The sequence below is a fragment of the Mesobacillus maritimus genome, assembly GCF_019749255.1.
Lineage (GTDB): Bacteria > Bacillota > Bacilli > Bacillales > Cytobacillaceae > Mesobacillus_B > Mesobacillus_B maritimus_A.
The window spans coordinates 1-88,316 of record NZ_JACWFH010000030.1 but is presented as its reverse complement, the minus strand read 5'-3'; the positions used below and the strand labels follow the sequence as shown (position 1 = coordinate 88,316).

The 88,316-nt window shown below is 39.1% G+C and carries 80 protein-coding genes, 1 pseudogene and 1 riboswitch; of the genes and pseudogenes, 33 read left to right on the top strand and 48 right to left on the bottom strand.

The window, feature by feature from the left end; all coding sequences use genetic code 11:
* Positions 1-76: 76 nt before the first annotated feature.
* The gene (locus tag H0185_RS19490) at positions 77-2,824 is read right to left on the bottom strand and encodes a GTP-binding protein (RefSeq protein WP_221875159.1); all 2,748 of its coding nucleotides are present in this window, start codon (positions 2,822-2,824) and stop codon (positions 77-79) included.
* A 366-nt stretch (positions 2,825-3,190) separates the two neighbouring features.
* Between H0185_RS19490 and H0185_RS19485 the strand changes: the two genes are divergently transcribed.
* On the top strand, positions 3,191-3,700 hold the full coding sequence (locus tag H0185_RS19485) for a hypothetical protein (RefSeq protein WP_221875158.1): 510 nt from the start codon (positions 3,191-3,193) through the stop codon (positions 3,698-3,700).
* Positions 3,701-3,942: 242 nt separating this feature from the next.
* Here H0185_RS19485 and H0185_RS19480 read toward each other — a convergent pair.
* The 8 genes and pseudogenes from H0185_RS19480 to H0185_RS19445 all read right to left on the bottom strand — a co-directional run.
* Positions 3,943-4,053, bottom strand: a pseudogene (locus tag H0185_RS19480) (hypothetical protein); the annotation flags it as partial.
* A 263-nt stretch (positions 4,054-4,316) separates the two neighbouring features.
* Complete coding sequence (locus H0185_RS19475; protein ID WP_221875157.1) at positions 4,317-4,520, bottom strand: hypothetical protein; 204 nt, start codon at positions 4,518-4,520, stop codon at positions 4,317-4,319.
* Between the two features lie 39 nt (positions 4,521-4,559).
* Entirely contained in the window at positions 4,560-4,757 is a 198-nt protein-coding gene (locus H0185_RS19470) for a hypothetical protein (protein ID WP_221875156.1), read from the bottom strand.
* Positions 4,750-5,280, bottom strand: a complete 531-nt coding sequence (locus H0185_RS19465) for a Rieske 2Fe-2S domain-containing protein (protein ID WP_221875155.1) — start codon at positions 5,278-5,280, stop codon at positions 4,750-4,752. Before H0185_RS19465 ends, H0185_RS19470 begins: the two co-directional genes overlap by 8 nt.
* 44 nt (positions 5,281-5,324) lie before the next feature.
* Positions 5,325-6,062 (bottom strand): Mrp/NBP35 family ATP-binding protein, encoded by a 738-nt coding sequence (locus H0185_RS19460; RefSeq protein WP_246629307.1) that lies wholly within the window; start codon positions 6,060-6,062, stop codon positions 5,325-5,327.
* 234 nt (positions 6,063-6,296) lie between these two features.
* Positions 6,297-6,848, bottom strand: coding sequence for a 4Fe-4S dicluster domain-containing protein (locus tag H0185_RS19455; protein ID WP_221875154.1), 552 nt, complete (start codon positions 6,846-6,848; stop codon positions 6,297-6,299).
* Between the two features lie 15 nt (positions 6,849-6,863).
* Entirely contained in the window at positions 6,864-8,993 is a 2,130-nt protein-coding gene (fdhF, locus tag H0185_RS19450; RefSeq protein ID WP_221875153.1) for a formate dehydrogenase subunit alpha, read from the bottom strand.
* A complete protein-coding gene (locus H0185_RS19445) occupies positions 8,974-10,155 on the bottom strand; it encodes an MFS transporter (RefSeq protein WP_221875152.1) in 1,182 nt (393 codons plus the stop codon). The genes fdhF and H0185_RS19445 overlap by 20 nt, the downstream gene beginning before the upstream one ends.
* Positions 10,156-10,543: 388 nt before the next feature.
* Between H0185_RS19445 and H0185_RS19440 the strand changes: the two genes are divergently transcribed.
* Entirely contained in the window at positions 10,544-11,539 is a 996-nt protein-coding gene (locus tag H0185_RS19440; protein ID WP_221875151.1) for an NADPH:quinone oxidoreductase family protein, read from the top strand.
* A 236-nt stretch (positions 11,540-11,775) separates the two neighbouring features.
* Here H0185_RS19440 and H0185_RS19435 read toward each other — a convergent pair whose 3' ends face one another.
* The 3 genes from H0185_RS19435 to H0185_RS19425 form a co-directional block, all read right to left on the bottom strand.
* Positions 11,776-12,222 (bottom strand): threonine/serine exporter family protein, encoded by a 447-nt coding sequence (locus tag H0185_RS19435; RefSeq protein ID WP_221875150.1) that lies wholly within the window; start codon positions 12,220-12,222, stop codon positions 11,776-11,778.
* A 15-nt stretch (positions 12,223-12,237) separates the two neighbouring features.
* Positions 12,238-12,996, bottom strand: coding sequence for a threonine/serine exporter family protein (locus tag H0185_RS19430; RefSeq protein WP_221875149.1), 759 nt, complete (start codon positions 12,994-12,996; stop codon positions 12,238-12,240).
* Between the two features lie 87 nt (positions 12,997-13,083).
* Positions 13,084-14,229, bottom strand: coding sequence for an acyl-CoA dehydrogenase family protein (locus H0185_RS19425; protein WP_343223177.1), 1,146 nt, complete (start codon positions 14,227-14,229; stop codon positions 13,084-13,086).
* Between the two features lie 222 nt (positions 14,230-14,451).
* Here H0185_RS19425 and H0185_RS19420 point away from each other — a divergent pair, with 222 nt between their 5' ends.
* Positions 14,452-16,113: a glutamine--tRNA ligase/YqeY domain fusion protein gene (locus tag H0185_RS19420; RefSeq protein ID WP_221875148.1), complete on the top strand. Its 1,662-nt coding sequence runs from the start codon at positions 14,452-14,454 to the stop codon at positions 16,111-16,113.
* 492 nt (positions 16,114-16,605) lie between these two features.
* On the opposite strand, the gene H0185_RS19415 is transcribed toward H0185_RS19420, so the two are convergent.
* From H0185_RS19415 to H0185_RS19400, 4 genes are all read right to left on the bottom strand, one after another.
* Complete coding sequence (locus H0185_RS19415; RefSeq protein ID WP_221875147.1) at positions 16,606-17,433, bottom strand: basic amino acid ABC transporter substrate-binding protein; 828 nt, start codon at positions 17,431-17,433, stop codon at positions 16,606-16,608.
* A gap of 265 nt (positions 17,434-17,698) precedes the next feature.
* Positions 17,699-18,421, bottom strand: coding sequence for an amino acid ABC transporter ATP-binding protein (locus H0185_RS19410; RefSeq protein ID WP_221875146.1), 723 nt, complete (start codon positions 18,419-18,421; stop codon positions 17,699-17,701).
* The gene (locus H0185_RS19405; protein ID WP_221875145.1) at positions 18,418-19,074 is read right to left on the bottom strand and encodes an amino acid ABC transporter permease; all 657 of its coding nucleotides are present in this window, start codon (positions 19,072-19,074) and stop codon (positions 18,418-18,420) included. Before H0185_RS19405 ends, H0185_RS19410 begins: the two co-directional genes overlap by 4 nt.
* Positions 19,075-19,146: 72 nt before the next feature.
* Entirely contained in the window at positions 19,147-19,971 is an 825-nt protein-coding gene (locus H0185_RS19400) for a basic amino acid ABC transporter substrate-binding protein (RefSeq protein WP_221875144.1), read from the bottom strand.
* Positions 19,972-20,360: 389 nt separating this feature from the next.
* Between H0185_RS19400 and H0185_RS19395 the strand changes: the two genes are divergently transcribed.
* A complete protein-coding gene (locus H0185_RS19395; RefSeq protein ID WP_221875143.1) occupies positions 20,361-22,019 on the top strand; it encodes a PAS domain-containing sensor histidine kinase in 1,659 nt (552 codons plus the stop codon).
* 62 nt (positions 22,020-22,081) lie between these two features.
* Here the strand turns inward: H0185_RS19395 and H0185_RS19390 are convergent, their stop codons facing one another.
* Both H0185_RS19390 and H0185_RS19385 read right to left on the bottom strand, forming a co-directional pair.
* Positions 22,082-22,312, bottom strand: a complete 231-nt coding sequence (locus H0185_RS19390; protein ID WP_221875142.1) for an excisionase family DNA-binding protein — start codon at positions 22,310-22,312, stop codon at positions 22,082-22,084.
* Between the two features lie 44 nt (positions 22,313-22,356).
* A complete protein-coding gene (locus H0185_RS19385) occupies positions 22,357-22,917 on the bottom strand; it encodes a DUF1836 domain-containing protein (RefSeq protein WP_221875141.1) in 561 nt (186 codons plus the stop codon).
* A 141-nt stretch (positions 22,918-23,058) separates the two neighbouring features.
* Between H0185_RS19385 and trhA the strand changes: the two genes are divergently transcribed.
* From trhA to H0185_RS19370, 3 genes are all read left to right on the top strand, one after another.
* Entirely contained in the window at positions 23,059-23,706 is a 648-nt protein-coding gene (trhA, locus tag H0185_RS19380; RefSeq protein ID WP_221875140.1) for a PAQR family membrane homeostasis protein TrhA, read from the top strand.
* A 335-nt stretch (positions 23,707-24,041) separates the two neighbouring features.
* Positions 24,042-24,260: a hypothetical protein gene (locus tag H0185_RS19375; protein ID WP_221875167.1), complete on the top strand. Its 219-nt coding sequence runs from the start codon at positions 24,042-24,044 to the stop codon at positions 24,258-24,260.
* A 45-nt stretch (positions 24,261-24,305) separates the two neighbouring features.
* Positions 24,306-24,461, top strand: a complete 156-nt coding sequence (locus H0185_RS19370; RefSeq protein WP_221875139.1) for a hypothetical protein — start codon at positions 24,306-24,308, stop codon at positions 24,459-24,461.
* 65 nt (positions 24,462-24,526) lie between these two features.
* Here H0185_RS19370 and H0185_RS19365 read toward each other — a convergent pair whose 3' ends face one another.
* Positions 24,527-24,832 (bottom strand): MerR family transcriptional regulator, encoded by a 306-nt coding sequence (locus H0185_RS19365; protein WP_221875138.1) that lies wholly within the window; start codon positions 24,830-24,832, stop codon positions 24,527-24,529.
* A gap of 257 nt (positions 24,833-25,089) precedes the next feature.
* On the opposite strand from H0185_RS19365, the gene H0185_RS19360 reads away from it, so the two are divergent.
* The 4 genes from H0185_RS19360 to H0185_RS19345 all read left to right on the top strand — a co-directional run bounded on the left by H0185_RS19360 (position 25,090) and on the right by H0185_RS19345 (position 28,703).
* Positions 25,090-25,416 (top strand): MerR family transcriptional regulator, encoded by a 327-nt coding sequence (locus H0185_RS19360; RefSeq protein ID WP_221875137.1) that lies wholly within the window; start codon positions 25,090-25,092, stop codon positions 25,414-25,416.
* A 193-nt stretch (positions 25,417-25,609) separates the two neighbouring features.
* Positions 25,610-26,914 (top strand): ammonium transporter, encoded by a 1,305-nt coding sequence (locus H0185_RS19355; protein ID WP_221875136.1) that lies wholly within the window; start codon positions 25,610-25,612, stop codon positions 26,912-26,914.
* A gap of 90 nt (positions 26,915-27,004) precedes the next feature.
* Entirely contained in the window at positions 27,005-27,982 is a 978-nt protein-coding gene (locus H0185_RS19350) for a DUF294 nucleotidyltransferase-like domain-containing protein (protein WP_221875135.1), read from the top strand.
* Positions 27,969-28,703 carry an exonuclease domain-containing protein gene (locus H0185_RS19345; protein ID WP_221875134.1) on the top strand — a complete coding sequence of 245 codons (735 nt, stop codon included), beginning with the start codon at positions 27,969-27,971 and terminating at the stop codon, positions 28,701-28,703. The genes H0185_RS19350 and H0185_RS19345 overlap by 14 nt, the downstream gene beginning before the upstream one ends.
* Before the next feature lie 719 nt (positions 28,704-29,422).
* On the opposite strand, the gene H0185_RS19340 is transcribed toward H0185_RS19345, so the two are convergent.
* A complete protein-coding gene (locus tag H0185_RS19340; protein WP_343223178.1) occupies positions 29,423-29,758 on the bottom strand; it encodes a metal-sensitive transcriptional regulator in 336 nt (111 codons plus the stop codon).
* A 383-nt stretch (positions 29,759-30,141) separates the two neighbouring features.
* Here H0185_RS19340 and H0185_RS19335 point away from each other — a divergent pair, with 383 nt between their 5' ends.
* The 8 genes from H0185_RS19335 (at position 30,142) to H0185_RS19300 (ending at position 38,356) form a co-directional block, all read left to right on the top strand.
* The gene (locus H0185_RS19335; protein WP_221875133.1) at positions 30,142-31,371 is read left to right on the top strand and encodes a DUF438 domain-containing protein; all 1,230 of its coding nucleotides are present in this window, start codon (positions 30,142-30,144) and stop codon (positions 31,369-31,371) included.
* Positions 31,372-31,449: 78 nt separating this feature from the next.
* A complete protein-coding gene (locus tag H0185_RS19330) occupies positions 31,450-31,764 on the top strand; it encodes a metal-sulfur cluster assembly factor (protein WP_221875132.1) in 315 nt (104 codons plus the stop codon).
* A 243-nt stretch (positions 31,765-32,007) separates the two neighbouring features.
* On the top strand, positions 32,008-32,871 hold the full coding sequence (gene liaG, locus H0185_RS19325) for a LiaG family protein (protein ID WP_221875131.1): 864 nt from the start codon (positions 32,008-32,010) through the stop codon (positions 32,869-32,871).
* 141 nt (positions 32,872-33,012) lie between these two features.
* Complete coding sequence (locus tag H0185_RS19320) at positions 33,013-34,752, top strand: sensor histidine kinase (protein ID WP_221875130.1); 1,740 nt, start codon at positions 33,013-33,015, stop codon at positions 34,750-34,752.
* The gene (locus tag H0185_RS19315) at positions 34,753-35,484 is read left to right on the top strand and encodes a LytR/AlgR family response regulator transcription factor (RefSeq protein ID WP_221875129.1); all 732 of its coding nucleotides are present in this window, start codon (positions 34,753-34,755) and stop codon (positions 35,482-35,484) included.
* A 193-nt stretch (positions 35,485-35,677) separates the two neighbouring features.
* Positions 35,678-37,129 carry a carbon starvation CstA family protein gene (locus tag H0185_RS19310; protein ID WP_221875128.1) on the top strand — a complete coding sequence of 484 codons (1,452 nt, stop codon included), beginning with the start codon at positions 35,678-35,680 and terminating at the stop codon, positions 37,127-37,129.
* Entirely contained in the window at positions 37,129-37,275 is a 147-nt protein-coding gene (locus H0185_RS19305) for a hypothetical protein (RefSeq protein ID WP_221875127.1), read from the top strand. The genes H0185_RS19310 and H0185_RS19305 overlap by 1 nt, the downstream gene beginning before the upstream one ends.
* 169 nt (positions 37,276-37,444) lie before the next feature.
* Entirely contained in the window at positions 37,445-38,356 is a 912-nt protein-coding gene (locus tag H0185_RS19300) for a ketopantoate reductase family protein (protein ID WP_221875126.1), read from the top strand.
* Positions 38,357-38,514: 158 nt separating this feature from the next.
* Here H0185_RS19300 and H0185_RS19295 read toward each other — a convergent pair whose 3' ends face one another.
* Together H0185_RS19295 and H0185_RS19290 are read right to left on the bottom strand one after the other, a co-directional pair.
* Entirely contained in the window at positions 38,515-39,537 is a 1,023-nt protein-coding gene (locus H0185_RS19295) for an alpha/beta fold hydrolase (protein ID WP_343223176.1), read from the bottom strand.
* Positions 39,530-40,048 (bottom strand): hypothetical protein, encoded by a 519-nt coding sequence (locus H0185_RS19290; protein WP_221875124.1) that lies wholly within the window; start codon positions 40,046-40,048, stop codon positions 39,530-39,532. The genes H0185_RS19295 and H0185_RS19290 overlap by 8 nt, the downstream gene beginning before the upstream one ends.
* Before the next feature lie 272 nt (positions 40,049-40,320).
* On the opposite strand from H0185_RS19290, the gene H0185_RS19285 reads away from it, so the two are divergent.
* On the top strand, positions 40,321-41,682 hold the full coding sequence (locus H0185_RS19285; protein ID WP_221875123.1) for a cytochrome P450: 1,362 nt from the start codon (positions 40,321-40,323) through the stop codon (positions 41,680-41,682).
* Positions 41,683-41,861: 179 nt separating this feature from the next.
* Here the strand turns inward: H0185_RS19285 and H0185_RS19280 are convergent, their stop codons facing one another.
* A complete protein-coding gene (locus tag H0185_RS19280) occupies positions 41,862-42,200 on the bottom strand; it encodes a YrdB family protein (protein ID WP_246629304.1) in 339 nt (112 codons plus the stop codon).
* 581 nt (positions 42,201-42,781) lie between these two features.
* Here H0185_RS19280 and H0185_RS19275 point away from each other — a divergent pair.
* The gene (locus H0185_RS19275; protein WP_221875122.1) at positions 42,782-44,128 is read left to right on the top strand and encodes a uracil-xanthine permease family protein; all 1,347 of its coding nucleotides are present in this window, start codon (positions 42,782-42,784) and stop codon (positions 44,126-44,128) included.
* Between the two features lie 204 nt (positions 44,129-44,332).
* Here H0185_RS19275 and H0185_RS19270 read toward each other — a convergent pair whose 3' ends face one another.
* The gene (locus H0185_RS19270) at positions 44,333-44,851 is read right to left on the bottom strand and encodes a GNAT family N-acetyltransferase (RefSeq protein ID WP_221875121.1); all 519 of its coding nucleotides are present in this window, start codon (positions 44,849-44,851) and stop codon (positions 44,333-44,335) included.
* A 146-nt stretch (positions 44,852-44,997) separates the two neighbouring features.
* Here H0185_RS19270 and H0185_RS19265 point away from each other — a divergent pair, with 146 nt between their 5' ends.
* On the top strand, positions 44,998-45,120 hold the full coding sequence (locus H0185_RS19265; protein ID WP_221875120.1) for a DUF4023 domain-containing protein: 123 nt from the start codon (positions 44,998-45,000) through the stop codon (positions 45,118-45,120).
* Between the two features lie 68 nt (positions 45,121-45,188).
* Here H0185_RS19265 and H0185_RS19260 read toward each other — a convergent pair whose 3' ends face one another.
* Entirely contained in the window at positions 45,189-46,412 is a 1,224-nt protein-coding gene (locus H0185_RS19260; RefSeq protein ID WP_246629303.1) for a glycoside hydrolase domain-containing protein, read from the bottom strand.
* A 468-nt stretch (positions 46,413-46,880) separates the two neighbouring features.
* Between H0185_RS19260 and H0185_RS19255 the strand changes: the two genes are divergently transcribed.
* Positions 46,881-49,940, top strand: coding sequence for an efflux RND transporter permease subunit (locus H0185_RS19255; RefSeq protein WP_221875118.1), 3,060 nt, complete (start codon positions 46,881-46,883; stop codon positions 49,938-49,940).
* A 53-nt stretch (positions 49,941-49,993) separates the two neighbouring features.
* Here the strand turns inward: H0185_RS19255 and H0185_RS19250 are convergent, their stop codons facing one another.
* On the bottom strand, positions 49,994-50,539 hold the full coding sequence (locus H0185_RS19250) for a GDYXXLXY domain-containing protein (protein ID WP_221875117.1): 546 nt from the start codon (positions 50,537-50,539) through the stop codon (positions 49,994-49,996).
* Positions 50,532-51,596, bottom strand: coding sequence for a DUF2157 domain-containing protein (locus H0185_RS19245; RefSeq protein WP_221875116.1), 1,065 nt, complete (start codon positions 51,594-51,596; stop codon positions 50,532-50,534). The genes H0185_RS19250 and H0185_RS19245 overlap by 8 nt, the downstream gene beginning before the upstream one ends.
* 229 nt (positions 51,597-51,825) lie before the next feature.
* Between H0185_RS19245 and H0185_RS19240 the strand changes: the two genes are divergently transcribed.
* The gene (locus H0185_RS19240) at positions 51,826-52,317 is read left to right on the top strand and encodes a GNAT family N-acetyltransferase (protein ID WP_221875115.1); all 492 of its coding nucleotides are present in this window, start codon (positions 51,826-51,828) and stop codon (positions 52,315-52,317) included.
* Between the two features lie 278 nt (positions 52,318-52,595).
* Here the strand turns inward: H0185_RS19240 and H0185_RS19235 are convergent, their stop codons facing one another.
* The 3 genes from H0185_RS19235 to H0185_RS19225 all read right to left on the bottom strand — a co-directional run bounded on the left by H0185_RS19235 (position 52,596) and on the right by H0185_RS19225 (position 55,164).
* On the bottom strand, positions 52,596-53,921 hold the full coding sequence (locus H0185_RS19235) for a hemolysin family protein (RefSeq protein WP_221875114.1): 1,326 nt from the start codon (positions 53,919-53,921) through the stop codon (positions 52,596-52,598).
* A gap of 169 nt (positions 53,922-54,090) precedes the next feature.
* On the bottom strand, positions 54,091-54,864 hold the full coding sequence (locus tag H0185_RS19230; RefSeq protein ID WP_221875113.1) for a TerC family protein: 774 nt from the start codon (positions 54,862-54,864) through the stop codon (positions 54,091-54,093).
* Positions 54,865-54,882: 18 nt separating this feature from the next.
* Positions 54,883-55,164 (bottom strand): YkvA family protein, encoded by a 282-nt coding sequence (locus H0185_RS19225; protein WP_221875112.1) that lies wholly within the window; start codon positions 55,162-55,164, stop codon positions 54,883-54,885.
* 378 nt (positions 55,165-55,542) lie between these two features.
* Positions 55,543-55,587, top strand: a riboswitch (PreQ1 riboswitch).
* 6 nt (positions 55,588-55,593) lie between these two features.
* On the opposite strand from H0185_RS19225, the gene H0185_RS19220 reads away from it, so the two are divergent.
* The gene (locus H0185_RS19220; RefSeq protein WP_221875111.1) at positions 55,594-56,079 is read left to right on the top strand and encodes a QueT transporter family protein; all 486 of its coding nucleotides are present in this window, start codon (positions 55,594-55,596) and stop codon (positions 56,077-56,079) included.
* 91 nt (positions 56,080-56,170) lie between these two features.
* Here the strand turns inward: H0185_RS19220 and H0185_RS19215 are convergent, their stop codons facing one another.
* On the bottom strand, positions 56,171-56,788 hold the full coding sequence (locus tag H0185_RS19215; RefSeq protein WP_221875110.1) for a hypothetical protein: 618 nt from the start codon (positions 56,786-56,788) through the stop codon (positions 56,171-56,173).
* Positions 56,769-57,206 carry a poly-beta-hydroxybutyrate-responsive repressor gene (gene phaQ, locus H0185_RS19210; protein WP_221875109.1) on the bottom strand — a complete coding sequence of 146 codons (438 nt, stop codon included), beginning with the start codon at positions 57,204-57,206 and terminating at the stop codon, positions 56,769-56,771. Before phaQ ends, H0185_RS19215 begins: the two co-directional genes overlap by 20 nt.
* A gap of 261 nt (positions 57,207-57,467) precedes the next feature.
* Between phaQ and H0185_RS19205 the strand changes: the two genes are divergently transcribed.
* On the top strand, positions 57,468-58,259 hold the full coding sequence (locus tag H0185_RS19205) for an alpha/beta fold hydrolase (RefSeq protein WP_221875108.1): 792 nt from the start codon (positions 57,468-57,470) through the stop codon (positions 58,257-58,259).
* Between the two features lie 56 nt (positions 58,260-58,315).
* Here H0185_RS19205 and H0185_RS19200 read toward each other — a convergent pair whose 3' ends face one another.
* From H0185_RS19200 to H0185_RS19185, 4 genes are read right to left on the bottom strand one after another with little or no spacing between them, the layout of a single operon-like run.
* Entirely contained in the window at positions 58,316-59,374 is a 1,059-nt protein-coding gene (locus tag H0185_RS19200) for an alpha/beta fold hydrolase (RefSeq protein WP_221875107.1), read from the bottom strand.
* A gap of 20 nt (positions 59,375-59,394) precedes the next feature.
* Positions 59,395-60,030 (bottom strand): polyhydroxyalkanoate biosynthesis repressor PhaR, encoded by a 636-nt coding sequence (locus H0185_RS19195; protein ID WP_221875106.1) that lies wholly within the window; start codon positions 60,028-60,030, stop codon positions 59,395-59,397.
* 23 nt (positions 60,031-60,053) lie between these two features.
* Complete coding sequence (locus H0185_RS19190; protein WP_221875105.1) at positions 60,054-60,710, bottom strand: hypothetical protein; 657 nt, start codon at positions 60,708-60,710, stop codon at positions 60,054-60,056.
* A 50-nt stretch (positions 60,711-60,760) separates the two neighbouring features.
* On the bottom strand, positions 60,761-61,129 hold the full coding sequence (locus tag H0185_RS19185; RefSeq protein WP_221875104.1) for a hypothetical protein: 369 nt from the start codon (positions 61,127-61,129) through the stop codon (positions 60,761-60,763).
* Between the two features lie 125 nt (positions 61,130-61,254).
* Between H0185_RS19185 and H0185_RS19180 the strand changes: the two genes are divergently transcribed.
* On the top strand, positions 61,255-62,052 hold the full coding sequence (locus H0185_RS19180) for an alpha/beta fold hydrolase (protein ID WP_221875103.1): 798 nt from the start codon (positions 61,255-61,257) through the stop codon (positions 62,050-62,052).
* A 117-nt stretch (positions 62,053-62,169) separates the two neighbouring features.
* On the opposite strand, the gene H0185_RS19175 is transcribed toward H0185_RS19180, so the two are convergent.
* Both H0185_RS19175 and H0185_RS19170 read right to left on the bottom strand, forming a co-directional pair.
* Positions 62,170-62,949, bottom strand: a complete 780-nt coding sequence (locus tag H0185_RS19175; protein ID WP_221875102.1) for an SDR family oxidoreductase — start codon at positions 62,947-62,949, stop codon at positions 62,170-62,172.
* A gap of 13 nt (positions 62,950-62,962) precedes the next feature.
* Positions 62,963-64,609: a long-chain-fatty-acid--CoA ligase gene (locus tag H0185_RS19170; protein ID WP_221875101.1), complete on the bottom strand. Its 1,647-nt coding sequence runs from the start codon at positions 64,607-64,609 to the stop codon at positions 62,963-62,965.
* A 539-nt stretch (positions 64,610-65,148) separates the two neighbouring features.
* Here H0185_RS19170 and H0185_RS19165 point away from each other — a divergent pair.
* From H0185_RS19165 to adhE (H0185_RS19155), 3 genes are all read left to right on the top strand, one after another.
* Positions 65,149-65,376 carry a hypothetical protein gene (locus tag H0185_RS19165; protein ID WP_221875100.1) on the top strand — a complete coding sequence of 76 codons (228 nt, stop codon included), beginning with the start codon at positions 65,149-65,151 and terminating at the stop codon, positions 65,374-65,376.
* A 55-nt stretch (positions 65,377-65,431) separates the two neighbouring features.
* Complete coding sequence (gene adhE, locus H0185_RS19160; protein ID WP_221875099.1) at positions 65,432-68,035, top strand: bifunctional acetaldehyde-CoA/alcohol dehydrogenase; 2,604 nt, start codon at positions 65,432-65,434, stop codon at positions 68,033-68,035.
* Between the two features lie 234 nt (positions 68,036-68,269).
* Positions 68,270-70,879, top strand: coding sequence for a bifunctional acetaldehyde-CoA/alcohol dehydrogenase (gene adhE, locus H0185_RS19155; protein WP_221875098.1), 2,610 nt, complete (start codon positions 68,270-68,272; stop codon positions 70,877-70,879).
* Between the two features lie 226 nt (positions 70,880-71,105).
* On the opposite strand, the gene H0185_RS19150 is transcribed toward adhE (H0185_RS19155), so the two are convergent.
* A complete protein-coding gene (locus tag H0185_RS19150) occupies positions 71,106-73,706 on the bottom strand; it encodes a calcium-translocating P-type ATPase, PMCA-type (protein ID WP_221875097.1) in 2,601 nt (866 codons plus the stop codon).
* Between the two features lie 155 nt (positions 73,707-73,861).
* Between H0185_RS19150 and H0185_RS19145 the strand changes: the two genes are divergently transcribed.
* The gene (locus H0185_RS19145) at positions 73,862-74,011 is read left to right on the top strand and encodes a hypothetical protein (protein WP_221875096.1); all 150 of its coding nucleotides are present in this window, start codon (positions 73,862-73,864) and stop codon (positions 74,009-74,011) included.
* 55 nt (positions 74,012-74,066) lie between these two features.
* Here the strand turns inward: H0185_RS19145 and sdaAA are convergent, their stop codons facing one another.
* Together sdaAA and sdaAB are read right to left on the bottom strand one after the other, a co-directional pair.
* Complete coding sequence (gene sdaAA / locus H0185_RS19140) at positions 74,067-74,966, bottom strand: L-serine ammonia-lyase, iron-sulfur-dependent, subunit alpha (RefSeq protein WP_221875095.1); 900 nt, start codon at positions 74,964-74,966, stop codon at positions 74,067-74,069.
* Positions 74,967-75,020: 54 nt separating this feature from the next.
* A complete protein-coding gene (gene sdaAB, locus H0185_RS19135) occupies positions 75,021-75,680 on the bottom strand; it encodes an L-serine ammonia-lyase, iron-sulfur-dependent subunit beta (protein ID WP_221875094.1) in 660 nt (219 codons plus the stop codon).
* A gap of 343 nt (positions 75,681-76,023) precedes the next feature.
* Between sdaAB and H0185_RS19130 the strand changes: the two genes are divergently transcribed.
* The gene (locus tag H0185_RS19130; protein WP_246629302.1) at positions 76,024-76,878 is read left to right on the top strand and encodes a C39 family peptidase; all 855 of its coding nucleotides are present in this window, start codon (positions 76,024-76,026) and stop codon (positions 76,876-76,878) included.
* Between the two features lie 507 nt (positions 76,879-77,385).
* On the opposite strand, the gene H0185_RS19125 is transcribed toward H0185_RS19130, so the two are convergent.
* The 7 genes from H0185_RS19125 to H0185_RS19095 all read right to left on the bottom strand — a co-directional run bounded on the left by H0185_RS19125 (position 77,386) and on the right by H0185_RS19095 (position 86,451).
* On the bottom strand, positions 77,386-78,498 hold the full coding sequence (locus H0185_RS19125) for a KamA family radical SAM protein (protein WP_221875093.1): 1,113 nt from the start codon (positions 78,496-78,498) through the stop codon (positions 77,386-77,388).
* 190 nt (positions 78,499-78,688) lie between these two features.
* A complete protein-coding gene (locus H0185_RS19120; RefSeq protein ID WP_246629301.1) occupies positions 78,689-80,281 on the bottom strand; it encodes an aspartate:alanine exchanger family transporter in 1,593 nt (530 codons plus the stop codon).
* 134 nt (positions 80,282-80,415) lie between these two features.
* Positions 80,416-80,754 carry a nitrous oxide-stimulated promoter family protein gene (locus tag H0185_RS19115; protein WP_221875092.1) on the bottom strand — a complete coding sequence of 113 codons (339 nt, stop codon included), beginning with the start codon at positions 80,752-80,754 and terminating at the stop codon, positions 80,416-80,418.
* Between the two features lie 638 nt (positions 80,755-81,392).
* Positions 81,393-83,135, bottom strand: coding sequence for a M56 family metallopeptidase (locus tag H0185_RS19110; protein WP_246629300.1), 1,743 nt, complete (start codon positions 83,133-83,135; stop codon positions 81,393-81,395).
* Positions 83,136-83,172: 37 nt separating this feature from the next.
* Positions 83,173-84,231 (bottom strand): LolA family protein, encoded by a 1,059-nt coding sequence (locus H0185_RS19105; RefSeq protein ID WP_246629299.1) that lies wholly within the window; start codon positions 84,229-84,231, stop codon positions 83,173-83,175.
* Positions 84,232-84,283: 52 nt separating this feature from the next.
* The gene (locus H0185_RS19100; protein ID WP_221875090.1) at positions 84,284-85,753 is read right to left on the bottom strand and encodes a sensor histidine kinase; all 1,470 of its coding nucleotides are present in this window, start codon (positions 85,751-85,753) and stop codon (positions 84,284-84,286) included.
* Entirely contained in the window at positions 85,750-86,451 is a 702-nt protein-coding gene (locus tag H0185_RS19095; protein ID WP_221875089.1) for a response regulator transcription factor, read from the bottom strand. Before H0185_RS19095 ends, H0185_RS19100 begins: the two co-directional genes overlap by 4 nt.
* Before the next feature lie 337 nt (positions 86,452-86,788).
* Here H0185_RS19095 and H0185_RS19090 point away from each other — a divergent pair, with 337 nt between their 5' ends.
* Positions 86,789-87,904, top strand: a complete 1,116-nt coding sequence (locus H0185_RS19090; protein WP_221875088.1) for a cysteine desulfurase family protein — start codon at positions 86,789-86,791, stop codon at positions 87,902-87,904.
* The last annotated feature ends 412 nt before the right edge of the window (positions 87,905-88,316 follow it).

Genomic DNA, 88,316 nt, shown 5'->3' with positions numbered 1-88,316 from the left:
CCCTATAGATTGCACCCATGCCAGGCGCACGATAAAAGGACCAGCTACGTGTTAGCTGGTCCTTTTAATAATAGTCTTACTGTTGTTTCCCTGCTGCAGCCATCCATTCATATTGGCGGAGTTGAACTTCAAACAGATTAAGAGGGTCACGATATACTTCTGGCTTTACCCTCATCTTTTCGAGCTCTGCCTTACTTGTTTCAATATGCTGATGTGATTCATCCACTGCTCCATTTAAGATACGGAGCGGTTCTTTGAAGAAGAGAGTAACATCACGACCAAGTGATTTCTCAAACATCTCAAATTGCTTGAAGAATTTATCAGCGATCGTCTCTGCTGCTTCAGAGTAATTCTCATTTTCTATATAAGATTTGTATTTATTGTACAGCATCGCATTATTTTGCGGCATAACTGCAAATAACTTTCCGGCACTTTTCAGAAAAACCTGCGCTGGTGTATAGCGTAGCAAGAAATTCATTTTTTCTAATTGGATGCCACTGGTCATCCTATCCGCATCCCGTTGCCAATCATCAAGTATTTTAAAGTCACACTGTTGTTTAAGCTTTTCTTCCCCATACATGACATTAAAACCTTCACACATTTCATCAAGAGTATATTGTGCTTGATCAAACTCGGCTTTAGACTGGGCAATCCATTTATTCAATTCTCTGTAGTACTTTTTCAGAACCGTTCCTTCAAGATAATCCTGTATACGACTGTTCATCTCTTCGTTTAATTTTATATGAATCTTACTAAAATCACTGTCTTCTTTAATAATCTCAGAGCTACTACGAAGAATGTTAGGCACACTTTTAAGGATTTCCTTTCTTACCTCATCTTGAATTAGGTTATATTCATCCTTAATTGTCCGCTTCTTTTCATCCTCTAAATCGTGGATTTGATTAATGGCTCCGTTTAGTTTCGTGGACATTTCTTCATTCCAACGTACCGATTCAATCAAATTCGTTTCCATTTCTAACCGCTTATCGAGCAAATAGTGAATGGATTTTCTAACAAAATGTTGGAGCTTAGTCACTCTCTCATCTAATGTAATTCCATTGTTTAGAGTAGGGTGTAGAAACTCTGTGAAATCCCTAATAACCTTATCCTTTCGATTATGGGTGGAATAAATAAATAGCTTGGCTTCCGGACAATAAACCTGTATCCGACTAAGGGTTTTATCAATTACTTTGCTTTCTTCATCATTTGTTAGAGTCTCCAGTTTCATTAACACAAAGTGAATCGGCAAATTAGGCACCTGAATACTCACTTGCTTTAAGACTTCTTTATCGTTGTCTGTTAATCCCTGCTCAGCATTGATGAAAAAGAGCATACTATCCGCAAAGTGAATGTACTGATAAATTGTATGGTTACCAATCTGATGGTGCTGAATCTCTGGTAAATCAATCATTTTAAGTTGATTCAATCGAATAAATTCATTTGGGAACGTAAAATCAATAATGGTATCTTTCTTTACGTTCTGTCGGCGTACGCCAATTGCCTGTTGAAATTGTTCATTGTTTTCTATTTTCGTCATTTCAGTATCGGTAACTTCTTTTATCTCCGTTTCTTCTCCGTGCTTAAAAGCAATAATAGAAGATGTTGGACCTGACAGGATATCATCTCCTAGCAGTACATTAATAAAATCTTCCTTTGAACTATTGGAAATTCCCGCTAACAAAAGGTGATGGAATTTTTGGTGTGCTAGTTCTTCAATATTCCATTTAATAAGATTTCCAGATTCAATGCCGTTTTCCTCTGCCCATTCCAATACGGTCTGAAAGAGTTGTAGACTATCTTCCTTTGCCATTGGGTACTTCTCGGCGTTTAAAATCATTTCTTCTGCATTGCGTACCACTGTAGAAGGCACCGTTGAAGGAAACCTCTCACTCCATGCCATTACTGCCGCAGAGGCAAACAATGCAGTGGAGGAATTGGTGATTTTCAACCAATTACCCAAGTGCTGTGGGATCATGCGCGTAAGCTCTTTAATGAAGTGCGTTCCATTTATTAGCTCAAAGTAAGCTTCTTGATATTGGTTGGATAATAAACGCCAAGAATCCTCGCTGTTAACCTCCATATCAAGGAACAAAGTATTAAAGTTATTAAGCCAATCTAGATACTCTTCTCTACCTTTATACTGATTCCAGATTGCATCAACAAATTGTTCAAATCGAGATAGGTTAATCGAAAATAAAGTGGTAATCGCATGGTTAAAATACATTGGATGCTTCCCAACAGTTTGGCCTGTGGTAATATATCCTTCAAGGATGGCAAACCAATTTAGGGAACCAGTTCGTACTGCTTCATCTAATGCAAGGCTGACTGCGTAATTCCATTCTTTATGTTCCTCATAAAAATTACGCGCGATTTCCGTTATTTCCGGATAGTCTGGGTCGAGGGCAACCGCGGATTGAATAATCTCGATTGCCTTATCCATTCTTCCCTGTTCAATATAAATGGAAAGCAACTGAAGATTTGTCTCCATTTTTAGAGGCGTACTCGCTTCTTCGATTGAAAGGTAAATGCCTTCAGCAGTCTCAGGCATTCCTAACTCAAGATAGGCATCCGCCATATTCTTCTTTGCCCATGGGCCCAGTTCATTGTGAATATTCTCCCATTTAAAGATTGCCGCCTCATAATCCTTATAATGAAAATAAACCTCCCCTTGAGCGAAACGAATATAGCTGAAGTCTGCTACCTCTTTTTTATTTTCCTCTAAATAAAGCTCACTTAGAATTTGGAAAGGGTGATCAGTTGTTGTTGAGTTCTCTATCATTTCCTCAAAGTACGCCTTTTTAATTAACTGTTCTTCTACATTCATTTGGCATCCTCCGGCATCTGAATTTCACTAATTTTTATAATAAGCTCTAAAGCTGTTCCCACTAAATTTCTCGTCAATAGCTTCGTGCATCCATTAACAAGTTTTTACTTTATATTCTATCAAACTTTCTTCTGCAAAAAATGTCAATTAACTTTCTGTTCTGTAACAAATGTCACGAAACTTGTAATAAAGTGAAGAAGCGTGTAGTAGGAGTCCTTTTTGTAGCAACCTCTCTCTATAAATAATACGCTACTTTCTCTGTTTTTATGGGTATATTTAGATAATGTGACGTTTGTCCTTTTTCTACAGCGGTCATATTATATAATAGTAGAAACTAGCCTTTTAAAGGGAAAAAGGAGTTCAGATATGCTTACGTTAATTTTACGAGGATTACGCTTAGATCAGCTTAAATCAGAATACATAAGAGGAACCTCCGTTATTTATCATGAAAAAACATTGGCAACATTTACATCTAACGATGATGAAGTGATTTTTTCAATTCATCCTCAATTAGAAATGCATCAATATGAGGTCCTAAGAAACGTAATTTTAGAAATCATGGCAGGTAACGATGCGGTATTAGATGAAACAGGTTGCCAGTTAGGATACCTTGAAAACGGAGAGGCTGCCTATTTAATAAAAAACTGGGAGCCCTGGAAAGCCTTTTTAACGAAGGCCAAACTTCGTACCCTAGAAGGACAAAATGTCATTCTAAAAAACGAGGGCGGACAAGAGCTTGGCAATGGGTTGCTTGCAGAATATAAATTTGAATCTGAACCTTTTAGAATTACATCTTGCACGATAATTACTATTTTTGGCGAGCGGAAATTTGAGGGAGAGACTCTTACGATTGAGCCTACCAATCAGTTTAGCTAGGTTTCGTAATTAGTTGGCCAAAATTTCACGTCCAAGAGAAAAGAGCTAGTAAAAAGGGATTAAACCGACTTGAACACATTTATCTAAGAAAACCTTACTAAAAGCAAAAAGATCGGGGAGTAGTCCCCGATCTCAGTTTGTAGACAAAAGGGGTTCGGAATGGTCTCATTCCGAACCTCTTCTCGTTTTTTAGTGGATATTATTGAGTTTTTATAATATAACGGACTCTCGTAACCCAATTTCTAGCCCACTACAGGACCTTGCCATGTCCAGGTGGCCATCTTTTTTAGATTCAATGCAGCGAAAGTAAGCATCGCCTGCATCGACAATTTTTTAAGTCCCCTTACGGTTGTCCGCTTGATAAGACGGCTACATTAACTTTAAAAAAACTGTTGATTGGAGTGGAAGGCGCGAAGACTCCTGCGGGATTAGTGGGACAGGTGAGACCCCGCAGGAGCATTTGCGACGAGGAGGCTCACCGCCCCCCCGCGGAAAGCGAAGCGCCTGGAACGGAAATCAACAGTCCCCATTATACAAACAAAATAAAAAACTGTAGGCAAGCTCGAACTTCATCGAGTTTGTCTACAGTCTGAGATTGGGATAAGTCCCCGATTTTTTAACGTTTCTTTAATTCATCAAGCAATTGCTTTGTTCGTTTTGCATTTCCTTCTGCAAAGTTTTGCAGGCGTTCTTTTAATTCGTCATCTTCGTGTACCCTTTCAGCCGTAATTAAATAGGTACGCATTAAATCTTCTTCTATCTCAAGTGAGTTTTTAAGCACTGATTGAAGGTTATCTTTATCATGAGAATGGGAGCTCATTGTTCAAGCCTCCTTTTTCTCTTAAGGTTAGCGTTTGAACTACCTTTTATACTCTTCTTTTCTCCAAAGGAAAAAAGCAATCGTTGCCAAACCGGTTGAAATCAAGGCAACTATCATAAAGATATATACATGACTATATTCTTGGCCATAGTACCCCTCAATTACCTTTGAAAGTGAGATTACGTTTATCGCCAAAAACAAAAATATAGATAAAAATGTAACGCGTTTTTTATCCATGGCGATACTCCCTTCCTACTGCAAATACCTTGCCGTCTTTTACTTCTAAGAGTATTTTGGGTAACTCACGTTGAGGTGGTCCTGCGATTGGGTGACCTGAATTCACATCAAAGTACCCTTTATGACATGGACATAATAAAACATTGTCTTTATGTTCATAAAAAACCGGACATTGAAGATGAGTACATTTGTTGTTGTAAGCCACATATTGATCATCTGGTGTTCTTACCAACACAGCGGGTTCATCTTCTGTTGGATAGTTGAAGTTTTTGGCCTCACCAACAGCTAGTTCATCTGCAGTTGCAATTTCTATTCTTTCGGCATCCTCTTTATCATTGCCGATCGCAGACATGACCCCAAAAGGTGTGGTTGCTAAACCAAGTGCAACTGTGGTTCCAAAGGAAGCTTTTAAAAATGCACGCCTATTCAGATTTACATCTTCTTTGCGATTTAGATTATCAACCAATTTCATCATATCTTGGTCATTGTCTGGATGGTTTTTATTCTTTTTATCCTCACTCATTCCTGAATCCTCCAGTTTTCAATTACTTTATCTTACTACCTCTGTTAGGCAAATTTTGAATCAATCGTCTGAGCAAGCTTTACGTATTCTTCCTGAAGCGGCGATCCTTCAGGTGCAATGGCTGGAGTATCTAAACTCTCATCTGGCTCTTGTATTGGAAGTTGTCCTAAGAGGTCCACACCTAGTTGCGAGGCTAGTACTTCTCCTCCACCTTTTCCGAAGATAAAATACTTCTCTTGGCTTTCAGGCGGGGAAAAATAGGACATGTTTTCAACAACACCAATCACTTCATGATTGCTTTTAATCGCCATTGTCCCTGCACGCTCCGCTACAAATGCAGCAGCTTTATGCGGAGTTGTCACGACAATCTCTTTGCTTTCTGGAATCATTAAGTGCATGTCAAGGGCAACGTCTCCAGTTCCCGGTGGCATATCTAGTATAAAGTAATCCAGTTCTCCCCATAAGACATCCTTTGTGAAATGCTCAATCATTTTTCCAAGCATAGGTCCGCGCCAAACAATTGGGTCATTGCCATTCACTAGAAATCCCATTGACATTACTTTAATTCCGTGGGTTTCAACAGGAATGATTTTTCCATTAAAGGTTTTCGGTTTAAAATCGATATTAAGGATTTTGGGAACACTAAATCCGTATATGTCTAAATCGATGATGGCCACCGATTTCCCTAACTTTTGAAGTGCCAGCGCAAGATTGACTGACAAAGATGATTTTCCGACTCCCCCCTTGCCACTAGTGACAGCGAGGACGTTGCCTTTTAACATGTAAAGCACCTCTTCTTTAATTGGGTTTATCATTCTTTTTACTAAGCACAGTCCATATTCACACTTTACCCGTAGTATGAGCAGTTCCACTTTAACCATTCTTAAAGGCTATGCCTTGGTAATGCCCAGCGTTTTACGAATCGTTTTATCAAATAGGGACTTAATAAAACGGAGCTGTCCTTAAAGAACTAAGCGCTCACCCGGACCAGCTCCTATTTAAACGAGATCGGTTACTTAAGATTGTGAGTCAGTATACACCCCGAAGAACTCTGGTACATAATCCCACTTATTTCCTTCTTGCGGCTTTTTCCCCTCAACAAGGTTCATTTGCGTACGTTTTCTTCTTAACTGTTGCATTTCATCAAAATCAATGAAGCGAATCGCATCACTAGGACATACAGAGGCACACATTGGCGCAATATCATCTCTTGTTCTGTCATAGCACATATCGCATTTGTACATTTTATTCTTTTCAAAATCGAACTTAGGAATTCCAAATGGACAGCCAAATGTACAGTTACGGCAACCGATACATTTTTCTTCCATTGCCGAAAGGACTACACCCTCATCCGTAATTTGGATTGCGTTGGCAGGACAAACTCGAGCACAAGCCGGATCTTTACATTGCATGCAAAGCATTGGGAAAGTCTGACGGGATTCTGTAAAGTCAACATATTCTACATAGTTCCGTTCTTTCGCATCATGGTCACCGCATTCACGGCAAGCTGCCTGACAGGCACGGCATCCTATACAACGTTCAAATTCAAGATACATAATTTTATTCATTTTTTTGCCGCCTCCTTATTTCGTAAGTTTTTCTAGCTTCACAGCACAAACTTTAAATTCAGGCATCCGTGATGTCGGATCTAATGCTGGACTAGTCAATTGATTAACTGCTTGCTGTTTTCCCCAATGGTAAGGAACAAATAATACGTCCTTGCGAATCGCCTTTGTTATCTTAACTGGGACAATCATGTCACCACGAGGAGTAGTCAATTTGACCTTCTCACCATTTTCAACTTGATACTGACTTGCTAATTCTGGGTGCATTTCCACGAACGGCTCTGGACATTGCTCCATTAAGAATCCTACTCGTCTAGTTTGATTTCCTGATAGGTAATGGAATACAACACGACCAGTTGTTAACCATAAAGGATAATCTTTAGACTTCACTTCCGCAGGCCCTTTCCAATCACAGACCGCAAGATTCGCTCTGCCGTCTTCCGTTGCGAACTTTTCTTTAAAAACACTTGGCGAACCTGGATGGTCTTCTGCAGGCGCTGGCCAGAATACACCGTCTTGTTCATCAATTTTTTCATACGTAACACCGAAGTAATCAGCTTTTCCTCCTTTTGAAGCAAGGCGAAGCTCATCAAAGATTTCTCTTGGCTCATTGTATTGGAAGTGTTTTCCCTTCCCCATACGTTCTGCAATCATGCTCATGATTTGCCAATCTGGTTTTGATTCTCCAAGTGGTTCAACCACTTTTCGAATATGAATGACGCGTCCTTCAATATTTGTTGTTGTTCCTTCGTCCTCTGCCCATGTCGTTGCTGGGAGCACCACATCTGCAAGTTCTGCCGTTTCTGAAAGGAAGAAGTCACTTACAACTAGGAAATCCAGTGCTTCCATCGCTTTATATACATGATTAATATTTGGTGAAGAAACAACCGGGTTTGAACAAATCACATGTAAGCCACGGATTGTTTTATTTAACATTAAATCGAACATTTCGTAAGCAGAAACGCCTGGCTTCGGCATGTCTTCAGGGTTAATCCCCCAAACACCGGAAATGTATTCAACAGCCTTAGGATCTGTAAGTTTACGATACCCAGGAAGTAAATCTGACTTCTGGCCATGCTCACGTCCGCCTTGACCATTTCCTTGGCCAGTGAACGTTGCGACACCTGAAGCAAATTTACCGATTTGACCCCTTAATAGTGCCATTGAAGTATATAGACTTACATTGTCTACTCCTGCTGTTTGCTGTTCAGCACCACGTGCAAACATCACAACAGATCTTGGAGATTTCCCAAAGATGTGTGCTGCTTTCACAATTTTTTCTACTGCTATACCCGTGATTTTTGAAGTATACTCAGGAGTAAATTTAGCAGTCATTTCTTTTAACTCTGCAAAATTATTACAACGTTCTTGAACGTATTCATTGTCCACATATTCATGTTTAATTAATAAATGCATAATCCCGTTAGCTAAAGCTGAGTCTGTACCAGGTAACAAGTCTAAGTGAACATCAGCTACACGGGCTGTTGCTGTTTCTCGAGGGTCAGCAACGATGATTTTGGCACCTTTATCCTTTGCTCTCCAGAACCACTGAATGCTTGTTGGGTGACATTCGGCTGTATTTGAACCAGCCATGAAGAAGCAATCAGTATGTTCTAGCTCTGTCCATGGAAGGGTTGAACCACGGTCCATTCCAAGAGTCTTATTGAAACCACCTGCTGCGGAGCTCATGCAGTAACGACCATTATAATCTAGGTATCTTGTTCCAAGCCCTACACGAGCATATTTCCCAACAAGATAGCATTTTTCATTGGTCATGGATACGCCGCCGTAAACAGAAAGCGCATCTTTCCCATAATTAGATTGAAGACCTTTAAATTTACGTTCAATTAAATCAAGCGCTTCTTCCCAAGAAGACTCTACGAATTTACCATTCTTTTTAATAAGTGGACGCTTAATACGGTCTGGATGGTCAACCGTTTGATAGGCAGTAACACCCTTAGGGCACATTTTCCCTCGTGTAAGAACCCAATCGTATCGCGGCTCGACACCGACCACTTTATTTGTCTTTTCGTTTACGCGAATATGCATTCCGCACTGCATACCGCAATAACAACAATGTGTTGTAACTAATTTTTCCCCTTTACGAATCTGGTTTTTAACGCCTTCCTTAACGAGAAACTGGCTCATGTTCCTTTTCCTCCCCCAAGTCTTTCTTTATATCCTGTTCTATTCCATAAAAGTCTTCTGAACGCTTTTTACTAAAACCTGATAAATGAATTCCATTGTTTGTGTTTACTGGTCCATACGGATTCCCCTTTGGAGCTTCCATATTCATTTGTTTCAATGCTCTCATGCGGCGGCGACATGATGGACAATAATCCGAAAGGTATGAACCATCCGCAAGCTGTAAGTCAAAGCTTTGGGCTTTCAAGATTGCTTGGACATCGGCGATTTGATCATCGTTGCTATATGGTTGATGACAACTTTTACAAGACTTTGTATCTACTTTCAATGTTTCTTGATAACTCATTGGTACTGCCGTTGCTAATGGACGAATCGGTACATGGAACAGTTTTCCAAAGGGAAAATACATAAGCATGATTACAACCGTTATTTGATGAACTAGCGAAATATGAGGGTGCATCCAACCATCAAGGAAATCATATGAGACTGTCAGTGCTAAACCCGTTACTGTTACAGCAAGTAAAATATATAAAGGCAATAAGTCAAATTCAAAACGCTGTGTTACTTTAACATCGTAATCTTTAATTCTACGGAACAATGCCATCGAAGCACCAATCAAGACCATGACTGCTCCGATATTAAGCATGTTATAGAAAATTTCAGCGATCCAACCGTGTGCTGCCATCTTAATCAGCGGGATATTGAAGGCAACCATTTGGTAGGTGTCAGGATCAACTAAGTCAAAACGAAACCAACCAAATGTCAAACCAAAAGTGAAAGCAAATGAAATGATGCAACCCCACGAAATCATAATGTGCTGAATTCCACGGTATAGCCCGCGCTTAAATATAAATTTCTGCAATACGATATTATCAATTAGTGTTATAGTAAGTGATTTTGCATTTCGCTTTATGCGCTCTTTTGTAAATAAATTTTTCACACTTCGTGCCGCTACTCGATTGGTTGCTGTTCGATAAATCCAGAAACTCATCCGAATGCAAAGGCCAATTGCAAAGACAGCTGTTCCAATCATATATCCGAGCAAAGCCATATCTATATGAAGGAATTGGGCCGTAGACATCCACATTAAAAAGAACAAAACAACAATTGTAATAAAGGAATACATACTGGTTTTAGAATAAAATGATTTCTCCAGATTTAACATAAACTTTCCTCCCTATGAGTTTTCTGAGTCATTGAAAGTTATCTTAACACTTGAAAAAGAGTTCTTTACGTTTTAATTGTAAACACTTTGTGAATAGTGTTATCCTGGGTACTTTTTGTGAAACTTCTGTGACAACCGATTGGATTTTTTCTACACAAACCCTGCTCTGTTTATCCGTCCACTCACCTTTCGACCTTTTTGCGATGCAAGATAACTAAATACTAATAGATGGGGGAAACTAGCGTATGTGAAGAACGTCACATCTGAATTTTTTTCCTATTTTTCCCCTTCCAAGGCTGCCAAATTTCTGTTTAACAGGAAATTCCCCCCTAGATGCTTAGAGAGAACTGCCATATACTAAAGGTAATAAGGAAAAGGAGGGCTTGAAGTGGAAACACAATTTAATGCATTTATTGTGAATAAAACCGAAGATGATTTTTCAGCTAAACTCCAAAAGGTGACGATGGAGGATCTATCTCCAGGCGAGGTAACGATAAAAGTTTCTTATTCAAGCGTGAATTATAAGGATGGGCTTGCTAGTATTCCAAACGGAAAAATCGTGCGGTCCTACCCTTTCATCCCTGGAATTGACCTTGCTGGCACCGTGGTAAATTCAAAAGATAAGCGTTTTTCTGAGGGTGACAACGTTATTGTTACAAGTTATGAACTTGGAGTCGCTCATACTGGTGGTTATAGTGAATATGCAAGAGTACCAGCAGACTGGATTGTCCCTTTACCCGAGGGTCTGTCATTGGAAGAAGCGATGATTTTAGGAACTGCAGGGTTTACAGCTGCTTTATCCATTCACCGTCTTGAAGAGAATGGTTTACGGCCTGAAACAGGTTCTGTCCTTGTAACAGGTGCTACTGGAGGAGTTGGTAGTATCGCTGTTGCGATGTTGGCTAGCCGAGGATACCATGTCATTGCTAGCACGGGGAAGGAAAGCGAGCATGGGTATTTAAAGCAAATTGGAGCAACTGAGGTTATCTCCCGTGAGGAAGTTACTGGAGATAAGTACCGTCCTCTAGACAAGCAACTTTGGGCTGCTGCAGTGGATCCAGTCGGCGGAAGTACACTAAGTAGTATTATTAGTAAACTTCAATATAATGGATCCGTGGCTGTGAGTGGATTAACTGGGGGTACGGATGTCCCTACTACCGTCTTCCCGTTTATCTTGCGTGGAGTAAATATTTTAGGGATTGATTCTGTTTATTGTCCAATGGAAACAAGGAAGGAATTATGGTCTCGAATAGCAACAGACCTTAAACCATCCGATCAACTACATACCATCAAAAAGGTAGTGTCCTTAGAGAATCTCCCTGAGACTTTATCAAAAATACTTAAGGGTGAAGCTCGAGGGAGAACAATTGTTAAAGTGAATTAAAAATGATAAAGAAGCGCTCTTTTCAGTTAAAAAGAGCGCTTCTTTTACTATATTTTCATTTGTCATTTTCAAAACCATTGTCGCTATTTCCCGAGAAATGATTCTTCTAGTAGTCGGTTTAGCTGATATAAGTCGAAAAAAATCATATTAATAGTGGGAACGGGATATTGCGGGTGGTTATTCGACTTATTCCTCAACGTTTTACTACGTACCGAATGGACCTCTAACAAAGAATACTATTGTTTAGTTGGTTGGCTCCCAGACTTACGTAAAAGATAATTGAGCACTTCAGAGAAGATTAATCCGACTGCAATTGCCCCCGAAATCATCGATGCTTTTACAGCTAAGGCAATTCCAGTATTATAATCATTCTCAACAAAATTGCGCATTGTATCGTAAGCAAGACCACCCGGAACGAGCGGAATGACTCCAGCTACACTGAAAATAATCATAGGCATTTTGTATTGTTTAGCAAAGATTTGACTGATAAATGCAATTAAAAAAGAAGCTGCAAGGGTTCCGAGTACAGGCCCAAATCCATAGTCAGTAAGGGTAAAATAGACCATCCATCCAAACATTCCAGATAAACCACATTTCACGAGCGATTCTTTAGGTGCATTAAATATAACACCAAACGCTGCTGAGGCTATAAAGCTTGTTACCAGTTGTTCTACATAGCTCATTTGATTCCTCCACACTTATAGAAACGACAACACCACTGCAATTCCCGAACCAATTGCAAATGCCGTTAAAAACGCTTCTGCTCCCTTTGATATTCCCGAAACCAAATGACCCGCCATTAAATCTCGGACAGCATTGGTAAGCAATAGTCCAGGCACTAATGGCATGACTGCTCCAATGATAATTTTATCTAGCTCAACCCCAAGGTGGAAGATGATAAAAAGATAGGACACCACCCCGATAATAACGGACCCTAAGAACTCAGCAAAAAATTTAACGGGGATAAGTCGATGAAAAAGAATGACCGAATAATAACCAGCTCCACCAGCTATGAAGGCAGGAAGAAAGTCATACCAGCCTCCTTGAAACATAATAACAAAACAGCCACTCGCTAATGCAGCGGCAAGTACCTGCAGCCAAAATGAAAACATCAATTGTGAAGTTTCAATTTCTCTTAGTTGTCTACGAGCTTCATCTAGGTCAATTATACCGTTGCTAATTCTTCGTGAGACATCATTAACCAGCACTACTTTTTTCAAGTCAGTTGTTCGCTCTGATATTCGCGCCAACCTTGTTGTTTCTGGTTTTCTGTCTTCGGCAGAAAATAAAATTGCAGTCGGAGTCACATAACTATGTGATTGCTCAATACCAAGTGCTGAAGCTATACGTTGCATCGTATCTTCAACCCGGTAGGTTTCTGCGCCACTTCTTAGCATAATCTTCCCTGCTAGAAGACAAACGTCCATGATTTCATAGGTTTCTTCACGATTTTTCATAAGATCCTCACTTAAAAAGCCCCAATTTTAAGACACATAACACATTTTAAAGATAGTCCTGAAAGAATTCAATGCTCGCCTGGGATATTAACGACTGATTGCATTTTTGGCTAGTATTTCAATCGTCATATCGTCCATTGGGGGATTATGGAGACCCGCGCGAACATCACGATAATAGCGTTGTAAAGGATTCTGACGTGATAAGCTTCTAGCACCCACCACTCTCATCGCTAAATCTACTACTTTAATGCTGCCATTGGTAACCGCAAGTTTCACCGCACTTAGCACAGCAGCCATTTGTGTTCTTTCTTCCTCATTCGAAGCATCCCATTGTTTCGCAACAGAATATAGAAAATGACGTGCTTTCATTAATTCAAGCTCCATTTCGCCTATTTTTTGACGAACGGATGGAATTTCACTAATACTGCCTTGAATACTGTTTGGCGAATATTCCTTTGCAAATTGAACAGCATACTTTTGAGCTGCCCCTGCTATTCCTAAATAACAAGCGGGAATATGTAATAACCAACCATTTGCTCCTTTTTTACCGGGGACAATTTTTTCCACGAGGTTTTCCGCTTCTACCCTTACATTTTCAAGAACTAAATCATGACTACCCGTACCACTCATCGCTACACTGTCCCAAGTCTCTTCTATGCTCACACCTTGAGTAGACCTAGGAATAAGAAAGTTTCCTACTTCATCTTGCTCTTCTATCGATGCACTGACTATAAAATAGTCAAGCATTGGCGACAATGTTGTAAAGATTTTACGACCATTTATGATCCAAACATCCCCATCCTTACGAGCAGTCGTTTGTGGTTTTCCGCCTCTTGTTGGACTACCCGTTTGCGCTTCACTCGCCGCACTGTTTATTAGGGCACCTTGACGAACTTGTTCACAAACTTCGTGAAAAATCTCTTCCTTCCAAATTCGTTTTTCACTCAAGTTCTTAATGATGCCCATATGCCATCCAATAGAAAGCGCTGTGGAACCATCACCTTCAGCTACCTTTTCCTGCAAACGAAGGAGTTCGTATAGTGAAATACCACTACCTCCATATTCTTTTGGTAGTGTTAAACTCGTATATCCTGATTCCTTCAATTCTTTCATATTCGCAAATGGAAATTTTCCTTCTTCATCTATATCGTTTGCACGTTCTCTAAATTTCACAGCGAGATGATCCATCAACTGAAGTCGTTCATCTAATGAATTTGCTTTATGAAATTCCACTTGACTCCCTCCCTAATAACTAAGTTCTATATTTAAAATAACAGAAAATCCTAAAATTGTTTAAAAAACCGCTTCTCCCCCTACCCTTTTACCTCTTAATGGAATTACCTATTCATTAATCTATGATAAACTTGTATTTCTACTCATTTCTTATTAGTATAAAGGTCAATAGAAAGGTATAATGAAGGATAATACTTTACATAAAAGAAAGGCTGATATCGGTTGGAAGAGAATTCTAATTTTATCAAAACGATCATTAAAGAAGACTTGGAATCAGGCAAACGAAACAAAGTAGTTACTAGGTTCCCGCCTGAGCCAAACGGTTACTTGCATATTGGGCATGCCAAATCTATTGTAATCAACTTCGGTTTAGCGGACGAATTTAATGGACAAACCAATCTTCGCTTTGATGATACGAACCCATTAAAAGAAGACCAAGAATTCGTCGATTCAATTAAAGAAGATGTGGCATGGCTTGGATATGAATGGGAGAATTTACGATACGCGTCCGATTACTTTGATGAAATGTATGAGCGCGCGGTTCTTTTAATTAAGAAAGGAAAGGCTTTTGTCGATGACCTTTCTGCAGACCAAATTCGCGAATATCGCGGGACTCTTACTGAGCCTGGGAAAGAAAGTCCATTCCGTAATCGCAGCATTGATGAAAACCTCGATTTGTTTGAACGCATGCGTAATGGTGAATTTGCGAATGGAGAAAAAGTACTCCGAGCAAAAATTGATATGGCTTCTCCTAATATCAACCTGCGCGACCCTGTAATCTATCGTATTTCTCATACAAGTCATCATAATACTGGGGATATGTGGTGCATTTATCCGATGTACGCTTTTGCTCATCCACTCGAGGATGCCATTGAAGGAGTGACCCACTCTCTTTGTACAACTGAGTTTGAGGATCAGCGTCCTTTCTACAATTGGGTGGTTGCTGAATGCGAAATGGAGAATATCCCTCAACAAATTGAGTTCGGTCGCTTGAACCTCACCAATACAGTTATGAGTAAGCGAAAGCTTAAACAACTTGTTGAAGAAAACTATGTGGATGGCTGGGATGACCCACGCCTACCAACAATCTCCGGGTTAAGGAGACGCGGGTTTACACCCGAAGCAATCCGTGAGTTTGTTGCCGCTGCGGGTGTGTCCAAGGGATACTCCACTGTTGATGCCCAAATGCTTGAACACTTTGTTCGTGAAGATCTTAAACTGAAGGTACCGAGAACAATGGGCGTTCTTAAACCATTGAAAGTCGTCATCACCAATTATCCTGAAGGCGAAGTTGAGTGGCTTGATGCCGAAATTAACCCTGAGAACCCTGAAATGGGTACAAGGAAGATTCCTTTTTCTCGTGAAATCTATGTTGAACAAGATGATTTTATGGAAAATCCACCAAAAAAATATTTCCGCTTGTTCCCTGGAAACGAAGTACGTCTAAAGCATGCTTATTTTATTAAATGTGAAGAGGTCATTAAGGACGAAAACGGCAATGTAGTTGAACTGCGTTGTACCTATGATCCTGAAACGAAAAGTGGCACAGGCTTTACAGGTCGCAAAGTGAAAGGAACTCTACATTGGGTGGACGCTACACATGCGATTCCTGCAGAATTCCGTCTGTACGAGCCTCTTATCCTTGACTCTGATAAAGAAGCATCAGAAGAAGAAGGCGAAGACAAAACATTCCTTGATTACATGAATAAGAATTCACTTGAAATCCTGCAAGGCTTTATTGAACCGAATATGAAAGAGGCCCAAGCCCAAGATAAATTCCAATTCTTCCGCCACGGTTATTTCAATGTAGATCCTAAGCATACAACAGAGGAAAAGCTTGTATTTAACCGTATTGTATCACTTAAAAGTTCATTTAAATTATAAGTTTGAAGGCATCTGCCCCCTCGATTCGTGTTTAAATCGAGGGAAGGCAGTTGCCTTTTTATTGTAGGATTTACCGCACTTGCAATCATTGTTGCATATTTCTCTTACTATTGACCTTTCTTCACGTCCTCCCCACCACTTAAGGTACCAATCCACCCTATTGATGACCTTTCTTCACGTTCTCTCCATCACTTAGGTCACCAATCCACCCTATCGATGACCTTTCTTCACGTTCTCTCCATAACTTAGGGTACCAATCCACCCTATTGATGACCTTTCTTCACGTTCTCCCCACCACTTAGGGTACCAATCCATCCTATTGATGACCTTTCTTCACGTTCTCTCCATCACTTAGGTCACCAATCCACCCTATTGATGACCTTTCTTCACGTTCTCCTCACCACTTAGGTCACCAATCAGTCCTATTGTAAATGAAAAAAACAACCGACTCCTTTATAGCTGGATACGGTTGTTTCATATTATACTATTTCGCTATTCTTGTTGTTCTTTTAGAATCTCGATGTTTGGGTCAATTCCAAACCATTCTTGATAAATCTTTGTGTAAGTTCCATTATCAAGGACAGTGTTTAAAGCTGTGTTAAATTCCTCAACTAGCTCACTGCCTTTTGGAAATAAGATGCCGTAGAATTCAGAATCAAAACTAGTATCTTCAATAACGGTTAAGTCTTTATCTGGGTTATTCTTAGCGTATTCTTCAACTACAACGTTATCAGCAACAACAGCAGCTGCGCCACCACTTTCCATTTCCATAATCGCTAGGTTATTATCTTCAAACTTTTTGATGTCTTTATGATTTGCTCCAAGTAAAGCATCCATTGCCGCTTGACCTGTTGTTCCGTTTTGCACAGCCACTAGTTTCCCTTTCAGATCTTCAGCTGATTTAATATCGCTATCCTTTGGAACTAAAATTTTATTTGTGGATTGAAAGTAAGGAACTGAAAAGTCATAAGTTTGTTTTCGGTCATCATTCATTGTGATTGCTGCAATTGCTAAGTCGGCACGCTTGCTTTCAGTTTCGACGAAAATTGGATCCCAGCCAAGATGTTCAACTTTGACTTCATATCCAGCCTCTTTTGCAACTGCTTGAATTAAGTCGATATCAAAGCCTTTTACTTCACCTTTATCCAGATATTCCATTGGTGCATACGCCGCATTTGTAACCACTCTTAATGTTTTCTTTTCTTCACTTGCATTTGACTTTGATTCTTCTCCACTTGTTTCATCAGCAGTACCACAAGCCGATAAAAATAACACAACTGTAAGAACTAGACTCCATAATAAAAAAAGACTCTTTTTCATTTTACATCCCCCTGCTTATTTATTGAAAGGTTCGTATCTTTCAAGTTTCATTTTTTGATAATAGAATTATTATAACTCTAGTTGTATTATTATGCAATAAGATAAAAACAAAATCTTCCCAAAATTGCTTTCTTACAATACCAAACTTCTATCTTATTGCTTTTCCAAAACGATTATTTTACCCTCTTATTAATATTAAAAAGAGGTCCCTGACCCCTAGCGAAGTTTTATTTGTCGCTAGGCATCATGAACCTCTTTTCCTTTTTTATAAAACTTTACTAAGAAAGGCCTTTGTTCTTTCTTGCTGCGGAGATTCAAACAATTGTTTTGGCTCATTTTCTTCGACGATATAGCCTCCATCCATGAAAATTACGCGGTCACCCACCTCACGAGCAAACCCCATTTCATGTGTCACTACCACCATCGTCATTCCTTCTTTAGCCAATTGCTTCATAACCTCTAGTACTTCCCCAACCACTTCTGGGTCCAGAGCAGAAGTTGGTTCATCAAAAAGCATGATCTTTGGCTCCATTGCTAATGCTCTTGCAATTGCTACACGTTGCTTTTGTCCACCTGACAATGAGCTAGGGTAGGCATCTGCCTTTTCCTCAAGCCCCACCTTACGTAACAATTCAATTCCTTTATTGCGTGCCGCCTCTGCTGAAACCTTTCTGACCTTTGTCGGAGCAAGCATGAGATTTTGAATAACTGTCTTATGTGGGAAAAGATTAAAATGCTGAAATACCATTCCAACTTCTTGGCGCATTTTATTAATATCATTCTTTTTATCGGTAATGTCTGTTCCTTCTATTAGAATATGTCCATCCGTGATCGACTCTAATAAGTTAATGCATCTTAGTAACGTAGATTTACCCGACCCTGAAGGTCCGATAACAACGACTACTTCCTGCGGTTCAATCGATAAATTGATATCTTTTAACACTTCATTATCCCCAAAGGACTTTTTAAGATTTTCAACTTTAATCAATCTGTCTTCAACCTCCTTTCCAGTCTATTTAATACGAATGTTAAACTAATGGTCAAAATTAGATAAATGAAAGCTGCTGTTAAGTATGGTTCCCAAACCTTATAGTACTGACCTGCCATTGCTCGTCCCCAGTACATAATTTCCGGTGCTGTTATAACAGCTAAAAGAGATGAATCTTTAAGTAAAACGATGAATTCATTTCCTAGCGGTGGAATCATTCGTTTAAACGCTTGTGGAAGAATAACATGTCGCATCGCTTGAACGTTACTCATCCCTAGTGAACGTGCTGCTTCCATTTGTCCACGGTCAATGGATTGAATACCCGCCCTGAAAATTTCAGCAATATAGGCTGCTGAATTAAGGGAAAGTGCGACAATCCCAGCTAAAATAGCATTTGTTTCACCAAACAAAAACGGCACGAGTCCGAAATGCACTAAAAATATTTGAACTAGTAAAGGCGTACCCCGGAAAAAAGTAATGTAGAGTGTAAATGGAAATGCGATTAATTTGTTTTGTACAATCTTTCCTAGCCCAATAAATAACCCGAGCACTGTACCAATCAGAATCCCTGCTAAGGATAAGCCGATTGTTAGAAGTGTACCTTGTAAAAAAAACGGCGCATATTCCGCTATGAGATCAAAGCGAAAATTCATGATAAAATCCCCCTATTAAGTTAAAAATTGCGTAACTTTATGAAGCAAGTTACGCAATTTTTTTATCCGCAATTATTGCTGTTCTTTTAAAATATCAATATTTGGTTCACTTCCAAACCATTCTTGATAAATTTCTTCATATTTTCCATTATCAATAACAGCATTTAACGCTGTGTTAAATTCCTCTACTAATTCGCTCCCTTTTGGGAATAGCAGACCGTAGAATTCCGAATCAAACGTTTCATCCTCAATAACTGTTAAGTTTTTATCTGCATTGTTTTTTGCATATTCTTCAACAACAACGTTATCAGCAACAACAGCCGCTGCGCCACCACTTTCCATTTCCATAATCGCTAGGTTATTATCATCAAACTTTTTTATATCCTCATGATTTTTACCTAGCAAAGCATCCATTGCAGCTTGACCAGTTGTTCCATTTTGAACTGCAACCTTTTTCCCTTTCAAATCTTCAGCACTTTTTATATCACTTCCATCTGGCACTAAGATTTTATTAGTAGATTGAAAGTAAGGAACTGAAAAGTCATAGGTTTGTTTACGATCATCATTAATGGTAATAGAAGAAACGGCCAAATCTGCACGTTTACTTTCAATTTCTACAAAAATTGGATCCCAGCCAACGTGCTCAATTTCTAGCTCATAGCCTGCTTCCTCAGCTACAGCCTTGACAAAGTCAATATCAAAGCCAACAACATTCCCTTTATCTTGATACTCCATAGGTGCATATGCGGCATCGGTTACTACTCTTAAAGTCTTTTTCTCTTCTTCTTCCTTATTTGTCGCTGTATCCCCACTCGTTTCCTCGGAGCTACCACAGGCTGATAAAATGACCATGAGCATTAACACTATTCCTAAAAACATCATTGACCTTTTTTTCACTTCATTTCCCCCTTTTTCAATCTTTTAAAATCATATGCCAGTAATCTGCAAAAATATTTTATAAATTCATATTTGAATATATTATAACTACGTTTGTATTTATATGCAATAAAACATTGAAAACTTCTAGAACGTTTTTGGCATTATAAGTTAGTATATTAAACATACATACTATCGTTTTAATTTTCTGTTTATTATCTTTATGCATAACACCTAGAATCTAATAGGGTTAGCGTTTTCCTTTTAAATACTTCCTAAATCTACATTCTCACTTCTCCCTTAATGTATGCTACGATTAAACTCGAAATTTGTCTGTTTTTATATAAAAATTCAAGTTCATTACGTGTTATGATTTGTTAGGATTCACAGAATGACAGGAGATTGATTTTATGCAGAAAAAGAAACTGATTATCATATTTATCTTTGTTAGTCTTTCATGGATTTTTGGAACAAGCTATCTTGTTGACCACTACACTCCTGGACACCTTAAAGAAATAGTTGAGCATACTAAAGAATTTTTTTACGTAATCCTTACTGGTTTTTTCTTTTATTTTTATGTTTTAAAATCAGAACAGCTAACTGTCGCAAAAGAAGAGGAACGACGCTTATCTACACTTATTAATTCCATGGTCGATGTTGTTATCTTTAAGGATGGCGACGGCCGTTGGATTGAAGCAAATGAATTTGGTTTAAAACTGTTTCAACTAGAGGGTGTAGACTACCGTGGGAAAAAGGATTCGGAGCTAGCTGCATTTACGGACTACTTCGCCGAAAGTCTTCGTGCCTGTGAAATAACCGATGAGGGAACGTGGAAAAACGGCGTTGTTACTCGAGTAGAAGAAGTTATTGTTAATCCGGATGGCACGGTGAAAACCTTTGATACGATAAAAGTGCCTCTTTATCATTCTGATGGTAGTAGAAGAGGATTCGTTGTGATTGGCAGGGATATCACGGAAAGAAAGCAAGTAAAGATGCTGCTTGAAGAAAGTGAACAACGGTATAAGTCTCTGTTCGATTATAATCCAGACATTGTCTATATGATTGACTTAAACGGAAGGATTGCTAATTTAAATCCACAGTTTCAGTCTATTACTGGCTTCAGTGTTGAAGAAACAATAGGAAGAAAATTAGAGGACCTCGTTAAAAAACGGTACAAGGATGAGATTTTAAAAGCACATTCATCTGTTATTACGAATCATAAGTCAGAGATTTTCGAATTAAAGGTCAAGCATAAAAATGGAAAATCCATTACACTTAGTTGTACATCTGTACCGATGGTGATCAACGGCAAGGTTGCAGGGATTATTGGATACGGGAAAGATGTCACCCAAATAAGGGAAACGGAGAAGCGACTACGTAGAACAGAAAAGCTTTCAGTCGTTGGAGAACTCTCAGCAAGTGTTGCCCACGAAATCCGAAATCCACTTACTTCCTTAAAAGGATTTGTTCAGTTATTAAAAATGGAAGATGAAAAGCATCATCTTTATTATAAAATCATGCTAGATGAACTTGATCGCATTAACCATATTGTTGGGGAATTACTTTTACTCGCAAAACCTCAGAAAGTGTTGTACAAAAAAGTAGACATTCAGAACATCATTTCCGACGTTGTATCCCTACTTAAGACCGAAGCTAGCCTTCATAATATTCAAATTGAATTTATGAGTAGGGAAGACGAAATACAGATTGAATGTGAGCCAAACCAACTAAAGCAGTTATTTATAAATATTATTAAAAACGCCATCGATGCCTCTAACCAGGGAGATGTTGTGGCGGTTTCACTTGATCAGATTGGAGAAAATGTTTCAATCATCATTAAGGATAATGGTTGCGGTATATCCAATGAACGTCTCAAACGTTTAGGTGAGCCCTTCTATTCATCTAAAGAAAAAGGCACTGGTCTTGGGTTAACAGTATCCTTCAACATTGTTCAGTCTCATAGTGGAAAAATCCAATTTAAAAGTGAGCAGAACAAGGGAACAGTGGTTCAAATTGACTTACCGATAAAAAGCAAACATAGCGCCCCACTTATGAGATCTAATCTATAGGGTCTCATCGAAAAAGGCCCGTCTTATATAAGACGGGCCTTTTTTGTTTATACGGTATGTAGCTAATCCTCGTCCTTAATATCAATATCTTCTGGAATTGGTTCGTTTAAACTTTCTTCTACTAGCCTCTTATATTTTTCTACCTGCTTTAAATGAGTTGTGAACTGCTCTTTATAAATTAAGTACTGCTCACCATCATAAAGAGCTCGAATTTTCCTGTCTCTAACCAAACTCTCAATTTGGTTCTCCGGAATTGATAAAAACTCAGCTGTTTCTTTAATGGTCAAATACATCCTTACTCATCCTTTCGCACTATACCGTACTAAGATTTACGCACTTATTCTTTTAAAGAATCAACTAGCTTTTCAGCTGTTCTTCTGTATAGATTGCTCATATTTACTAGCGAAGCAATTAGGAGTACCTTTTCTAGCTCTTCAGTGTCTCCCGTTATTTGAGCTAGCTCATTGTTTGCCTCATTTGCTTTTTCTTTAAGGTTTTCTTTATAGTTTTCTTTGTTTTTATTATGAAGGTTTAGATAGCTTTTATAAAACTGTTCAAGATCTATCTCGTCCCCAAGGAGTTTCTCGTTTATTCCATTTAAAACTGTCTTTATATCCCCGATAGAAAGTACACCCTTTAGTTGATAAATAAGTGCTATTAAAATGATATGTTCCTTAGAATACTTTTTATTTTTTACCGGAAAGAACAACTTTCCTTTCGCATAGTTATTAATCATTGTCTTCGTCAGGATCTTTTCCTCATCATTCCTTTTTGTTGGAGCAAATGTCTTCTCAAATAACTGAATCACCTGATCCATATACAAATCAATACTCGGGATATCCTCAATAGAAATGTTTTCATTGTCATCTAGCTTATTAAGCATTTCATCTATATCCATTTGCTGCCTCACTTCTCCGGTTTAATTAGCTTTATTATACCGACAATGATATAAAAGGTAAACCTTGACTACATCGCATATTGTTAATATAATGACATATAGTATTAAAAACTACATAGTGATATATAAGGAGTCGATAGTGTGAACCAACTCATTCGTGAACCCATAAATGGATTTACCCATCTCGCAGGGGCCATCCTTTCCTTCGCTGGCCTTCTGGCATTAGTGATCAAAGCAGCAAGCGAGTCAGCTTCTCCTCTCTCTCTCACAGCAGTCATTATTTTTGGGGTTAGCATGATTCTCCTGTATAGTGCATCTGCTACTTATCATATGGTCATGGCCCGAGACGCCATTATCGCTTTTTTACGACGCCTTGATCATTCAATGATTTTTGTTCTAATCGCCGGTACGTACGCTCCATTTTGTCTAATCACTTTAGATGGCACCACTGGAGCCATTATCTTTTCAATTATTATGGCAGTGGCACTCGCAGGAGTTGTTTTTAAAATGGTCTGGTTTGATTGTCCAAGATGGGTATCAACTGGATTATACATCTCCATGGGATGGATGATTGTATTCGCAGCCCGCCCATTAGCCGAAAACCTTGGGTCAGCGGGGCTAAGTTTGTTAATAGCAGGCGGTCTTCTTTACACCATAGGAGGATTGATCTATGGCTTCAAACCAAAGTTTATGCAATCTAAATATATGGGCTTTCACGAAATCTTCCACATCTTCATTTTACTCGGAAGCCTAGCCCACTTTTTAAGCGTCTATCTCTTTGTTTTATAACTTCTCCCCCTTTTTTTGAAACGGGGGCTTTTCTTTTAGGTCAATGTTTAAAACTCTAAGGTTCCTGCATTACTACGTATGCATCATCTTGATTAGAGTGGAAGGTACAATGCTCTTGCCAGGGCGCAAAACCAAGGGAGACCTATCTAATAACAAACTTGACTCCCGGACTTCCCGTCACCCACTCTTGCCTGAATTAGAATCAAACGCTTGGTTAATAACACTCTTTAAAAAAGGGCGTTAGGATATATGACAACTCCCGTGACACAAATGGATGATTCCCATACTCTAGAAGCAATAACCAAGAAAAACTGAGGACGGAGAGGTGATGAACCGTGAAGAAATCAAAAGAAGTACAACTAGCGGAAAGGATTATCCAATTAGATTTGTTACGCGATGAATTGTATGAACAATTGCTAATGACCTATGGGTGGAGAGCCCAGGAATTTCTTCGAGCTGTACAAAACAGTCAATTTCTTGACCATCCCCCAAATAAGATGAAAGCAACAGAGGCTCATAATGAAGAGAGTAAAAATGAAGTTTACTCAATCTAACCACCTCTTTTATTATCCGTTCACACTACACGAAGGAGGAATACCGTGTCTAAACTCTTAAGAGAAGGAATGGAAAAAGCCAGAAGGCATTATATCAAGAAAATTCTCCAACTAAAAATCACCTCTACTCCCATCCAAGAATTACAACACCTTCCATTAAGCGACCTTCAAGAGATCCTTAACCGTCACAGAAATCGTTAAAAGTAGAACCGCCAGTAGCTCAGCTGGCGGTTCTATTTGTTTCATACTATCGTTTTCTTTTACCATCATTTTCTCATTCTGAAATGAGCATTTAGCTGTCCTTTTATCATTTCATCGCGAATCTTTTGTTTCGTCTTTTCTTTATTGAGTTCTTTTTTTATTTCTGCTGTTTGTACACCCTCTTCTCTTCTTTCAGCAATTTTCATTAGTGTTTCAACATCATCAAATGAATACTTTCTCCCCCCTTTTCCGGTTCGACCTGGCGAAAGCAAACCGCGCTCCTCATAATAGCGAATTTTCCTGAGCGATAACCCCGTAAGTTCACTGACAATCCCAATAGATATGACTTTCTTCTCTTTATAGGATGACATAGCTCCCTCCTCGCTGACATAGTTTAGGAGAATTTATGCTTCTCAAACTTTGTATTACTGTTGATTATGGATGATTTAATGGTTTTCTCAACTAGATTGGGAGATGTCCTAACAATCTTTTCATTCATTAGGAATATAGTAATAGGAAATACAGCATAAATTAAAATTAAATTTTTAGATTTTTCTATATTCATATTTTTATTGTTGTGAGATAATATAACATATTTTTTGATAAACAAAGTTGAGGTGAACGGACAATGAGCAATGAAGCTTCTTATAAAGACAAAAAGGTGATAACAATAGGAATCGTGCGAGAACTTACCGGATTATCGGAGCGGCAGATTCGATATTATGAAGAACGGAAATTAATTTTCCCAGAACGTACTCCTGGAGGAAGCAGAAAGTACTCTTTTGCAGATATTGAGCTGCTAATGGACATCGCTGAAAAAATTGAAGATGGTGTCCAAACCTTCGAAATCCGCCAAGAAATGATGAAAGATAAGAAAAAGGCAGAACAGGCAAAACTTCGCAAGAAAATGATTCAAGGACAGCTTAACGCTCAATTTGGTATACGAAAGGCTTGAATTCCCATCCAATAATCCAATTATTCACGCAATGCTAATCCCCTCTTCATTTTACTAAACAAAAGGATGTTTTCTTCTCCTCTTCCAAAATTATGTTAGGTTTTCTTACATCGTTGTAGAAATAACCTTCCACCGATGCGAAAATAAAACTACAGAAAGCCAAATAAACAAATTTGGAAGGGGAGAAATGAATTTGGATACTACATTTTTATTAAACAGTGTTTGGGTTATGGTATCTGCAGTATTAGTCATTTTAATGATTGGAGGCTTTATTCTTTTAGAAACGGGATCTACGAGGATGAAAAATGCAGGCCATATTGCTGGTAAAACCATCCTCACCTTTGGAATTGGTTCGATTGTATTCTGGGCATTTGGTTACGGGTTAATCTTTGGTGAAGGAAATAGCTTAATTGGTTTATCGGACTTCTTTTACTCAGGATATGATGTAGAAGGGTTAGGACTTTCCGGAGCAGTATTTTTCTTATTCCAAACAGCCTTTGCTGGGATTTCATTAACGATCGCCTTTGGCGGCTTTGCTGAAAGAGCGAAAATGGGAGTTTATCTCGTATTCGCAGTTCTTTTCTCACTATTGGTGTACCCACCAGTTGCTCACTGGATTTGGGGCGGCGGCTGGTTAGCAGAACATGGAAAACAAGACTTTGCTGGTTCAACTGTTGTTCACTTAACTGGTGCGATGGCTGCACTTGCTGCTACGATTCTATTAAAACCAAGGATTGGTAAATACAATAAAGATGGTTCCGCAAATAATCTTTACGGACATAACCAAGTATATACAGCTTTAAGTGTATTGTTACTATGGGTAGGTTGGTTTGGATTCAATGCTGGTAGTACAGTAGCTGTTGACGATGGATTCTTTGGTTTTGTTGCTGTAAACACAAACCTCGCTGCTGCAGCTGGTACGATTGCTGCAATGATTATTTCTTGGGTGGTAATGGGGAAAGCAGATGTCTCCATGATGTTAAACGGGGCTTTAGCTGGTTTAGTTGCCATCACTGCATCATGTGCATTCGTTGATACTTGGGCATCAGTAGTCATTGGTTTCATCGCTGGTATTCTTGTATTCTATAGCATTCGATTCTTTGAAGCTCGGAAAATTGATGATCCAATCTATGCGTTATCTGTACACGGAGCAGCAGGTGTTTGGGGTACTTTATCCACTGGATTTTTCGCTACACCAGAGCTTGCTTCTGTTGGAAAGCCGGGTTTATTCTACGGTGGCGGTTTTGAGCAACTAGGTGTTCAAGCATTAGGTGTTGTTGTCTGCGGCGCATTCGCCTTTATCGTTTCCTTCGTATTATTAGCTGGTATGAAAAAGATTATGGGTGGTCTACGAGTTACAGAAGAAGAGGAAATCATGGGTCTTGATATTAGTGAACATGGTGCATACGGGTATCCTGAGTTGCTCAAAGCAGAAACAGCTACAACAAAAGAGCAAACCATTTCCCTTAAAAATGACGACCGACCTCTTAAAGCCTAGGCTTATGAAATAAAAGCAATACAACTATCTCCTTCCCCTTGAGCATTCGTTCAAGGGGAAATGCTAGTTTAGAGAAGGGGTGTAATTGGCATGGCAATCAACACCAAGTATTCACAGATAAAGGCATTCCGTGACCAGGAAATGAGCCATGTCCGGTCCAGTTCAACACAGTTAAATTCTCTTCATGACGAGATCACCAGGCAAACGGTTACCCTTGCAGTCGATTCATTTCAGTCTGAGTTCGGTCCCCCACCTACCCCCTTTTGTTTCTTTGTTATGGGAAGCGCTGGGAGAGCTGAACAAGGAATTTGGAGTGATCAGGACCACGGAATTATTTTTAAAGAAACGAAGGATACAAAAACTCAAGAGTACTTCCTAACACTTGGCAATGAAATTTCCGAGGGATTGGTTAAAACCGGTTATAAAAAGTGCGACGGCAATGTAATGGCAAGTAATCCTTTGTGGTGTAAATCTTTCGAAGATTGGGATAAGCAACTAAAGGGTTGGGTACTCGACGCTTCCTGGGAATCTATTCGTCATTTATTAACCTTTATCGATGGTAGATGCCTTTATGGAGATGATTTACTCCTTCATCTAAAACAATCCATCTACCCTTTTATTCACAAGGAACATTTACTTTTTAGAATCCTTGAAAACACAATGCACATTAAAAAAGGGGTTGGCATCTTAGGGCAATTCCTTGTTGATACTCATGGACCGATGACCGGTTCTCTTAATATAAAGGAAAGTGCATTATTTCCATATGTTAATGCAGGCAGAGTAATGGCCATCCGTGAAAAATCCATGAAAACCTCCACTTACGAACGGCTTCAACTGTTACCTGATTTGGTTCTAAGAGAGAAATACGGAAAGCAATTTTTAAACCTACAAAGCTATCGTCTTAAATACGGGATTCATACAAACTATGATTCTGGACATTACCTAGCTATTGAGCAACTATCCAAGCAACAACGAAAAAGATTAAAAGGAATATTGAAAGATGGGATTAATCTCTTTGACTATGTAGGAAAACTTGTAGAAGAGGATGAGCAGCATGGGCATGAATGACTTTATCCAGTTTTTTAGAGGCATGGGTACAAAAAAGATAGGGTCAAATGTTTTAGCTGGCCATGGACATTCTAACGCGCAGAGCATATCCTTTTTACGTCAACTCGAAAAAGAAGTGCGAAAAAAAGACGACCTTTCCTCTCCACTAAATCTACTTGAAGTTGTGGTTTTTGATATTGAAACAACTGGATTTTTTCCTGAAAAAGGGGATGAAATTATTTCAATTGGAGCAGTAAAAATGAAAGGAAGCGAAGTTTTAACCCAGGAAACATACTATTCTTTGATTCGTTCAAAAAAGCCGGTTCCTCCTGAAATCACCTCCTTAACGAATATTCATGATGATGATTTACGAAGTGCTCCCGAAATCGCTGAAGTTCTAATGAGTTTTTTACGCTTTACTTCCACTCGAATTCTCATCGCTCATCATAGCAAACACGAGCAAAGCTTTATGCAAAAGGCGACTTGGGAGCATACTCGAACAAAATTTCAACACCGGATTATTGATACCTCTTTTTTAACCAGAATCTTTGATCCCTCATCAGGGTCTCAACCTCTGGAAAAAATATGTTTAGATTGCGGTATCGAGATTAAGGATCGCCACAACGCACTTGGAGATGCGTTAATGACGGCTGAATTATGGGGTCATTATCTAAAAAAAGCAGAAGCAGAGGGCTTTACTACACTTGGCGAAGTATACGAGTATTTAGCAAAGATAAGGTGAAGGGTAGCGTGAGTATACCCGCTAGTATTAGTGGATCGTTTATTTAAGCGTTCTCTTTGGCTTATCTCTGCTTGCGCCTGTTTGGAGTAGGCTGGTATTCGGACTCTCCTCGGCTTTTTCCTGCTTTACCTGTCCGAATCAGCCTCGTATTCGGACTCTCCTCGGCCTTTTCACGCTTTACCTGTCCGAACTAGCCTCGCATTCGGACTTTCCTTGGTCTTTTCCTGCTTTACCTGTCCGAATCAACCTCGTATTCGGACTCTCCTCGGCCTTTTCACGCTTTACCTGTCCGAATCAACCTCGTATTCGGACTCTCCTCGGCTTTTTCACGCTTTACCTGTCCGAATCAACCTCGTATTCGGACTCTCCTCGGTCTTTTCCTGCTTTACCTGTCCGAATCAACCTCGTATTCGGACTCTCCTCGAGCTTTTCACGCTTTACCTGTCCGAACTAGCCTCGCATTCGGACTCTCCTTGGCTTTTTCCTGCTTCTTCTGTCCGAATAGGTCTCTTCTCTACACGGACTCTTCTTATAATAAAAGTACAACCTTAACTACTCTTCATAAAGTCTATCGTCTGACGAAGTCCATCTTGTAAGAAGTCCTAGGATGTGTGCCAATCCCTGTTTCATACCTCTGTCCATCCAAAACAACTCGTTCTTCGACTCTATACATTTGGACGCAAGAAAAAATAACCCCAAAAAGAAACAACATTTTGGGGTTATTTTTTCATTAACCTTTGAATCGTCACCAGTAGTTCATCAACAACCTCTTGGTCGCCCTCCTGAATTCGCTCAACGATACAAGTTTTCATATGGCCTTCAAGCAATAGTTTTGCGACACTATTCAATGCAGCTTGAGTGGCGGAGATTTGCGTGATTACGTCATCACAATACGTATCTTTTTCAATGAGACCCTTTATTCCTCGGATCTGCCCTTCAATGCGATTTAATCTAGTGACTAAGTTTTTCTTCATTTTATCAGAATGATGACTTTTTCTATCGGTAGCATCACAATGGTCATCTGATTCTGTTCGTTCTACATCTGAATTAAGGATATCCAACCTATAACCTCCTTTCCCTTATTTTACTATACCCCCATGACGTACTCAACATGACCTCTTCGACAGATTCCTCGGTAGAGAGGCGTTTCAAGTCATATATACATGCACTAGAAAAACTATGGCGTTTTTGTGAAAGAAACTCGATGTTACCGAGTGAATCGGACCATTAATCCGAGACTTCACAGGCTTAAACCGCTATACCATCAGGTTTACGAGGACTTAAGTAACTTTTTCACCTCCTGTGACCTATATCACAAACCCATGATTTTGGATGTGTTACATTGTTAATGAGAAAAGTTATCAATGATTTTTACTATAAACCTCATGAAAATAAACCTCTGAATATAAAACTTGTCTTCTAAAAAAGGAGAATTGATATGAGCGAATTCATTAATAATCGTGAACAAGTAATCGAAAATAAAACAGAACGTCAAGATATGTTAAAGCAAATCATTAAAGACTTACACAATGGCAAAAGCGTTGAAGAAGTGAAAGCTCAATTTGAAGATGCTGTTGGAAATATTACAGTTGCAGAGATTTCACAGTTAGAGCAAGCATTAATGGAAGAGGAAGGAATTCCTGTTTCTGAAGTTCAGCGCCTTTGCTCAGTTCATACCGCTATTTTTAAAGGGTCTATTGAGGAAATTCACCGTTCTGAAAAACCAGAAGATCAACCAGGTCACCCAATCCATACTTTCAACCTAGAAAATAAAGAGATTGATATGCTTGTAAACTTTAAAATGCAACTCCACCTAGAGCGTTTCGAAAAAGACGATAGCGAAGAAAATATAATGAAACTAATTGAAGATTTAAATCTACTTTATGATGTAGATAAGCATTACACACGCAAAGAAAATCTCCTTTTCCCTTATCTCGAAAAATATGGGATTATGGGACCCACTCAAGTCATGTGGGGTGTTGATGATGGCATTCGCGCTGCCATTAAGGGAGCTAAAGAAAAGTTAACCAACTACAACGGCGACAAAAAAGCGATTAGTTCAGCTATTTACTTCGTTATTAAAGAAACAAGTGAAATGATTTATAAGGAAGAAAATATCCTTTTCCCTATGGCATTACAAACGCTAACCGAAGATGAATGGGTTAAAATGGCCCACGATGGCGAGGATATCGGCTATTGCTTAACAGGACCAGCTGGTGTTTGGAAGCCAGAACGCAAGGAAATCAACGCCACAGGCACGTCCGATGGCTTCATCAAAATGGAAACGGGTCTATTATCCTTAAAACAATTAGAGCTGATGCTAAATCATTTACCAGTAGATATTACCTTCATTGATCAAGATGATGTTGTTCGGTATTTTTCACACGGAAAAGAGCGCATTTTCCATAGAACAAAAGCGGTTATTGGAAGAACAGTTCAAAACTGTCACCCACCTAAAAGTGTTCATGTTGTCGAAGACTTGCTCCGGGATTTCAAAGCTGGGGATAAGGATGTTGAAGATTTCTATATTAAGTTCCGTGATAAATATGTCTATATTCGCTATTTCGCGGTAAGAGATGAACATGGTGAATATATGGGCACACTCGAATTCACTCAGAACATTGACCCCATCCAGGCAATCGAAGGCGAAAAACGAATCTTATCTTAATGCTCTCTTTTCAATTTTTACGGGTACTTTATCTTAAACACTATTAATACTCAATAAAACGAATGAGGTGAAGTTAAAATGAATAATGAACTAACAGAAAGAATTTATGAAGTTCTTGAAGAAGTATTGGACCCTGAACTTGGAATTGATATCGTCAACTTAGGTCTTATCTATGATGTTATTTTAGATGCCGAAAACAACGTCCAAATCAATATGACGATGACATCGATGGGGTGCCCAATGGCACCACAGATTATGACAGATGCCCATATGAAGCTTTCTGCTAACATTAAAGAATTAAAAGATATTAAAATCGATATCGTCTGGTCCCCTGCTTGGTCTAAGGATCGGATGTCGCGCTACGCAAAGATTGCACTCGGAATTCCAAGTTAATCATAGAATAAATAACAGAGTACCTAATTCGTTCCTTCATAAGGGAAATCGAGTTAGGTACTCTTTTTTTAAAAAAAGCTCCCCGCTCCTGATTCCTTAAAGACTACACCAGAAGGGTCTACTCTGTTTCGGTCTTAAGTCTGACAGTAATTCAATCTGTAGTTCATTGAGGGATTTTGTTATCTAGAATATGATGGTATCAAGAAAGAAAATCCGGAAAGCAAATGAAATGGAGTGGAAGAAATGATAAAAAGAATACTCGTTATTTTTTTGGTGATTACGGGGGTATACCTTATATTCTCAAATTTCCCAGTTTTTAATTGGTTAGGTTTTAACACCGCTAACAATCAATCTGCCAAAATCACAGGAAAAATTGACAGCATTGAGGTTCAAACTACAAGTGTTCCTACAACCATTATTCCTGAAGATAGAGACGATCTTACTGTCGACTATGACGGGAAAGGCACTGTAAACATTGATCAGGATGGAGATACAATAAAAGTAGATGTCAAAGGGCCAAAATTTAACTTTTTCAGTTTTAATCGAAAAGCTGATTTAAAGATTTTCATCCCTGAAGACTATAATCGCAACATGGAACTGAAAGTAGGTTCGGGAACATTAGAGTTTTCGGGACCTTCAAAAGAAAATCCAATGGAGCTCGATGAATTAGGAATCAATATCAGCTCTGGCAAGATAGAGCTTAGTCATATTACTGCGAATGAGATTGATCATAAAGGATCATCTGGTTCTGTAAAAGTTGATGCAGTTCAGGCCAATACTGGTTCGTTTGATTTGAGCTCAGGGAAATTGAACATCACCCACTATTCTGGGGCAGTTGATGCTGAAGTTTCTTCTGGAGAAATGAATATTCAAATCGATGAATTAACTGGAAACTCAAGCGCCAAAGCTAGTTCAGGAAGGATTAATCTTGACTTGCCAGATGATGCTAGTTTCACTTTAAAGGGGAAAACTAGTAGTGGAACAATCAGCTCTGAATTTGACCTAAAAGATGAACAGATAAGCAAAAACCGTTTAGAAGGCAAACACGGCACAGGTAAATACGAATTAGATATAAAGGTTTCAAGCGGAAACATACGGCTACATTAAAAAGGTGCCTTCCCCGGTGAGGCGATGCTTCAACGCATTGCTCAACCGGGAGGAAGGCACTTTTTGTCCTTTCAAAATAAGAAGTGTTAGCATAAAATGAGCTTAAAGATTCTATGTCTCAAGGGTTAAAGGAGCTTCTATATGTTTGAACTTCTAACTACAATGGTTGAACGGCTCGGGATTATCGTTACGATTGCCTTTATTTTAACAAGGTTTCAATTCTTTAGAGATATGATTTATCAGGAACAGCTAAAACGGAATCAACAATATACAGCGATTCTCTTTTTTGGCTTTTTTGGAATTATCGGCACCTATACCGGACTTAGCTTGAGCACAGAAAGCCTACATTTTAGCCGCTGGACTTCAGACCTATCTGCAGATGAAGCAATCGCCAACTCACGTGTGATTGGTGTTGTGATTGCAGGATTACTTGGAGGATACAAAGTCGGAATTGGTGCTGGTTTAATTGCCGGTATTCACCGGTTTACGTTAGGTGGGTTTACCGCCCTTGCCTGTGGACTTGCATCGATTATTGCAGGTGTTTTAGCAGGTTATTTCCATAAAAAACATCAGCATATAAAACTCAAGTCCGCTCTAATTATTGGCGCATTAGCTGAAGCAATCCAGATGCTCATTATTTTGCTGCTATCTCGCCCATTCGAACAAGCATGGACCTTGGTTGAAATTATAGGCTTACCAATGATTATCGCAAATGGGCTCGGGTGTGCACTATTTCTACTTGTCATTCGAAATGTCGTTAATGAAGAAGAGAAAGTCGTTGCCGTCCAAGCACAAAAAATCCTTAGGATTGCAGATCAAACACTTGCTCACCTACGAAATGGAATGAATCCTCAGTCTGCAGAGGCAGTTTGTCAAATTTTACATAAAGAGATTAAGGCGAGTGCTGTTGCGATGACAAATATGACCGATATTTTAGCACACGTAGGACTTGGGAACGACCATCATCGTTCTGAAAGCCCCATCCAAACACAAATTACATTGGGTGCCATCCATAGAAATGAAATAATTGTCGCCAATCAAGAATCCATTCAATGCCGAGAAAAGGGTTGCCCTCTTGGTGCGGCGATCATCGCACCACTAAAATTACGTGGAAAACCAATCGGTACATTGAAATTCTATTTTCGTTCTGAAAAGGAAATCAACAATGTGGTAATGGAGCTTATTTCAGGTCTCAGTATGATGATTAGTAATCAACTCGAGATTGCCGAGGCAGATCGTGCCTATCAATTGGCTAAAGAAGCTGAAGTCATGGCACTTCAAGCCCAAATCAGTCCACACTTCCTTTTCAATTCATTAAACACGATTGTTTCGCTTATTCGTCTTGACCCTACAAAGGCACGAAAATTACTCGTATCTCTATCACACTTTTTACGTCAAAACCTTACTGTGACCACACATAGTGTAACGACACTTGAACAAGAGATCAAACATACAAAGGCCTATTTAACCATTGAAGAAGCTCGGTTTGTCGATAAGTTAGAAGTACTATATGATATTGATGGAGAAGCACTGTTACAGAACATTCCACCGCTGACCCTGCAGCCTATTATTGAAAACTCAATTAAACATGGTTTTAAAAATAAAGAATACAACTGCATCATTCAGGTAATGGTTAAAAAAAGGAATGAGTCAATCTTTGTTAAAGTAACCGATAATGGTCAAGGAATGAGTAAGGAACGTGCTGAGCAGATTGGCAAAGAGCTCCTCCATTCTGAGAAAGGAACAGGAATGGCCCTCTTTAATGTCAACCGAAGACTCACCATGACATACGGAGAAGAAGCTGCTCTTAAGATAAAAAGTGACATAGAAAATGGTACGGAAATTGCCTTTTCTATCCCCTATGTAAAGGTGGCAAAATAAATGGAAACAACCATAAAAACATTAATAGTTGATGATGAACGCTATAGCCGTGATGAATTAAAGCATTTATTGCAATCCTACCCTTCTATTCAGATTGTCGGAGAGGCTGAATCTGGGGAGACGGCCATTATGAAAACCCTTCAGCTCCAACCAGATGTTGTATTCCTAGATGTGGAGATGCCTAAAATGAATGGTATGGCTGCCGCAAAGGCATTAATGGAATTTAAAAAACCGCCATTAGTTGTGTTTACAACAGCGTACCCACAATTTGCTGCAGAGGCATTCCGCTACGATGCCATTGACTATCTATTAAAACCCTATGACGAGGAGCTATTACAGGAAACGGTTGAAAGAATTGAGAAGAAGTTCACCACTCCAGTTGGTTATGATGTTGGGAAGGCTGCTGCAAAGCTAGCAGTAGAATCGGAGGGAGAAATTTTTTACCTAGAACCAAAGGAGATTCTTTATATGTTCAGGGAGGAAAAGGTGACGAAAATCATCACCAAAAAAGATGAATTTGAAATCAAAACTCCACTAAAAGACTTAGAAAGTCGACTTACTAGTTATAGCTTTTTCCGCATCCATAAAAGCTATTTAGTCAATCTTGAACACGTAACTCGTCTTACGCCTTGGTTTAATGGTGCTTATCATCTGGAAATTGAAGGCAAAGAAGATTTACTATCCGTTAGCCGAAATTATGTTAAAGCTCTACGGTCAAGGTTAGAGATTTAATGAAAGCTCCTGAAACCATAATTTGATAATCTGTCACATTTTCACCCTTGACGAATGCATCTTACTCTTAAAATAAAGCATGTTAACCCTAATTTTCGACTTAATAAACTGAAATCCCCCTATTCGTCTACAACTCTCTTATACTAGTAATGTAAACGCATTCATTTACTTACAGGACAAAGGGGGAACACAGATGTATACATTTTTAGCAGGGATTGCCCTTTTAATTATTGGTTATTTTACTTATGGTAAATTTATTGAGAAAGTGTTTGGGGTGAAAGAAGAACGTACCACACCTGCTTACGTAAATGGTGATGGCGTCGATTACATCCCGATGAGCACATCAAAGAACTCCTTGATTCAGCTATTAAATATTGCTGGTACAGGACCAATTTTTGGACCAATTATGGGAGCGCTTTACGGACCTGTAGCATTCATTTGGATCGTTATTGGCTGTATTTTCGCTGGTGCTGTTCACGATTATCTTACTGGGATGATTTCCATCCGTAACCGTGGTGCCCACTTACCGGAACTGGCAAGTAAGTTTTTAGGTAAGGTCATGAAGCACGTTGTTAATGCATTTGCTGTCCTTCTACTATTACTAGTTGGTACAGTATTCGTTTCTACTCCAGCTAGCTTACTTCATGTTCTTATGGACGGGAAAGTAGCACTAGGCATCCTTATCGCCGCTATCTTTGTATATTATATTCTGGCTACACTTTTACCAGTTGATAAAATCATCGGTCGCCTATATCCATACTTTGGAGCATTATTAATCATCAGTGCTGTGGGAGTAGGTGTCGCACTTGTCGTAACAGGAGCACCGATTCCTGAAATTTCATTAAGTAATTTCCACCCTGATAATGCACCAATCTTCCCATTAATCTTCTTTACGATTACATGTGGAGCACTTTCAGGTTTCCATGCAACACAAACACCAATCATTTCACGTACTACACAAAAGGAAAAGCAAGGTCGTAAAATTTTCTACGGTATGATGATTGCAGAAGGTATTATTGCTATGATTTGGGCTGCAGCCGCAATGAGTTTATTTGACGGTTATGGTGGCTTAAATGAAGTATTAGCAGCTGGTGGTCCTGGAGCAGTTGTAAGTGAAGTATCTACTACAATGCTTGGTGCAATCGGTGGTACATTAGCTATCCTTGGAGTAGTCGTTCTTCCAATTACATCTGGAGACACTGCCTTCCGTAGCGCTCGTATGATTATCGCGGAATATTTAAATATTGCACAGAAGAAAATTAGCAGCCGTCTATGGATTGCCGTTCCATTATTCGCAGTTTCGATTGTCCTAACACAAATTGACTTTAACATTTTATGGAGATACTTTAGCTGGGCGAACCAAGCTACAGCTGTTATTGCCCTATTTGTGGGTGCAATGTACTTGTATATTGCTAAGAAAAACTATTTTATCCCACTTATTCCGGGAACATTTATGTTAGTCATGGTTATCACTTATATCTTAAATGCACAAATTGGTTTTGGCTTATCCATGAATGCTTCTTGGATTGGTGGATTTATCGGATCCGCAATACTCGTTGTCCTCTTCTTCGTAGCAGCTAAGAAAAACCGTGCAAATAATCTTCCACTTGAAGAGGATATCTCAAACTGGAACAAGGTTGCCTAATGAGTTGCTGCAGTCTGGAATATCGCAAGGTGGTCAATGAGGAAGAGAAAAAGATAAACGAAAAGGGCAAGGACACCCTTCCCCTTTTCGTCAAAATCATCAGCCTCTTGATTATTGCCGGAGCGCTTGGGATTGCTCTCATTTAGTAAAAAGAAGTGCACGCGGATTGAAATGCGTGCACTTCTTTTATTAGCTGAAATTCCTTTTAGTTTAAACTAAAGCAACAAAACCCTTAAAATGGTAAATTATAAACAGATACATGTCTGATAAAGTAAATTTGAATAAGAGAATGATTGCATAAGGAGGCTATTTTCTATGAGAGTATTAATTGTTGGTGCAGGTGGTATTGGTGGTTATTTTGGTGGTCGTCTAGTAGAAAAAGGCGAAGACGTCACTTTCCTTGTCCGCCAAAATAGAAAGCAACAACTAGATGAGACCGGACTAGTGATTGAGAGTGTTCACGGAAATATGGAGTTTAAACCGAAAACCATAGTAAGCGGAGAACCCGCAGAGCCTTTCGATGTCATCTTGTTATCAACGAAAGCCTATCATTTACAGGGTGCGATTGAAGGCATGAAACCTTATGTCACAGAAAACACCATGATCTTACCACTCTTAAATGGTATTGCTCATGTAGATGAACTCAGAGCAGTATTTGGGGATGAGAGCGTTATTGGTGGGTTATGCTTTATTGAAACAACTCTTGATGAGAAAGGGACAGTCGTTCAAACGAGCCCAATTCACGATTTAGTCTTTGGTGAGTTCTCAGGGGAGCAGACAGAAAGAATTAAAAAACTCGAATCAACTTTCCAAGGAACAAAAGCTAGTTTCCGTCTTTCAGAGAATATCGAGCAGGATATGTGGCATAAATACCAGTTTATCGCTACTCTTAGTGGCGTAACTTCTATTTTCCGGGCTCCAATTGGGCCAATCCGTGATCAAGAGTATGGAGTCGAAACTATTCAAACTTTACTCGAAGAGGTCGGCAACGTAATGCGAAGCGTTGAGGCACCACTTGCTGAAGGGATTGAGGCTAGCCAAATGGATAAAATCATGCAGATGGGATACAACATGAAATCCTCGCTTCAGCGCGATATGGAAAAAGGCTTAAAGACAGAAGCTGAACACTTTTTTGGTTACCTATTACAAATTGCAAAAGTGAAACAACTTCGCACGCCTGTTATCGGCACCATATATGCTAATTTAGAAGTCTACGAAGCTCGATAAAAATAAAAAGTGTATAGCTCTATCGGAACCGAATGCAGAAAGAACACTATTCCCTCTCTGTATTCTGTTTTATATCTAGTAGACTTTCAAAGATTAATTACACTCTTATAAAAAAATGATTAGCCACTTATTTTAAGTGGCTAATCATTTTTACCTATTTAAGACCTTTTCTGAAGCCATTCTGTTAGAAAATCAGGTAAGCCTCCTTTAATAGCAAGGCTGACATGCCCGCCTCTTACTCGCTTATATGTCTTATCCCGGGAAGAGACCTTTGACATTAATGGCTTGGTCATCTCTTCGGGGATCAGCGCGTCAGCTTCCGTTGAAACGACAAGAAGGTTCGCTTTGATTTTTTTCAAGCTAACCTTTTTCCCTCTTAGTTCCAACTTATTTTTTATCAGCTTATTTTTAATTAGAAGTTCATTGATTAACTCTTTAAAGGCGGCCCCAACAAATGGAATATGCCCTTTCACCCATTTGTCAAACTGCTTCCACTTTCTAATATAATTCTTATCGTTCAACCTTCCTAATAATGCTAAATAGGGGGTTACATTTACAGGAGCTGTAATAAGGCGCAGCCAAAATTCCATTACTTGAGCTGGTATAACTCCGTATTCATCAATAAAATCGTCCATCTTTAGGTCTCCACGCTTAATCGCATTCGTCCATTTGTCCATGTATGGAACTTCACCTATGTCAACTGGAGTTGCAAACAAAATTAAGTTTTTAATGGGCTCATTTGCCACCGCCGCATAAATTAAGGCTAACGTGCCGCCAAGACAGTAACCTATTACAGTGATTTCCTCGGCACCAGAATGCCTAAGTGCCCTTCGTACTCCTGTTTGAATATAATCAAAAATATAATCTCCTAGAGTTAGATGTTTGTCCTCATAGCCTGGAATTCCGAAATCTAATAAGTAGACATCATATCCTGCTTGGGTAAACCCTTCAATCATGCTGGCTCCTGGCCCAAGGTCTAATATAAAAGCTTGATTGACAAGTGAATAAACGAGAAATAGTGGAGTTCTCTTATTTTTTACTGGGGACGGATAATACCAAAGCGTAGCCTTATTTCTTTTCCAAACTGCTTTTCTTGGAGTTGGTCCAACTGGTACATCTGGATGATTGGGTAAAGTACCGAATCGTTTTAAGCCCTTTGGTTTACGTGGGTCTTTAAACACCAGAGTTTCCCCTTTGAGCAAGGGCATTTTTCACTGCATCTTTTAATACTTTCATTCCCATTTCAGATAGCAAATTCATTATTTTAGTTTTAAGGGGTTTTGAGGATTCCTCATCTGATAATTCATCCAACTCCTGGTCTTCGTTCACATCATCTGCTTGCAGGCTTTCAGAATCATTGTTTGTTGTAGTTTGATTAAGGCCTTCTTGGGACAACGCTGATGGATTTTCATCAAGTAGGTGCATAAGCAAGTCTTCTATACGATCCAACTTCTCTTCAAGCTGCATAACCAATTTTGCAATAGCAGCCACATCATCCTTTGTAGGAAGATTCAATTGCTGTGCAACGAATTCATTGAATTTACGAAGCTTTCTTAGCGTACTAAGATGTTTCTGTAACCCTTCATTTGCGCTATTCACTAACTCATGATCGTTCAGCTTTTCCTGTATTAGAGTATTTAGTTCTTTCTCATACTTGGCAACGAGCAATGTTAAATCTTTTAGTTTACTCATATGTTCTCCTTCCTTTCATTCTGTCAAAGCCTAGAGCCACATAGCTTTTTTACCTAAAACAAGCTCTTTTATATCTTATACATCCCTACACTAAGGGTGCTTAAAATGGTTGATATGACTAGCTTTGGAAGGAATGGAGTTGTTCATTTACGAGCCTTCTCTTAAAAAAATTCAGGCTAGGGCTTTTCCACCAATTTACACACAAAACCCTAGCTATTTGCTTATCATATACGGAGTAAAAACCTTGTTCCATATGGTCATGAAAGGAGGACATGTTATTGGACGATCCATTCAACAAAAAGCAAATACCAGTGGCTCAGAACGGAAGTTTTTTCACAGGACATTTAAACGAATTTCAAAAAAGCCCGCTTCGTTTTATGCGAACTCTTACAAGTAGATATGGAGATATTGTTCGTTTTCGCTTAGGTCCGTTTCAAAAAGTTATTCTACTATCGGATCCGGAGTTAATAAAAGAAGTACTCGTGACGAAACAAAAAAGCTTTATTAAGTCGAGGGATGTTCAGTCTCTAAAAGCACTTATTGGCGAAGGTCTCTTAACAAGTGAAAAAGAAATGCATATGCAGCAGAGAAGGCTGATACAGCCTGCCTTCAAGAAAACACATATAAACGGCTACGCTCAAGATATGATTGATATTACCGAAGAATATATGAATAAATGGAGCGCAGGCATGGAAACCGAAATCACCGAGGATATGTTGGATATTACCTTAGGGATAATCACCAAAACAATGTTTAGCATGGATTTCAAAGAGGGACATGAACTATTGGGAGATTCCGTTGAGAAAGGGATGAAGCTTGCTATTAAGCGCATGCGATCCATCCTTCCGATGCCTTTATGGCTGCCAACTAAAACCAACCGCGAATTCAAACAGGTTGCCAAAGCACTCGATGAATTGCTTTTTAACATCATTGGCAATCGAAGACAGGAAGACGGTTTGAAGGAAGACCTTCTTGGAATCTTAATGGAAGCGAGGGATGAGGAGCACGGGACAGGCATGACCGACGAGCAGCTTCGCGACGAGCTGATGACTATTTTTCTAGCTGGACATGAGACAACTGCAAATGCCCTGTCATGGACGCTTTATCTATTGTCACAGCATCCAGAAGTAGAGGAAAAACTTCATAACGAAATAGACGCTGTCCTTGGTACAGAATCGCTAAAACCTGAACACTTCCAAAGACTACCTTACACACAAAACGTAATTTGGGAATCTCTTCGACTATATCCCCCTGCCTATGTAATTGGAAGGCAAGTGGACGAGGATGTTGAAATCGGTGGTTATCTCTTTGAAAAAGGTGAAACTGTTCTCATGAGTCAATATGTTATTCATCGACAAGCAGATTATTTTGAGAATCCAGATGATTTTACCCCTGAAAGATTTGAAAATAATTTTATGAGAACATTGCCTTCGTATGCTTACTTCCCATTCGGAGGGGGACCGAGGGTATGTATTGGAAATCATTTTGCCTTTATGGAAATGGTCCTTGTTCTAGCCTGCATCACTCACCGATATCGCCTCCGGCTCACCCCTAACCATGTAACAATTAAACCCCAACCACTTATTACTCTAAGACCGAAACCTGGTTTGAGGATGATATTGGAAGAGAGATAATGTACGAACAGGAATAGTAGAAACACAACTATTTCAAGCAATGTGCGAGTATTTTTTCTATTTGCTATGGTTTCTTCATGCAAAATGATACTATTAGCCCACCTCTATTTGGACGTGGGCTAGTATTCTTCTTCCTTCCTAACCGATAACTCTATTTTTCGGGATGCTAATCTTGGCTCTTATTGATTCCAAATAAACATGAGGATTCGATTGATGATGACTACGATCATATAGATAAAAGCAAGATTTTGTTTACCCGCAAAATATAGTGCGAGAGCAGGCAATCCAAAGGCGAGCACCTCCACAGTAAAATGCAAAGTCCCAGTAAGTTTCATTACCGCTTTTGGTGAACCAAAAACTCCCCAAACTACCGCCAACAAAGCGGGTGCTCCTATGGCCATTGACCACTTAAAGATTCCATCCTTCCCATATTTAAAGCCCCAATACGCTACTGCCCCTAAAGCGAACATCTCCAACACAAAACGCAAAGCTAGATTGATGCTTTGAAGAACCACCATTCCCCTACCCCCTCACGGTATCTTTTTTACTTAAAAATATTCCACTTAGCAAAAAATTACAACCTATAATTATCCAGTAAATATATTTCATAGACTTTGGCAGAGAAAGTGGACTTACTGACCAATATCCATAGAGTAAACACCTAGTTTTGTAGAGAAAGAACCAAGGTACCATAGAGTAAGATCAAATCCTCCTGCAAGAACACCCCTAACTCTCTCATTTTTTCATAAAAGGCTGTCAGAAATTTCTTCTCTCTTTCCAACACAATCCTCTTTTATTAACATCATCTATGAACCACTTTTGTTCTCCGCTATGAACAAATAGTGAGGCCGTCTCTAATGCCACTTAAATATTCTGAAATAAACTAAAAACCGAACTATAATTCAACATTTGTAAATAATATTCGTAAATAGTGTTTACTTTTTGAAAAATGCCGATTATAATTCAATGTGAAATCATTATTTACTATATGTTCAAAACACCAATCTATCAATGGGGTTGTGAGGTCCGACTAGTTTATCAACATCATCGGTCAGCCCTAGCTTTCAGAAAAAATTCAATATACTGGGGGAAAAAGCAGGTGGAGAGAAACAAGCAAAATCCGAACTTAACAGTTGGGGTCGACGAGAAAATTAGTGTAGGGAAATCAATACTACTAGGTTTCCAGCATGTACTTGCAATGGATTTATATATCGCTCCCATCATTATTGCGGGGCTTCTAGCAATGGATGCATTAAATACCACGTATTTTATTCAAATGTGTTTTCTCGCAGCAGGAATTGCTACGCTTATTCAAACAATTGGTGGTCTACGCTTACCTGTCGTCCAAGGTCCGTCCTATGTACCAATTGGTGCACTTGCTGCGATTGGCGGTAAGTTAGGTTTAGGCGCTGTATTCGGTAGTCTTTTGCCAGGAGCATTACTCATTGCTGCTCTTGGATATCCGTTAAAAGTATTTGCTAAAGCAGTCAGGAAAATCATCCCGCCAATTGTAGGGGGAACTGTCATTGTGATTGTTGGGATTTCTTTAATGCCATCTGCGTTTAATAGCATTTATCACGCTCCAGGTAATGTAGGCAATAACGTTCTCATCGCCTTTGTTTCGGCCGCTGTGTTAGTCATATGTATTCTTTTAGGAAGAAAAATGAATGGGTTTGGAACCTTTTTCCGTTTGGTATCTGTGATCCTCGCGATTGTAGCAGGAACGATTACAGCTTCACTTTTTGGTTCTGTTGATTTCTCTCCGATGAAGGATGCAGCATGGATTTCACTGCCGCAATTCTTCCCTTTTGGAGCACCAGTATTTGATTTACAAGCTATTTTGACTATGGTATTTATCTATTTAGTTATTTTAGTTGAAACAACAGGTACTTGGTTTGTTGTATCAACGGTAACTGGTAGTGAACTAGACGATAAAAGACTTAATAAAGCCTCTGTAGGCGAGGGTTTAGGATGTTTTGTTGGTTCTCTATTTGGAGGAACCCCTATGACTGGTTATTCTTCTAACGCTGGGATTATTGCGATTACTGGTGTAGCAAGTCGTATGGCTATTGTCAGTGCAGGGTTCATATTAATTGCCTTAGGATTAATTCCAAAGCTGTCAGCATTAATCACTTGTATTCCCGAACCTGTTATCAACGGAATCTTCGGGATCGTCTGTGTTGCAATTGTCATGAATGGCATGAAGGTCATCCAGAATGTTGTCATCAATGATCGGAACATGATGGTGATCGGTTTACCCATTCTTTTAACAATTGGGACCGTGGTTCTTCCATCAGAGATTTTGAATAGTGTTCCAGATTTCGCTAATTATATTCTTTCCTCAGGAACAGCTGTTGGTGCCTTGGCTGCTGTCATTTTGAACCTCATCATTCCTAGAGACAAAAATATAGTCGAAGAATCGCAGCAAACACCTGCAGCTTCATAATGAAAATCCCCCTACTGAACACGGTAGGGGGATTTTATCTTCATTCAAGCTCCGTATCTGTTTTTGATCAAAGACTCATACAAGATGATGACTTTGGCACTATAGTAGTAGCCTTGGACAAAGTCGACATCGGTTATCAAGATGCAGATTTACCTGCAGTTGAAACATATCGGGTCTTAATCGTAATTGATGAAATAATTGTTTTTAAAATAGTTTCTCAAAACAATAATATTTTTCATGTCCTGCTGGTTTACCATTTAACTTAACTTCCCCCGTTCTTTTGTACCCTCTTTTTTCATAAAATTTAACTGCTCCTTCATTTCCAGAAAAGGTATCGAGCCGCAGTGCTGAATATCCATTTTCTTCTGTAAAGTTCTCTGCAAACTCAAGCATCTTCCCTCCATTACCTCCGCCCTGCGCCGTGGGATGAATACAGAAGGAATGAAGAATCAACGGTTTTCCGTCCACCTCAGACCATCGTGCTTGCTTCCATTCCGGTGTCTGCCATTCATCTAGTACCATTGCTCCTTTTATTTCATCTTTTATTTTTAAAACAAAAAGGTTCTCGCCCTCAAACGCAGACTCAAAATAATCCTTACTAGGATAGTGCTCGTCCCATTGAAGAATGCCACGTAGTTCTAGATAAGCTTTGCAGTCCTCAAACATCTCCGTTATTACAGGTATATCCTCATAAGTAGCACGAATTATTTGTGTATCTTCCATCTCATAGCTCCTTCAAATTCCTTTTAGAGGTTCCAAAAGTATTACCATTTCTATGTTTTCCAAACAACTCATTGCCATTCTCATCCTGTATGTTTTCATCCTATCTGGATAAAGTAAAAATGAATGACGATGAAGGAGGGGCCAATATGGAAAGCACCAATGATTTTTTAACTAAACTGCACGATAAGCAACAGAAGGATGAACAAAACCGCAAACGTCAGGGTAAAAATAATCCTAGCGAAAAGCTTCCTACGAACCGTAATAAATAACCAAAAAGGGAAACGGTGGAGATTCCTTCCACAAAACGTTTCCCCCCTTCCCTAGATATTCATTACAACTACCAAACGACATCCAAAACATCACTGTGGAATAGATTTGTATCAATATTACAAGCCTGTGCATCTAAACCATATTGCCACCCACCGATTAGGGCATTATCCGGTGCCTCTGGTTTATATTCTGGCGCTTCTTTCTGCGTTGTGACCCCTATATTAGGAGCAGCTGTCCAAACATAAGTATTTCCTAATAAATCACCATTATCTTTTCCTGCCTGTTCATGGGCTGCATAAAGTTCTTGTTCTGCATCAAATACACCATAAACACCTGGCGGATAAGGTGATTCATTCATGGTCTCAAACCAACCTCTGATAAACTCAGAGTCTACTGGATAATCTGGTTCAATATCCGCAAAAATGGCAACTCCTTCAGGAACTCCTAGCTCTTGTGCCATTTTAATCGCATCTTGGGCTTGTTTTTGGCCGTTGTCGTACCCTCTTGCATCAACAAAATGGTTCCAAATCAATAAAATCTTAATATCATTTGAGTGCAACAGTTCGATTTCATCAGAGGTTAACCCTTTTGATACGCCTTCCTTTTCACCTAAGTATCGCCCCCATATTTCAGGAGTGCCAAAATTATCTCCTACGCAGGCAATCATCTCTTCGGTTGTCAAGTTAGCGGAATCCACACCCCAAACAATTCTGTCTTCCTCTTTATTATTATTTCCTTCTTCTTCATTTTTCCCATTACCCTTGTCTTCGTTATTTCCTTTATTCTTTTCATCGTTATTTTTATTCTCATCGTTCTTATTTTCATCTTTACCATCATTATTGCCATTCTCCGAGCTTGAGCTTGATCCTTCGGTATTATTACTAATATTGTTCTCGACATTTACATTCACATTGACTTCGACATTATTCGTTACATTATTTTCAATTTGATTATCGTTACTGTTAGTTAAGTTATTATCAATTGTATTGCTTATGTCTGCGTTCTCCCCTGTGACATTATTTTCAACATCATTCGAAACATCTGCTTTATTGCCATTAACGTTATTTTGAACGTTATTAGAAATATCACTATTCCCGCCTGAACCTTTGCTATTCGTGTTCTCGTCTGAATTGCTCTTTTCAGAGTTATTTTCTTCAGAGTTACTTTCTTGTTCATTAACAGGGTTTGTGCCTCCTGAAGCATTAGAATCAATGAAGGAGAATACAAAGAATGAAACGAGAACCGTACAAAAAGCAGCTAGGACAACTGGTAAAACCTTATATTTTTTCAAAGCTACACCCCTCCTTGTCATTTCATGTCATCGTATGCAACAAGGGAAATGTAGGTGAGTCTTCGGATGAACAAGGCAATAATTACCATAAAAAGATATAACCCGCTTTTGTTTTTTTGCTTTTAAGCAAGACTGCAAACGAAAATTGTTAGTATGACTCAAATAGAAGCCCATGAAATTGCTAGTAGATATATCGACATGATCTTTAGATTTCTGGTTTCCTCCGTCTTAAGTCTTAGAGAAAAATCTATCTGAAGTTCATGGTAGGCCTTTCAAGGAGTGGTTAGGATGGAGATGTAGAGAGTGGATATATTTTCCACACCCCAATAAAATTTCTAGCATGGTTTGAACAAAAAATTGTAAATTTTTACTATTTTTTAGTTATCTTTTGCAAGATTTAGATTATACTGAATCTCGGGTGGGTAATAATTATTTTCTCTATAATTAGGTAAACAAAGGGGTATGAGGATGAAATTATTAAAGTTTATTGTTCAACGTAAAATTTTGGTTGGCTTGCTCTGTTTGTTCGTTATATTGGTCGGTTCCTACGCCGTTTTAGACCTCAATAAAGAATTAATGCCAGTAATTGAAATGGATGGAGCTTATATTGAGATTAATGCCGGTGAACTTCCGGCCAGTGAAGTAGAACGAAGTATCACAACTCCCCTAGAACAAAAACTTCAAGGACATGATGGAATTGAAGAAATCCTTTCAACGACTACAGTGGGTAGAGCATCTTTCCAACTTCAATTTGAACAAGGAAAAGGCGAAGAAATGTATAGGGAGGTTGAATCAATTGTAAACACAACTGCAACCGAGATTCCCTCAATTAAAGATGTAGAGTCCGGCCAGTTTGGATCAAACCAAACCTATGAGTTTTTTATGGATGTCTCGGGTGGAGATATGGGAACGATCACCACTTTTGCTAAAGAAGTTCTTGAGCCACGGCTTGAAGATTTAGCAGAAGTTCGGGATGTTTCATTAACAGGATTAACGGAGCATGAAATAACCATTGAGTTTGATCGGGATGAAATGACCAAAGAAGGTCTTGATTCTACTCAGATAATAAATGCCATTCAACAAGCGAATGACGAAGCTACTCTTGGTGAATTAAGTGAAGAAAACGGTTCTCCTCTTCTAAGATGGAATACAAAGCTTGAAAATGTAGAAGATGTACAATCGATCATGATTCCTGTCCAATCAGGTTTTATCCAATTGGAGGATGTGGCTAAAGTTTCTATTAGCCCGATAGAAAACTCCTCGTTCGTGTGGAAAAATGGCTCAAAGGATCTTATTTTTATACAAATTGGCCGGGTATCAGATGTAACTCAGATTGAAATGGCAGAAGCCGTCCGAGCCGAAGTAAAGAAAATAAGAGAAGAAGGTCTCATTGATGGTTTTCATTTAACAGAAATGGTCGCGCAAGCAGATTATGTCCAGGAAGCCATTGATGGTGTGACAGGAAATATTCTCATTGGTGCTGTGTTAGCGATTGCTATTTTATTGCTATTTTTAAGAAATGTTCGCGCAACAATTATTGTAGGGTTATCCATCCCGACTTCTGTACTATTAACGTTCACAGCCATGTGGATATTTGGCTATAGCCTGAATATGTTAACTCTCATAGGATTAGGACTTGGAATCGGAATGATGGTTGACTCTTCCATTGTCATTTTAGAATCCATTTATCGGAAGAAAGAACTCGGGCTTACCAAGCTAGATGCAGTTCTCCAAGGTGTAAAAGAGGTTGCCTCTGCAGTGATTGCTTCAATGTTGACCACAGTCGTTGTGTTTTTACCCGTAGGAATGCTTGGTGGTGAAATGGGGCAATTCATGATCGCCCTTTCAATCGTCGTCGCAATAACCTTGATTAGTTCGGTTGTCATTTCCTTCACCTTAATACCGTCTCTTTCAGAAAAGTTTTTACAACTTCGTTCCGGTAAGCGTGAAAAAAAAGAAGGAACCATCTTGAAGGGGTATTCAGGCGCAGTTGACTGGGTTGTTAAGAAAAAGCGCCATAGTCTAGCAGTCATCTCCTTGTTTATCCTTATTCTTGCTGGATCATTGACGTTAATTACAAAAATCCCCATGACGATAATGCCAGATGTTTTCAACCGTTACGCTGAGCTCATGGTTGATTTAGAAACTGGTATCACGATAGACGATAAAGAAAATGTTGTTCAAGAAATAACAAACACATTAAGGAATATAAAAGACGTCGAATCCAGTTATGTCATGGATAATGGGGGGATGTTATATACCATTATCAACATGACCAAGGGGGATGACATTACAAGGGAACAACAGGAGATAAATGAGGAAATCTTTAAATCTCTACGCGCTCTAGAGGAGAACCACCCAATTGAGAGCGTTCAAAGTGCAATGACCGGTGGTGGTGGGTATCCTGTTCAGGTGAACATCACAGGAGAAGAGTTTGAAAACCTCCAAACATTATCCGCTGATTTAATTGAAGACCTAAATGAAATTGAAGGAATCGTTGGGGTAAATAGTTCAATGGACCGAACTTCCACTGAACAATTAATTAGTTTAAAAGAACAAGAAATTGAAAAAGCCGGATTAACATCCTTCCAAATCAAACAGATTATAGAACAGGCTTTTTTAGGGATGCCTATCGGTGAAATGACCGTCGATGGTGAAAGTGTTCCTTTAACTGTAAAATGGACGGAATCAACGGATACAAAAGCATCCCTTCTTGACCTTAAAGTCCCAACTGTAGACGGTGAAAAAACACTATCTACCTTTATTGAGTTGAATACCGTTGAGTCTCCAAATGAAATTAGCCATATTGATGGCGAGCGATCTATCTCTATTTCGGCTGATATTGAAGGGAGAGACCTTGGAGCCATCAACCGTGATGTCCAAAAGGCTATTGATGCGTTTGACACACCAGCTGGTTATAGTACCTCTGTAGCTGGAGACCTTGAACAGCAACAGGAACTAATTAAAGAAATGCTATTTATCCTTGGGATTGCTCTTTTCTTAGTATACTTAGTTATGGCCGTCCAATTTAACCATCTATTTCACCCGATTATTGTCATGTCTGTCATTCCAATGACCATTGTAGGTGTTATTTTAGGGCTATTCTTAACACAACGAGAGTTAAGTCTGATGTCAGGTATGGGAATTGTCATGTTAATTGGTATTGTATTAAACAACGCAATTCTTTTAGTAGACCGTACCAACCAGCTTAGAAGAGAAGGAGAAAACCTCGATAAGGCTTTAGTTCAGGCAGGGAAAGATCGAATACGACCAATCTTTATGACAACTCTAACCACTGCGGGCGGTATGCTGCCACTAGCATTGGCATCAGGAACATCTGGCAATTATCAAGCACCTATGGCGACAGCGATTATTTCAGGTTTGTTATTTGCCACGCTTATTACCTTATTTTTGATCCCTGCGGTTTATCGCTTGTTTACTAGGAGAGAAGCTATTATTGTAAATACAGAAAGAATAGACCAAGTTCCAATTGATGTTCAACCTACCCCTAACACAACCAACCAGTAGTAAAAAGGCTGCCCAAAGGTCATCCCCTTTGGTGCAGCCTTTTTTATGGTGTGCTAATTTACAATTGTAAGGTCTACTAAATAGGCATACCCATTTTTCACCTTTACTTTTGCTAGAATATTGCCGTTTCTAGAGGCTTCCTCTAATTCTAGGCCCGTGTTATCTTCAACAAAGTACTTATCAAGGCTATACGTGATATACGCAACTTCCCTTTCTACACTCCCTCCATCCCAAGAAGGTCCAATGTAATTTAGGTTCCCTTCCAGGTACAAATCTGTATCTGGTTTAGCGAGGACAACCTCTGTGGGGGTATGAACACCCTCCTTTAACTCGAGAGTGACATATACCTCAGTGTCATCCCGCCCTTTTTCTATTTTGGTTTGGACTTCCTTACTGATTAATGAAGTTGGAATCTCTTCGGCTTCATATCTTAAAACCACATAATCTCCGCGAAATAAATCTGTCGGGTCTACAGGTATTGTACGAAGGAGGATCTCTTGACCCGTCATTAACGTATACAAAGGAGTTGCCGTCATGCCAATTAATATCCCGATTGGAACTAAACAAGCAAGAATGATTTGTTTGGTGCGTTTAGACATGATTTCCCCTCCCTTTCCTTTGCTTTTCAAAGTAGAATCCAAATCCAAGCAAGAGAATTCCACCTATGATAAAGACTAGGGATTTGGGTAGAAAATCAAAGGTGTAATCTAGATAAAAACGGAAAATCATGATACAAAGAAGAATAATACTAAACAGACTACCTCTCTTAATTAAGAATAATAAATACGATAAATACAGAATTGAAAACGGAATATACATCCACTCAATTGGCCAGCTATCTGGGAAAGATAGCAATAGGGCCGCTGCCCCATGGACAAGATATCCTAACAATACGTAAATTTCACGGAATTTTTCCTTCATATTTGTGAGCGTGATTCCAATGGCGAAAAAACAAAGGCCGTAAATATATTCTACATTGTCCAATCCATTTAGGAAAAAGTTGAGTGCAGAGGCGATAAACGCTAGTTGAAGAAAACCATTTACCAACCCAGTTGCTGATGAAAAGCCGTTTCTATTATTCAGGTAGTGTATGATAATGATCCAGAGAAGAATCCAAAAAGGAATCATTTGACCGCTAAAAATGGGTCCATCTGTCATATATATAAGAATGAATACAGCTGAACCAAGGAGGATCCATTTATCACGTAAAACATAGGCTAAGGGGAGAATGCCTAAAGACCACCATAAGAACGCATCCTGAAAGTCACCTCCAAAGTGAAACATTTGACCAACGAGGAAAATACCTGCTCCAAATACAATGACTCCTAAGTAGTAAAAACTCTTTGCAGTTTTAGGCAAATTTCTTTCCATCCGAAAACCGGTAAAAATACTACCAATAAACAAACCTATGATGAGTAAAAACTTCGTTAACTTTCCTATCTCTGCCCAGTTACTTGCAACGAAGCTTAGAACACCAATCCCAATTAAAACAGAACCTACATAAAGAAGTGTTTTCGTAAAAGAAATCTGCTCTGCTTCATAATAATGATCAATCTCTTTGCTTTTACCAGCTTCAATAACCCCCATCTTTTCTAAAAACTGCAGTTCTTTTTTTAAAAATTGCAATTCACCGTACTTTACTCTCCGTTTAGACATGACCCTTCACCCCTTTATCCTTTTAGTTTCGCTTTTATAAGTTCACCTTCCTTCAAGAGTAAGTTGAAATAGACAACCTACTTACTTAGTAATAATTTTTATTTCGCTAATAAAACTCTTTAAAAAAACTCCATTAGAGGCGATAATATTGACACATGTTGTTTCTACTTCTATTTTATCAAGAAACAAACAAGATAGTGTTAAATTCTGGCAGATTGGGGGATTAATTTTGATTATACGGAAAGCAACCATAGGAGATCTACCAGCAATACTAGATATCTATAATGAAGCGATAGTGAATCTGACCGCCACCTTTGATTTAGTTGAGCAAACCCTTGAACAAAGAGAGCAGTGGTTTTATAAGTTTGGAGAGCAATACCCTTTAATTGTTGCTGAGGATAATGGAGAAATTGCTGGATATTGTGGCATTTCGCCTTATAATCCAAAGGAGGCCTATGCAAAAACCGTGGAAATTTCCATTTACCTTTCGGACAAGCATCGCGGAAAAGGGATTGGAAATGCCTTAATGAAGGACATCATTGAACAATCCAAGGAGCTTGGGTACCATACAATTATTGCGGGAATAACCGAAGGAAACGACGCTAGCGTTCACCTCCATGAAAAGTACGGTTTCAAGTTTGCAGGCAAGCTAAGAGAAGTTGGCTTTAAATTTGGAGAATGGCAAAATGTTTTATATTTACAGCTTCTACTTGCGGAGTAACCTGTAGAGTTCTATTTGATACTGATTTTTATTATAAAAGCTCTTTTCAGGAGGATTGTTTTCGTAAAGGGTGTTGTAAAAAAAAGAGTCGATTTAACCGTAGGATGTTATCAAGCTCTTTTCTCCCATGTAACTCTTTTTAAAGGCAAAAATGAGCTCTGCTCAACCGGCATGATCTCAAGAGCAACCAAAGGTTTTGAGAAAAGAGCCCTTCAGGAATATGACAATCTAATCTTAGTCCATGCTCTATGAGGCATTCATAGAGCATCTCCACCTTCCTATTCGTTCTGCTCTGATGTTTCCATCAAACTTACCTTCACTTTTACAATTCGTCTATCATCCATTTCATCAACAGCGAATACAATATTTTCGTACTCAATGGCTGGTCGTTCGTCTACTCCTGGGATATAACCTAACTGGCCGATAATAAACCCACTTAAGGTATCGTAATCTTGTGTCGGAAGTTCAATATTAAGAATATCCTCCACTTCGTAAAGATTTGTCGTGCCAATCATGTAATAGTTATATTCATCAATTTTCTCTATTTCTTTCTCATTTAATTCTGGTTCATCATATTCGTCAAAGATATTTCCCACAATTTCCTCAATCATATCCTCAATCGTAACAATTCCATCTGTCCCCCCGTACTCATCAATCACTATAGCAATATGAACATTATTTTTTTGCATATCTCTAAAAAGGTGATCAATCGTAACCGATTCAAGAACATAATAGGGTTCCCTTACCATCTTCTTTAAATCAAACGCATTTCTATCTCCGCTTTCAATAAACTGAATTAAATCCTTTACATGAAGGATGCCAATAATGTGATCAAGATCATCCTCAAAAACGATAATTCTTGTGTATTTTTCCACATTAACCTTGTGAACCGTTTCTTTTAAGTCACTATGAACTGGAATTGCCACAATATTGGTTCTATGTGTCATAATATCGGATGCCGTTTTATTATCGAATTCAAAGATATTATTGATCATTTGCTTTTCGGCTTCTTGTATCGTTCCTTTTTCTTGGCCCACATCGACCATCAAGCGGATTTCTTCTTCTGTGATATCTTCATCCTCTGCATTAGGGTCTACCCCAAACAGTCGGACAATCATATTCGTTGACCATGTCAAAAGCTTGACAAATGGTAAAGCAAGTTTAGAAAGCCATGTTAAAGGTACAGCAGCAATGAAAGACACTGCCTCCGCCTTTTGTAAGGCAAGCCTTTTAGGAACCAGCTCTCCCAACACTAAGGTAAAATAAGATAAGATTAGAGTAATAACAACAGTAGATAGTGTCTCAAGCATGGTTTGACTAAGGGGAATCCCTTTACCCGATAAGTATTCTGCCAACCTCCCTGCAAAGCTACCTGCAGCAAATGCACTAGCTAAAAATCCAGCTAATGTAATCCCTATCTGGATTGTCGCTAGGAATTGACTAGGTTCAGATAATAAATTGTGAACTAACCTTGCCTTTTTATCCCCAGACTCAGCCATTACTTTTATTCTATTATCGTTTAAAGACACAAGCGCCATTTCAGAAGCTGCAAAAAAGGCATTCAGTACAATTAGTACGATAAGTAATAAGATTTCAAAGCCCAAAGAACCCACCCCCCAATCATTATGCGACTACATCCTAATGAATATTTGTAGAACCTTCTTATTTTTCATAAATCATGCAGATTTAATTCTCTTCGTCCGATTAAAATCTAAAATAAAACATGAGCCCCCCTTTTGAGAGTGGCTCATGTGATTTCTGTATATAAAATTATTACGTATCAGGTTGCTTTTCTGGCCTTTCTTTAGACAAGAACCAACCAGATACTGCAATGGCGATAAGTACGAAATAAAAAGTGAGTTTCCACGTTTTGGAATGAGCAAACTCATATGGAATAATCCCTACATCCAAATGTCCTAATGTTAAAACAGCTAGCTTAACACCAACCCAACCAACAATAAGAAAAGCGGCAATTTCTAGTCCTGGTCTAGCATGGAGCAGTTTCACGAAAAGATTGGCAGCAAACCGCATGATAATCACACCGATTAACCCTCCTGCAAAAACAACAAGGAATTTCCCCCCATCCATCCCACCTATTGTAGGAAGAGGTGTGTTCGGTAAGGTCATGGCCAGTGCAACCGCAGCTAGGATTGAATCCACTGCAAACGCAATATCAGCTACTTCAACTTTGAACACAGTGACCCAAAACCCGGATTTTTTCTTTTTCTTTTCGGTCATCATACCATCGGGTTTACCTTTAACCATCAGTTTCCTAACAATATGATTAATACTGATAAACAATAAATATAGGGCACCAATTGCCTGCACTTGCCATACATCAACTAGAAAGGAAATAATAAATAAGGATACAAACCTAAACACAAAGGCACCTGCAAGCCCATAGAAAAGGGCTTTTTTTCTATCTTCCTCAGGAAGGTGTTTCACCATAATGGCCAAAACAAGGGCGTTGTCTGCAGCTAAAAGTCCCTCAAGAGCAATTAGAACGAACAACACCCAGCCATATTCTAGCAAAATGGAGGCTTCCACCGGTTATCTCCTCCTCAATTATATCTTTTCATGGAGATGATATTTGTTTTTTAGTGCTTCTGGAGCCCAATTTACCATTCTTTCCATGATAAAACTGGTGATCACAATATCATCTAAAATCCCAAGTAAGTATATAAAATCTGGAATTAAATCGAAGGGAAAGAAGACATAAGTCAGAATCAACAGAACACTAAGTACCTTCTTTGAGACTTCAACTTCCCGCGAAAGAAAGAATTCTACAACAAAGGGAATCGATTTCCAATACTTTAAGACAAAACGTAATCGTTTAAAAAACTTCATTCTACATTCCCCTTTTTACCAAACAGTTCAGTCCTATTCTTTAACAATCGGAACCAAGATAAACAAATAAAACCTTTACCACAAGTGGGTAAAGGTTTTAAAAACAGAAAAACCCTTACCACTACTAGGTAAAGGTCTTGCTAACAACGACATGTTCGTTGCCAACAGTGCCGGGAGGTGATTCCCTCCGAATTGACGACAATGCTGTAAAAGCTACTCCCCTTTAGGAGAACTATTCAAAATAAATTATTTATAATATATCTGCCTAAGGTTTTTTTGTCAATTAAAATTAGCAAAAATTTACCACCCCTTTTCACCCTAAACTACGAAAAATTGTATTGTTAATATTGAGATTTTCACCTATACTTAACTATTGTGCTTGACGTGGTTCGAAACCCTCCCACGGAAAAAAACTAAGGAGAGATGACCTTGAATATCAGAACAATTGTAGGAAATGGAATTGTAGCAGCATTATATATTGCTGTTTCAGCTGTTGTCCAACCCTTTGGATTTACAAATGTACAATTCCGAGTATCAGAAATGTTTAATCATCTGATTGTATTCAATAAGAACTACTTTTATGGGATTGTCCTTGGGGTTTTCCTGACTAATTTATTCTTTTCACCACTTGTAGCTTATGATTTAGTGTTTGGGGTTGCACACTCTGTCATCTCTTTACTCATTACGATTGTAGCTGGAAGGTATATTAAAAGTATGATTGGCTTAATGGCTGTAAACACAGTGGTTTTCACTTTCAATATGTTTATTATTGCGATTGAACTAAACTTAGCTTTTAACTTACCATTTTTCTTTACTTGGCTTACTACTGCTGCTGGAGAATTAGCAGTTCTGGCTGTAGGGATTCCAATTATGTACGCAATCAATAAACGAGTAAAATTCGGGGAAATGATATAAAGGTTTGGCTAGATCGTACCTACCAAGGATTGCTCATTACATGATAAAAGACCACCACAGTTGTAAACTGATGGTGGTCTTTCTATTTCAATTAGCTGTTTACAAGCTCTACGGATTTTGCTGTTTGGATAAGTTCCTTCGACTTGTCCCTAACAAAACCGACTGCTTCATGATTTGTTTTTCTTGCTTGCTTTACATATTCGTCAGTAACTTGTTGCCAAGCTTTCCGACGCTCACGTGAATATGCAAGGTAAGACTCTGCGTTCTTTTCTAAGTTTTCTTCAAGTTGGTTAATAAAATTAAATGTAGACTGAACTGGTGTTAAAGCAAGCTTTTCCATTTGTTCAGTAATCTCTTTTAACTGATTTGTAACCTCATCGAATTCCTTTAACTTCGCAACGGCTTTAATTTCTTTGCCTTCTTCTCTGTTAGAAACGTTTTGGACTACGCCTTTAGCAAGGTCCAAGTTTGTTTTTCTTGTCTGTTGGTATAAGCTACCTACTGACTTTCTGTATTCCTTATTAAACTTTAGCACTTCCTTAAAGGATTTAAGAAGAGCTTCTTCTTGTGCTTCACGCAGTTGTCTTGCTCTTGAAAGTGATTGTTCGTACTGATCCCATAGAGTGTTCACGAATAAATCAGTTGGATTCACTTCTACACTCGTATTTTTTTCTTGTACTTCAATTGCTTCATTCTTTTTTGCCATCATCGTTCCTCCTCTTTTCACTTCTTTTTTTCTCTATGGAATCCCTTGTCGAAAAAGAAGGGATATAGAGCTCTAAAAGACTACTGTACATCGAGAAAAACTGATCCAACATGGCTTGATACGTTTCTAGTTGATTTGCATATCCTTTTAAGTAAGTAATACCAGCCTTCGTAATTGAATACTTTCTTTTAGCAGGACCATTTCCTGTTGTATCCCATTCAGAAGATACTAGCTCGTCCGCTTCAAGCTTCCTAAGTAAACGATAAAGGTTTCCCTGATCAATACTTTTAAAACCGAATGCCTGAAGTTTCTGACTAAGCTCATACCCATGGAGGGACACTCTACTTAGAAGCAATAATATGAATGGTAGTACGAAATTCTTAGATGGATTTACCGATTGATTGTTATCATTATTTACCATACCCAACACCTCACCTATATGTAAAATACACATAGAGGAAAACAGTATTCTTATAACTGCTTCTCTATATGTATTTTACACCTATATACAATAACCTGTCAACCTAGTTTATCCAACTATATGTATTTTACACATATAGAGTAAACTTTGTGTAAAAGAAACATATACATAAATTGTAAAATGGTTTTTGAACAATTTGTGAAGGTTTAGAATCATTCTTGTTTGGGAATAAAAGTAAAAAACAGAAGAGGTGGTTTGAGGATGCAAAACACAAAGGTTAGTAAAACAGGTATGCCTTATCTGCACTTTGGAAGCGGAGAACCATTGGTATTGATTCATGGTCTAGGCGAGGTAAAAGAGGGGTGGCAAAGTCAATATGAATTATCTGAATATTACGAACTTATAATTCCAGACTTACGTGGCCATGGAGAGCATAGATCCATAGAAGGCATCTCCATCGAAAACTTCGCTAAAGATGTAATTGGATTGTTAGATGAACTCTCAATTGAAAGCGCTCACATACTTGGCCTATCCATGGGAGGAGCTGTAGCACAAGAAATTTATCGTCAAGCACCAGGAATATGTCGCTCTCTTATTCTCACTTGTACTTTTCATTATATTCCTAAGAGGCTTGGAAAACTTTACATGAAGTTTAGAGAATCTCAGATTGAAGAATTAACAGTAGCTGAAAGAAGAGACATTGCTGCAAAAAAATGTCTGTATTCTTGGAAGAAAGAATCCTTAGAGAAGTTTGCTGAAAGTTATCGCCCTGAGCGCAATGCCTTTTTGGCATCAGGAAAGGCTTGTATGGAGGTTAATAACCTTAAATTATTACCGAAAATTAAAGTTCCTACGCTTGTTATTGCCGGTCAATATGATTCTGTATTGCCTCCTTGGTTACAATTGTGGATGCATAAGCTAATTCCAAATTCAGAATTCATCGTCATGCGAAATACCGGTCATGTGCCTAAATTCGAGGCTAAGGACAGATTTAACCGACTGGTTTGTAACTTTATCAACAAGCATAAAAAAGGTTTCCAAGAAAGTGCATAGTATTCAACAAAAGAAATGGGAAGGGATTCACCCTTCCCCCCTCTATTTAAAGATCATTATGCAAGGTCTGAACGACTGGACAACCATTCGTCAACGATTGGCGCGAACAATCCGCTTAAAGCTAGCGAAACATGACCCGCTTCAACAACCTTATAAGTTTTATCCTCACTAGAAACAAGGTCCATGACTGGTAGGCTCTGTCCTTCCGCAATTAACCCATCGTTTGCAGATGAAACAGCAAAGAAATTGCATTTGATATTGCTAAGATCTGCTCTTCTTCCACCAATCACCAATTCACCCTTAACAAGCTTATTATCCTTCATAAGATCATTGAACATTTGCTTTAATGCAGCTCCCGCAAAAGGTGCTGAATCATTTAGCCATTTATCCATTCTTCTCCACTTGTCCACATATCTGCTATCATGGGCACGAGACACCAAACCAACATATGGCGAAACGTTAACCGGCGCTAAGGTCCTGAACATAGCTTCTACTAGTGCTGGAGGAATGGTACCATAAACATCCACCCAACGATCAACACTAACGGTTCCATTCTGGAGTCCTTCAAGCCATTTTTCAGGTGCTACTCCCACACTATAATCAATAGGAACAGTTGCAACGATTAGGTTCTTAATTGGTAAATCAGTGATTGACGCGAAAATGGAGGCAATGGTTCCCCCTAAGCAATACCCTACGACTGAAATATCTTCAGCACCAGAGTGGCGCAAAGCACGTTTTACACCTTTTTCTAAGTAGTCGAGAATATAGCTATCAAAACTGATATCATCATCCTCGTACCCTGGATTACCCCAATCAAGCAAATAAACATCATATCCACGTTTAGTAAGACCCGCAATAACACTTGTATCCGGACTAATATCTAAAATATAAGGTTTATTTAAAAGTGAATAGACAAAGAACAATGGTGTGCTATATTTTTTTTCTTTTGCTGGATAATGCCAAAGAGTTGTTTTGTTTTTTCTCCAGACCATTTCACGAGGTGAATGCTCGATTTTAGGTGCATCTTCAGTTAGAATTTTATAAACCTGAGTCCAGCGCTTCATTTCCTTCTCATAATCCAAGGCTGGAATTTTTACTGGTGATTCTACTGCCATTTTTTCCCCTACTTCCTGAATTATTTACCTGTTCCGGCTCCTGCCAGTTCGAATTCTTTTTTTTCCTGTACTGGTTCTTGATTCTTTGTTTCCTTATATTGAACAAGTTCTTGTTTCAATTCTTGTAATTCCAGCTTAAGACCATTCGCTTCTGTTAACTCCCGTCTTAACTCTTGGAGCTCAGCTTTCAACTCATTCGTGTCGGAAAGCTCTTTGCGTAATTTTTGAAGGTCCGATTTAACCTTTTTAGCTTCGCGTAGTTCTTTTACATTGTTATCAAGTTCTTCTTTCATTTGCTTGGACAGAGCAACAAGCTCCCCAAAAAACTCCATATTTTCTTTGTTAATTGCAGCAAAGCTATCTTGCAAATTCCAAATTTGTTCTTCAAGAGCATCAATTTTTTCTTCAGCCTGAATGGTCAACTTCGCAACATTTTTCACATCAGTTTTAGTAGGCATATTCATAAAATTAGCCATGATTTCCTGATTTCTTTTTATCATTTCTAAATAACGTGTATGCGTCTGTAACCCCACATTTGAAAGCTTGATATAATCAGTGTTATCAGACCATGATAACAACAGGGAATTCATTTGTTTTTCCCACATACCAGTTAGTTCTCTAAACCCTTTATATGGATCGTATTTTTCTTTTGCCATCCGTAATCGCTCCTAATCTATTTTTAAGATTTCACTGCGTCTTCTTGCTTTTCCATATGTTTATTGAATGGGAATAAAGATTTTACTTGTTTTGAAAAAAGGTTTACAAAGACTCTCTGATTTTGTTGAACGATATTCGTAGTCTTCTTTACAGTGCTAACATACTCATTTCTACCCTTTTTACGAAGCTCAATGTATTTTTCCACCATTCCAACATATCTTTCAATCGCCTGGTCTGGATTTACTGCACGATATGGCGCACTTAAAATGCCTGCAGTTGATTTTTGGATCCGATCAAATAGTTGGTTGATTTCCTCATAAGATCTTACTGGGAAGAAATGTTGAATCGCAGTAGTTGACATTAAGAACTCTTCACGAGCTGTACGTTGCCATTCAACCAGCTCCTTATTGAATTGCTCTGTAACTTCTTTGAGGTTGTCACGATTGCGCTGAACACTCTCAGAGTAGTCTTTTACGGCTTTAAGAAATATTTCATCTCGGTAATTTCCACGCTCAGCCCATTTGTCTAACTCCTGGTAAGCGTTATTCCACAAAAGTTCTAAACTTGATAAATTTTGTTCAGTTTGTTCTTGCGTTTGATTCTCTTCAACTACAGGTTCTTGCTGTTCACTTTTCACCTGTACTTCTTCCTTTTTAGAAGCCTTTTTGTTCTCTGCCATCTCTCTCTCCACCTTTTATATAAAATTAATAGAAAATCACAATAATAGAGTTACTCTGAATCCACCAGTTCCTTTGATAATTCGGCCATTTCCTGTGAGAATTTTCTAATTTGATTTTGGTGGTTTCTCATCTGGTTCTTGGACTCTTCTATTTGTTCATCCAGATCATCTAGTCTCGATTCCAAAGCTCTTACTCTCTTAGCAATTGAAGCAATTTCATCCCTGTCAGGGAGGTTTAATGCGTCTAACAGCTCCTTCGTAAGCTTTCTCACCTCGACTACGTAATCCAAATGAGCATTGAATGCTTGTCCAATATTTTTAACGTACTGCAAATTGTTAGTCATGGATAGGACTCGGCGATTATAGTCTGCTTCTAATTTCTTGTACGTTTTGGCTGACTCTTCATCAATGGTCCACATATATTTCCCCCACGCTAACACCTGGCTGTCACGATAAAGCCTTGTTAATAATCTCTGAATTATGTTCTTAATTATACGAAAATTCCATATATTTTACCATCATTAATTTTAAAGGAGATGGGAAAATGCCTATAGCCCAAGCAAATGGTATTGATCTATATTACGAGATTCACGGAAAAGGTGAACCTTTACTACTAATTATGGGTTTGTCACACAATTGTTTATCCTGGAAAAGAAGTTTGGAAGCCTTATCACAAAACTATCAAGTAATCATCTTTGATAATCGCGGAACCGGCCGCAGCTCAAAGCCTGAGACACCCTATTCAATCGAACTGATGGCGGAAGATGCGAAAGCTGTCTTAGATGCTGCAGATGTGCAAGCGGCAAACGTTTATGGAATCTCAATGGGTGGAATGATTGCCCAAAGACTTGCCATCGCTTATCCTGAACGAGTAAAATCCCTCGTCCTTGGGTGCACAACATCAGGTGGCGTTAACCACGTCCAACCTAGTCCCGAAATAGCTATGGCCATGGTCTCCAGAGGATCCGTTACACCAGAGGAAGCCGCTTGGGCTGCAGTGCCCATCCTTTACAGTCAAAAATTCATTCGTGACCATCACGACGCCATCAAGGAAGATATTGATGTTAGACTGCAAATTCCAACTCCACCACATGGATACATGCTCCAACTCCAGGCCTGCCTTGCCCATGATACGTATGATGAACTAGATAAAATCTCAGTTCCTACACTAGTCATTCATGGTGATGACGATAAACTAGTTCCATTTGAGAATGGAAAAACACTTAGCCAACGAATCAAAGGAGCAAAGTTTTGTGTAGTACCAGGGGCCGGACACCTTTATGTGACGGAGGCACAGGAAACCGTTAATAAAAAAGTACTAGAGTTTCTAGCAAAGGTATAATGGATTAGGAATGCCGTAATTCGGCATTCCTATTTTCAAAGCTCTTTTCTCAAAATCTATCGCTTTTAGCAAAAATTCTTTCAAAAACAGTCTCTAGATACTATTACTAAAAGTCTATTAAGTTAGTGCAGATGTTCCTCCATCAACTGAGAGAATATGACCAAAGACATAATCAGAAGCACTTGAAGCAAGGAATAATGCTGGTCCCATCATGTCATGGTCTGAGCCAAATCTGCCTGCTGGAGTGCGTTCAAGAATAAATTCACCCACATGATCAAGTAACGCATTTGTCATCTTAGTTGGGAAGAATCCAGGTGCAATTGCATTAACATGCACATTATATGGAGCTAGCTTAACAGCCAGGTCGCGTGTAAAGGCAATTACCGCTCCTTTACTTGTTGAGTAGCCAATTGCATCCATCATTCTTGTATCCTGTCCACCTAAGCCGGCAACTGATGCAATATTAATAATCTTTCCTGAACGTTGCTCTTTCATGATTTTCCCAACAGCCTTTGAAAATAAGAACACTGCCTTCAGGTTAATATCCATTACCTTGTCCCATTTATCTACAGGCATATCAAGGGCTGGTGCTCCCCAGCTAACTCCGCTGTTGTTAACTAGAATATCTATTCTGCCAAATTCCTTCATAGTTTCATTGACTACATGATTAATATCTTCCTCGTTAGAAACATCGCATTTAAATGCAAGAGAGCCAACTCCCTTTGCCTTAAGGGCTTCACTAACCTGTTTACAAGCCTCTTCATTTCTTGAACAGACAACAACGTTTGCTCCAGCATCTGCATAGACAGTGGCGATTTGTTCACCAAGTCCTCTACCTCCACCAGTAACAATTGCTGTTTTTCCTTTTAGATTAAATAATTCTTGAATCATAGTCATAATTCCCCTCCTGTTAGACTCCTACTTTTTGTTTTTGTAATTCTTGTTCTCTTAAAACTCTCCGTAGTAATTTCCCTACAGAGGATTTAGGAAGCTCTTCTAGTATTTCTACTTGCTTTGGCACTTTATATGGAGCTAAATTCTTTTTAGCAAAAGCAATAATATCTTCAGTTGATAGGGTCTCACTATCATTTATCTTTAAGAATGCTTTAACCGTTTCCCCTCGATATTCATCAGGTACTCCAATTACGACGGCTTCTTCAACACCTTGTAGTTGGTATAGGACATCCTCTACCTCAGCAGGGTAAACGTTATAACCGCTCGCGATAATCATATCTTTCTTACGGTCCATGATGAAAAAATAACCGTCTTCGTCCATTTTTGCGATATCCCCAGTAAGAAGCCAGCCATCTTTAATGGTTTTGTTAGTATCCTCTGGACGGTTCCAATAGCCTTTCATTACTTGAGGTCCTTTTATAATCAACTCACCTGGTTCCCCGACCGGTACATCGACCATTTCACCATCTTCAGTGATTTCTACTATTCTCGCTTCTGTACTAGGTATCGGAATTCCCACACTCCCTGGCTTTGCCTTAAGGAAAGGCGGGTTAAAAATAGGGGACGGAGATAGCTCTGATTGCCCATAACCATTTAGTAGTTTTCCGCCTGTTTTTTCTTCAAATATTTTTATTTGTTCAACAGGAAGTGGTGCTCCGCCACTACTCATATAGTGAATATCACCAAACCCTGATTCTTCAATTTCCGGGTGGCTATTTAACGCAAAATACATCGTAGGAACAGCGGACATTTGGAACGGCTTCTCAGTCTTAACCACTTCCATTAGTTCCTTCGGATCGAACCGCGGTAATACTAACTGGTTAGCACCCTCTCTAATTCCAGCAATTGCATTACATGAAAGCCCAAATACGTGGAACATCGGAAGCACACTTATCATTTTGAAGTCTTCCGGAATTAGCTCTTCAAAAGGTCTATAGACGAAATCACATACCTGAACCACATTTGCAAGTAAATTTTGGTGAGTAAGCATAACCCCTTTACTTACCCCCGTTGTTCCGCTCGTATACTGCAACATGGCAACGTCCTCGTAAGGACTGATAGCTGTTTCTGGTATAGTTTTCCCTTCCGCTAGGAACTCCTCAAAGTAGCGATCTCCTTCTTCTAGAGCGATCTTCTCGCCACCAAGATTCACAACAATAATTTCTTTTAAATTCGTCTTTGGTTGAACATTCTTGACCTTTTGATATAAGGTATCTAAGACAATGATAAATTCTGAACCAGAATCGGCTAGAACATGCTCGATTTCTCTTTCAACATACATGGGATTTACCTGAACGTTAATCCCGCCTAATCGAAAACTACCAAATAAGCTAAAAATATAATGTGGACTATTAGGCAACATTATCGACATGCGGTCGCCTTTTTTAAATCCACTGCTATGTAAGGATGCCGCAAAGGCTTCTGCTACAGATTTGAGATCATTAAAGTTCCAGGATCTTCCGTAGAAAGTTAGAGCCGGTTTTTCACCATAAATGGCGGATGAACGGTCAAGTAAATCAAATAGAGAACTATACTCTACCGATACATTTTCACTAACCTTTGAATCATATAACTTCAACCAAGGTTTTTGCTGATATACCATACTCCTACCCCCAAGATGATTTTTTTCTCCATTATGCCGATCCATGATTTGGTTAATTATTCTAACATCTAAATTATTGTTATAAAACACTTTTTTGTAAACGGTGCCATTTTGACATATTTTTTATCTTTTTAGATGATTTTGTCGATTTTTATCGAATACGGCCTGTTTTCTGCCGGTTCAACCCCGAAAATAGCCTAATAGCCCTAGAAAACTCTGTTGGTAATTGTCGAAAAATTTTATTTATTTTCACGTTTTAACCTTTACTAGGGTGGGTATTTAAGACCTACTACTATTGTTTTATTATGTAATCTACTAAGAAAACTAGTAAACTAGAGACTCTCCTTCTTATTTATATGTTCTTTTCTTAGTCCTTTGAATTTTAGCTGAAAATGAATAATTAATTTAATTTTTACAACATTTACACTGTAAGCGCTTTATAAACCGTCAAACTTTGTTCAACATTTCACAATATATCTTCCAGTTAACGTGATATATTTAACGCATAAGGAAGAATTAAACAACAAGGAGTGATTGTAATGATCCTTTGTAACTGGAAGTCCTTTTCGACCGATACTGAAACCTATACTCTTGAAACCTTCGAGGAGGTTATCGGAGATGAATTTGAGGCCATGATGTTTAAAAACGATGAACGAATTCCTACTGTCATATGGACTCTTAACTATGTAGTCATCGTAAAAAAGGTATCAAGAATCACCAATGACATCTATTTTGAAAAAATCCCTAGAAATCCGGTTTGCGAGTAAATTTTTTTTAAGAATTATGTGAAACAATTCACTAACTTTAATGGAGGGAATTAGAATGGCTGTTACTGAAAAAGTTATAAAAGAAAAGCAAAACGTTACAGAAACAATCGATCGTCTCGTTGAAAATGGGTTAAAGGCATTAGAGGAGTTTCGTGGCTTCACACAGGAATCCATTGACAACATCGTTAAGGAAATGGCATTAGCTGGACTTGATCAACACATGCCCCTTGCAAAGTTAGCTGTTGAAGAAACCAAACGTGGTGTCTATGAAGATAAGATTATTAAAAATATGTTCGCGACAGAATATGTCTATCATAATATCAAATACGACAAAACGGTTGGCATCATCAACGAAAATGAACATGAGGGAATCATCGAAGTAGCTGAACCTGTTGGTGTTATTGCAGGTGTCACTCCGGTTACAAATCCAACATCTACAACGATGTTTAAATCACTGATTTCAATCAAAACTCGAAACCCAATTATCTTTGCCTTCCACCCCTCTGCTCAAAAAAGCAGCAGTGAAGCTGCGCGAATTTTACGTGATGCTGCGATAAAGGAAGGTGCACCTGCAAACTGCATTCAATGGATTGAAACACCATCTGTTGCAGCTACTCAGGCACTTATGAATCACGAAAAAGTTTCTCTAATTCTAGCAACCGGTGGCTCAGGCATGGTGAAATCGGCGTATAGCTCAGGAAAACCAGCTTTAGGGGTTGGACCTGGTAATGTTCCTTGTTATATCGAAAAATCAGCTAACGTTCAACGCTCCGTTAATGACCTGATTTTATCTAAGACTTTTGATAACGGAATGATTTGTGCTTCTGAACAAGCTGTAATTATTGATCAGGAGATTTATTCTGAAGTCAAACAAGAAATGAAATCACATAGCTGTTATTTCTTAAACGAGGCTGAAAGACAAAAGGTTGAAAAACTCGTTATCAATGAGAATACCTGTGCAGTAAATGCCGATATTGTTGGGATGCCTGCTTTTAAAATTGCTGAAATGGCTGGAGTAACAGTACCTGAAGATACCAAGATTTTAGTTGCAGAACTCGAAGGAGTTGGCCCCGAGTTTCCACTATCTAGAGAGAAGCTAAGCCCTGTCCTCGCTTGTTACAAAGTAGCAAGCCTTGAAGATGGAATGAATAGAGCAGAGGAAATGCTAAACTTTGGTGGTCTTGGACACTCCGCTGTTATTCATACAACCAACGATGATGTAATTAGAGAATACGGTTTACGAATGAAAGCTGGCCGGATTATTGTGAACGCCCCTTCATCTCAGGGAGCAATCGGAGACATTTACAATGCTTATATGCCTTCTCTAACTCTCGGTTGTGGTACTTATGGTGGAAACTCAGTATCGACAAACGTTGGTTCTATTCACCTTATTAATATTAAAAAAGTAGCAAGAAGGAATGCGAATATGCAATGGTTTAAAGTCCCATCTAAAATTTATTTTGAGAAAAATGCTACACAATATTTAGCGAAAATGCCAAATATCTCAAAGGCTCTTATTGTTACGGACCCTGGGATGGTGAAGCTTGGTTACGTTGATAAAGTACTCTACTATTTAAGAAAGCGCCCAGATTATGTTCACTGCGAAATTTTCTCAGATGTAGAACCAGATCCAAGCATTGAAACAGTCGTTAAGGGTGCAGAGTTAATGGCAAACTTCCAGCCGGATGCTATTATTGCTCTTGGTGGTGGTTCAGCAATGGATGCAGCAAAAGGCATGTGGCTGTTCTATGAATACCCTGATGCAGACTTCCATGGTTTAAAGCAGAAGTTCCTAGATATTCGAAAGCGTATCGTCAAATATCCAAAACTAGGACACAAAGCACAGTTTGTTGCCATTCCAACTACTTCCGGAACAGGCTCAGAAGTCACTTCCTTCTCTGTTATTACTGATAAAAAAGCAAATATTAAGTACCCACTAGCAGACTATGAGTTGACTCCAGATGTGGCGATTATTGATCCACAATTTGTGATGACCGTTCCCAAAGTAGTTACTGCTGATACAGGAATGGACGTTTTAACCCATGCCATTGAGGCATATGTTTCTGTTATGGCTAATGATTACACAGATGGGTTGGCAATGAAAGCAATTCAGTTAGTCTTTGAATATCTACCAAGAGCGTACCGCGATGGTAGTGATGAAGTGGCGCGTGAGAAAATGCATAATGCTTCCACAATTGCTGGTATGGCGTTTGCTAATGCTTTCCTAGGTATCAACCATAGTTTAGCTCATAAACTTGGTGCTGAGTTCCATATCGCCCATGGACGTGCAAACACTGTCTTGATGCCACATGTTATCCGATACAATGCAACCAAGCCAAAGAAGTTTGCTGCATTCCCGAAATACGAGCATTACATTGCAGATAAACGCTATGCTGAAATTGCAAAAATGCTCGACCTTCCAGCACGTACTACAGAAGAAGGTGTGGAAAGTCTTGTTCAAGCGATTATCAAGCTTGCCAAGGAACTCGATATCCCAATGAGTCTAGAAACAAATGGAATTGACTCTGCTGAATTTGAAAACAAGGTTGATTATCTAGCAGATAAAGCCTTTGAAGATCAATGTACAACGGCGAATCCTAAGTTACCGCTTGTAACCGAATTGGCGGAAATCTACCGCAAAGCTTACAAAGGAGTTTAATAATAAATTTTGGGGCCTGCCCCCTGTTACTTTAACGTAACGGTGGGCAGGCCCTTTTTTTTGAGTTTTTTGTGACAAAAAAATGAATACTCATTCATAACTCACGATTCTACAATTTTCGCGACAATTTCCAACAAAACTCCCCTTTTGTCCGTGCTATATTACTGCCATCAGCGGTGGTAATAGCAATTCTAGGCTCTAAAGAATGAACATTAATTTTTGGAGGGATGGAAAATGGCAATTGATGAAAAGGTTTTAGAAAAGAAACAACTAGTAGTAGAAATGGTCGATCTTCTTGCTGAGAATGGAACGAAAGCACTTGCCGAGTTCCGAAGCTATAGTCAGGAAATGGTCGATGGAATCATTAAAGAAATGGCTCTGGAGGCGCTCAAGCATCATAAACAGTTAGCAAAAATGGCGATTGTAGAAACTCAGAGAGGTGTATACGAAGATAAAGTCTTTAAAAATATGTTTGCGACAGAGTACATCTACAATAATATTAAAAACTTGAAAACTGTAGGGATTATTAGTGAAAACGAGCACGAGGGTATGGTCGAAATGGCTGAACCTGTTGGAGTCATTGCTGGTGTGGTTCCAATTACGAATCCAACTTCAACGGTTATCTTCAAATCCCTAATTTCAATAAAAACAAGAAATCCAATTATCTTTGCCTTCCATCCTTTTGCCCAACAATGTAGTAGTGAAACAGCAAGACTTATGCAAGAGGCAGCCGTCCGCGCTGGTGCACCAAAGAACTGTATTCAATGGATTGAAGTCCCGTCCTTAGAGGCCAGCCAAGCATTGATGAGGAATCCTAAGACTTCCATCATTCTCGCAACAGGTGGTACGGGTATGGTCAAAGCCGCGTACAGTTCAGGTAAACCAGCCCTAGGTGTTGGTCCTGGGAATGTCCCTTGTTATATTGAGAAGTCTGCCAACATAAAACGTTCGGTTAATGATCTTATCTTATCGAAAACATTTGATAATGGCATGATATGTGCTTCTGAACAAGCAGTCGTTATTGATAAAGAGATTTATACAGAAGTTAAGAAAGAACTCCTTACAAACAATTGTTACTTTTTAAATGATGAAGAAAAATTACAGCTGGAAAAAGTGGCAATTAATGATAACCATCATCTTAATCCGATTATTGTTGGCTTATCTGCATATCAAATCGCCAAAATGGCTGGGATCAATGTACCGAAAGAAACAAAAATTTTAATTGCTGAATTAAAGGGCGTCGGTCCTAAACACCCTCTATCATGCGAAAAGTTAAGCCCGGTTCTCGCCTGTTACAAAGCCAAAAACCTTGAAGATGGACTAAAGAAATGTGAAGAAACACTGGAGTACGGTGGTCTAGGGCATTCTGCGGCAATACATGCAACAAACCAAACAGTCATTGATGAGTTTTCCTCAAGGATGAAAGCGGGTCGTATTATCATCAATACCCCTTCAACTCATGGAGCAATCGGAGATATCTACAATTCATCGCTCCCATCATTGACATTAGGCTGTGGTACTTATGGTGGTAACTCGGTCTCGACCAATGTCGGCGCCACTCATTTGATCAATATTAAAAAGGTGGCTAAAAGACGAGTGAATACGCAATGGTTTAAAATCCCGCCTCAAATCTATTTTGAAAAGAACTCGGTTCAGTGCCTTGCTGGTTTACCAGATCTATCGCGGGCGTTTATTGTGACTAGTCCGAGCTCAATTAAAAATGGAAACTTAGATCGTGTGCTTTATCAGCTTAAAAAGCATCCAGCCCAAGTACAAAGTGAAATCTTTACAGAGGTAGAACCAGAGCCAAGTATTGAAACGGTCATCCATGGGGCGGAGATGATGAGAAAGTTTAACCCAGATGTCATTATCGCACTTGGTGGAGGTTCTGTCATGGATGCCGCTAAGGCAATGTGGCTCTATTATGAACACCCTGACACAGACTTTGAAGCGTTACGCCAAAAATTCTTTGACCCAAGTAAACGAGTAATTACGTATCCAAAGCTTCGTGGAAAAGCTAGGCTAGTTGCAATCCCAACCACTTCGGGTACCGGATCTGAGGTTACCGCCTTTACGGTTATTTCCGATAAAAAGACAAATCTTAAATACCCGCTTGCTGATTTTGAATTAACACCAGACGTTGCGATCATCGACCCGCAATTCGTCATGACCGTTCCTAAACATGTGACCGCCGATACCGGGATGGATGTTCTGACGCATGCGATTGAATCCTATGTTTCCGTTTTAGCTAATGATTTTACTGATGGTCCAGCATTAAAAGCGATTCAGCTTGTCTTTAAATATTTACCAACCGCTTATCATAATGGAGACGATGAATTGGCTCGGGAAAAGATGCATAATGCTTCAACCATTGCTGGCATGGCTTTTGCAAACTCATTCCTAGGCATTAACCACAGTCTTGCACATGCCCTAGGAGCAGAATTCAATATTCCTCACGGACGTGCAAATGCGCTTTTAATGCCACATGTTATTCGATATAATGCTTCAAAACCAAACAAGTTTATGACTTATCCAAAATACGAGCACTTTATTGCAAACGAGCGTTATGCTGAGATTGCACAAATGCTTGGATTACCTGCCCGAACGACTGAGGAAGGTGTTGAAAGTTTAATTCAAGCTATCGTCAATCTTGCAAACGAAATCGATATTCCAATGAGCATTGAAGCCTGTGGTGTCAGTCAAAATGAATTTGAAAGCAAAGTCAATGAGCTTGCCGAACATGCCTTTGATGATCAAGATACCATTGCAAATCCAAGAATGCCGCTTGTAACGGAGCTAGCAGAGATTTACCGTAGCGCATATAAAGGAAATGAATTAATTTAATAATAAAAATGCCCCATCTCCTTTGTAACTTCTGGAGTACAGGGGCATTTTTATTTAGCTTACCTACCTTTTTCTTTTTAGGCTTCATGAGTTCTTTATGTCGACCTTTTTGGCCTTCCAGGCTTCATGTGATATTCATTATGACCTTTTAGCACTTCGCTCGTGCTTCATGTTTACTTTAGGTGACCTTTTAATAGAGCCATTCTACCCGCTATATCTATTAGGGCTATTTTACAAAAATCATCTTATAAAGCTGTATCAATACAAATGGTAATAAGGCTAGACCATAAATAGCAGCAAATTGTCCTGCATTTAATTCAGCAATCTCAAACACACCCATTAGTGGTGGTAGCAATAACACGATATGCAGAAGAACGGCTCCAATAATCAGGGCATACCAGAGAAACTTATTGCTGAATAGCCCAATTTTGAACACAGAATGCTTGCTTCGTGCATTAAATCCATGGAACAACCTTGCTAAACACAGTGTTGCAAATGCCATTGTACTAGCAATTAAATGGTCTCCAGTTGATAAACCAATATGATAGGCAATCAAGGTCGAAACCGCTATCAGTATCCCCTCGACAAGCACTCGACGAACGAATACTTTATTCAATAACGGTACATCCACATCCCTTGGCTTTTCCTTCATAATATTTTTACTATGTGGCTCAAGACCGATGGCAATGGCAGGTAAACTATCGGTCACGAGATTGATGAATAGTAGATGGACGGCTGCAAAGGGAACCGGCAATGCCAAAATAGAGGCATAGAGAACAGCAAGAACTGCCCCTGTATTTCCTGATAAAAGAAACCGAATTGAGTTTTGGATGTTTGCGTAGATGCTGCGGCCATTTGAAATGGCTTTGACAATGGTTGAGAAGTTATCATCCGTAAGAACCATGGATGAAGCTTCCTTTGCCACCTCTGTACCTGTAATCCCCATTGCCACACCAATGTCTGCTTGTTTTAAAGCAGGTCCATCATTCACTCCGTCTCCAGTCATGGCAACGACGTTTCCGTTTTCCTGCCAAGCGCGAACAATTCTAATTTTATGTTCAGGAGAGACGCGAGCATATACGGAAAGATCTTCCACTTTCTTCTTTAATTCGTCATCTGTCCAGTTTTCAATTTCCGAACCTTCAATTGCCTCAGAATCCTCTTTTAGAATTCCAATTTCTTTTGCAATTGCTGCGGCAGTAATTTTATGGTCCCCTGTAATCATTACTGGTTTAATGCCAGCCTCAATACAAGCTGCCACAGCATCATAGGATTCCTTCCGTGGTGGGTCCATCATCGAAATCAACCCAATAAAGGTTAAGTCGTTTTCATCTTCAAAATCAATTTTCTTTCCTTCAGGAACCTCTTTATAAGCAAAGCCTAGTACACGTAGGCCGTTCATAGAGAAATCTTTGTTGATTTTTTCAATCATTTGTTGCTGTTCCTTCGTGAAATCCACAACTCCGTCGGAAGTTGCAACTTTTACAATTCTTGACAATAGAACGTCCAATGCTCCCTTTGTGACCAAGTAACTTTTGCCCTCATATTTGTTCACTGTGCTCATTAGCTTTCGGTCAGAATCAAAAGGCAGTTCCGCTAAACGAGGATAATGATCCCTAATCGAAAGCTCATCATACTGGTAATCCTCACCAAAGTTTACCAGTGCTATCTCAGTTGGGTCACCAATTTCCTTTTTATCTGTGGTTACCGAATCGTTACACAACAAACCCATTAACAGGATTCGTTTCTCTAACGGATTTTCCATATTTAGCTCATTGTGTTCAATTACTTTGTTATCTACGTAAACCTTCTGAACGGTCATTTTATTTTGGGTCAGCGTACCGGTCTTATCTGAACAGATAACAGAAATGCTACCCAAGCTTTCAACAGCATGCAGCTTTCTAACAATCGCATTTTCCTTTGCCATTCTTTGTGTTCCAAAAGCAAGTACAATGGTCACAATGGAACTCAAGGCTTCAGGAATAGCTGCCACTGCAAGCGCCACTGCAAACATAAATGAATCTACAAGGTCATTCCCTCTAAATAAATCTAACGCAAAGATAATAATGGCAATGGCAATAATGCCAATGGCAAGTTTTTTACCAAACTGGTCTAGACTCGCCTGAAGTGGTGTCTTCTTATCACCTGCTGATTCGAGCAAGTTGGCAATTTTCCCAATTTCGGTGTTCATCCCCGTATTGGTAACGACAACTATTCCTCTCCCATATGTAACAAAGCTACCAGAAAACACCATATTCTTTTTGTCGCCAATGGCCACTTCTTCTTCGTTTATTGGCTCTATCTCCTTTAGTACACTTAACGATTCTCCCGTTAGTGAGCTTTCATTAATCTGTAAGCTATAATTTTCAATAATCCTTCCATCCGCACTAACAAAATCACCTGCATCCAAGGAAAGAATATCCCCAACAACAACTTCTCTGGATGGTATTTCCACTCTATTCCCATTTCGCAGCACTTTTGCCGTCGGGGATGAGAGGGCTTTTAAGCTATTTAGGCTCTGTTGTGCCTTTTGGTGCTGAACTGTTCCGAGAATTGCATTAAGAATAACAACAATTGCGATAACTATTGTGCTGTGTAACTCCCCTAAGAAAGCAGATATAAGCGCTGCAACCACTAGGATAATCACCAGAAAGTCTTTAAATTGTTCAAAGAAAACTTCCAAAGTCGTTTTTCGTTTTCCTTCAGCAAGTTCATTATAGCCGTATTGTTCTAGCCTTTTATTTACTTCTTCAGTCGCGAGGCCTTTTTCCGTAACATTTAGTTCGTTTAAAACATCTTCAGACGTTTTCCTAAAAAAATCACTCATTTCCTATTCTCCTTCCACAGTCATTCAACCAATACAAGGACTCTAGTTTCTTAGCTTAGTATCACAAGATAGGTAACTATTTATCATAGCAGTGCGAATTTCTTTATATTATATTCTTCCTCTGGAGATTCTAGATGATATGGAGGGAAGAAATAATGGCCAATCACGACATGGAAGTTGAAAACAAGTTTGATTTACATGATTGCCGTACTTTAAAAACTCGTATGAGCAATAAAAAAGCAGCTGATTTTAGCAGTTCTACCTTGAGACGCATTGCATTTATGGAAAACGGCCGTACAAGATAAAAATAAAAAAACACACCAAAAATCCTGAGATTCTTGGTGTGCTCTGCTCCCTCTATTATACCAGATAATCTTTAAGTTTAGCTTTTGGTTCACCGAATATTTCTGCTTCTAATCTCCGACCCGTTGGGGTTGCAGCCAACCCACCTTCTCCAGTCTCTCTTAAAGCTGAAGGCATCGTTTGACCGATTGCGTACATCGCACTAATCACTTCATCACAAGGAATTCTACTCGTAATTCCTGCAAGGGCCATGTCTGCAGCTGTTAAAGCATTTGATGCGCCCATTGCATTTCGTTTTACACAAGGCACCTCAACAAGACCGGCTACAGGGTCACAAACTAAGCCAAGCATATTTTTCAACGTAATTGCCATGGCTTCTGCCGCTTGTTGCGGCGTACCGCCTGCCATTTCTACAATCGATGCAGCCGCCATTCCCGCTGCCGAACCAACCTCCGCTTGACATCCCCCTGCGGCACCAGAAATGGAAGCATTATTGGCAACAACAAAACCAAAAGCAGCTGCTGTAAATAAAAACTCAACCATTTCCTCCCGACTAGGATTCAATTGATTTTTCACCGCAAATAGAGTACCTGGCACGACACCTGCTGATCCAGCTGTAGGTGTTGCACAGATGATTCCCATCGCAGCATTCACCTCATTGGTTGCCACCGCCTTGCTTACCGCATCTAATAAAAGCGGTCCCGATAATGCTTTACCGCTTTTGATATAATTTTGGAGTAAAACTGCATCTCCACCCGTTAGCCCTGTTCGTGACTTTACCCCGTTCAACCCACGCTCAACTGCTTTTTCCATAACCGTAAGATTTCCATCCATTTTGGATAGAACATCTTCACGGGTTAACCCTGAAATTTCAACCTCTTGCCTAATCATAATCTCAGCGATCTTCACTTGATGCTTTTCTGCCAACCCAACAAGTTCCGCTACGTTTCGAAACATTGCTTGTCCTCCCGATGTCTTTTTTCTCAACAAAAATTCACTTGTTTTTTTCAGTTATTCTACCATTCGGATGACTCGTGTTACGTTACAAAGGGCTTTCAATTCCTCAATTACTTCATCCTCAATTTTTTGGTCGACCTCAATCACCATAATCGCCATTTCGCCTTTTTCCTTACGAGCTACTTCCATATGACCAATATTGATTTCATTTTTAGCTAAAACAGACGTAACCGATGAAATAATTCCAAATCGATCGCGGTGAATAACAAGAATTGCTGGGTCTCCTGATAGCTTTAGCTTAAACGAATTGATTTCAGTAATTTCAATTGTACCGCCACCAATAGAGATTCCGATAATTTCCATCTCATTATGTTCATCAAATAAGTTCAGCTTTACTGTATTCGGATGTTCAGGTACAGCCTTTTCTGTTTGAAAAGTAACCTCCATCCCCAATTCTTTAGCTATTTCTAATGACTTTGGAATTCGTTCATCAAACGTATCGAAATCTAAAAGACCGGCAACAAGCGCCAAATCAGTCCCGTGTCCCTTATACGTACTAGCAAATGAGCCATATAGGGAAATTTTCACTTTCTTCGGCTGTTTTTCAAATAATGTGCGGGCAACCCGTCCGATTCGTGCAGCACCAGCAGTATGCGAGCTGGATGGTCCAATCATGACAGGACCAATAATGTCAAAAGCTGAACGATATTTCATGATTCATACTCCTTTTGAGTTGTTTGTATAGTATATTTTCGTATTTCGAAATTTGTGTACACATCACATTTATATAAAACATTTAATAGGTACTAACCGCAGCTTTAACTTTAACGGAAAAAACTTCAGTAAGCTATTTAAAATACTGGAAAAAGTTTAAAGTCGATTTATTTTTGCTCTAATATTCAAAAATACACCGGAAACTCGATTGCTGCAAGTGAAACTTGGGAATTAGAGACGTCCTACCCATTATTCAACCAAATTTGGCGTTTAACCTCTAAGGTAATTCAAGTTTTACGAGAGAAAATAGGACTACATCTCTCATAAGGGAGTTGATTGCAGGATGCATTTTAAGTCAGTGCCCTTCGTGCCTTTTAGTTGGACAAAAATCACACCGCTAAAATTAACACTCTCACTTTTTATGGTAACTGGTTGTGGAACAGGTGAGGAAGCCGAACCTCCACCAAAAGAAACGGAAAAACAAGAAGCAGTTAAAATCCAAATGGAAAACCACATGAGCAGTGAAACATCACAGCATGAAAAACGGTTAAATAATGAAAGTGCTCCCTTCGGTATTCCGAAAGTAACACAAAAGATGGAACAACAAAAAAAACAAAAAGTACTCATTGACGCTCCCCATATAAAGCAAAAGCCTGAATTGGATAGAGGCTGTGAGGTCACTAGCCTCGCCATGCTTTTAAACCATGCCGGGGTGTCTGTTGATAAAATGACTTTAGCAGATAAAGTGAAAAAAGTTCCATATGAACGAAATGGCTTAAGAGGAAATTTAAATGATGGTTTCGTCGGGAATATGCAAACATTTGATCAACCTGGTATTGGCGTTTACCATGGACCCATTAAAGATTTAGCTGAATCTTACCTACCAGGGAAAGTACTTGATTTTTCAGGCAAGGAGTTTGACGAGGTACTTGCACATTTAGACCAACAGCGGCCCGTCTGGGTGGTTGTTACAAGTACTTATGATGTGGTACCTGAAAACCATTGGGTAACTTGGAAAACGAGCAGTGGTCCACTAAAAATTACGTTCAAAATGCATTCCGTTTTAGTAACTGGGTACGATAAAGATTATATTTATGTTAACGATCCACTTTCATCCAAAAATCGAAAACTTCCTCGCCAGAAATTTATCGCCGGCTGGGAGCAAATAGGAAAACAAGCCATTACCATAAAAAAATAGATTACACACAAAAATCCAAGCTGAAATTAGCTTGGATTTTCTTATGGCAATATTCTTTACATGCATTTTAAAACAATAAGGGATTATGAAAATTTGTACTCTTGTCCATAACTGTAATAACTAGCATATAGAAGGGATGAGATTGAAATAAAAGGCGTTTATTTTATTAATGATTGTATACAGTTTGAGGGCCTGTCAAAGGAAGAAAGCTTCACTCTTCAGGAACAATCTTTGCTGAAGGTAATAAAAAATAACGATATTCAAGTTTTCCCCTTAAACCCTTACCAGCTTACTAACCACTACACGGTGTTACATGCGCTTTTGTATGATTTAAAAACAACCGGCACACAACTAGAATGTTTTACCTTTTACTCCCAAACTGTATTAGACGACTATATTTACACTTATCCGGCTCGTTGGCTCCTTATTAAAAGTTACTTCGACACACTCATACCTGTCATCGCTGAGGACCCAAGTAAAGACCTACTCTTTATTGCGTAAAGAAAGTTAACTGAGTGTTTTCTCCTTCGTAGTCCAATATTGTTCATTTGCTGGTAAATCATCAAACCATGCCGCTTCTGGTGGACAGTCCAATATCATGAACTGACCATAGTTTCCATCTCTTGATTGATGATACTTTAAATAGGCCATTCCGTTTTCAATCGCAAGTATTTCAATTTTTCCAGAGCTATGACTCATCACCAAGCGCACACGTTTTCCGATACCAGAGGTTTTTGCCTTTGCATCTTCGACGATTTTATATACTTGCTCAAGAGGAAGCACAAACTCATAATTACCAGCAACCGGTCTATTTATAAAGAAGTAATAAGGATTGACCCCAGCATAGGTTAGCTTATTGAGGAGCTCTGCCAACACATCTGGATTGTCGTTAATTCCTTTTAAAATCGGTGTCTGGTTTAAAACGATTGCTCCCGCTTGCTTGAGGGCATCAAACGCTCTTCTCGCTTGAGTGGTTAGCTCATTTGGATGGTTCACATGCGTCATAATGTATATTTGCTTTCCTGAATGAGAATAAGCGCGGATAAGGTCTAAGAGTGCTTCATCTTCATATATTCTCATTGGGTAATAAGCAGGTAGCTTGGTCCCTAAGCGAATAATTTTAACATGTTCAATTTCATTCAATTGTTCAAGGATTGATTTGAGTTTTTTAGTTGAGAGCATCAACGAATCTCCGCCTGTTAACAAAACATTGGTAATCTCTTGATGTTGGCGAATATACTCTAGACCAGGTTGTGGATCTACAATCGCCTCTTTTTCTTTATGAATAAACAATCGTTTTCTAAAGCAAAAGCGGCAATAACCTCCACATTCTTCAGAGACAACTAACAATGCAGTTGTTATATATTTATGCTGACAGCCTGGCACCACATAATTTGTTTCCTCATCACTAGCATCCCAATGCCCATACTCGAGTAGTTCTCCTTCATTTGGGATAATAATTTTCCGAATTGGATCATTGCAGTCATTCCAATTAATTAGACCTAAATAATAATCATTTGAACGAAACACAAACTGGTCGGTAATAGGTTTAAGGTTATCCTTTTCCTCTACTGACAACTCGTTAATTTGATCAATAGAGGTAATGAATGTTGCTTTCATACAGTTCCCTCCCCTTTTACTTTGCCTAATTCCACTATAGCACTTGTAAAATTCAGAAAGGTGAACGTTCTTTGACAATTACTAAACGAGTACAGGAATAGAATTAATATCGTAAAAAAAGTGCCAGGGATTTCCTGACACTTCATATGAAATCAAATATAACCATGGAACTGGATAAGTAACAACTACACTAGAGAAAAAAAATTAGTAACTGAGATGTAATCGCGACTAATATAAGTGCAAATGGATAGGCTGCTGCATACGCGATAGCAGGTTCCTCCGACTCCACTAATTGGTTTACTGAACCTAAGCCAGGTGTACTCGTCATTCCGCCACATAGTGCCCCTAGAGCGTGAATCGTATTTAAACGGAACCACTTTTTAGCTATAAAGTAACCAGCAAGAATCGGGGTTAATGTAATGAGCGACCCTCCAAATACAAGACCAAGTCCTTCCGCTTTTACAACCTCGACAATCCCTTGACCTGCCGTTGTCCCGGCGCCAGCAAGAAATAACACTAATCCTATATCACTGACCACTCTTGTGGACGGCTGATAATACCTGGCACGGATTGGTCCAAGTTTTCCAAAGTGGCCAATGATTAAAGCCACAAATAGCGGACCTCCCGCAACCCCTAGAGTAATTGTCCCCAACCCAGGTAAATGGATAGGAATCATTCCAACAGCAATTCCTATTAGCAACACTAAGCTCAGAGACAATATATGCACATTCGTAACGGTTAAGTGCTTTCTACTAAACAGTGTTTCAACTTCTTTTATTCGGTCTTCACTGCTTACAATGGTTAAAACATCTCCTCGTTCGAGCCTCCATTTTGGATTTTGGCTAAATTCAAAGCCCCCACGTTCAATTCGCGTAACCGTTACTCCATACGCTGATCGTAACCCTAGTTCCTTCAGATTTTTGCCAATTACTTCTTCTGAATCAACGGTAACTTTTCTTAATTTTACGTGATCTGAATTTTGGAAGTCTATTTCAACCTTTTTACCAATGTCCTTACAAAGCTTTTCTAAATCTTCCTTTAATCCTACTGCTACAAGTCGGTCTCCCTTTAAAATGACTGTATCGTTAAGGGCAATGATGTTGCGGTCTCGCCGAATGACTCGACTAATCACGATAGAATGATATTTCTCAAAGTGGATTTCTTTAATTGTCTTTTTATTATAAGTAGCATTTGTGACCTCTATCGTCATGACCTCTGGTGACTCTTCGTTACGAATTGGACCATTGGACTCATTTAAATCCTTTTCCAAATCAATCCTTAACACCCTCGGCAATAACTGAACAAACAGCACAACAGCGATGACTCCAAACGGGTAGGCAATTCCATATCCAACAGAAGCAAGAGGATCATTTGTCGCTTGTAAAGCAGCCGCCAGTCCCGGTGTACTTGTAAGAGCCCCAGTCATTAAGCCAATACTCAAAGCTGGGGAGAAATGAAATAGTTTTGAGACAATAATGGTGACAATTGCCGCGATAAAGACAATCAATATCCCAATGATTCCAAACACAATGCCACTGCTTCGCATCATCCGAAAAAACCTTGGTCCTGCCTGCAATCCAACTGCGACAATAAACAAACTTAGCCCTAATTGCTGAACAGTGCCAGATATTTGGTAGCCAAAGTGACCAAAAATCATAGCAACGAGCAACACACCCGAAGAACCTAAACTAAGGCCCTTTATGCTCGCTTTTCCTAGTACCGATCCTAAAAATAAAATAACAAACAGTAATAATAACTGATCTTCTAATAAAGAACTAACCAATATACAAAGCCCTCTTCCTACTTATGTTCTAAAACCATATCACTTATTTTAGACTTAAAATAGGCAATAATATGTATCGATATTGTGACACTTTGAACATAGATAGGGAAATTAAATTGTTGGTTAAAAACTGACTACTTTCCGGAACGATGGGTACTGATTAAATGCTTTATCGAATACAGAGGATGATAAATCAACATCCATGGGCCAGTGTTGCGCATAACGGCTTTTATTTTTGTACGATATTCTGGTTTATAGCAATGAACTGAACAATTAGAACAAGCTCCTTTTTCTTCGCCAAAGGGACAAAGCGAAAGCCTTTTATGAGCATAATTCTGTAGTTCCGTACATTCTTCACAAAGCTCTTTGTGGCGATGCTTCTTTCGGCAATATAACTCAATCATTTTAGTAACAGTATCTTTCTCCTGTTGAATCTTTGGACCGTTATTTCGTGAAATTGGTTGCTTTGTCATGGTCGTAAACCTCCTTTATTAAGCTAGATTTACTATCCTTATATAAAAAAGATACCATACTACCCCCTTTTAAATTTAAACTGTCATGAACAAAATAAGGACAGTTTTCATCTTCATCACATCTCCTATTAATCAAACGTTTGATTAAATTGCTCCCATAACAACAAGGCTTAAGTTATCTCACCCCCAACTTAATTGTAACCAACCCTCACCTTTAAACTCTTATGTTCAGGAAACACCAAGGAACATGGAGATCTTATCGCAAACTTCACTGCAAATGGTTGTTTTATTGAAATAATAACAATCGTTTTACGCTAAACAGCCCCAACTCATCACAATGGTCTCACCTTTAAAAATTTGAATTAATTGCAAAATATCAAGTAAAGTGGTGGAGCTTATTAGATAGGAATAGAATTATTAATAGGCGCGAAATATGTCGGATGATTTTCATTGATATTTGTAAGCGTTTCCAATTATAATTATAAACAGGCGGATGGCATGCGTGGCCATCATAGTATTCGGCGTAGGTGGGGCCAATACTTCTTTGTGTGTTCTTAGATAATCAGAATTTATTTACGAACCTAAAAAGGCCACCGGAAAGATGAAAACTCTTTCCGGTGGCCTTTACTTTTTTACTCTTATACTTGCGGATTCTGATTTTTCCTAAGAAAGTCAGGTAACGACTCTGTAAACCGATCCAATACCCATCGTTTACGTGCCTTTGACCACTTCCCTTGTTTGGTAAGGGCCATAATTCGCCAGTACATTGGAGGGTGGGCTTGAAACTGGAATTCAAGGAACCTCCAAAACCATGAATCACGATTCGTATTTGGACGTAGTTTTTTCATTGACGACTTATTATTGAGAGTCGCACTATACTCAAATTGCTTATCTAGGTCTTGCTCTTGTGCATTTAACAGCGCAGTTAATCCTTCCGCCATCTGCTTCCTACCTCCAGCTAGTAACTCTCCTCCAAGGTAATCGGCCCTTACTTCTGTCCATTGCGAAACAAAAGACAGGTAAATCGGGAAAAGAAACATAATCAGATAAACAAGCAAAGTAAAAAGAAGAATATGGTCAGCTAGCACTTGTAGTTCATCAAAAAATAAATACACGGAAGCGGCAAGCACGCCGAAATATACGAATCGTGCGAGCTGTATGGTCAGTATATCCCGTTTCTTTAAATGCATTGCCTCATGAGCTAAAATGGCATCTACAGCATTGTTTGGTAACTGTAATGTTGCTGAGGTAAGGACGACCGTCCCACGGCCTATATTCATCCCGGTCGCAAAACCGTTATAAATAGGAGAATCCACTAGGTACAATTTAGTCCCACCAACCCCAGCCTTTGCAAAAATTGCTTGTGCCCGCTCATATAAATGGCCACTCCTAACAGCTTCGGCATCAGAAGCAGCAATAAGAACCCTATCTGAAAAATAGATATTTACTCCCCACCATAGAAGAACAAATAAAATCATAGCCCAGGTTGGGGCACCAATCCACAAAAGGAGAAGGAGCAAGCCTGTATAAGCGGATATTCCTTTTACCGTGGAAGCAAAATAACCTTTTAATAATAACCGCTTCAATACAGTTGGATGCCATACAGGCAAGACTAGATTCTCTTTTTGTTTATCGGAATGATCAACATACTTGCTAAAAAGTTCCTGCCACATTTCTATCTTATCTAGTGTTATATAGATGTTATCTCCGGGAAAGGAAAGTTTTAAAACCCTCTGAAACGAACTTGTATAATCTTGGTTGGAAGACAGAAAGGTAAACAGTGGATGTAATTTTAATAAATCAGGTGAGGACTCTACTGACATCTGCTTTAAATCTTGAATAGGTAGTTCCCTTGATTGGAATTGGGATAAGATGATCAGACGTTCCTCTGTTGGAACCCAGAAAACACGTGAGGATGAGAAATTCCCAACTCGCTCAACCGTTTTTGCAAAAAAAGTGATCAGCATAAAACCAATGAACATTTTAAGCACGGTATACGTTTCAGGTGCAAAAAGTAAGAAGAGAACAGCTCCACTGCACACGGCACCCGTCAGTATAACATCCACCGCAAGGCGTTTCATTTCTTTACCCATTGACATTTCAATATAGTCGACATCATCTAAGCGTCTCTTTACTTCCAAATACTTTTCTCTTTTCCCTCGGTCAATGATAAATCCAAAGGAAGCATAAGCTGTAGCCCCAAACGATATGAGGAACATAGCTTGCCCAAACGATAAGAATATGAATAGGTACGCTAAAACAGCTATCAGCAAGATACATTCAACAATTACTGCAACTTTTTTAGGCAAAAGCACTGCAATCATTAGCATTAAGAGTACATACAAAACAATGGCTAGAATTGCAAACACACTTGGCAACAAAAAACCTCACCCTTCCAACAAAGAGTACCTGTTAGGTCTACTCAGCAAGAACCATCTCTGTTACTAATTCTGATACCTCTTCCATGGTCAGGCTCGGGTCAATAAATAGAATATTATAGGTTAACCCCTCCTCCTGCCAACTCAGCGATCGAAAATCATTTAAATCCATAAAAGAGGCCTCTTTATTCCGGATTTTCACTGTCTCTTCGCCAGGAAGAGCTCCAATCTCCTCATCTAAATCCTCAGGGGTTTGAAACACTGACATCGTAAAGAGTGGAAGTCCCTTATTTTGATAATCAATGTTCACTTCGTTACGGGACAATTCACCTTGTAGTTCCATCACTTCAATTCTAGCAATCTTCAAATCTTCACTTTCAGGAATATGAAGAAAAGGATTTCCCACCTTTTCCACGGCTTCTTGAAGGGTGATTTCACTTGGTTCTTGCATATCCTCTAAGAGATCTAGAACTTCGACATCCTTCGGTAGTTCTAATGTAAACTGGTCTTTATCGAAATCGGGACTCAGCTCTAGCTTGGTATAGACCATTTCCATATTTATATCACCAGAACTAGAGTTTGTTTTTAAAACCATCCAAGTTTCTTTATCGATCCATAGCTCTTGGTCACCGAACAAGCCTTTGTCTTCCTTGGCCTCCGCAACTAAGTGATAGGTGGATCTTCCGACAATCTCCTTCTCTCCCTCTGACCTCACTTCATGCGTATCCTGTATCATCTTTAGCAACTGTTCAGCTTGCTGTTTAGGAGATATCTGATTGAGCGCTTGAAGTTCATCTCCTTCAATGACAAACGCTTGCTTGAGCTCAGGTTGATAGCTGATTAATTGTTTGCCATCATTGACCGCAATGCTTAGTTCACTACCATCTTCCATCTGGGTTTCCGTTCTCTTTTTACCGTCTTCATTCACCCATTCTTTTAAAAGGATCTTTTCTGGATCCTTTCCTTTTTCCGTCGTGATCAACTCTGCCTCTGCATAGTAGGCACCTATTTCTGTTGTTTCTTCCAAGGCGTTATTAATCACTTGTTCTGGTGAAAATTGTTTCCCTGACTCTAAAGAAGAGCATCCAAAGGTACCCATGGTTATTCCTCCTATAAAGCAGATGATGCCAGCCCATTTAGTTATTTTCATCCTATTCACCTTTCCTCTCTAACATTGGCAATCTACAAATTACACATGTTCCAATTTCAGCTTCTGAAAATAGTTGAACATCCCCGCCATGCTTCTCAATTATTTGTTTTGTAATACTTAGACCAAGTCCAGTGCCTTGAGCATCCTTTTTGCTTCGCGCTTGATCCGCTTGAAACAGCGGATCAAAAACATGGACCATCTGCTCAACAGGAATTCCCTTCCCTGCATTCTGAACAATCAGATACACACTTTGAGGATGACGTAGTAGCTCTTGCTTTTTAATAAAATCAAACACCCAATTAGGAGGATTCGTAGCAGCTGATGATACAGCTCCTATCCAAATCTCACCCTCAAAATCTGTGTGCTGAATCGCATTGCTCATTAGATTATCAGTGACACGCATTAGTTGTTTGGGGTTCACTTGATAGTTTCCGGTCACATCGCAATGGACAGATAAGTTGATTCTTTTCTTTTGGCAAAGAGGTTCATAATCTGAGATGAGCATCTCAAAAAACTCATCTCCCTCTACTTCAACAAGCTCCATTTCATATCGAGCTGATTGTAGGAGCGTATACATCAGTAAATCATCAATCATCTGCTTCATAAAGTGGGCTTTGTCCACAATGATCTGCCGGTATTCCTCCCGCTCTTCTCCGTTTAAGTCTTGTTCAGAAAAAAGAGATTCTGCATAAGCACTAATCGAGGTTAGCGGTGTCTTTAAATCATGGGAAATTGTTGCAATCATATATTCCTTTTCTTGCTGCTCTTTTTCAATGGTTTTTCTCGCTGTTTCAATTTGTTTTCGCATATGGTAAAAATGCGTTGTTAACTCCCCAATTTCATCTTTGTTAGTTGGAATTTCCGCGATACTTTCTTGATTTGCAAAAGCGGTCATTTGGTTCATAAGCGAGGTTAATCTACTATTTAACTTTCGATTTACTAATATGGCAACCGTAAGAAAAATAAGGAAGAATATTCCAATAAACATTCCAATCATAATCCAACTACGGTTCGCTACACCTGCCATCCACTCATCACGAGCAATTTGAATCTCAAAGAAACCTACGATCCCGTTTTCTGATAAAACAGGCTGCTTATAGCGATAAACTCGATAGCCTTGTTCAAGCGAATATAAGTTTTTATATAATTCTTCTTTTCCTAATGCAAATTGTGATGGGATAACGGTTTTATCAGAAGAAAAAAGGACAATTCCATCTTTGTTATAAAGCGCCACCGATATATCTTCACCATCAAGCTGCTCTACTTGTGGGAGCTCAATCCCAGGCTTAAACAATGTCGGGTCATCTAGTGTAGAGGTAATGTTTTGGATTTGCATGGACGCGAGAAAATATTCTTCAACCTTTTGCTCATCGTTATAAGATTGAATCCATGCGAATAAAAGATAGGCTGCAGCTAGTGGTAACAGCATGACAATAAAATAAGAAACTAATAGCCATGTTTTTAATTTCATTTTGGCTCTCCAATAAACCGATATCCTTTTCCCCACACTGTCTGAATAAAGCAAGGCTTTTTCACAGGGTCATCCAATTTTTCACGTAGTGATTTTATATGAACGGTCACTGTATGTGCATCTTCAATATCTACCTGCTGCCAAACATGTTGGTATAATTCACTTTTTGAAAAAACGGTTTGAGGGTTTTGAGCTAAAACCTTTAGTAATTCAAACTCTTTTGATGTTAAGTTAAGTTCTCGCTCATGGCGGTATACCTTTTCTTGATCATAGTTGATGGCTAATCCTAATAAAAATTCGACTCTCTTTATTTGATCCGGTACACCATTATACCGACGCCATCTCCGAAGCAAAGACTCTACCCGCGCTTTCAACTCCACTAAACTAAACGGTTTAGCCAAATAATCATCTGCTCCAAGTTGCAGCCCTTCAACCTTGTCTTCATCTTCTTTACGAGCGCTTATGATCATAATCGGAACATCGCTTTTCCAGCGGATATTTCTGCACAAAGTAAAACCATCCATCTCTGGAAGCATTAAGTCCACCAAAACCAAATCATAGATACCTTCTTGAAAATCCTCCCAACCTTCTAACCCTGTCGTTGCCCAGGTCACCTCATAACCATCCCGTAAAAACGTATCCCTAACAACACGAGCAATTTCAGGATCATCCTCGATAAGCAATATACGTGAACTCATTTTATTTCCTCCTATTGGTAATGTAACACAAGGATTTTCTCTGTCTGATTATTTTATTATTTCTTTATAAATCATTTATAAGATGATAGTAAAGTTGTAACATATCTTATAAAGACTAAACCAAACATAATAGAATGGTAGACAAACTCTCGTTCTCGGATAAAAACAGGGTGGATTAAGCTTTGTTTTACCCCATATGAGAAAAAAACTTGCGAACGCATTGGCAAACCTAATAGCTAGTTGTTCTTACCCAAAGATTAGGCTTTGAAATTTTAGCAACAATCTTAACCACTTATCCAAATCCAAACAACCTTTTGAAGACAAGGAGTGTTATCACATGAATCAAATCTATTTGGATTATAACGCAAGCACCCCTATTGCCCCTGAAGTTAAGAAAGCCATGAAACCATATCTAGAAGAGTACTACGGCAATCCATCTGCTCTTCACTTTGCTGGAGTACAAGGAAAGAACGCTGTTGAACATGCCAGAACTCAAGTCGCTTCGATGTTGAACTGTTCTGTACAGGAAATTATTTTTACCTCAGGTGGAAGTGAATCCAATAATCAGGTGTTAAAAGGAGTGTTCCAAACCTATAAAGAAAAAGGAAATCATATTATTACAACTAAAATTGAACATCCAGCGATTCTCAATCCATGTAAATACCTCGAGAAGCTTGGAGCAGAAATTACATATGTAGAAGTAGATCAATATGGGAGAGTAAATCCTGAGGATATTGAAAAAGCCATCACGGACAAGACGATCCTGATCACTGTTATGCATGCCAATAACGAAGTAGGAACCATTCAGCCTATTGAGGAGATTGGTCTAATAGCTCAAAAACATCATGTGCTCTTTCATTCAGACGCCTCTCAATCAGTAGGAAAAGTCCCACTCAATGTTGAGCAGCTTCATGTTGATTTTTTAACAATTGCTGGCCATAAGGTATATGCTCCAAAGGGAGTTGGAGCGTTGTATGTACGTGAAGGTATACAGATAGAACCTCTTATTCATGGTGCCGGCCATGAAAGTGGACGAAGGGCTGGAACAGAGAATGTCCTGTTAGTTGTTGGTTTAGGGCAAGCCTGTGAACAAGCACAGAAGAATATTGACGAAAATGAAAGGATTCTAAGGTTAAGGGAAGACTTCTGGCATCAACTAAAAGATCTCCCGCAAATTGCCGTTTCGCTAAATGGGCACCCGGAATACCGCCTACCAAATACTCTTAGTGTAAACTTTGAAAACAGAATTGGTCAGGATATCCTCGCTGCATTGCCTCAAGTTGCCGCATCAACTGGATCTGCATGTCACGCTGGCGAAGTATCCTTATCACCTGTTTTAAAAGCAATGGGAGTTAAAGAAACCGTTGGCATGGGGGCTATTCGTTTCAGTTTAGGAAGATACACAACAAAACAGGAGATCGATACGGTTGTCCAATTGTTAGGGCAGGTATGACTTTGGTGGAGGGAGCTGGACGTTATAGGCTAGGGGACGAAGTATATCCCTGTTCGGACTCATTTTTGGTTTTTCCGGCTCTTCCTGTCCGAATAGCACCTTGGCTCGGACTCAACTTTACCTTTTCTGGCTCTTCCTGTCCGAACTGCACCTTGGTTCGGACTCAGCTTACCTTTTCTGGCTCTTCCTGTCCGAACTGCACCTTGGTTCGGACTCAACTTTACCTTTTCTGGCTCTTCCTGTCCGAACTTCACCTTGGTTCGGACTCAGCTTTGACTTTTCCGGCTCTTCCTGTCCGAACCGCCCCCTTGTTCGGACTCAGCTTTGACTTTTCTGGCTCTTCCTGTCCGAACTGCACCTTGGTTCGGACTCAGCTTTGACTTTTCTGGCTCTTCCTGTCCGAACTGCACCT

Bases quoted from the DNA above. Each gene is read 5' to 3' on its own strand.
- H0185_RS19200 (WP_221875107.1), bottom strand. From the start codon at position 59,374: ATGGCAGTAGAATCACCAGTAAAAATTCCAGCCTTGGATTATGAGAAG.
- H0185_RS19100 (WP_221875090.1), bottom strand. From the start codon at position 85,753: ATGAAATTAAAAACATGGCTATTAGTTTCTTATTTTATTGTCATGCTG.
- H0185_RS19395 (WP_221875143.1), top strand. From the start codon at position 20,361: ATGCAGAAAAAGAAACTGATTATCATATTTATCTTTGTTAGTCTTTCA.
- H0185_RS19485 (WP_221875158.1), top strand. From the start codon at position 3,191: ATGCTTACGTTAATTTTACGAGGATTACGCTTAGATCAGCTTAAATCA.
- H0185_RS19385 (WP_221875141.1), bottom strand. From the start codon at position 22,917: ATGGATATAGATGAAATGCTTAATAAGCTAGATGACAATGAAAACATT.
- H0185_RS19255 (WP_221875118.1), top strand. From the start codon at position 46,881: ATGAAATTATTAAAGTTTATTGTTCAACGTAAAATTTTGGTTGGCTTG.
- H0185_RS19245 (WP_221875116.1), bottom strand. From the start codon at position 51,596: ATGTCTAAACGGAGAGTAAAGTACGGTGAATTGCAATTTTTAAAAAAA.
- H0185_RS19270 (WP_221875121.1), bottom strand. From the start codon at position 44,851: ATGGAAGATACACAAATAATTCGTGCTACTTATGAGGATATACCTGTA.
- H0185_RS19415 (WP_221875147.1), bottom strand. From the start codon at position 17,433: ATGAAAAAGAGTCTTTTTTTATTATGGAGTCTAGTTCTTACAGTTGTG.
- H0185_RS19310 (WP_221875128.1), top strand. From the start codon at position 35,678: ATGTATACATTTTTAGCAGGGATTGCCCTTTTAATTATTGGTTATTTT.
- H0185_RS19345 (WP_221875134.1), top strand. From the start codon at position 27,969: ATGGGCATGAATGACTTTATCCAGTTTTTTAGAGGCATGGGTACAAAA.
- H0185_RS19365 (WP_221875138.1), bottom strand. From the start codon at position 24,832: ATGTCATCCTATAAAGAGAAGAAAGTCATATCTATTGGGATTGTCAGT.
- H0185_RS19170 (WP_221875101.1), bottom strand. From the start codon at position 64,609: ATGGTATATCAGCAAAAACCTTGGTTGAAGTTATATGATTCAAAGGTT.
- H0185_RS19460 (WP_246629307.1), bottom strand. From the start codon at position 6,062: ATGTTAAAAGGCAACGTCCTCGCTGTCACTAGTGGCAAGGGGGGAGTC.
- adhE (WP_221875098.1), top strand. From the start codon at position 68,270: ATGGCAATTGATGAAAAGGTTTTAGAAAAGAAACAACTAGTAGTAGAA.
- H0185_RS19430 (WP_221875149.1), bottom strand. From the start codon at position 12,996: ATGAAAAATCGTGAAGAAACCTATGAAATCATGGACGTTTGTCTTCTA.
- H0185_RS19090 (WP_221875088.1), top strand. From the start codon at position 86,789: ATGAATCAAATCTATTTGGATTATAACGCAAGCACCCCTATTGCCCCT.
- H0185_RS19315 (WP_221875129.1), top strand. From the start codon at position 34,753: ATGGAAACAACCATAAAAACATTAATAGTTGATGATGAACGCTATAGC.
- sdaAB (WP_221875094.1), bottom strand. From the start codon at position 75,680: ATGAAATATCGTTCAGCTTTTGACATTATTGGTCCTGTCATGATTGGA.
- H0185_RS19350 (WP_221875135.1), top strand. From the start codon at position 27,005: ATGGCAATCAACACCAAGTATTCACAGATAAAGGCATTCCGTGACCAG.
- H0185_RS19150 (WP_221875097.1), bottom strand. From the start codon at position 73,706: ATGAGTGATTTTTTTAGGAAAACGTCTGAAGATGTTTTAAACGAACTA.
- H0185_RS19280 (WP_246629304.1), bottom strand. From the start codon at position 42,200: ATGGTGGTTCTTCAAAGCATCAATCTAGCTTTGCGTTTTGTGTTGGAG.
- H0185_RS19475 (WP_221875157.1), bottom strand. From the start codon at position 4,520: ATGAGCTCCCATTCTCATGATAAAGATAACCTTCAATCAGTGCTTAAA.
- H0185_RS19165 (WP_221875100.1), top strand. From the start codon at position 65,149: ATGATCCTTTGTAACTGGAAGTCCTTTTCGACCGATACTGAAACCTAT.
- H0185_RS19215 (WP_221875110.1), bottom strand. From the start codon at position 56,788: ATGATGGCAAAAAAGAATGAAGCAATTGAAGTACAAGAAAAAAATACG.
- H0185_RS19105 (WP_246629299.1), bottom strand. From the start codon at position 84,231: ATGGGTACCTTTGGATGCTCTTCTTTAGAGTCAGGGAAACAATTTTCA.
- H0185_RS19390 (WP_221875142.1), bottom strand. From the start codon at position 22,312: ATGTATTTGACCATTAAAGAAACAGCTGAGTTTTTATCAATTCCGGAG.
- H0185_RS19300 (WP_221875126.1), top strand. From the start codon at position 37,445: ATGAGAGTATTAATTGTTGGTGCAGGTGGTATTGGTGGTTATTTTGGT.
- H0185_RS19290 (WP_221875124.1), bottom strand. From the start codon at position 40,048: ATGAGTAAACTAAAAGATTTAACATTGCTCGTTGCCAAGTATGAGAAA.
- H0185_RS19175 (WP_221875102.1), bottom strand. From the start codon at position 62,949: ATGACTATGATTCAAGAATTATTTAATCTAAAAGGAAAAACAGCAATT.
- H0185_RS19180 (WP_221875103.1), top strand. From the start codon at position 61,255: ATGCCTATAGCCCAAGCAAATGGTATTGATCTATATTACGAGATTCAC.
- H0185_RS19265 (WP_221875120.1), top strand. From the start codon at position 44,998: ATGGAAAGCACCAATGATTTTTTAACTAAACTGCACGATAAGCAACAG.
- H0185_RS19195 (WP_221875106.1), bottom strand. From the start codon at position 60,030: ATGGCAAAAGAAAAATACGATCCATATAAAGGGTTTAGAGAACTAACT.
- H0185_RS19435 (WP_221875150.1), bottom strand. From the start codon at position 12,222: ATGAGCTATGTAGAACAACTGGTAACAAGCTTTATAGCCTCAGCAGCG.
- H0185_RS19130 (WP_246629302.1), top strand. From the start codon at position 76,024: ATGCATTTTAAGTCAGTGCCCTTCGTGCCTTTTAGTTGGACAAAAATC.
- H0185_RS19470 (WP_221875156.1), bottom strand. From the start codon at position 4,757: ATGGATAAAAAACGCGTTACATTTTTATCTATATTTTTGTTTTTGGCG.
- H0185_RS19465 (WP_221875155.1), bottom strand. From the start codon at position 5,280: ATGAGTGAGGATAAAAAGAATAAAAACCATCCAGACAATGACCAAGAT.
- fdhF (WP_221875153.1), bottom strand. From the start codon at position 8,993: ATGAGCCAGTTTCTCGTTAAGGAAGGCGTTAAAAACCAGATTCGTAAA.
- H0185_RS19115 (WP_221875092.1), bottom strand. From the start codon at position 80,754: ATGACAAAGCAACCAATTTCACGAAATAACGGTCCAAAGATTCAACAG.
- H0185_RS19360 (WP_221875137.1), top strand. From the start codon at position 25,090: ATGAGCAATGAAGCTTCTTATAAAGACAAAAAGGTGATAACAATAGGA.
- H0185_RS19490 (WP_221875159.1), bottom strand. From the start codon at position 2,824: ATGAATGTAGAAGAACAGTTAATTAAAAAGGCGTACTTTGAGGAAATG.
- liaG (WP_221875131.1), top strand. From the start codon at position 32,008: ATGATAAAAAGAATACTCGTTATTTTTTTGGTGATTACGGGGGTATAC.
- H0185_RS19455 (WP_221875154.1), bottom strand. From the start codon at position 6,848: ATGAATAAAATTATGTATCTTGAATTTGAACGTTGTATAGGATGCCGT.
- H0185_RS19190 (WP_221875105.1), bottom strand. From the start codon at position 60,710: ATGGCAGAGAACAAAAAGGCTTCTAAAAAGGAAGAAGTACAGGTGAAA.
- H0185_RS19320 (WP_221875130.1), top strand. From the start codon at position 33,013: ATGTTTGAACTTCTAACTACAATGGTTGAACGGCTCGGGATTATCGTT.
- H0185_RS19205 (WP_221875108.1), top strand. From the start codon at position 57,468: ATGCAAAACACAAAGGTTAGTAAAACAGGTATGCCTTATCTGCACTTT.
- H0185_RS19225 (WP_221875112.1), bottom strand. From the start codon at position 55,164: ATGAAGTTTTTTAAACGATTACGTTTTGTCTTAAAGTATTGGAAATCG.
- H0185_RS19305 (WP_221875127.1), top strand. From the start codon at position 37,129: ATGAGTTGCTGCAGTCTGGAATATCGCAAGGTGGTCAATGAGGAAGAG.
- H0185_RS19330 (WP_221875132.1), top strand. From the start codon at position 31,450: ATGAATAATGAACTAACAGAAAGAATTTATGAAGTTCTTGAAGAAGTA.
- H0185_RS19250 (WP_221875117.1), bottom strand. From the start codon at position 50,539: ATGTCTAAACGCACCAAACAAATCATTCTTGCTTGTTTAGTTCCAATC.
- H0185_RS19095 (WP_221875089.1), bottom strand. From the start codon at position 86,451: ATGAGTTCACGTATATTGCTTATCGAGGATGATCCTGAAATTGCTCGT.
- adhE (WP_221875099.1), top strand. From the start codon at position 65,432: ATGGCTGTTACTGAAAAAGTTATAAAAGAAAAGCAAAACGTTACAGAA.
- sdaAA (WP_221875095.1), bottom strand. From the start codon at position 74,966: ATGTTTCGAAACGTAGCGGAACTTGTTGGGTTGGCAGAAAAGCATCAA.
- H0185_RS19185 (WP_221875104.1), bottom strand. From the start codon at position 61,129: ATGTGGACCATTGATGAAGAGTCAGCCAAAACGTACAAGAAATTAGAA.
- H0185_RS19285 (WP_221875123.1), top strand. From the start codon at position 40,321: ATGTTATTGGACGATCCATTCAACAAAAAGCAAATACCAGTGGCTCAG.
- H0185_RS19445 (WP_221875152.1), bottom strand. From the start codon at position 10,155: ATGTTAAATCTGGAGAAATCATTTTATTCTAAAACCAGTATGTATTCC.
- H0185_RS19405 (WP_221875145.1), bottom strand. From the start codon at position 19,074: ATGAATTTTCGCTTTGATCTCATAGCGGAATATGCGCCGTTTTTTTTA.
- H0185_RS19145 (WP_221875096.1), top strand. From the start codon at position 73,862: ATGGCCAATCACGACATGGAAGTTGAAAACAAGTTTGATTTACATGAT.
- H0185_RS19335 (WP_221875133.1), top strand. From the start codon at position 30,142: ATGAGCGAATTCATTAATAATCGTGAACAAGTAATCGAAAATAAAACA.
- H0185_RS19125 (WP_221875093.1), bottom strand. From the start codon at position 78,498: ATGAAAGCAACATTCATTACCTCTATTGATCAAATTAACGAGTTGTCA.
- phaQ (WP_221875109.1), bottom strand. From the start codon at position 57,206: ATGGTAAATAATGATAACAATCAATCGGTAAATCCATCTAAGAATTTC.